The 115,343-nt window shown below is 64.7% G+C and carries 102 protein-coding genes, 5 pseudogenes and 2 riboswitches (1 of these 109 running past the window's edge); of the genes and pseudogenes, 56 read left to right on the forward strand and 51 right to left on the reverse strand.

Features of this window, described 5'->3' with window-relative positions; translation table 11 throughout:
- Positions 1–76: 76 nt before the first annotated feature.
- Positions 77–1,714 carry an SLC13 family permease gene (locus GTW58_RS00005; RefSeq protein WP_119932548.1) on the reverse strand — a complete coding sequence of 546 codons (1,638 nt, stop codon included), beginning with the start codon at positions 1,712–1,714 and terminating at the stop codon, positions 77–79.
- Positions 1,715–1,945: 231 nt separating this feature from the next.
- Between GTW58_RS00005 and GTW58_RS00010 the strand changes: the two genes are divergently transcribed.
- From GTW58_RS00010 to GTW58_RS00035, 6 genes are all read left to right on the forward strand, one after another.
- Positions 1,946–3,757 carry an AMP-dependent synthetase/ligase gene (locus tag GTW58_RS00010; RefSeq protein WP_047692532.1) on the forward strand — a complete coding sequence of 604 codons (1,812 nt, stop codon included), beginning with the start codon at positions 1,946–1,948 and terminating at the stop codon, positions 3,755–3,757.
- A gap of 214 nt (positions 3,758–3,971) precedes the next feature.
- Complete coding sequence (locus tag GTW58_RS00015) at positions 3,972–4,952, forward strand: LLM class flavin-dependent oxidoreductase (RefSeq protein WP_047692533.1); 981 nt, start codon at positions 3,972–3,974, stop codon at positions 4,950–4,952.
- A 31-nt stretch (positions 4,953–4,983) separates the two neighbouring features.
- A complete protein-coding gene (locus GTW58_RS00020; protein ID WP_198673408.1) occupies positions 4,984–5,880 on the forward strand; it encodes an SDR family NAD(P)-dependent oxidoreductase in 897 nt (298 codons plus the stop codon).
- Between the two features lie 13 nt (positions 5,881–5,893).
- Complete coding sequence (locus GTW58_RS00025) at positions 5,894–6,277, forward strand: DoxX family protein (protein ID WP_232817978.1); 384 nt, start codon at positions 5,894–5,896, stop codon at positions 6,275–6,277.
- Between the two features lie 186 nt (positions 6,278–6,463).
- Complete coding sequence (locus tag GTW58_RS00030; RefSeq protein ID WP_119932545.1) at positions 6,464–7,894, forward strand: sensor histidine kinase; 1,431 nt, start codon at positions 6,464–6,466, stop codon at positions 7,892–7,894.
- Positions 7,882–8,703 (forward strand): response regulator transcription factor, encoded by an 822-nt coding sequence (locus GTW58_RS00035; RefSeq protein ID WP_232817977.1) that lies wholly within the window; start codon positions 7,882–7,884, stop codon positions 8,701–8,703. The genes GTW58_RS00030 and GTW58_RS00035 overlap by 13 nt, the downstream gene beginning before the upstream one ends.
- A gap of 34 nt (positions 8,704–8,737) precedes the next feature.
- Here GTW58_RS00035 and GTW58_RS00040 read toward each other — a convergent pair whose 3' ends face one another.
- Entirely contained in the window at positions 8,738–9,820 is a 1,083-nt protein-coding gene (locus GTW58_RS00040; protein ID WP_119932544.1) for a cytochrome P450, read from the reverse strand.
- Between the two features lie 207 nt (positions 9,821–10,027).
- Here GTW58_RS00040 and GTW58_RS00045 point away from each other — a divergent pair, with 207 nt between their 5' ends.
- A complete protein-coding gene (locus tag GTW58_RS00045) occupies positions 10,028–10,711 on the forward strand; it encodes a LysM peptidoglycan-binding domain-containing protein (protein WP_119932543.1) in 684 nt (227 codons plus the stop codon).
- Between the two features lie 191 nt (positions 10,712–10,902).
- On the opposite strand, the gene GTW58_RS00050 is transcribed toward GTW58_RS00045, so the two are convergent.
- The gene (locus GTW58_RS00050; protein ID WP_119932542.1) at positions 10,903–11,268 is read right to left on the reverse strand and encodes a hypothetical protein; all 366 of its coding nucleotides are present in this window, start codon (positions 11,266–11,268) and stop codon (positions 10,903–10,905) included.
- A gap of 298 nt (positions 11,269–11,566) precedes the next feature.
- Between GTW58_RS00050 and GTW58_RS00055 the strand changes: the two genes are divergently transcribed.
- Entirely contained in the window at positions 11,567–13,381 is a 1,815-nt protein-coding gene (locus GTW58_RS00055) for a glycoside hydrolase family 13 protein (RefSeq protein WP_370448262.1), read from the forward strand.
- Between the two features lie 135 nt (positions 13,382–13,516).
- Here the strand turns inward: GTW58_RS00055 and GTW58_RS00060 are convergent, their stop codons facing one another.
- From GTW58_RS00060 to GTW58_RS00070, 3 genes are read right to left on the reverse strand one after another with little or no spacing between them, the layout of a single operon-like run.
- Positions 13,517–14,074, reverse strand: a complete 558-nt coding sequence (locus tag GTW58_RS00060) for a hypothetical protein (RefSeq protein ID WP_119932540.1) — start codon at positions 14,072–14,074, stop codon at positions 13,517–13,519.
- Entirely contained in the window at positions 14,071–14,643 is a 573-nt protein-coding gene (locus GTW58_RS00065; RefSeq protein WP_157980452.1) for an SRPBCC domain-containing protein, read from the reverse strand. The genes GTW58_RS00060 and GTW58_RS00065 overlap by 4 nt, the downstream gene beginning before the upstream one ends.
- 42 nt (positions 14,644–14,685) lie before the next feature.
- Positions 14,686–16,158 (reverse strand): MFS transporter, encoded by a 1,473-nt coding sequence (locus GTW58_RS00070; RefSeq protein WP_119932557.1) that lies wholly within the window; start codon positions 16,156–16,158, stop codon positions 14,686–14,688.
- Between the two features lie 61 nt (positions 16,159–16,219).
- Between GTW58_RS00070 and GTW58_RS00075 the strand changes: the two genes are divergently transcribed.
- Positions 16,220–17,215, forward strand: a complete 996-nt coding sequence (locus GTW58_RS00075; RefSeq protein WP_119932538.1) for a helix-turn-helix transcriptional regulator — start codon at positions 16,220–16,222, stop codon at positions 17,213–17,215.
- Here GTW58_RS00075 and GTW58_RS00080 read toward each other — a convergent pair.
- Positions 17,205–18,577, reverse strand: a pseudogene (locus GTW58_RS00080) (MFS transporter). The gene GTW58_RS00075 and the pseudogene GTW58_RS00080 overlap by 11 nt on opposite strands.
- 435 nt (positions 18,578–19,012) lie before the next feature.
- On the opposite strand from GTW58_RS00080, the gene GTW58_RS00085 reads away from it, so the two are divergent.
- Complete coding sequence (locus GTW58_RS00085; protein WP_119932537.1) at positions 19,013–19,972, forward strand: DUF2382 domain-containing protein; 960 nt, start codon at positions 19,013–19,015, stop codon at positions 19,970–19,972.
- A 259-nt stretch (positions 19,973–20,231) separates the two neighbouring features.
- Here the strand turns inward: GTW58_RS00085 and GTW58_RS00090 are convergent, their stop codons facing one another.
- Positions 20,232–20,654: a YccF domain-containing protein gene (locus GTW58_RS00090; protein WP_047690292.1), complete on the reverse strand. Its 423-nt coding sequence runs from the start codon at positions 20,652–20,654 to the stop codon at positions 20,232–20,234.
- A 110-nt stretch (positions 20,655–20,764) separates the two neighbouring features.
- The gene (locus GTW58_RS00095; protein WP_232817976.1) at positions 20,765–22,249 is read right to left on the reverse strand and encodes an amino acid permease; all 1,485 of its coding nucleotides are present in this window, start codon (positions 22,247–22,249) and stop codon (positions 20,765–20,767) included.
- Positions 22,250–22,468: 219 nt separating this feature from the next.
- Between GTW58_RS00095 and GTW58_RS00100 the strand changes: the two genes are divergently transcribed.
- Complete coding sequence (locus tag GTW58_RS00100) at positions 22,469–23,512, forward strand: FAD-dependent monooxygenase (RefSeq protein ID WP_119932536.1); 1,044 nt, start codon at positions 22,469–22,471, stop codon at positions 23,510–23,512.
- 141 nt (positions 23,513–23,653) lie between these two features.
- Here GTW58_RS00100 and GTW58_RS00105 read toward each other — a convergent pair whose 3' ends face one another.
- Positions 23,654–24,151, reverse strand: a complete 498-nt coding sequence (locus GTW58_RS00105) for a DUF4442 domain-containing protein (protein WP_119932535.1) — start codon at positions 24,149–24,151, stop codon at positions 23,654–23,656.
- Between the two features lie 63 nt (positions 24,152–24,214).
- On the opposite strand from GTW58_RS00105, the gene GTW58_RS00110 reads away from it, so the two are divergent.
- Complete coding sequence (locus tag GTW58_RS00110) at positions 24,215–24,910, forward strand: TetR/AcrR family transcriptional regulator (RefSeq protein WP_157980451.1); 696 nt, start codon at positions 24,215–24,217, stop codon at positions 24,908–24,910.
- A 74-nt stretch (positions 24,911–24,984) separates the two neighbouring features.
- Positions 24,985–27,453 carry an MMPL family transporter gene (locus tag GTW58_RS00115; RefSeq protein ID WP_119932533.1) on the forward strand — a complete coding sequence of 823 codons (2,469 nt, stop codon included), beginning with the start codon at positions 24,985–24,987 and terminating at the stop codon, positions 27,451–27,453.
- Between the two features lie 13 nt (positions 27,454–27,466).
- Here GTW58_RS00115 and GTW58_RS00120 read toward each other — a convergent pair whose 3' ends face one another.
- Entirely contained in the window at positions 27,467–27,631 is a 165-nt protein-coding gene (locus tag GTW58_RS00120; RefSeq protein ID WP_157980450.1) for a hypothetical protein, read from the reverse strand.
- Here GTW58_RS00120 and GTW58_RS00125 point away from each other — a divergent pair.
- Positions 27,612–28,196 (forward strand): Dps family protein, encoded by a 585-nt coding sequence (locus tag GTW58_RS00125; RefSeq protein WP_047690283.1) that lies wholly within the window; start codon positions 27,612–27,614, stop codon positions 28,194–28,196. The two genes, GTW58_RS00120 and GTW58_RS00125, sit on opposite strands and share 20 nt — an antisense overlap.
- Before the next feature lie 232 nt (positions 28,197–28,428).
- The gene (locus GTW58_RS00130; protein WP_119932532.1) at positions 28,429–29,955 is read left to right on the forward strand and encodes an MDR family MFS transporter; all 1,527 of its coding nucleotides are present in this window, start codon (positions 28,429–28,431) and stop codon (positions 29,953–29,955) included.
- A 183-nt stretch (positions 29,956–30,138) separates the two neighbouring features.
- Here GTW58_RS00130 and GTW58_RS00135 read toward each other — a convergent pair whose 3' ends face one another.
- Entirely contained in the window at positions 30,139–33,057 is a 2,919-nt protein-coding gene (locus tag GTW58_RS00135) for an FAD-binding and (Fe-S)-binding domain-containing protein (protein ID WP_119932531.1), read from the reverse strand.
- A 275-nt stretch (positions 33,058–33,332) separates the two neighbouring features.
- Between GTW58_RS00135 and GTW58_RS00140 the strand changes: the two genes are divergently transcribed.
- Positions 33,333–35,339 (forward strand): alpha-amylase family protein, encoded by a 2,007-nt coding sequence (locus GTW58_RS00140; RefSeq protein ID WP_119932530.1) that lies wholly within the window; start codon positions 33,333–33,335, stop codon positions 35,337–35,339.
- Between the two features lie 3 nt (positions 35,340–35,342).
- On the opposite strand, the gene GTW58_RS14930 is transcribed toward GTW58_RS00140, so the two are convergent.
- Positions 35,343–36,029 (reverse strand): DUF1801 domain-containing protein, encoded by a 687-nt coding sequence (locus GTW58_RS14930; protein ID WP_119932529.1) that lies wholly within the window; start codon positions 36,027–36,029, stop codon positions 35,343–35,345.
- Positions 36,030–36,163: 134 nt separating this feature from the next.
- Here GTW58_RS14930 and GTW58_RS00150 point away from each other — a divergent pair, with 134 nt between their 5' ends.
- Positions 36,164–36,895, forward strand: a complete 732-nt coding sequence (locus GTW58_RS00150; RefSeq protein ID WP_081994288.1) for a Crp/Fnr family transcriptional regulator — start codon at positions 36,164–36,166, stop codon at positions 36,893–36,895.
- Positions 36,896–37,042: 147 nt separating this feature from the next.
- On the opposite strand, the gene GTW58_RS00155 is transcribed toward GTW58_RS00150, so the two are convergent.
- The 4 genes from GTW58_RS00155 to GTW58_RS00170 are packed head-to-tail and all read right to left on the reverse strand — an operon-like array spanning position 37,043 to position 39,505.
- Positions 37,043–38,032, reverse strand: a complete 990-nt coding sequence (locus GTW58_RS00155) for a patatin-like phospholipase family protein (RefSeq protein ID WP_081994286.1) — start codon at positions 38,030–38,032, stop codon at positions 37,043–37,045.
- Between the two features lie 55 nt (positions 38,033–38,087).
- A complete protein-coding gene (locus GTW58_RS00160; RefSeq protein WP_052209779.1) occupies positions 38,088–38,810 on the reverse strand; it encodes a GntR family transcriptional regulator in 723 nt (240 codons plus the stop codon).
- Positions 38,811–38,819: 9 nt separating this feature from the next.
- Positions 38,820–39,278, reverse strand: a complete 459-nt coding sequence (locus GTW58_RS00165) for a PTS sugar transporter subunit IIA (RefSeq protein ID WP_047692107.1) — start codon at positions 39,276–39,278, stop codon at positions 38,820–38,822.
- Complete coding sequence (locus GTW58_RS00170) at positions 39,275–39,505, reverse strand: PTS sugar transporter subunit IIB (protein ID WP_047692106.1); 231 nt, start codon at positions 39,503–39,505, stop codon at positions 39,275–39,277. The genes GTW58_RS00165 and GTW58_RS00170 overlap by 4 nt, the downstream gene beginning before the upstream one ends.
- Before the next feature lie 144 nt (positions 39,506–39,649).
- On the opposite strand from GTW58_RS00170, the gene GTW58_RS00175 reads away from it, so the two are divergent.
- The 7 genes from GTW58_RS00175 (at position 39,650) to GTW58_RS00205 (ending at position 46,107) form a co-directional block, all read left to right on the forward strand.
- Positions 39,650–41,128, forward strand: coding sequence for a PTS transporter subunit EIIC (locus GTW58_RS00175; protein WP_197052132.1), 1,479 nt, complete (start codon positions 39,650–39,652; stop codon positions 41,126–41,128).
- 3 nt (positions 41,129–41,131) lie between these two features.
- Positions 41,132–41,917, forward strand: coding sequence for a glucosamine-6-phosphate deaminase (gene nagB / locus GTW58_RS00180; protein WP_047692105.1), 786 nt, complete (start codon positions 41,132–41,134; stop codon positions 41,915–41,917).
- 17 nt (positions 41,918–41,934) lie between these two features.
- Positions 41,935–43,074 carry an N-acetylglucosamine-6-phosphate deacetylase gene (nagA, locus tag GTW58_RS00185; RefSeq protein WP_198673407.1) on the forward strand — a complete coding sequence of 380 codons (1,140 nt, stop codon included), beginning with the start codon at positions 41,935–41,937 and terminating at the stop codon, positions 43,072–43,074.
- 8 nt (positions 43,075–43,082) lie between these two features.
- A complete protein-coding gene (locus GTW58_RS00190; RefSeq protein WP_119932528.1) occupies positions 43,083–44,333 on the forward strand; it encodes an aminotransferase-like domain-containing protein in 1,251 nt (416 codons plus the stop codon).
- 95 nt (positions 44,334–44,428) lie between these two features.
- Complete coding sequence (locus GTW58_RS00195; protein ID WP_052209777.1) at positions 44,429–45,211, forward strand: CrcB family protein; 783 nt, start codon at positions 44,429–44,431, stop codon at positions 45,209–45,211.
- Positions 45,211–45,666, forward strand: a complete 456-nt coding sequence (locus GTW58_RS00200) for a fluoride efflux transporter FluC (RefSeq protein WP_232817981.1) — start codon at positions 45,211–45,213, stop codon at positions 45,664–45,666. Before GTW58_RS00195 ends, GTW58_RS00200 begins: the two co-directional genes overlap by 1 nt.
- Before the next feature lie 102 nt (positions 45,667–45,768).
- On the forward strand, positions 45,769–46,107 hold the full coding sequence (locus GTW58_RS00205; protein ID WP_119932527.1) for a hypothetical protein: 339 nt from the start codon (positions 45,769–45,771) through the stop codon (positions 46,105–46,107).
- A gap of 17 nt (positions 46,108–46,124) precedes the next feature.
- Here GTW58_RS00205 and GTW58_RS00210 read toward each other — a convergent pair whose 3' ends face one another.
- From GTW58_RS00210 to GTW58_RS00230, 5 genes are all read right to left on the reverse strand, one after another.
- The gene (locus tag GTW58_RS00210; RefSeq protein ID WP_157980449.1) at positions 46,125–46,922 is read right to left on the reverse strand and encodes a nitrilase-related carbon-nitrogen hydrolase; all 798 of its coding nucleotides are present in this window, start codon (positions 46,920–46,922) and stop codon (positions 46,125–46,127) included.
- A gap of 136 nt (positions 46,923–47,058) precedes the next feature.
- Complete coding sequence (locus tag GTW58_RS00215; protein WP_157980448.1) at positions 47,059–47,208, reverse strand: hypothetical protein; 150 nt, start codon at positions 47,206–47,208, stop codon at positions 47,059–47,061.
- Position 47,209: 1 nt separating this feature from the next.
- The gene (locus tag GTW58_RS00220; RefSeq protein WP_168023437.1) at positions 47,210–48,331 is read right to left on the reverse strand and encodes an HNH endonuclease signature motif containing protein; all 1,122 of its coding nucleotides are present in this window, start codon (positions 48,329–48,331) and stop codon (positions 47,210–47,212) included.
- Entirely contained in the window at positions 48,262–49,149 is an 888-nt protein-coding gene (locus tag GTW58_RS00225; RefSeq protein ID WP_119932524.1) for a DUF222 domain-containing protein, read from the reverse strand. The genes GTW58_RS00220 and GTW58_RS00225 overlap by 70 nt, the downstream gene beginning before the upstream one ends.
- 260 nt (positions 49,150–49,409) lie before the next feature.
- Positions 49,410–50,024 (reverse strand): hypothetical protein, encoded by a 615-nt coding sequence (locus GTW58_RS00230; RefSeq protein ID WP_119932523.1) that lies wholly within the window; start codon positions 50,022–50,024, stop codon positions 49,410–49,412.
- Between the two features lie 56 nt (positions 50,025–50,080).
- Between GTW58_RS00230 and GTW58_RS00235 the strand changes: the two genes are divergently transcribed.
- The 5 genes from GTW58_RS00235 to GTW58_RS00255 all read left to right on the forward strand — a co-directional run bounded on the left by GTW58_RS00235 (position 50,081) and on the right by GTW58_RS00255 (position 55,694).
- Complete coding sequence (locus tag GTW58_RS00235; RefSeq protein WP_232817975.1) at positions 50,081–50,794, forward strand: CDP-alcohol phosphatidyltransferase family protein; 714 nt, start codon at positions 50,081–50,083, stop codon at positions 50,792–50,794.
- Positions 50,791–51,810 (forward strand): phosphatidate cytidylyltransferase, encoded by a 1,020-nt coding sequence (locus GTW58_RS00240; RefSeq protein WP_052209774.1) that lies wholly within the window; start codon positions 50,791–50,793, stop codon positions 51,808–51,810. Before GTW58_RS00235 ends, GTW58_RS00240 begins: the two co-directional genes overlap by 4 nt.
- Positions 51,811–52,000: 190 nt before the next feature.
- The gene (locus GTW58_RS00245; RefSeq protein WP_119932522.1) at positions 52,001–53,023 is read left to right on the forward strand and encodes a MerR family transcriptional regulator; all 1,023 of its coding nucleotides are present in this window, start codon (positions 52,001–52,003) and stop codon (positions 53,021–53,023) included.
- Positions 53,020–53,943, forward strand: coding sequence for an ABC transporter ATP-binding protein (locus GTW58_RS00250; protein ID WP_047692100.1), 924 nt, complete (start codon positions 53,020–53,022; stop codon positions 53,941–53,943). The genes GTW58_RS00245 and GTW58_RS00250 overlap by 4 nt, the downstream gene beginning before the upstream one ends.
- Before the next feature lie 59 nt (positions 53,944–54,002).
- Positions 54,003–55,694: an ABC transporter permease gene (locus tag GTW58_RS00255; RefSeq protein WP_157980447.1), complete on the forward strand. Its 1,692-nt coding sequence runs from the start codon at positions 54,003–54,005 to the stop codon at positions 55,692–55,694.
- A 33-nt stretch (positions 55,695–55,727) separates the two neighbouring features.
- Here GTW58_RS00255 and GTW58_RS00260 read toward each other — a convergent pair whose 3' ends face one another.
- Positions 55,728–56,690: an arsenic resistance protein gene (locus GTW58_RS00260; RefSeq protein WP_231559494.1), complete on the reverse strand. Its 963-nt coding sequence runs from the start codon at positions 56,688–56,690 to the stop codon at positions 55,728–55,730.
- A gap of 154 nt (positions 56,691–56,844) precedes the next feature.
- On the opposite strand from GTW58_RS00260, the gene GTW58_RS00265 reads away from it, so the two are divergent.
- The 3 genes from GTW58_RS00265 (at position 56,845) to GTW58_RS00275 (ending at position 58,722) form a co-directional block, all read left to right on the forward strand.
- Entirely contained in the window at positions 56,845–57,156 is a 312-nt protein-coding gene (locus GTW58_RS00265) for a GNAT family N-acetyltransferase (RefSeq protein ID WP_052209773.1), read from the forward strand.
- Positions 57,157–57,221: 65 nt separating this feature from the next.
- Entirely contained in the window at positions 57,222–58,250 is a 1,029-nt protein-coding gene (locus GTW58_RS00270; RefSeq protein WP_189587231.1) for a pirin family protein, read from the forward strand.
- A 205-nt stretch (positions 58,251–58,455) separates the two neighbouring features.
- On the forward strand, positions 58,456–58,722 hold the full coding sequence (locus GTW58_RS00275; RefSeq protein ID WP_047692115.1) for a DUF1540 domain-containing protein: 267 nt from the start codon (positions 58,456–58,458) through the stop codon (positions 58,720–58,722).
- 73 nt (positions 58,723–58,795) lie between these two features.
- Here the strand turns inward: GTW58_RS00275 and GTW58_RS00280 are convergent, their stop codons facing one another.
- Entirely contained in the window at positions 58,796–59,647 is an 852-nt protein-coding gene (locus GTW58_RS00280) for a hypothetical protein (RefSeq protein WP_119932520.1), read from the reverse strand.
- Between the two features lie 181 nt (positions 59,648–59,828).
- Here GTW58_RS00280 and GTW58_RS00285 point away from each other — a divergent pair, with 181 nt between their 5' ends.
- Entirely contained in the window at positions 59,829–60,410 is a 582-nt protein-coding gene (locus tag GTW58_RS00285; protein WP_047692096.1) for a methylated-DNA--[protein]-cysteine S-methyltransferase, read from the forward strand.
- Positions 60,411–60,417: 7 nt separating this feature from the next.
- On the opposite strand, the gene GTW58_RS00290 is transcribed toward GTW58_RS00285, so the two are convergent.
- The 5 genes from GTW58_RS00290 to GTW58_RS00305 all read right to left on the reverse strand — a co-directional run bounded on the left by GTW58_RS00290 (position 60,418) and on the right by GTW58_RS00305 (position 64,618).
- On the reverse strand, positions 60,418–61,305 hold the full coding sequence (locus GTW58_RS00290; RefSeq protein WP_119932519.1) for a PhzF family phenazine biosynthesis protein: 888 nt from the start codon (positions 61,303–61,305) through the stop codon (positions 60,418–60,420).
- A 461-nt stretch (positions 61,306–61,766) separates the two neighbouring features.
- Complete coding sequence (locus GTW58_RS14935) at positions 61,767–62,921, reverse strand: EamA family transporter (RefSeq protein WP_119932518.1); 1,155 nt, start codon at positions 62,919–62,921, stop codon at positions 61,767–61,769.
- Complete coding sequence (locus tag GTW58_RS14940) at positions 62,918–63,124, reverse strand: hypothetical protein (protein WP_342453279.1); 207 nt, start codon at positions 63,122–63,124, stop codon at positions 62,918–62,920. Before GTW58_RS14940 ends, GTW58_RS14935 begins: the two co-directional genes overlap by 4 nt.
- Before the next feature lie 44 nt (positions 63,125–63,168).
- A complete protein-coding gene (locus GTW58_RS14945) occupies positions 63,169–63,492 on the reverse strand; it encodes a TetR/AcrR family transcriptional regulator (protein WP_342453280.1) in 324 nt (107 codons plus the stop codon).
- An 85-nt stretch (positions 63,493–63,577) separates the two neighbouring features.
- Positions 63,578–64,618 carry a Gfo/Idh/MocA family protein gene (locus GTW58_RS00305; RefSeq protein WP_119932517.1) on the reverse strand — a complete coding sequence of 347 codons (1,041 nt, stop codon included), beginning with the start codon at positions 64,616–64,618 and terminating at the stop codon, positions 63,578–63,580.
- A gap of 84 nt (positions 64,619–64,702) precedes the next feature.
- Here GTW58_RS00305 and GTW58_RS00310 point away from each other — a divergent pair, with 84 nt between their 5' ends.
- The 3 genes from GTW58_RS00310 to GTW58_RS00320 all read left to right on the forward strand — a co-directional run bounded on the left by GTW58_RS00310 (position 64,703) and on the right by GTW58_RS00320 (position 68,578).
- Positions 64,703–65,326 carry a TetR/AcrR family transcriptional regulator gene (locus GTW58_RS00310; protein ID WP_119932516.1) on the forward strand — a complete coding sequence of 208 codons (624 nt, stop codon included), beginning with the start codon at positions 64,703–64,705 and terminating at the stop codon, positions 65,324–65,326.
- Complete coding sequence (locus tag GTW58_RS00315; protein ID WP_119932515.1) at positions 65,323–66,993, forward strand: MDR family MFS transporter; 1,671 nt, start codon at positions 65,323–65,325, stop codon at positions 66,991–66,993. The genes GTW58_RS00310 and GTW58_RS00315 overlap by 4 nt, the downstream gene beginning before the upstream one ends.
- A gap of 127 nt (positions 66,994–67,120) precedes the next feature.
- Positions 67,121–68,578 (forward strand): benzaldehyde dehydrogenase, encoded by a 1,458-nt coding sequence (locus GTW58_RS00320; protein WP_119932514.1) that lies wholly within the window; start codon positions 67,121–67,123, stop codon positions 68,576–68,578.
- A gap of 16 nt (positions 68,579–68,594) precedes the next feature.
- Here the strand turns inward: GTW58_RS00320 and GTW58_RS00325 are convergent, their stop codons facing one another.
- Both GTW58_RS00325 and GTW58_RS00330 read right to left on the reverse strand, forming a co-directional pair.
- Positions 68,595–69,476, reverse strand: a complete 882-nt coding sequence (locus tag GTW58_RS00325) for a PhzF family phenazine biosynthesis protein (RefSeq protein ID WP_157980446.1) — start codon at positions 69,474–69,476, stop codon at positions 68,595–68,597.
- Between the two features lie 133 nt (positions 69,477–69,609).
- Complete coding sequence (locus GTW58_RS00330) at positions 69,610–70,533, reverse strand: TOPRIM nucleotidyl transferase/hydrolase domain-containing protein (protein ID WP_157980445.1); 924 nt, start codon at positions 70,531–70,533, stop codon at positions 69,610–69,612.
- 299 nt (positions 70,534–70,832) lie between these two features.
- Here GTW58_RS00330 and GTW58_RS00335 point away from each other — a divergent pair, with 299 nt between their 5' ends.
- The 7 genes from GTW58_RS00335 to GTW58_RS00365 all read left to right on the forward strand — a co-directional run bounded on the left by GTW58_RS00335 (position 70,833) and on the right by GTW58_RS00365 (position 76,766).
- Positions 70,833–71,687 (forward strand): ABC transporter ATP-binding protein, encoded by an 855-nt coding sequence (locus GTW58_RS00335; protein ID WP_119932511.1) that lies wholly within the window; start codon positions 70,833–70,835, stop codon positions 71,685–71,687.
- A complete protein-coding gene (locus GTW58_RS00340; protein ID WP_119932510.1) occupies positions 71,684–72,976 on the forward strand; it encodes an ABC transporter permease in 1,293 nt (430 codons plus the stop codon). Before GTW58_RS00335 ends, GTW58_RS00340 begins: the two co-directional genes overlap by 4 nt.
- Before the next feature lie 130 nt (positions 72,977–73,106).
- Positions 73,107–73,754, forward strand: a complete 648-nt coding sequence (locus tag GTW58_RS00345) for a hypothetical protein (protein WP_157980444.1) — start codon at positions 73,107–73,109, stop codon at positions 73,752–73,754.
- A gap of 24 nt (positions 73,755–73,778) precedes the next feature.
- Positions 73,779–74,348, forward strand: coding sequence for a hypothetical protein (locus GTW58_RS00350; RefSeq protein ID WP_156125540.1), 570 nt, complete (start codon positions 73,779–73,781; stop codon positions 74,346–74,348).
- Positions 74,349–74,522: 174 nt separating this feature from the next.
- Positions 74,523–74,837, forward strand: coding sequence for a hypothetical protein (locus tag GTW58_RS00355; protein WP_119932508.1), 315 nt, complete (start codon positions 74,523–74,525; stop codon positions 74,835–74,837).
- Between the two features lie 231 nt (positions 74,838–75,068).
- Entirely contained in the window at positions 75,069–75,503 is a 435-nt protein-coding gene (locus GTW58_RS00360; protein WP_119932507.1) for a hypothetical protein, read from the forward strand.
- 9 nt (positions 75,504–75,512) lie between these two features.
- A complete protein-coding gene (locus tag GTW58_RS00365; protein WP_168023438.1) occupies positions 75,513–76,766 on the forward strand; it encodes a phospholipase D-like domain-containing protein in 1,254 nt (417 codons plus the stop codon).
- Positions 76,767–76,916: 150 nt separating this feature from the next.
- On the opposite strand, the gene GTW58_RS00370 is transcribed toward GTW58_RS00365, so the two are convergent.
- Together GTW58_RS00370 and GTW58_RS00375 are read right to left on the reverse strand one after the other, a co-directional pair.
- Positions 76,917–77,330, reverse strand: coding sequence for a hypothetical protein (locus GTW58_RS00370; protein ID WP_119932506.1), 414 nt, complete (start codon positions 77,328–77,330; stop codon positions 76,917–76,919).
- Between the two features lie 200 nt (positions 77,331–77,530).
- A complete protein-coding gene (locus GTW58_RS00375) occupies positions 77,531–77,737 on the reverse strand; it encodes a cold-shock protein (RefSeq protein ID WP_047691429.1) in 207 nt (68 codons plus the stop codon).
- Positions 77,738–78,406: 669 nt separating this feature from the next.
- Between GTW58_RS00375 and GTW58_RS00380 the strand changes: the two genes are divergently transcribed.
- On the forward strand, positions 78,407–79,123 hold the full coding sequence (locus tag GTW58_RS00380; RefSeq protein WP_119932505.1) for a hypothetical protein: 717 nt from the start codon (positions 78,407–78,409) through the stop codon (positions 79,121–79,123).
- A 54-nt stretch (positions 79,124–79,177) separates the two neighbouring features.
- On the forward strand, positions 79,178–79,999 hold the full coding sequence (locus tag GTW58_RS00385) for a hypothetical protein (protein ID WP_157980443.1): 822 nt from the start codon (positions 79,178–79,180) through the stop codon (positions 79,997–79,999).
- Between the two features lie 65 nt (positions 80,000–80,064).
- Here GTW58_RS00385 and GTW58_RS00390 read toward each other — a convergent pair whose 3' ends face one another.
- Both GTW58_RS00390 and GTW58_RS00395 read right to left on the reverse strand, forming a co-directional pair.
- Complete coding sequence (locus GTW58_RS00390; RefSeq protein ID WP_119932503.1) at positions 80,065–81,777, reverse strand: helicase HerA-like domain-containing protein; 1,713 nt, start codon at positions 81,775–81,777, stop codon at positions 80,065–80,067.
- Positions 81,681–82,142, reverse strand: a complete 462-nt coding sequence (locus GTW58_RS00395) for an SRPBCC family protein (protein WP_119932502.1) — start codon at positions 82,140–82,142, stop codon at positions 81,681–81,683. Before GTW58_RS00395 ends, GTW58_RS00390 begins: the two co-directional genes overlap by 97 nt.
- A gap of 226 nt (positions 82,143–82,368) precedes the next feature.
- Between GTW58_RS00395 and GTW58_RS00400 the strand changes: the two genes are divergently transcribed.
- The 3 genes from GTW58_RS00400 to GTW58_RS00410 all read left to right on the forward strand — a co-directional run bounded on the left by GTW58_RS00400 (position 82,369) and on the right by GTW58_RS00410 (position 85,970).
- Positions 82,369–83,028, forward strand: a complete 660-nt coding sequence (locus GTW58_RS00400; RefSeq protein ID WP_119932501.1) for an SDR family oxidoreductase — start codon at positions 82,369–82,371, stop codon at positions 83,026–83,028.
- A 187-nt stretch (positions 83,029–83,215) separates the two neighbouring features.
- A complete protein-coding gene (locus GTW58_RS00405; protein ID WP_047691445.1) occupies positions 83,216–84,661 on the forward strand; it encodes a sugar porter family MFS transporter in 1,446 nt (481 codons plus the stop codon).
- A gap of 28 nt (positions 84,662–84,689) precedes the next feature.
- Entirely contained in the window at positions 84,690–85,970 is a 1,281-nt protein-coding gene (locus GTW58_RS00410) for an MFS transporter (protein ID WP_047691447.1), read from the forward strand.
- On the opposite strand, the gene GTW58_RS00415 is transcribed toward GTW58_RS00410, so the two are convergent.
- Positions 85,967–86,884 carry a LysR family transcriptional regulator gene (locus tag GTW58_RS00415; protein ID WP_168023439.1) on the reverse strand — a complete coding sequence of 306 codons (918 nt, stop codon included), beginning with the start codon at positions 86,882–86,884 and terminating at the stop codon, positions 85,967–85,969. The genes GTW58_RS00410 and GTW58_RS00415 overlap by 4 nt on opposite strands.
- 146 nt (positions 86,885–87,030) lie before the next feature.
- On the opposite strand from GTW58_RS00415, the gene GTW58_RS00420 reads away from it, so the two are divergent.
- Positions 87,031–88,545, forward strand: a complete 1,515-nt coding sequence (locus tag GTW58_RS00420; RefSeq protein WP_081994490.1) for an aldehyde dehydrogenase family protein — start codon at positions 87,031–87,033, stop codon at positions 88,543–88,545.
- 68 nt (positions 88,546–88,613) lie between these two features.
- Here GTW58_RS00420 and GTW58_RS00425 read toward each other — a convergent pair whose 3' ends face one another.
- Entirely contained in the window at positions 88,614–90,002 is a 1,389-nt protein-coding gene (locus GTW58_RS00425; RefSeq protein ID WP_052209879.1) for a galactokinase, read from the reverse strand.
- A gap of 69 nt (positions 90,003–90,071) precedes the next feature.
- Entirely contained in the window at positions 90,072–91,349 is a 1,278-nt protein-coding gene (locus GTW58_RS00430) for an FUSC family protein (protein WP_119932498.1), read from the reverse strand.
- A 177-nt stretch (positions 91,350–91,526) separates the two neighbouring features.
- On the opposite strand from GTW58_RS00430, the gene GTW58_RS00435 reads away from it, so the two are divergent.
- Positions 91,527–91,946 carry a DUF3151 domain-containing protein gene (locus GTW58_RS00435; RefSeq protein ID WP_119932497.1) on the forward strand — a complete coding sequence of 140 codons (420 nt, stop codon included), beginning with the start codon at positions 91,527–91,529 and terminating at the stop codon, positions 91,944–91,946.
- Here the strand turns inward: GTW58_RS00435 and metE are convergent.
- Positions 91,903–95,406, reverse strand: a complete 3,504-nt coding sequence (gene metE / locus GTW58_RS00440) for a 5-methyltetrahydropteroyltriglutamate--homocysteine S-methyltransferase (RefSeq protein ID WP_119932496.1) — start codon at positions 95,404–95,406, stop codon at positions 91,903–91,905. The genes GTW58_RS00435 and metE overlap by 44 nt on opposite strands.
- Before the next feature lie 113 nt (positions 95,407–95,519).
- Positions 95,520–95,612: riboswitch (SAM riboswitch) on the reverse strand.
- A 218-nt stretch (positions 95,613–95,830) separates the two neighbouring features.
- Between metE and GTW58_RS00450 the strand changes: the two genes are divergently transcribed.
- Positions 95,831–97,117, forward strand: a complete 1,287-nt coding sequence (locus GTW58_RS00450) for an adenylosuccinate synthase (protein ID WP_047692056.1) — start codon at positions 95,831–95,833, stop codon at positions 97,115–97,117.
- A gap of 121 nt (positions 97,118–97,238) precedes the next feature.
- A complete protein-coding gene (locus GTW58_RS00455) occupies positions 97,239–98,729 on the forward strand; it encodes an amino acid permease (RefSeq protein WP_119932495.1) in 1,491 nt (496 codons plus the stop codon).
- 39 nt (positions 98,730–98,768) lie between these two features.
- Here the strand turns inward: GTW58_RS00455 and GTW58_RS00460 are convergent, their stop codons facing one another.
- The 3 genes from GTW58_RS00460 to GTW58_RS00470 form a co-directional block, all read right to left on the reverse strand.
- Positions 98,769–99,095 carry a DUF202 domain-containing protein gene (locus tag GTW58_RS00460; RefSeq protein WP_209436231.1) on the reverse strand — a complete coding sequence of 109 codons (327 nt, stop codon included), beginning with the start codon at positions 99,093–99,095 and terminating at the stop codon, positions 98,769–98,771.
- The gene (locus GTW58_RS00465) at positions 99,092–99,514 is read right to left on the reverse strand and encodes a YidH family protein (protein ID WP_119932494.1); all 423 of its coding nucleotides are present in this window, start codon (positions 99,512–99,514) and stop codon (positions 99,092–99,094) included. The genes GTW58_RS00460 and GTW58_RS00465 overlap by 4 nt, the downstream gene beginning before the upstream one ends.
- Before the next feature lie 190 nt (positions 99,515–99,704).
- On the reverse strand, positions 99,705–100,118 hold the full coding sequence (locus tag GTW58_RS00470; protein WP_119932493.1) for a VOC family protein: 414 nt from the start codon (positions 100,116–100,118) through the stop codon (positions 99,705–99,707).
- 179 nt (positions 100,119–100,297) lie between these two features.
- Between GTW58_RS00470 and GTW58_RS00475 the strand changes: the two are divergent.
- A pseudogene (locus tag GTW58_RS00475) lies at positions 100,298–101,309 on the forward strand (alcohol dehydrogenase catalytic domain-containing protein).
- 172 nt (positions 101,310–101,481) lie between these two features.
- Here GTW58_RS00475 and GTW58_RS00480 read toward each other — a convergent pair.
- Both GTW58_RS00480 and GTW58_RS00485 read right to left on the reverse strand, forming a co-directional pair.
- Positions 101,482–103,545: a M13 family metallopeptidase gene (locus tag GTW58_RS00480; protein ID WP_119932492.1), complete on the reverse strand. Its 2,064-nt coding sequence runs from the start codon at positions 103,543–103,545 to the stop codon at positions 101,482–101,484.
- A gap of 112 nt (positions 103,546–103,657) precedes the next feature.
- Positions 103,658–104,224, reverse strand: a pseudogene (locus GTW58_RS00485) (NADPH-dependent FMN reductase).
- A 122-nt stretch (positions 104,225–104,346) separates the two neighbouring features.
- On the opposite strand from GTW58_RS00485, the gene GTW58_RS00490 reads away from it, so the two are divergent.
- Entirely contained in the window at positions 104,347–104,955 is a 609-nt protein-coding gene (locus GTW58_RS00490; RefSeq protein WP_342453281.1) for a PaaI family thioesterase, read from the forward strand.
- A 71-nt stretch (positions 104,956–105,026) separates the two neighbouring features.
- On the opposite strand, the gene GTW58_RS00495 is transcribed toward GTW58_RS00490, so the two are convergent.
- The gene (locus GTW58_RS00495) at positions 105,027–105,680 is read right to left on the reverse strand and encodes a TetR/AcrR family transcriptional regulator (RefSeq protein WP_047691390.1); all 654 of its coding nucleotides are present in this window, start codon (positions 105,678–105,680) and stop codon (positions 105,027–105,029) included.
- Positions 105,681–105,803: 123 nt separating this feature from the next.
- Here GTW58_RS00495 and GTW58_RS00500 point away from each other — a divergent pair.
- A pseudogene (locus GTW58_RS00500) lies at positions 105,804–107,030 on the forward strand (flavin monoamine oxidase family protein); the annotation flags it as partial.
- Here GTW58_RS00500 and GTW58_RS00505 read toward each other — a convergent pair.
- The 3 genes and pseudogenes from GTW58_RS00505 to GTW58_RS00515 all read right to left on the reverse strand — a co-directional run.
- Positions 107,028–108,369: pseudogene (locus tag GTW58_RS00505) on the reverse strand (MFS transporter); the annotation flags it as partial. The pseudogenes GTW58_RS00500 and GTW58_RS00505 sit on opposite strands and share 3 nt — an antisense overlap.
- 298 nt (positions 108,370–108,667) lie before the next feature.
- Positions 108,668–109,861 carry a cobalamin-independent methionine synthase II family protein gene (locus GTW58_RS00510; RefSeq protein WP_119932491.1) on the reverse strand — a complete coding sequence of 398 codons (1,194 nt, stop codon included), beginning with the start codon at positions 109,859–109,861 and terminating at the stop codon, positions 108,668–108,670.
- 110 nt (positions 109,862–109,971) lie between these two features.
- On the reverse strand, positions 109,972–111,180 hold the full coding sequence (locus GTW58_RS00515; RefSeq protein WP_119932490.1) for a cobalamin-independent methionine synthase II family protein: 1,209 nt from the start codon (positions 111,178–111,180) through the stop codon (positions 109,972–109,974).
- Positions 111,181–111,196: 16 nt separating this feature from the next.
- Positions 111,197–111,297, reverse strand: a riboswitch (SAM riboswitch).
- A gap of 176 nt (positions 111,298–111,473) precedes the next feature.
- Between GTW58_RS00515 and GTW58_RS00520 the strand changes: the two genes are divergently transcribed.
- On the forward strand, positions 111,474–112,700 hold the full coding sequence (locus tag GTW58_RS00520; protein WP_119932489.1) for an acetyl-CoA C-acetyltransferase: 1,227 nt from the start codon (positions 111,474–111,476) through the stop codon (positions 112,698–112,700).
- Positions 112,701–112,823: 123 nt separating this feature from the next.
- Here the strand turns inward: GTW58_RS00520 and GTW58_RS00525 are convergent, their stop codons facing one another.
- The 3 genes from GTW58_RS00525 to GTW58_RS00535 form a co-directional block, all read right to left on the reverse strand.
- The gene (locus GTW58_RS00525; protein WP_047691397.1) at positions 112,824–113,375 is read right to left on the reverse strand and encodes a TetR family transcriptional regulator; all 552 of its coding nucleotides are present in this window, start codon (positions 113,373–113,375) and stop codon (positions 112,824–112,826) included.
- 16 nt (positions 113,376–113,391) lie between these two features.
- Positions 113,392–114,921 carry a gluconokinase gene (locus tag GTW58_RS00530; RefSeq protein WP_119932488.1) on the reverse strand — a complete coding sequence of 510 codons (1,530 nt, stop codon included), beginning with the start codon at positions 114,919–114,921 and terminating at the stop codon, positions 113,392–113,394.
- A 167-nt stretch (positions 114,922–115,088) separates the two neighbouring features.
- Positions 115,089–115,343 carry the 3' portion of a hypothetical protein gene (locus GTW58_RS00535; RefSeq protein ID WP_119932487.1) on the reverse strand. Its footprint extends 480 nt past the window's final position, so 255 of the gene's 735 nt are visible here — the last part of the coding sequence; the start codon falls outside the window, past its right edge; its stop codon occupies positions 115,089–115,091.

The raw sequence follows: 115,343 nt of genomic DNA on the forward strand, positions 1-115,343 counted from the left end.
CATCATGCCGGGGCCGGCTGGTTACCTACGCCTTCATCCTCCCGGACACCGGCGTCATGAAAAAGGTAACGGGGGGTCAGAAGACCATGTCGAAAGCCCACGGGCCGAGGAGCACGGTGAACAAGGTGATCAGCACGATGCCGACCACGTTGAGCACCACACCACCCTTGACCATCTCGCTGATCTTCACGTGCCCGGAGGCAAACACGATGGCGTTGGGCGGGGTGCCCACCGGCAGCATGAACGCACAGGTGGCGGCAAGAGCTGCCGGGATCAGCAGCGTGATGGGATCAATACCCAGACCGATGGCCACACCACCCAGGATCGGGATGAAGGCAGCCGCCGTTGCCGTGTTGGAGGTGATCTCCGTGAGCAGCAGCACGATGGTCACCACAACGGCCAACAGCAGGATCAGTGGGAGGGCTCCAAGGCCACCCACCTGATCGCCGAACCAGGCGTCCAGGCCGGTTGCCGCAACTGCAGCTGCCAGGGACAGGCCGCCACCGAACAGCAGCAGCACGCCCCACGGCAGGCCGTTCTCGGCATCCTTCCACTTCAGGGTCATGTTGCCGCGCTTGTCGCCGGGGATCAGGAACAGGATGACGCCGGCTGCAATGGCGGTCACGGTGTCGTTGAAGCGATTCAGGAAGGCCCAGCCTTCACTTTCGCCAATGGCCGGGATGCCGGTGAGGATGCCGGGGGCGATCCAGAAGAAGGCGGCGACGACGAACACTGCCAGCACCACCCATTCGCCCTGGGACATGCGGCCGAGGTCGTCAATTTCCTTCTGGATCAGCTGCTTGCCACCCGGGATCTCTTTGAGGTTGAACCGGAAAACAACCATGGTGATCAGCAGCCAGGAGATGCCGATGAAGACGACGACGATCGGCACACCCAGCATCATCCACTGGGCAAAGCCAACGGTCTGGCCCAGTTCCTCGCTGATGTAACCGGCCACGATGGCGTTGGGCGGGCTGCCCAGCAGGGTGCCCAGGCCGCCGATGGTGGCAGCCCATGCGACGGAGAGCACCAGGGCAACACCGAACTTGCGGACCTCGGGGTCGTCGATGACCTCGCTCAAGGTTTCCGTGGCGGTCAGCTCAGTGGTGATGGCATCCGTGTCCACGTCCTGCGCGTTACCGTGCTTCTTGCTGTTCTCCACCACCAGGGTGAGCACGCTGAGGCCGATGGGCAGCATCATCAGGGTGGTGGCCGTGTTGGAGACCCACATGGAGAGAAACGCGGTGGCGATCATCAGGCCCAGGATGATCTGGCGCGGCTGCGTGCCGACTGCACGTAGGGTGAGCAGCGCGATGCGGCGGTGGAGGTTCCACTTCTGCATGGCGATGGCGATCAGGAAGCCACCCAGGAACAGGAAGACGATCGGGTTGGCGTATGGAGTGGTGGCCTCCGCGGGGGTGATTTCCGTGAGGATGGGGAAAAGGACGATCGGCATCAGGGAGGTGACGGGCAGAGGCATGGCCTCGGTCATCCACCAGATGGCCATGAGGGACCCGACGGCGCCCACGATGCGTGCGTCTGCGGAAAGGTCCGTGGTTCCCAGGAGGAACCAGACGATAAAAAAGGCCACCACACCCAGGATGCGGAAGAGCCAGAGTTTGCCGTTGTTGTTGGCGGGTTGTTGCTTGCCATCCGTGACAGCCACCTGATGGGCTGCCGTGGGCGGCGAGGAGTCGGTACTGGGCGAAGACATTGTGGTGCACCTCACTGTTTGGGACGGTGACCAAAAATTAACAGCGAATGCACAGGTTCACCAAGTCGAGTTGTCCACCTGAGTATGCGGTGATTGGTGACGAGCGGGCCCGCCCATCCGCCCCGGATCACGATTGCGTGACGCATCCACCAGGCGCTTTGTGACCGCCCTCACAATGGCCTACCGTTGTTGGACAATTGTCAGCCAGTGCCCTGTTTCCAAGGAGCCCCCTTGCGTGAGATCAGCCTGCCCCTGTTGGTGGAGACCCCATCCAGCACCAACATCACGGATCTGATGGTCCGCAACGCGCGGAAGTCCAGCGATCCCTCGTTGTTCGCCAAGAAGGTGGGTGCCGATCAGTGGGTGGACATCCCGGCCAGTGAGGTCACCGCAGATGTGGTCGCCTTGGCCAAGGGGCTGGTGGCAGCAGGTGTTGAGCCTGGTGACCGTGTGGCGTTGATGTCCAAGAATCGCCTGGAGTGGTCCCTGTTGGACTTTGCCATCTGGTTTGCCGGTGGTGTGGTGGTCCCGGTCTATGAGTCCTCCGCTGCCACTCAGTTGGCCTGGAACCTCTCTGATTCAGGGGCCGTGGGCCTGGTGGTGGAAACCCCGGAGCACAAGGCGGTATGGGAGCGCGCGGCTCACAACGAGGACCTCTCCACCGTCCACAGCGTCTGGTGCCTGGACGAGGGCGGGATGGGTCACTTGCGTGAGGGTGGCAAGGACGTCGCGGACGAGGAGATTGAACGACGCCGCCAGTTGGCCAACCTGGATGACCTGGCCACGATCATCTACACCTCCGGCACCACCGGCAGGCCCAAGGGTTGCGAACTGACGCACGGGAACTTTGTGGAGTTGGCGGACAACGCTGCTGCAGCCATGCCGGAGCCAGTCCACGAGGGCGCCCGCACGGTCATGTTCTTGCCGTTGGCTCACGTGTTCGCCCGGTTCATCGAGGTCATGGCCGTGGGTGCCGGTGTGACGGTGGCGCACACCGCGGACATCAAGGATCTGCTGGGGGACCTGAAGTCCTTCCAACCCACGTTCCTGCTGGTGGTCCCGCGGGTGTTCGAGAAGGTGTTCAACTCCGCCCAGCAGAAGGCTGAGGGGGAGGGCAAGGGCAAAATCTTCAACCGGGCAGCCAATGTGGCCATCGAATGGTCCCGTGCTGATGAGGCGGGCAAGGTCCCGTTGGCCTTGAAGCTGCAGCACAAGCTGTTTGACAAGCTGGTTTACGGAAAGCTGCGCTCCGCCATGGGTGGCCGGGTGGAGTACGCCGTTTCCGGTGGTGGGCCACTGGGTGAGCGTCTGGGGCATTTCTTCCACGGCATCGGCCTGCTGGTGCTGGAGGGCTACGGACTGACCGAAACCACCGCACCCATCACCGTGAACACCGTCAAGAAGATCAAGATCGGTTCCGTGGGCACCCCGCTGCCGGGCAACTCGGTCAAGATTTCCGACGACGGTGAAGTCCTTGCCAAAGGCATCTGCGTGATGAACGGGTACTGGCAGAACCCGGAGAAGACCCAGGAGACTTTTGACGAGGACGGTTGGTTCCGCACCGGGGACCTGGGCAGCCTGGATGAGGACGGCTACCTGCGCATCACCGGACGCATCAAGGAGCTGATTGTGACTGCCGGCGGCAAGAACGTCAGCCCGGTGGTTTTGGAGGACCAGGTCCGGGCTCACCCGCTGGTTTCCCAGTGCATTGCGGTGGGGGAGAAGCGTCCGTTCATTGCCGCTTTGATCACCTTGGACGAGGAAGCGCTGCCCGGGTGGTTGGAGGCCCACGAGCTGGACTCCAGCATGAACGTGGCCCAGGCCATGGAGCAGGAGAAGGTCAAGACCGCCATTCAGGAAGCCATCAATTCGGCCAATGACACCGTGTCCCGCGCCGAGCAGATCCGTGAGTTCCGGATCCTGGATCACGACTTCTCCGAGACAGATGGCACCCTGACGCCTTCCATGAAGTTGCGCCGCCGCCATGTTCTGACCAACAACCAGGACCTGATCGATCAGATTTACGGCGGTCCCCTGGACTGAGCACACCAGACGCGGTCAGACATTCCCACAGCTGAAAACCGGCCCGGGGCGCGCCCCTGGGCAAGAGGGCGTCTTGCCCCAGCCGGATTCGCTGACAGCAAGATCACAGGCTGCGTCGTCGTCGTGGGGAATCTAGCGGGCTGGTGAGTGGCTGTACCCGGCAGAAACCCGGCGGGGTACGTCTCCGTCACGCCACCGTGAAAGGTTTGCTGTCATGGCACTTCCGCTGTCCGTTCTTGATTTTGCCACTGTCCGCCCAGGTCATTCCGTGGGAGAGGCCTTCCAGGAGTCCGTGCAGTTGGCGCAGGTGGCTGAGCGGCTCGGGTACACGCGGGTTTGGTACACGGAGCACCACAACATGGGTGCCATTGCCTCAGCGGCACCGGCGGTGTTGATTGCGCACATTGCCGCCCAGACGGAATCCATCCGACTGGGCTCCGGTGGTGTGATGCTGCCCAACCACTCTCCGTTGACCATTGCAGAGCAGTTCGGCACCTTGGCGGAGCTGCACCCCAACCGGATCGACCTGGGGCTGGGGCGCGCCCCGGGTACGGATCAGGTGGCCGTGCGTGCCATGCGGCGTGACCCGCGTGCGGCCGAGGAGTTCCCCCAGGACGTGAAGGAACTGCGCGGATACCTGCAGGACAACTCGGTGATCCCGGGAATCCGTGCGGTTCCGGGTGCCGGGACCAACGTGCCGCTCTACATCCTGGGCTCCTCCCTGTTCGGTGCTCGCCTGGCCGCGGCCTACGGCCTGCCCTACGCATTCGCCTCTCACTTTGCCCCGGACGCCTTGGAGCAGGCCGCGGCCGTGTACCGCTCCGAGTTCGAGCCATCAGATCAGCTGGCTGAGCCCTACATGATGGCGGCCGTCAACGTGGTGGCCCACGATGACCCCAACGTCTCCGTGGCCGAGAACGAGTGGTACCGCCGCAACCGGGTCAAGCTCATGGCCGGCCGCGGTCGTGAGCTGACGGAGCAAGAACTGGACTTGGTCATGCACTCGGCTGCGGGGCAGCAGATTCTGCACATGCTCAAGTACACGGCTGTGGGTGATGGCCAGCAGGTGAAGTCATACCTGGAGGACTTTGCCAAGCGCTCGCAGGCCGATGAGTTGATTGTTGCCCCGGTGGGTTCCACCGCTGAGATGGCCGAGGATTCACTGGCGGTCCTGCGTGCTGTCTGGGGTCGCTGAATCAGTGCCGGATCGGCCATAATCAATGACCGTGCGTACCGTTCTGCCTCCGTTGACCTTGCCGGATCAAGTGGGACGGACGTGGTTGGTCACGGGCGCCACCAATGGTCTGGGCAGGGAGGTGGCAACGGCTGCCGCTGCCGCCGGGGCCCGGGTGATCGTTGCCGCTCGCCATACCGAACGGGGTCGCGACGCAGCAGCAGCCTTGAGCAATGCCCGTTTCCTGCAGGTGGACCTTGCTGATTTGTCCTCGGTGAGGGCTGCAGCTGAGGCGCTGGATGAGCCCGTGGACGTGCTGGTCAACAACGCCGGAACGGTTTCCGGTGCACGCCGGGAGACCGCAGACGGTTTTGAACTGATGCTCGGGACCAACACCCTGGGCCCCTTTGCCTTCACCAACCTGATCCTTCACCAGGTCACGGAGCGTGTGGTGATTGTGGGCTCCGGTGCCCACCGGTGGACTCACATGGACTTCACGGACCCCCACTTCCGGAACCGCAAGTTCTCCTTCCAGAACGGTTACGGCCAGTCCAAACTGGCGGGAATGCTGTGGGGCCTGGGTTTGTCCCGGCGCCTCTGTGCAGCTATTCACGACGACGCCGCTCGCCCCGCCGTTCAGCTGGCCCACCCCGGTTGGGCGCACACCAACATGCAGAACCAGACGCCCTGGAAGGTGATCAACGGGCTGGTGGGTTTCGCCTCCAACTTTGGTGGTCAGTCCGCCTCCGATGGTGCGCAGAACATCCTGGTGGCGGCCACGGCGGATCTGCCCGAGTGCAGTTACGTGGGACCCAGCGGGCGTGGCGAACTGAAGGGGCCGCCGTCGTTGGTGGGGAGATCAGCGTGGGCCTCCACCCCGGAGGTGGCGGATGCGTTATGGCAGTTTGCCGAGGCCGCAACCGGCACCAGGTTGCCCTACCCGGGATGACAGAATTGATCAGATGACTGATAAATCCTCTGAGGTTGCCACCCAACGTACGGCTCGACGCATGGCGGGGGCGCTGACGGTCACGGGTGTGATTCACCTGGTGCGCCCGCAGATCTACGATTCCTTGATTCCATCCGTCATGCCCGGACCGGCCCGGGCGTGGAGTGTGGGTTCCGGGTTTGTGGAGCTGGCGGTCGCGGGGTTGTTGACCGCACCAGCCACCAGGAAGGTGGGCGGTGTGGCGGCTGCCGGACTGTTTGTGGCGTTGTGGCCGAGCCATTTCAAGATGATCAAAGACTGGTCCCACAAGCCGATGCGCAAACAAGCCGTGGCCTGGGCCCGTCTGCCCCTGCAGATTCCCATGATTCGCTCCGCCCTCAGGGTGGCGCGAGGCTAGGCCCCCTTAGGAACCCCGCTGGCCTTGAGGAACGCAGCTGACGCTGTGTGGAATGCCGCCGCCCCGACTGGCAGAACGGCCGACCATTCATCATTGCCCACCACTGGCACGAATCATGCTTACGGCGCCCCGGCATCCTGCTTGGGGAGGACGCCACTGGTTACAGCGCACGCTTAATCTGAACGCATGAAATCAGCAGCTGTGAAGCCTGCACCGTGGCAAGAGCCCGCGGTGACCCCGGATCCTCAGGTGGACCCGCTCCCAGAGGATGCCCACCCGGGCCCTGACGTTGCCCACGTAGCGTCCGTGGGAATACCCGCGGCCGGCATGCCTGCCGGTGGCACCGGCAGGCGATGGTTGGTGACCGCTCTGACCGCGTTGGCCTTTGTACTGGGTCCCTTGGGCGCCCTGCTGGTCTACGGTGTGGCCAGTCTGGCGCTGCAAAGCGGTTCCGCAGACATGGCGGACTTCCCGTTCACGGACAGCCAGCTGCTGGTGATGACCATCGTTGACGTGGGTGTGGGCCTGGTGGCGGTGGCCCTGTTGCCGTTTGCGTTGCGCCGGGCCCCGGAGTCCCAGGTGTTGGAGGCCGGGCACGATCCCGGGACACCGCAGCTGAAGGAGCCTACCTCCGCCCTGGTGGTGGCGCTGGTGATCGGGCTGATGGTGGCCTTTTCCTCCGCGGCGTCCCTGGCCTGGTTCATTGCGGTGATCTCCATCAGCTCACGCGGGATCCGCAAATGGCTCTACTGGATTCCACCGGTTGCGTTGATCTCCGTGATGACCAGTTTTTTTGTGTTCCCGGTGCAGACGGACATCTGGCAGGCGCTGATGGTGGGGGCGCTGTCCATGGCTATGACGGCACTGCCCATGGTGATCGGCCTTCTGCGGTGGAGCAGACGCCGGCAGATCCGGGCGTTGCGATCGGAGGCAGCCACCGCCCACCGGGAAGCGCAGGCCGTGATCCGCGCCGAGCAAGCCCGGGCAGAGAAGACCCGTGCGGAGGAGCGGACCCGTATTGCCCGGGAAATGCACGACACCCTCTCCCACCGCCTTGCCCTGATCAGCACCTACGCGGGTGCCCTGGACTACCGGGATGACCTTGACCCCGAGACCGTGCGTTCCACGGCTCGTCTGGTGCAGCAGACCGCCTCCACTGCTTCGGCTGAACTGCGCACCGTCTTGGATGTGCTGCGGGAGGACCCCACGGACACTCGTCCGGAACCTGATCTGACCCAGGTGGACAGCCTCCTGGCACAGGTGCGGGCCACCGGTGTCCAGGTGACCAACACCGTGCAGCGGTCCGGGCTGGAGCAGCTCCCGGACACCACCTCCAGGACCTTGTACCGCATGGTGCAGGAGGCGCTGACCAATGCGGTCAAGCATGCTCCGGGTGCCCCCGTGGACATCAAGTGGGGTGGTACGGAAGATCAGGTGGAATTGACCGTGACCAACCCGCTGACGGCTCCCAAGGGCCGGGCCAAGGCCATGGGGCAGAGCTCTGGTTTCGGCTTGATCGGTTTGGATGAACGTGCCCGCGCCCTGGGCGGTAACGTCAGAACCACCACATCCCAGGATGCTTTCCGACTGGAGGCCACCGTCCCATGCCGCAACTGAACCACCCGGGCCAGAATCCCGAGCCCACCCACAACTCCGCCATGAACTCTCCGGAGGACTCCGCCGGACAGATTCGTGTGTTGCTGGTGGATGACGAGGTCCTCATGCGGGCCGGTCTGCGCCTGATCCTGGATGGTGCGGAGAACATCACCGTGGTGGGGGAGGCCGGCAACGGTCATGAGGCGCTCCAGCAGGTCCAGGCGTTGCAGCCGGATGTGGTGCTGATGGACATTCGTATGCCAGGGGCTGACGGTATTGAAGGCTGCCGGGGCGTGCGCGCCTTGGAACAGCCGCCGCAGGTGCTGATGCTCACCGCTTTTGACACGGATGCTTTCATCCTGGATGCCTTGGAGTCCGGGGCCGTGGGTTTCCTGTTGAAGGACACCCCTCCGCGTCAGCTGGTTCAGGCGGTGCAGGATGCGGCCGCGGGGACCTCGAGTGTTTCGCCGTCGGTGCTCTCCCGCCTGATCGCTGTGGCCACTGCACACGGCCGGCGCCCCGGTGTGGAAGCTCCCGGTGCAGGGGAACCGGGGTCAGCTGCCGCCCCATCCGCACTGGCCGCCTTGGCCACCCCGGAGAGCACGACGACTAACGCCCCTGCGGGACCCAACCCGCTGGATGTTCTCAGTGACCGTGAACGCGAGATTGCCGATGCCGTGGCGCGTGGGCTGACCAACACGGAGATTGCCGAGGAGATGTTCCTGTCCATCACCACGGTCAAAACGCACGTGGCCAGGATCTTCACCAAGTTGGATGTGACCAACCGGGTGCAGGTGGCCATCATCGTGCTGGAACACGGCTCCCGCTGATGCCCCTCACGTGAGGCCTGTCAGCTGGATTGTCTCAGCGCAGGATCACCGGAACAGTGCGGAAACCACCCATGGGTGGCTCCTCCCGGACGGATTCCCCAGCTGGTTCGGGAGTTCCCGCGGCCAGGACCGCACGCGTCAATTCGCGCAGTTCAAGGCGGGCCAGCGGACGTCCCGGGCAGACGTGCGGACCTATCCCGTAGACCAGATTGGCCTCAGCATTGCCGTGGGGGTCAAAGGCATCCGGGTCGGCAAAGACTCGGGCGTCACGGTTGGCATCCGCCCAGTTGATGACCACTCGTTGTCCGGCTTCCACCGGGCACCCGGCAATCTCAGTCTTGCGCGTGGCCACCCGCCGGTTGAAGACGAACGGGTCATCGATCCGCAGGAACTCCTCCAGGATGGCGTCCACCTCTGCATCTGATGCTCCCTGGGTGATGCGCTGACTGATCCGGGGGTTGCGGGCCAGGTGATGCAGGATCACTCCGGTGCACTGCGCAATGGAGGCCAGGTCACCACCCGTCCAGTTGCGCAGAATGGACACGATCTGTTCATCAGAGAGGTGACCTGCGGCGTCGTCGTGAATGAGCTGATCCGTGACGTCCGCGGTGCCGTCCGAATCCCGGCGGGGCTGGATCAAACCGTGGATGATGCGGTCAAAATCCTGTGCCACCGTCTTGGTGCGGGTGGGGTCCCCGGAGCGGGTGGCGGCCTGGTTCTCCCGGACCCACGCCACCAAGGTGTCAGCAAGGCCGGGCGGCCAGCCCAACCAGGCCGACTGGGCCTCCACGGCGAACCTCATGCCCAGCGCCTCCACCGCGTCCACGGATTCGCCCAGGGGCAATTCCGCGGCAATGCGCTGCGCGGTGGCCCTGCACACCGGTTCGAACTCAGCCATGGCCTCCGGGGTGAAGTAGCGCTCGATCAAAGACCTGTAGCGCTGGTGCTCGGCACCGTCCAGACCGTTCGGGACCTGCAGGTGGCGGGAGACCGCATTGGAGAAAGTTTGTGGATCCTGCGCCACGTCAACGGCTGCGGCATGCCCGTGAACCGTCACGGTTCCGTGGAGGTCTGTGGTGGCTGAGGGGAGGTCGGAACGCTCGGCGGCTGTGGTCATACCTTGACCGTATGCCCGTCCGCGAGCCGTTGACCAGCAAGGTTGCCTCAGAAGACACACCATCTCCGTTCAACTGTGGTGCGCGTCATATTTGCACATGACATCTAGGGTGGGCCGAGGACGGCAGTCCAGAGCCGGTTCGTCATGCAGGGGTCAGGGGCCGCGGTGACACGAATCGGTGGAATCCCACGACGAAAGGTCGAGACCATGGAACGCAAAACCCTTCGACTCGCACCGATTGCCCTGGCGGCAGGCCTGGGTCTGGCTCTGGCCGGTTGCGGCGGCAACGACGACGCCAGCGGTGATGCCACAGCCACCGAAACCACAGCAACGGCAGAAGCCACCACCGGCGCCACCGATGGTGCGACGAACGGTGCGACCGGTGGCTCGGCAACTGATGGCGCCACGGGTAACGCAACTGACGGTGCAAGTGCTGAGATGACCAACGGCGCAACGGATGGAGCCACCGGTGGCGCGGGAGCTGACGGCTCTGGGACTGATGGCTCTGGCGCTGACGGTGCAGGTGCGGCAGGCACCGGTGCTGAGGGTTCCGGCGCTGACGGGTCAGCTGGATCGGACGGCTCCGCAGGTACCGGTTCTGAGGGCACAGGCACCACGGATGCTGCTGCCGGCGGTGACTCCAGCGGCGCAGGTGGCAGCAATGACGCTGCAGGTTCCAACGGTAGTGCAGGTTCCAACGGTGTGGGTGGCTCTGCCGGCGGGTCCATTCCTGCTGGTGACTACACTGTGCAGGCCGGGGACACCCTGGGGTCCATTGCGGAACGCTCCGGGGTTTCCGTGGATGAGATCGTCAACGCCAACTCCGATCTGTCCTCCCGGGACGTGATTGTGGCCGGAGAGTCCATCACCATTCCTCCGTACGGCGGCTGACGTCGGGTGGTGACCTCCGTGTCCTGACCGGTGGAGTTCGTTCTGGTCAGTAGACGGGCAGCTGTGCTCAGTACGCCAAGCGCAGGAGGTCATGCACACACGGTCATGCTCGGTAGGTCGTGCGCTGGCATAAACAACGGGGCCGGGGCGAACTTGATGTTCGTCCCGGCCCCGTTCACGTGCGAGGTGAATCAGTTGTTGGCTGCATCGCCTTCAGCGTCGTTGCCTGTGCCGGTGTCCTCCCCCACGCCGTCGCCGGTGCCACCAGCGCCGCCGTCAGTGCCCTCACCCTGTCCGGCCTCACGGCCGGGAACGCCACCTTCACCGGGGGCCGGCGTCTGACCCATCTGGTCGTCTTGAGTGCCCTCAGTACCTTCCTGGGTGCCCTGGGTGCCTTCCTGAGTGGTGCCCTCCTGGGTCTGCTCAGGGGACTGCTCGGCAGGTGCAGTGGTTTCGGTGTCGGTGGTGGTGTCTGTGCCGTTGTCGCAACCGGCCAGAGCCAGGCCGAGGCCTGCTGCCAGTGCGATCGGTGCCAAACGGAGCTGCTTCTTGTTCATCGTGTCGGCCTTTCGTCGTGCATGGACGGTGATTGGCCGGCAACGCTTGAGCTTTCCTGTGTCCCGGGGTCCAAGATGGTGGACCTTCAAGCGGGCGCACCATCAACAACCCGATAAACAGCCTACTGTCTATGCAGGTTCGAACGCCAGGGGGTTGTGTAATCGGGATCACCTGCGCCGCGGCTGCACACTGTCACGGCTGGCACCTGCGTGTATCTGCCCCATAGCCTGGTGGGACACCCCGAAGTCTTCGGGGCGTCGTCGTCGTGAATTGCCACCACACATGAGGAGCTCACCTGTGACTGCACCCGATGCAACGTCTGCCGCAGCCGAACAGGCTGGTCAGATCCAATCCGACCGTCCAGAGCAGTCCGACCACACTGAGCTGTCCGGCCAGACTGAGCAGCACGCCCGCGCTGAGCTGTTCAACAGCAAGGACTGGTGGCGTCAGGCGGTGGTGTACCAGATCTATCCCCGCAGCTTCCACGACGCCAACGGGGACGGGCTGGGTGACATCCAGGGCGTGACTGCCAAGGCGGACTACCTGGCAGAGCTCGGAGTGGACGCGGTGTGGCTGAGCCCCTTCTACCCGTCCCAGTTGGCGGACGGTGGCTACGACGTCGACGACTACCGCAACGTTGACCCCCGCCTGGGCACCCTCGAAGACTTTGATGCCATGGTGGCTGCCCTGCACGATCACCGGATCAAGGTGGTGGTGGACATCGTGCCCAACCACAGCTCCAACCTGCACCGGTGGTTCCAGGAAGCGCTGGCGGCAGGACCGGGCTCACCGGAACGTGAGCGATACATCTTCCGTGAGGGCAAGGGGGAGCACGGCCAGCTGCCGCCGTCCGATTGGCAGTCCTTGTTCGGTGGGCCTGCCTGGACGCGGGTGAGCGAACCCGATGGCACCCCTGGTCAGTGGTACATGCACATCTTTGCCAGTGAACAGCCCGACTGGAACTGGGACCACCCGGATGTCCATCAGGAGTTTCTGGCCACCATCCGGTTCTGGGCGGACCGGGGAGTGGACGGTTTCCGGATTGACGTCGCCCATGCCCTGGCCAAGGACCTGGGTGAGGAGCTGGTGGACACCCACGCGCTGCCCAACGAGTTCCAGGAGTTCGGCGCTCACCCCTTTTGGGACCGCGACGAGGTGCATGAGATCTACGCCGAGTGGCGGGCGGCATTTAACGAATACGATCCCCCACGCACCGCAGTGGCGGAGGCCTGGGTGCATCCGGACCGGTTGGCCCGTTACGCCAGCCCGGACGGGCTGGGGCAGGCCTTCAGCTTTGACCTGCTGGAGGTCCCATTCACCGCGGAGAACTTCCGAACGGCCGTCACCAAGAACCTGGACGAGGCCCGGCGCAGCGGGGCATCGAGCACATGGGTGCTGTCCAATCACGATGTCGTGCGTCACCCCACCCGCTACGGCCTGGACCTGGACGCGCTGTTGGAACGACTCGACGAACGTCCGTTGACGCCCTCCGGTGGCACCGACCTGAGCGTGGCCGCCAAGAAGTGGCTGCTGCTGGGCTCCCCGGAGGACCTGCTGGATCGCGCTCGCGGACTGCGCCGCGCACGGGCCGCTGAACTGCTGGTTTTGGCCCTGCCCGGATCTGCGTACATCTACCAGGGCTCCGAGCTGGGGTTGTACGAAGTCGTGGAGATCAACGATGACGAACGCCAGGACCCCTCGTTCTTCCGGAATCCCGGCAAGGATCAAGGCAGGGACGGGTGCCGGGTGCCGTTGCCGTGGGAGAAGTCGGCGGACGATTACGGCTTTGGTGGCCGAGCACATCTGCCGCAGCCGGGATGGTTTGCGGAGCACGCCGTGGATGTGGAGTCCGGGGACCAGGAGTCAACTCTGAACCTCTACCGGTCCGCGCTGGCTGCACGCCGTGAGCTCCAGTCAGCCGAGGAGCTGGAGTGGGGTGCGCTCAACGGCGGCGACGTGGTGCACCTGGTGCGCCCCGGTGGTTGGGAGTCGGTGACCAACTTTGGAACAGAGCCGGTGCAGCTGCCGGAGGGCGGCGACGTCGTGATCAGCAGTCAGCCCCTGGAAGGTCACGCCTTGCCGGGGGAGACCACGGTCTGGCTCCGGCGCTGAGCCGGCCTCCCCAGCCCGGTCCAATTGCTGCCGAGTGTCTGAGTTCGGCCGTTTTCAGGCCTGCCGAACGGTTGAACTCAGACACTCGGGAGTGAGGGGCGGTCGGTGGGCAGCGGGGGTAGCAGCGACTGCCGGTCAGAGGTGTTTGAGCTGTTGCTTCCACACGGAGCGCCAGCGCTCCACCTCGTCAGGGTTACTCAGGTTGACCTGGGACGCGGCCACCAGAACCTTGTCCGCGCCTTTGGGGCTGACGTCCACGTTGCCTCGGCTCCCGTCGGCCAGAGTCACGCCCCAGTGCAGGCGCTTGTCCGTGCCCGAGGTCCGCGGACCGTCCGTGACGGCGAGCCCGTCGAGCTCGGCCGGTTCCCCGACCAGCCGGCACCAGCGGTCGAAGACCTCCTCCATGCTCCCGGGGACGGTTCTGGTGGCCGAGACCTGGAACGTGCCGTCGTGCGCCTGGCCCGGCACGCGGCGCCCGATCCACTGCTCGTAGGCCACGGCCACGGACTGTGCCCACCACCCGGCGTTCTCCACCGACAACGGCATGGCTGCGTACGCGGTCTCGGCCAGTGTCTTGTGGGGCAGGTCCACCCCACCCGCCGAGTCCAGGACTTCTGCCCATTCGTCCCATGCGACGCCCGTGGCCTGGGCGATCGCAGCGGCCCGGCCGGGAGTGGCTCCGCGCCCGCTCATGCCGACTGCCCCAGGGCTGCGCCGTAGGAGGCATTCATGCCCTCCCAGCCGTAGGCGAAGGCGTCGTACCCCACCACCCGTTCGGCGTTCTCGCCGCGGGCCAGCACTTCCAGGACGGCAAGACACACGTGCCAGCCGGCGCCGCAGGCCGCCGCCATCTCATCGGAGATGCAGTGCATGACCGGGTCCAGCTGCGTGCCCTGATCCATAGGGGCCAGCCGCCAGTCAAGGTGCTCCGGCCCCCAGCGTTGGACCAACCGCGCGGGGGACTCTGCGACCTCGACGGTTCCGTCGACGGCGTCGTCCTCAGGGTTCTCCTTGAGCAGCGCCGGGCCGAGGGAGTCCAACGGGCGGTCCGGAACGCACGGGGACCAGGCAGCCAAACCCTCGGGTGTGGTCAACAGTTCCCAGGCACGTTCCGGGGTGCAGGCCAGCACACGGGAGAGCGCGACGACCGTCGACGGCTCGCCATCCAGGAGGCGGGTTTCGGGAAGCGCGTCATGGGCCTGCACAGCGGCCAGGACATGAGTCTGTGCGGGGGCCGGCTCGAGAGTCTGGTCTGCGTTCATGTGCGTCAGCATAGATGTGGTCCAGCATGGCGACTCGACTCTTCACTCTCCGTGAGTGCCCACCGTCCTGGGCAGGGCGAGCATCATCACTGCAGCCAAGACGTAGATGGCCATCTGCCACGGCATGACCTGTGCGAGCGCATGACCGAACAACTCACCCGGAGACGACTGCGAAGCGGTGGTGCCGGCGGGTGTGAGCGCGGCGAAAAAGACCGTTCCCAGCAGTGCGACGCCGACGGACCCACCGATCTGGTTGACCGTGGCCAGTGCTCCGCCGGCGGCACTGGCGTGTCTGCCCGGTACGCCGGCAAGGACCACGCTGACCAGGATGGGTGCCCCCAGACCCAGCCCGAGTCCACCGATGAACATGACACCGGCCAGTGCCCAGTACCCCGGCGTGCCGCCGTCGTGAAGAAGCCACCACAACAGACCCTGGGACACAGCCAGGATCAGGGAGCCGCTGATGATCAAGGTCCGCCCGGCCTTGCTCGCGAGGGGCACACCGGCTCCGGAGGTCACCATGGATCCGACGGCGTACGGGAGAATCACCAACCCGGTTTCCCAGGCCGAGCGACCGGTCCCGGCCTGCAGGTAGATCGACAGCATCAGGAAGAACGAGGCCAGCCCGCCGAAGAACAGCGATGCGGCAACAAGACCGGCAGCGAAGGGCCGGACCCTGAGCAAAGCCGGGTCCAGCACAGGTTGACCGCCGCTTCGGGCCACGGATCGTTCATAGGTCAAGAAGATTCCCAGGATGCCGATTCCGCCCGCGCACAGGGCCCAACCCCAGATCGGCCAACCCCAGTCCCGCCCTTGAACCAAGGGCAGGAGAACGAGCACCACTCCCAAGGCGGCCAGGACTGCCCCGGTCAGGTCCAGTTGCTCTCGGGTGGCTCCCTTGGACTCCGGAAGGACGCGTAACCCCACAAGGAGCGCGACCACGGCGACGGGGACGTTGATCCAGAAGATGGTGCGCCAGCCCAGCCCCCAGAGGTCCGCATCGACCAGGGCCCCACCGATGAGAGGACCGGCCACGGACGCCAGGCCCTGCACCGCTCCGTAGGCGCCGAAAGCCTTGGCCATCGCGGCGGGGTCGAACGAGGACCGGATGATGCCGAAGACCTGCGGAACCATGAAGCCGCCGGTGAGCCCCTGGATGGCACGTACCGCGATCAGGACACCGGCCGAGGGCGCGAGCGCACAGGCCGCCGAGGCCAGGGCGAATCCTGACAGCGACAGCAGGAACACCTTGCGGCGGCCGTAGTCGTCACCGACCCGGCCACCCGTGATGAGACCAGACCCGAGTGCAAGTGTGTAGGCCGCGAGCATCCACTGCAGCTGTGCCTGTGAGGCGCCGAGGTCAGTGGCGATCTCGGGTGCGGCGACGGTGACGATCGTGACGTCGAGGAGATCCATGAAGGAGGCGAACAGCACGACCACGAGCGCCAGCGCGGCCGCGCGGCCCGAAACGGTCTGTTGGTCGGATGGAACTGAATGGGGTGTTGTTGTTGTCATGGCCTCACGGTCACACCGGTGGCGGTCACGGACTGACCGCTTTGTCTGGCAGTCTTCGACCATGGCCGACACCTCTGCCCGCATCCTGCGTCTGCTGTCTCTGCTCGAAGCCCGCGTGGAGTGGCCCGGCGGCGAGCTCGCCGACCGGCTGGGGGTGTCATCCCGAACGTTGCGACGGGACATCGACACGCTGCGACAGCTCGGTTACCCCGTCAACGCCCTCAAGGGCCCCGGCGGCGGATACCGCCTCGGTCACGGTGCCAAGTTGCCCCCGCTTGTTCTCGACGACGACCAGGCGATTGCCATCGCTTTGGCGCTGCAGACGGCCCCTGCCACGGTCAGCGGGATCGATGACGCTGTCACCCGGGCGTTGTCGACCATGAGAAAGGTGATGCCGGCCCGTCTGCGTGCAGCGAGTGAAGCCTTTGAGGTCACGAGTCTTCGCAACTACTGGGAGTTCTCCGCCCCGCCACTGGACGTGGAGACTCTGCAGATCGTCGGTTCCGCGATCCGCCGGTCCAGAACTTTGCGGTTCACCTACGCGGATCCGCGGGAACCCGAGGATTCCAGGCGCGACGCCGGGCCCTCGCTCCCGGTGGAGGTCGAACCGCACCACCTGGTGGTGTGGGCCGGGCGCTGGTACTTGATCGCCCGGCAGCACAGGGACAACTCGTGGCACACCTACAGGGTTGACCGCCTCCGGTCGAAGTCGTCGATGGGGAGGCCATTCGCCCGGCATGCCCTGACGCAGGAGGATCTGACGCGGTTGGTGGTGCAGAACCCCGACCGTGGGGACACCGCCGGTCAGTGGCAGTGCGTCGGGTCCGCCACCGTCGACCTCCCGGCAGGTGTTGTGGCTCGGTGGGCGCCCGGAGGTTCCGTGGTGAGCCCCGTCGATGCCCAACAATGCCGATTGACCATTGGTGGTTGGTCCTGGGCCGGGGTCACCGGCCTGTTCATCACCTTCGACGCCGACCTCTCGGAGGTGTACCCCGACGAACTGGTCGAGGCGTTCGCCACTATCGGGCGACGCCTCGACCGGTCCGTCAGCGCTTGACGGTCAGGTCCCCAAGCACCAGTGCCTCGGTACGCGAGGTGTGCAGATTGTCGATGTCGTCGAGCGTGCGGTTCTTGGTCTCCGTGGCCGTGAGCGCGGCGACGCCGGCCAGCACGCAGGCGCAGGAGACCATGATGGCCACGGCCACCCAATTGGTGCCGTCTTCACCCGCGAAGTAGGAGGCCAGCGGAGGGGCGAAGCCGCCCGAAAGTGCGAAACCGATCTGGGTGCCGAGCGCCAACCCGGTGACGCGAACCCGGGTGGGGAACATCTCCGCGTAGAACGACGGCCAGACGCCGTTGGCCATCGAGTAGAAGAAGCCCGCCATCACCGCGCCCAGGACGAAGATCAGGGTCCAGTTGCCGGAGGACACGGCCCCCAGGTACGGGTAGGTCATGATTGCGGACCCGATCGCCCCGGCGATGAACACCGGACGGCGACCGATCCGGTCGGCCACCATCGCGGCCAGCGGGATCGCGCCGAGGGCCACGCCGTTGGCCAGTACGGCCACGAGCAGCATAGTGGAGCGGTCCATGCCCACCACGGAGGTTCCGTAGGACAGCGCCCAGACCTGGAACACGATCAGAACGGTGTTGATCATGGCCGCGCAGGCGATGCGGATGACGGCGGCCTTGTGGAAGCGGATCAGGTGCCCCAAAGGAGTGGCCTGGTCCTTGTGCTCCACGACTTCCTTGAACTGCGGCGGTTCCTCCAGGGTCCGGCGGATGATGTAGGCGGCCACCACCACCAGGGCGGACATCCAGAACGGGATACGCCAGCCCCAGGAGAACAGCTGCTCCTCCGTCAGGATCGAGGTGAAGGGGATGAACACCGCGGTGGCCAACAGGGTGCCGAACTGGGTGCCCTGCAGCGTCCAGCTGGTGGTCAGGGCGCGGTGCCGTTCCGTTGCGTGTTCAAGGGATACGGAGATCGCGGAGGCCTGTTCCCCGATGCGGACAGGCCTTGGATAACGCGGCACAGCACCAACAGGGCGGGTGCGAGCAGCCCCACCTGGTCGTAAGTCGGCAGGCAGCCCACCAGGAACGTTGCGCCGCCCATCATGAACAGGGTCAGCATCATCACGAATCGACGTCCGTATCGATCGCCCAGCGGACCCATGATCAGAGCCCCCAAGGGGCGTACGACGTAGGCGATGCCCACGGTCGACATGGACAGCAGGATGGCAACACCGGGTGAAGCGTCCTTGGGGAAGAAGAGGTGGTTGATCACCAGAGCGGCGGCGGTGCCGTAGACCGCGAAGTCGTAGTACTCGAGTGCCGATCCGACCCAGGCCGCCAGCGCTGCTTTGCGCGGGGTCTTTTGCGGGGTTCCAGCCTGGGGCGAGGCCGCTGTTGAGGACATGGAACTTCCTTTGCTTCCAAGACCTGACCGGGACGTGCGGACCGCGGGTGGGACTCGGCATCCGTGTGACAGGGATTGCTCTCCTGTGACGCATGATGACGAGCCGACTTGGGCAACTGTTGCCGGTCGATTGCCGGGTAAGCATGAATCTGGGGGGTGATCTGCGTCAAATATCGCGTTATGTGACGCGCGCGATACCAGCGATCACGCGAGGCGTCCCTGGTAGTTGCCTGACAATCAGCAGTGTGCTTCCAAAAAACTGCAACCAGGCTTACCTTTCGAGGTGACTTATGGCGTGGGTAACAGCTACGTTTACTGATGGATTGCACAGCAGTCTGAGTGTTTGCGGTCACCTCTTGGGTTTGTGGGGTGGCTCGCACACCTCACCCGCGCTCTGGGCTGAGTGCGGGTCCGAGCAACGAATCAGGAGTCATCATGGCCACCTTCAACATCGAAGAGCTCGAGAACGGAACCGTCTACGACCAGGACGGCAGCAAGGTTGGCGGCGTCGCACAGCTTTACCTGGACGACGCCTCGGGCGAGCCCAACTGGGTCACCGTCAACACCGGCCTGTTCGGCACCAACGAGACCTTTGTCCCCCTGGATCAGGCTCGCGTGAACAACGGAGAGATCCACGTTCCGTACACCAAGGACTTCATCAAGGACGCCCCGAACCTGAATGCCGATGCACACATCGACGAGCGCCAGGAAGACGAGCTCTACCGCTACTACGGCCTGAACGGCTCCGGCAACAACGACGCCGCCCGCACCGCAGGTGCCGCCGGTGGCGTGGCAGGCGCCCGCCAGGACCGCAACGTGGGCGATGACCGCGCACAGCGTCGCCACGACGACGCCAACCGCGGCCAGTACCCGGACGAGCGCGGCGAGTACACCCGTGAGGGCGACCAGGGCCAGTACGGCCTGGAAGGCTCCCCCCGTGACAACCGTGACGCCAACGTGGGCAACCGCGACGTCGATGGCCGCACCGATGTTGACGGCAACTCCGTGGTCCGCCACGAGGAGCAGGTCAACGTGGGCACCGAGCGCGTCCAGACCGGCCGCGCCCGTCTGCGCAAGCGCGTTGTGACCGAGCACGAGACCATCACCGTGCCGGTCGAGCGCGAAGAGGTCGAGATCGTCCGCGAGCCCATCGGCGAGGGCCAAGCTCACGACGGCGCTTCCCTGGGTGAAGAGGACGTTGAGGTCACCCTGACCGAAGAGCGCCCCGTGGTGGACAAGGAAGTTGTTGCCAAGGAGCGCGTGGGCCTGGACAAGAACGTTGTTCAGGACCAGGAGCGCGTCCAGACCGAGGTCGCCCGCGAAGAGGTTGAGGTCGTCAACGACGGCGACGCCGATGGCCGCAACGACTTGGACGGCCGCAACAACCGTCGCTGAGTCACCGCGTCGCAAACGCGTGGGCATCACTGAGGTGATGTCATAGAGGTGGATCTGTCAGCGCACCCGTCCGTGTCGCACTGACAGATCCAGCCGGGTCAGTCATTGACCCTGGTGTGGGGTGTTCGGAGGTGGATCCGAGCACCCCACAGTCATGTCTGACCTCAGTGCGGTATCAGCTTCTTCCCGAACACGCTTTTGGCCGCTTCCAGGCACGTGGAAGCGGCCAGAAGCGTGTTGTCAGTTCAGAGCGTGCGGCTCAGACGCGAGCCATGGGCAACATCTGTGCCCGGGCATCCGAGGAGGAGACCACCTGCTTGCCGAACGGGAAGCAGGTCACCGGGATGAGCTTGAGGTTTGCCCATGCCAGGGGCAGTCCAATGATGGTGATGGCTTGTGCCACGGCGGTCAGCACGTGACCGATGGCCAACCACAGGCCGGCCACCACAAACCAGATCACGTTGCCCACGGTGCTCAGCCCGCTGGGACGGCCGACTGCGATCACCTCACGGCCAAAGGGCCACAGAACGAATCCTGCGATCCGGAAGGATGCCAGCCCAAACGGAATGGTCACAATGAAGATGCAGGCCACGATTCCCGCCAGCACGTAGCCCAGGAACAGCAGCCACCCTGCCGTGACCAACCAGATGATGTTCAGAATCAAAGAGATCAGTGTGCGCATGGTTCAACAGTACGCAGGGTGAGCAAACGGCCGCCGTCGTGGGTGGGATGGTTGCCATGTGAGGCAACGGTCCCACGCACGACGACGGCCGCTGGGGTTGTGCGCGCCAGTCAGGGCGCCGGTGTGCTCGCCTGGGAATCGCGGGTGGTTTCCACCAGGGAGCTGCGGCCGCGGCGTCGGGAGATCAGTGCGCCGATGACCATGAGGACCACCACGAGGGCCGTGGTGGCCAGGATCTGGAATCGGACGTCCGCCACGGTCAGACCCAGGCCGATGATGGTTGCCACCACCACCAGTGCCAGCACGTTGGTCCAGGGGAACAGTCGTGCGGAGTAGGGCCAGGGTTCGCCGTTGCGGTGGGCGCGGCGTCGCAGGATTAAGTGTGAGACCAGGGTGGCCAACCAGGTGACAATCAGCGTGGAGCCCACAATGTTGAGCAGGATGCCCAGGATTTCCTCCGCCCACAGGTAGTTCAGACCCACGCCCAGGAAGCCGAAGGCCGTGGAGGCCATCACGGCTGCCACGGGCACACGACGGTTGTTGAGCCAGTGCAGGCCCCGGGGAGCCAGGCCGCGTTCGGACAGGGAGAACACCATGCGGGAGGCGCCGTAGAGGTTGGCGTTGAGGGAGGAGAGCAGGGCAATCACGATCACGATGCCCAACACGGCACCCAGGCCCGGCAGCCCTGCGGCATCCAAGGTGGCCACGAACGGGGAGGCCCCCAAAGAGTCAGAGTCCCAGGGCAGGGCGATCACCATGAGCGCCACGGAGCCCATGTAGAACAGCAGAATGCGCCACACGATGGTGCGGATGGCGCGGGAGACGTTGCGGGCGGGATCATCGGTTTCTGCGGCGGCCACGGCCACGATCTCAATGCCGCCGAAGGCGAAGGCGACCACCAGCAGGCCTGCAGCAACACCGGCCACCCCCATGGGGAAGAACCCTCCGTGCTCGGTCAAGTTGCTGAATCCCGGGGGATCGGCGGGGGTGCCGCCGAACAGGAACACGATGCCTACGATCAAGAAGGCCACCACGGCCCCCACCTTGAGCATGGAGAACCAGAACTCGAACTCGCCGAACTTGCCCACGCCCAGCAGGTTGATGGCGGTGAACACCACCATGAAGACCAGTGCCAGGACCCATTGCGGGAACACGGGCCACAGTCCGGAGAGCAGTTGTGCGGAGGCGGTGGCCTCCGCAGCAATCACCAGGCACAGCTGGATCCACCACAGCCAGCCCACGGTGAACCCGGCGGCCGGTCCCAGGGCACGTTCCGTGTAGACCGAGAAGGCGCCGGAGGCGGGGGCGGCAGCCACCATCTCGCCGAGCGCACGCATCATGATGATGACCACCAGCCCGGCAATGGCATAAGAGATCAGAACGGCAGGGCCGGCTGCGGCAATGCCGGCGCCTGAGCCAATGAACAGCCCGGCGCCGATGGCGGAGCCCAGGCTCATCATGACCAGGTGGCGGGCTTTCATGGAGGTGCCCAGGTGGCTGGTGACCTGTGGGGTTGCTGCGGAGGTGGCAGCTTCCGTGGAGGTGGCAGGCGTTGGCGCGGAGGTGTTGCGCGCACCGCGTGGGGAAGAACTCATGCCCGCGAACTTAGCACCGCTCAGGAGCCTGATGTTTCATCGGCTGGTCAATCCGCCGAGCAGTGGCTTGCGCCGCCGATCAGCCCTGATGGGCGGCACAACTCACTACTGGGCTGGAGTAACAGGCATGTGTGGTGCACAGCACATCCCTCACGTAGCTTGGGATGCATCAATAGACGTGCATTGTGCTCAATACGCATATGAATAAGGAGCGTTCACATGAACAGTCCGCAGATCACCATTGTGGGAGCGGGGATCGGCGGCCTGACGCTGGGCATCGAGCTGCGGCGTCGTGGATTTGACGTCCAGATCTGGGAGGCCACGCGCGAGCTGCGGGAGGTCGGTGCCGCGGTGGCCCTGTCCGCCAACGCCACACGGTTCTACCTGGAGCGCTTTGGCTTGGAGTCTGAGCTGGCGGCGGCCTGGGCCGAGGTGGATGGCCTGATTCATCGCGACGGCCGCACTGGCCGGATTGTTGGGCGCCACCACACCCGCAGCAGCTACCGGGAACAGTTCGGCGCGCCATACGTGGGCATTCACCGAGCCGATCTGCAGCGCATTCTGGCAGGCGCGTTCGGTGCGGAAGGCCTGCACCTGTCCAAGCGCGTGATCACCATTGACGACGACGGCCCGCGCGCCACCCTTCATTTCGAAGACGGCGATTCGGCGCAGGCTGACCTGGTGATCGGTGCTGACGGCGCGCGCTCCACGGTTCGCAAACTGATGCTGGGCTATGGCTTTGCCCTGTACTCGGGGGCATCGGCCTCCCGGGGGATTGTGACGCCGGAGGCATTGAGCGAACTCCCGGATCCGGAGGCCATTCAGTTCTGGATGGGCCCGGGGGCCCACCTGCTGCACTATCCCATCGGTTCCGGTGAGCAGAACTTCTTCCTGGTGCAGCGCTGCCCGGCGCCGTGGCCGCACAAGAGTTGGGTGGTTCCGGTGGAGGAAGGCTCACCCCTGGAGGGATTCCGTGACTGGCATCCGGCAGTGGTGCAGATGATCACCGCAGTTCCTGTGACAGAGAGGTGGGGACTATTTCATCGCCCACCGCTGTCCCGGTGGTCACGTGGGCGCATCACTTTGCTGGGCGATGCCGCGCACGCGCTGGTGCCCCACCACGGTCAGGGGACCAATCAGTCGATTGAGGACGCCATCGTCCTGGCGGATCCGGGCATGTTCGACCGCCACCTCAGCTGGATTCACGGCTTCCGCGCGGACACGGAGATTCCCGACGACGCCGCCGGTGGTACCTGGTTGTGAGCTGTTTGTCCTGCCACCTTCTGCCGAACAGTGAGTTGTGCCGCCCATCAGCACTGATCAGCGGCACAACTCACTGCTCGGCGGGGGGTGGGCTTGGGTGTAGGCGCCCGGTGTCCTCAGCGGGAGGTGGGTGGGTTTGGCTCAGGCCTTGCGCTTGACGTAGAGCTCCCGGCGGATGGTGACCACCACCTCGCCGTCGGCGTTGAGGACGTCAGAGTTGAACCACCGCAGCACGCGTTCACCGGTGTCTGCCTCCGCGCGGATCTCATCCAGCGTGGCCTGGTCGAGGTCAAAGGTGACGTGCAGGTGACCGTGACCGGGTCGGCGGAAGCGCCCTTCCACCTGGCGGTCCCACACGATGTAGTCGGAGCCCAGGTTCTTCATCAGGATCAACATCCAGAAGGGGTCCGTGCCGGAGAGCATGGTCCCGCCGAACACCGTTCCCACGTAGTTGGAGGTCCACGGTCGGGAGCGGATGCTCACGCGTACTCGGCGCCAATCCGGGGAGATCTCCTGCACGCGGATGCCAGCTCCCAGGAATGGTGGCCAGATGGACATGCCCAGAGCCAGCGCTTTGGGGCTGGAGAATGCGCGCTTGATGGGTCCCACCGACTGGTGGGTTGAACTGCTGCGGGCCATGCGACCTACCTCACGTCGTCGTGATGTTGCACAGTGTGCAAGTACTTGGCTAGATTTTATCCCGTGGATCTGACCCAAAGCACCCCTCCCAGCGACAAGCGTGAAGCGCTCAAGTGGCACAACCGCCGCGCCATCGTGGAAGCTGCGGCTCTTTTGGGTCGTGAACACGGGATCTCCGGGTTCACGGTCAACGACCTCGCCAAGGAGGCGGGGGTCTCACGCCGCACCATCTTCAATCACTTCACCGGGGTGGAGGAGGCAGTTCAGGCCTCCTTCCTGGATGCCATGAGCGGTCTCTACGGCCAGTTCCAGGACAGCATCGGTGAACAGCGCTTTGCGGACCTCCCCACGGCTTATGTGAGGTTTGCAGAGGTCGCTCTGGAGCTGGATGTGATCGGCACCGTGTGTGAGGCCTTGGTCCCGTTCCTGCCGTCACCGAGTCAACAGACGGGTACGTGCTCGGAGGTGGACAAGCCGTCGTCGGTGCCCAAACAAGGCAGCGCGGAACTCGAGTTGCTGGCCGTGCAGTCCACCGATGCCGCTGCGCTCAAGATCGTCGGGTTGTTGCACGAGCGCGTTGACACCAAGGACCCGTTCGAGGCCCATCTGCTGGCCGAACACCTCATCACCACCATCACCGTGTCAGCCGACCGTTGGTTCGGCCAAACCCACGGAGAACTCACCCAAGAGACCCGTGCCCTGTGGCAGGAACTGCTGCAACGGGGCATGAATGCACTGGGACGCGGATTCGCGGCGTAGCCGCAACCGTCGTCGTCAAGAAACCGGAACCGTCCGCGCACCCGCGGGCCGAACCCAAGAAAGGCCACACAACAATGGCTAAATTCCTCTACAGCCTGGGGCGCGGGGCCGCCAGGCGAGCTTGGGCCGTCATCGCGGCCTGGGCCGTGATTCTGGCCCTGTCCGTCGGGGCCTACCTGAGTTTCGGCGGGACTCTGACCAACCAGTTCGAGATCCCCGGCACGGAAACCCAACGCCTGGCCGATCAGCTGTCGGACGAACTCCCAGAGGCCAACGAAGGTGTGGGCACCATTGTGTTCAGCACCGAGGGGGGCTCCGAGTTCACCGAATCCCAGCGGGAGGCCATCGGCGCCGCCCTGGATGACGCCGGTGAGGTTGACGGAGTCGCTTCCGTAACCAACCCCTTCCAGGCTCAGGACGAACTGGACTCCCAAGAGCAGCAACTCTCCGACGGTGAGGAGCAGCTGGGGCAGTTGATCGAACTGCGGGATTCCGGACAGCTGGAAGGTGCGGTGGCCGCAGGCATGGTCCCGGAAGGTGTCACGGCTGAAACGGTGACCGAGCAGGAGGCCCAGCTGGAGGTCGGCCAGCGCTCCATGGACCTCATGGGTGACTACGGTTTTGTCTCCCCGGATGGCAACACTGCGATCGCCACCGTGAACTTCACCGCCGCTCAGCCGGAGATCGAGCCGGAGGAGAAGGAAGGGGTGATGAACGCGATCGACGACGCCCGGATCAGTGGTGTCCAGGTCGATTACTCCACCGAACTGGCCCAGACCCTGGGGATCTTTGGTGCGGCCGAGGTGATCGGGCTGATCGTGGCTGCGACTGTGCTGTTCATCATGCTGCGCACCGTCATCGGTGCCGCCGTGCCGGTGCTCACCGCCCTGGTGGGTGTGGGTGTGGCCGCGACTGCTGCACTGTCCCTGTCCGGTGTGGTGCAGATGGCCTCCGTGACCCCTGTGCTGGGTCTGATGTTGGGTCTTGCCGTGGGTATCGACTACTCCCTGTTTGTGCTCAACAAACACCGCCAGCAGTTGCGCCGCGGTGTGCCCCTGTACGAGTCCATCGGTCTGGCCACCGGGACCGCCGGCTCTGCCGTGGTGTTCGCAGGCTGCACCGTGATGATCGCCCTGGTGGCACTGGCTGTCTCCGGGATTCCGTTCCTGGCTTTGATGGGTGGTGTGGCTGCGTTCTCCGTGTTGGTGGCCGTGCTGATCACCATCACCCTGACCCCGGCACTTCTGGGCCTGGTGGGCCTCAAGCTGCTGCCACAGACCCAGCGTGACCAGGTGACCTCCGGGCACTTTGTGGAAGACGCCGCCCACGTGAAGACTCCGCGCTCCGTGCGGCACCCGCTGCTGACAGTGATCGGTGCCTCCACCGCCCTGATTCTCTTGGCCATTCCGGTGGCCAGCATGCGCCTGGGGTTGCCGGATGGTTCCTCCGAACCGGCCGACACCACCCAGTACCAGGCCTTCCGGATCGTGGATGAGACCTTTGGGGCAGGCCGTAACGGTCCCATGACCGTGGTGGTGGAACATCCCGAGGACCTGTCCCAAGCCGAGGTCAGCGAACTGCAGCTGAACGTGGGTGAGCGCATCCAGGAGTTGGACGACGTCAAGAACGTTGTCCCCGCACCGCCCGAGGACGGCACCAACCTGGCCATCCTCCAGGTGGTTCCCGAATCCGGGCCGGCTGATGAAGCCACAGAAACCCTGGTCAATGACATCCGCGGGTTGTCCACTGAGTTCCAGTCCTCTGATGACGCCTCGATCGGGGTTGCAGGTCAGACCGCGGCCAACATTGACATCTCCCAGGTCCTGGCTGACGCGCTGCCGCTCTACCTGGGTGTGGTCATCGCGATCTCCCTGGTTCTGTTGGTGATTGTGTTCCGCTCGTTGATCGTGCCGCTGATTGCTTCCCTGGGCTTCCTGCTGTCCCTGTTGGCAGGTCTGGGCGCCTTGGTGGCCGTGTACCAGTGGGGTTGGTTGGGCGGTCTGTTCGGGGTTTCCGATCCCGGACCGATCCTGAGCTTCCTGCCGACCCTGATGGTGGGCATCCTGTTCGGCCTGGCCATGGACTACCAGTTGTTCATCGCCACCGGCATGCGGGAGGCCTACGTCCACGGTCACCCGGCACGTGTCGCTGTGGTCCGTGGTCTGGTGGGCGGCCGGGCAGTGGTGACGGCCGCGGCCATCATCATGGCCTCCGTGTTCGCGGGCTTCATCTTCTCCCACCTGACCATGATCCGGCCCATGGGCTTCGGCCTGGCGGTTGGCGTGCTGCTGGACGCTTTTGTGGTACGCATGACCATCATGCCGGCGCTCATGACCCTGCTGGGGGACAAGGCCTGGTGGCTGCCCAAGTGGCTGGACAAGATCCTGCCCAACGTGGACGTTGAAGGTGATTCCCTCAACCAGCACCGCGAGCCCGTGGAGTCCCCCGCGGACAAGGATCAGCGCGTGGCTCAGGAGACGGTGGATGCGGAGATCGCATCCGCCCTGGGCCGGGGTTGCGCACATTCCACGACTCTCCGGTAGTGGCACGACAAGCTCAATCAGCCTGTGAGCGAACACCGTTTACATTGCTGAGCTGCTGTTTGAGGATGGATCGGTAGATCATCAGCAGTCCGTGAACGACGACGACGGTGGGTGACCACGGTCGTCGTCGTTCACCATTGAGGTCAAAGGAGGCCACCATGGCCGGCAAGAACACCAAGAAGAAGACCGCCGTTGCTCACTACACCGTTCCGGGGCTCACGGATCAGCAGGGGCTGGAACTGGCATCCGCGCTGCAGGACCGTCTGCACGCGCTGAACGATCTCCAGCTGGTGCTCAAGCACGCCCACTGGAACGTCACGGGCCGCGGGTTCATCAGCGTGCACGAGATGCTGGACCCGCAGGTTGAACTGGTCCGCGGATTCGTTGACGAGGTGGCCGAGCGCATTGCCACCCTGGGTTACGCCCCGAACGGGCTCTCCGGTGCGATTGTGGCCGAGCGTTCCTGGGACGACTACTCGATCGGGCGCGCTGGCGTCTACGAGCACCTGGCCGCACTGGACCTGGTTTACACCGGGCTGCTGGAGGACCACCGCAAGGCGCTGGCCAAGGCCGGTGAGATCGACCCCGTCACAGAGGACATGCTGATCGGGCAGGTCAAGGAACTGGAGCTCTTCCAGTGGTTCGTGCGTGCTCACCTGGAGAACAACGGCGGTGAACTGGAGACCGCCGGTGCCCGCACGGAGAAGGGCGCTGCAGCCAAGGCGCGCGGCAAGAAGCGCTGAGGAACTTCAGCGGCCTTAAGCCGCGCTGAGTGCCGAGGGGCCGGAACCCATGACGGGGGCCGGCCCCTCGTGCTGTCCCGGGAACCCCTGTGCTCTGGATGTCCGTTCCGTCACAAGTGGTTACGGGACACTTCACCCAAGTTGTACTGTGCAGTGCTCGGGATTTTCCCGGATTCTTGCGGCCACCGATTCTGCCCCAGTGGCCTGGTTGTTTGTTGAGGAGCACCACCCCATGTCCGTGACCCACACCGGATCACTTCCCCAGGTCCCAGCCCCGCAGTCCGACGGCGTGGCAGGTACCGGTTCCATCCCCACCGTGGACCTGGACCCCAAGCGCGTGCGGACCCTGTTGGGTGTGCTGATCGTTTCTGCTTTTGTGGTGATCCTCAACGAGACCGTGCTCTCCGTGGCACTGCCCGATCTGATGGAGGACCTTCAGATCCCGGCCACCACGGCTCAATGGTTGACGGCCGGTTTCATGCTGACCATGGCTGTGGTCATTCCCACCACGGGGTTCCTGCTGGAACGCCTGCCGCACCGTGTGGTGTTCATGACCGCGTTGTCCTTGTTCACCGCCGGTACTGCTCTGGCTGCGGCAGCCTCCAGCTTCCCGTTGTTGATGGCCGGGCGCGTGGTTCAGGCCTCCGGCACCGCCTTGTTGCTGCCGTTGTTGATGACCACCGTGCTGACCGTGGTCCCGGCGGAGCGCCGCGGTTCCGTGATGGGTCTGATTTCCGTGGTGATCTCCGTGGCACCGGCCATCGGCCCCACCATCTCCGGGATCATCCTGGGTGCCCTCAGCTGGCGCTGGTTGTTCCTGATCATGCTCCCGATTGCTGTTCTGGCCCTGGTGGTGGGTGCTCTGCTGATGCCGTCCATGGGCACCCCACGCAAGGTCAAGTTGGACCTGGTTTCCGTGGTGCTTTCCGTCCTGGGCTTTGGTGGACTGCTCATGGGCTTGAGCGGTTTCGGCAGCCACGGTGGTGAAACTGCTGACAGTGGTGGGGGCATTCCGCCGGTTCCTGCGCTGATTGTGGGCGTGATCGCCCTGGCGGTGTTCGTGTGGCGGCAGCTGCGGCTCCAGCGCGAGGACCGGGCCCTGTTGGACCTGCGTCCTTTCACCCAGCGGACCTTCACCATTTCCCTGGGCCTGATGATCGTCTCCTTCAGCACCCTGTTTGGTGTGGTGATCCTTCTGCCGCTCTACATGCAGAACGTGTTGGGTCACTCCACCCTGACCACGGGGCTGACCATGCTGCCGGGTGGATTGATCATGGGCTTCCTGGCCCCGTTTGTGGGGCGGCTCTATGACCGCCACGGCGCCAAGGTGTTGGTGATTCCCGGGACGATCGTGCTCAGCCTGGCCATGTGGACCTTCTCCACGGTGGGGGAGAACACCCCGCTGTGGTTGATCGTGGCAGCGCACGTGGTCATGAGCTCCGGCTTGGCCCTGTTGATCACGCCGCTGATGACCTCCGCTCTGGGCAGCCTCCCGCAGTCCTTGTACTCCCACGGTTCCGCGCTGCTCAACACGCTGCAGCAGGTCTCCGGTGCGGCCGGGTCCGCCCTGTTCATCACCCTGATGTCCCTGGGGGCCGCCAGTGCAGCATCGGGTGGAGCCACCGCCACGGCGGCTCAGGCCCAGGGCATCCACATTGCGTTCCTGGTGGCTGCCGGGATCTCCGTGGTGGCCATTGTGGTGTCCTTCCTGGTGCCCAAGCGGGCTGAGGGAAGTTCTGCTCGGCGCCCGGTGCACTGATCCCGGGGCTCGCCTGGTTCTCGAGTGGTCAGAATCCTGGCTCGTTGTATTGGGTGGTCAGTTTCCTGGTCGATCAGCGCTGATCGACCAGGAAACTGACCACTGAACACCAGCAGTGGGCCCAGTGACTACTCAGCATCCCCATCAGGGTGGTGCCGCAACGCACCCACTGACCATCTGGATCTAGCGCGTGGCCTGCTCCAGGTGTTGGAGGATGTGCCGGTAGGTGTGCCCGGTTGCCTGCGTCATCCCCAGTTCGCACGTGCGATTCAGGGACGCATAGGCATCAAAGTCCCGCTCATTGACCTCCGTGCTCTCCCGCGCCGTGGCGGATGCGGTCAGCTCAGGGTGCAACATCCCGCGGTCCCCGGCGTAGCCGCAGCAGTTCCAGGCCACCGGGGTCACCACCTCATCCGCCACGGCATCAGCCAGCACCCCGAGCGCCCCGTTGACCCCCAACTGCGTGGACGAGCACGTGGGGTGAAGGACCATTGATCCCACCCTCTGCTTGACCTGCAGTTGCGGGAGCACGTGGTCGGCCACGAATTCCACCGCATCCACAAACCGCAACGCTGCGTACTTTGAATCGGCTGCTCCGGCCTTCATGGCCTCCAGCCCCTCCGTGCAGGACGAAGCATCACACACCACCGGCAGTCGCCCCTGCTCCGAGGCCTCCCACAGCGCAGGCAGGGTCACCTCACGCATGCGCTGGTGACCGGCAGTCATGCCCTTGGACTTCCACGGGGTGCCGCAGCACGTGGCGTCCACGTTCTCAGGCACCGTGACCGCCACCCCGGCCCGCTCGCACAGAGCAAGCAACGCCTCGGCCGAGGACAACGACGACGCCGTCCCCTCCTCCCGCTGTCCCTTCACCGATGGCTCGTCCCCGAACATGGCGGTGACACACGCCGGGAAGAACACCGCCGACGCATGGGGATCCTGAGGGCCGGTCGGGCGTCGTCGTCCTCCGGCGGGAAGTGAGCTCAGGTACTCGGGGACGCGGTCCCGGCCCAGGAGCCGACGCCCCACGGCGGTGGCACTGCGCGGCAGGAAGGACGGCACGGCCTTGGCCACGCTCAGTGCGGTCGATGCCCCGCGGACCGTCTGCCCCCAGTTGGCTGCTGCGGTGTCCCAGAGTTTGGCCTCTGCGCGGGAGGTGCCGTCCGCTCGCAGCCGCCGCACCAGGTCCCCGGTGTCAATGAACACCGGGCAGGCGGTGGAACACATGCCGTCAACGGCACATGTCTGTTGGCCGTGGTATTCGTACTCGCGGATCAAGGTCTGGGCGCTCTGGTGGTCCCCACGGGCTTGGGCAGCCACGATTTCGCGGCGCCCCACAATGCGCTGGCGAGGTGTCAGCGTGAGGTCCTTGGACGGGCACACGGGTTCGCAGTAACCGCACTCCACGCAGCGGTCCGCATCCTCCTCAGCAGCCCCGGTCAGGGAGGGCGCGATCTTGAGGTCCTGGAGATAGCACAGGGGGTCGGCATTGAGGATCACGCCCGGGTTGAACACGCCCCGAGGATCCACCAGGCGTTTGAGCTCCTCCATGACGTCGTAGAGCTCGTCCCCGTACTGCCGCCGGACGAACGGGGCCATGATCCGCCCCGTTCCGTGTTCGGCCTTGAGGGATCCGCCGTTGTCCAGGATCAGATCCACCATCTCATCAGTGAAGTCCTGGTACCTCTGCAGGCATTCGGGATCGGAGAAGTCCTCGTTGAGCAGGAAGTGGACGTTGCCGTCCTTGGCATGCCCAAAGATCACGGACTGCTGGTAACCGTGGGCGTCGAACATCTCCGTCAGGGATTCACAGGTGGCGCCCAAGGTGGAAACCGGAACAACCACGTCCTCCAACAGTGCGTTGGTGCCGGACGGGCGGTGGCCTGCCACGGCGGCGTAAAGGCCTTTGCGCACGGTCCACAGCGCAGCTCGGGCGGTGGGGTCCAGCGTGAGGTCGGGCTTGCTGACAAGGGGGAGATGATCGAACAGATCTGCCGCCCCGTCAGTGCGCTCGCGCAACAGCTCCGCGGTGTCCCCCTGGTACTCCACCAACAAGGCCGCGTGGTTCTGAACCTGAACTCCGGCTATGGGGCCAGGTGCCTGGCCGGAGGCCTGTGCCACCTTCAGGGAGGTGGCATCCATCAACTCCACCGTGGCCGAATGGGCCGCCACCAGGTCCGGAACGGCATCCGCTGCGGCATACAAATCCGGGAACACCAACAGGCCCGTGGCCATGTGGGGATACACGGGCACGGTGCGGAACACGGCCTCCGCCACAAAACCCAGGGTGCCCTCCGCCCCGATCATCAGCCGTTCCAGGATTTTGACCGGCACACTCTGGTCCAGGAACGCGTTGAGGCTGTAGCCCATAGTGTTCTTCATGGCGAACAACCGCTGGATGGTGGCCACCGACTCCGCGTTCTCCACAACGCGCCGCCGCAACCGCAGCAGGCCCTCATGGAGGTCTGGTTCGGCTTCATGCAGGTGGCGGTCGGCATCCGGATCCGAGGTGTCCAGCACCGTGCCGGAGGGCGTCACCAACACCATGGATTCCAAGGTCTGGTAGGTGTTGAACTCCGTCCCGCAGTGCATTCCGGAGGAGTTGTTGGCGATGACCCCACCCAGGGTGCAGGCCGATTCGGACGCCGGATCGGGGCCGAGCTTTCGACCGTGTCGGCCCAGCGCGGTGTTGACCTCCCGCACGGTGGTTCCGGGTCGGATGGTGACCCGGGCGGCGTCGTCGTGAATGTGGAAGCCACGGAAGTGGCGGCGGACGTCCACCAGCACTTGATCGGTGACTGCTTGGCCGGACAGGGAGGTGCCGCCGGAGCGCAGGGTCAGGCCGGCGCCGTGGCGCTCCAAGATCCGCAGGAGTGAGCCGACCTGCGCGGCGCTGTGCGGGCGGACCAGGGCGCGAGGATGCAGGAGGTAGTGGGAGGCGTCGTGTGCGGCCGTGACCCGCTCCAGCTCGGAGGCGACGGTCTCCCCGGGCCAGGCGCGCAACTGCTCCAGCAGGGGGTCCTGAGCCTGGCGGGCAACGCTGTGGGGCCGGATCTGGGTCTGGGTGGGCGTGGAACGGCGGTTGTGCGAGGGCACAGTCATGCGGGGCCTCCTTGATCCGCGGGTCCCACAAGTATCGCAGCTTTCCGCGTGCTACTCCTTCCCCTACCCGCCGAGTAGGCCGTTTGATCGCTGCTGAGTGTGTCAGGGGCGATCAAACGGCCTACTCGGCGGAGGGGAGGGAGCAATTCGGCGGAGGGGGAGGGGGTGCCTGGGCGGAGGGGGCGACAGCCTAACCGCCCGAACGTGACGAAAATCCTGACCCCATCCACGGTCAACTTTTGCCGTGACTGACCGCCACGGGCGACCATAGTTCAATGCACTCCACACCTTCCGGACGTCTGTCCTCCACGTCCGCTCAGTCTGAGCCTGAGCAGCCAACGGACCTCAACAACACGATTGCCGTGGTGGAGGCCGCCAAGGTGGGGGCACTGGAGCATCTTGAGGCTCTGGTGGCCGCCGGGACGGTGGAAGAAGCTGAGGCATTGAGCTTCATCCAGCGCTTTGACATCCACTACCCCGCGCTGATTGACCTGGTGCGCCGCACCTACGGTTCCGGCGAGCACGTGACCTCCGTGATGGTGGCGTTGGGCAAGTCTCTGGCAACGTCCTGGGGTACCCGGGCTGCTGACCTGCGGGAGCTGGATGAGTGCCGCAGTTCCGATCCTGACTGGTTCCTGTCCCGCCACCAGCTGGGCGGGGTCTGCTACGTGGACCGCTGGGCCGGGGACCTGGCCGGCTTGCGGGACCGCATCCCCTACATGGAGGAGCTTGGGCTCACCTACCTGCACCTCATGCCGGCCTTTGCCGTGCCTGAGGGCAACAACGACGGCGGCTACGCGGTCTCCTCCTACCGGGAGATCGATCCGCGGCTGGGAACCATGCAGGAGCTGGCCGGAATCTCCCGTGACCTGCGTGAACGTGGCATCAGCCTGGTGGTGGATTTTGTGCTCAACCACACCGCCAATGACCATGAATGGGCCAAGGCGGCTCGCGCCGGGGATCCCAAGTTCCAGCAGTACTACTGGATCTACCCGGACCGCACCATGCCGGATGCCTTTGAGCAGACCACTCGGGAGATCTTCCCGGATGACCACGCCGGCTCCTTCACCCCGGTGGCACCGGGGGACCCCCGCTGGGTGTGGACCACGTTCCACGATTTCCAGTGGGATCTGAACTGGACCAACCCTGAGGTCCTGGCCGCCATGGCGGGGGAGATGCTGTTCCTGGCCAACCAGGGTGCTGAAGTGCTGCGCTTTGATGCCGTGGCCTTCTTGTGGAAGGAACTCGGAACCTCCTGTGAGTCCTTGCCGCAGGCCCACTGGATTGTTCAGATGCTCAACCGGGTGTGCCGCATTGCCGCACCGGCCACGATCTTCAAGTCCGAGGCGATTGTGCACCCGGACGAGGTGGTCCAGTACATCCACCCGGACGAGTGCCAGATCTCCTACAACCCGTTGCAGATGGCTCTGACCTGGGAGACCCTGGCCACGCGCAACGGTGTGCTGCTCAATGACGCCATCAGCGAGCGCCACGGTCTGCCGGCCGGCACCGCGTGGGTGAACTACGTGCGCAGTCACGATGACATCGGCTGGACCTTCTCCGATGAGGACGCCTCACGCCGCGGGATCGACGGGTACCACCACCGCCGGTTCCTCAACGACTTTTACACGGGCCGGTTCCCGGACTCGTTCGCCGACGGCGTGGCCTTCCAGTACAACCCCAAGACCGGGGATGCGCGGGTGTGTGGCACCACCGCTTCCTTGGCGGGCACCACCACGGATCATCCCGACGACGGCGTCAACCGTGTTCTGCTGGCTCATGCCATCGCCATGTCCACGGGTGGGTTGCCTCTGCTGTATCTGGGCGATGAGCTGGCGCAGACCAACGACCCCGACTGGCACTTGGACCCGGCCAACGGCAATGACTCCCGGTGGGCCCACCGCCCGCGATTCCCGGAACGGGGTTTCCGGGACCGGGAGGACACCTCCACCGTGGCGGGCCGGGTGTTCCAGGGGCTCAAGCACATGCTGGCCGTGCGTCACCAGACCACGGAGTTCGACGGCGCTGATCTGATCGGCTTTGAGCCCAACAACCAGCACCTGGTGGCCTACCAGCGCCCGGGGCTGGACCCGGAGGGTTGGCCCAGCACTGTGCTGTGCCTGGCCAACGTGGATGACCACCCGCACCGGGTGGAGGCCTCCACACTCTCCGGTTTTGAACGGGATGCCACCTCCCTGCTGGATGACCGCATTGTGGATCTGGCGCTGGGGGTTGTCCTGCAGCCGCACTCGACGGTGTGGCTGCGCGTCTACAGCAAGTGAAGCTCAGCAGAGCCTGGGTTCGGACTCCCAGGCGTGGGTGATCAGCTCAACCAGTACGTGACCGTCGACGTCGTGAAGTTGGTTGACGTAGATGCAGCTGACTGCTGTGCGGTGCTTGCCCAGGCGCTCCAGAAGCTCGGCTGAGCGTGGGTGGTTCTGCAGCCCGTAGAGGCTGATGGAGGCCTTGCGGGGGCTGAAACCGATGCGAAACGTGTCCCCTTCCCGGCCTGTGGCGTAGCGGTAGTGGACCTGCCCGTAACCGATCATGGAGGGCCCCCACATGGTGGGTTGCTCGCCCGTGGCCTCAGTGAACAGTTCCAGCAGCTCCAGGCCTTGTTCCACGCGACGGGGCCAGGGCAGGGAACGGAGGAAGTCGGCGGGTTCCACGGAGGTGGGGTGGGTTTTCAGATCCGCCGCTCCCGTACCGGTGTGCCCGTCAGTGACTTTGGCTGAATGGTCAGTGACGACGGCGCAGCGGCCGTTGGCTCCCGGTGCATCCGCCATGGACAACCCGCGCTCCGCCAGGGCTGCCTGCAGGCGCTCCAGGCCGCGGGCCCCCACCCCGTGCAGGGCCAAGAGCTCCCCGTACGGCACGCCGTCGAGGTCCTCCAGGCTGGTGTGACCTGCTTGCCTCAGTGCGCGACGCGCTGGAATGCCCACTCCGGGGACGTCCTCAAGAGATGTGCTCATGGTGGGCAGCTTACGGCGGCAAGCCGTGGCACCCGTGAGGTGCGCAAAGGGCACTCGCGCAAAGATGGGGACGGTCCACGCCAGTGCATACCGGTCACCTGGGTGGACACCGGTCAGTCATCAGGAGGTTGTACTTGTCCACCAGCAGCGGCTGCGGGTGCTCCCGCGCCACCCCGGATGCTTCCGGCAACCTGGCCCTGGATTTGGAGGCGCGGTTCAACTGCGTGAGCAAGGTTCCGCTGTTCCGGGACCTGCCGATCCAGGAGCGGCGCAGCATAGCCTCCCGGATCACGGCACGCGTGGTGTCCCGGGGTGAGGTGGTCCAGGCCCAAGGTGCCATGCCCGCTCTGCAGATTGTTCATGCGGGGCAGGTCAAGCAGGTGCGTCTGGCACCAGACGGTTCGCAGCGGCTGCTGCGGATCCTGGGCCCCGGGGAATTCATGGGGGAGCACTCGGTGCTCACCGGTTCTCCCGCCCCACGTATGGCCACGGCTCTCACGGACGTGCAGGTGTGCGTGCTCTCCCGGTTGGACGTTCAGCAGTGGTTGGACCAACGTCCGCAGATGGCCGTGAACATGCTGCAGGCGGTCACCCGGCGACTGGAGGAAACGGAAGCCCAGCTGGCTTCACTGGCGGATCGCACCGTGACCCAGCGCCTTGGCGACTACCTTCTGAGCGCCTCGGACGGGTTGGTGGGGTACCCGTTCGAGCTGCCTGTCAGCAAGAAGGACTTGGCCAGTCTGATCGGCACCACCCCTGAAACTCTGTCTCGCCGCCTGCGCAGCCTCTCCGACCGGGGAGCCCTGGCACTGGGCAGCGGCCGACACATCACCATCCTGGACCAAGAGCTCCTGGCCGCCGACTGAGCCAGGGCATCCCGGCGGAAGCGGGCCTTCCCCTGGCCGTGTCTGCGTTGTGCGGCTGGCTCGCGCTAGCTCCGTGAGCCTGACTCGTGCTGCCCTGTGAGCTTGGATCATCGACTGCTTCAGGTGACGTGTCTGCGCCCGCGCCCCTCACATCCCCAAGAACTCCTTCCAGCGGGGCAGTTCCCGCTGGGCCTGGAGGTAACCGGCGGCGTAAGCGGCTTGCAGCCGAGCCACCCGCCGTTCCCCGTTGGAGACCGGCATGTTCTCCGGGGTGAACACCATGGCCTGCCCGGAGTCCTGGAGGTCGTACAGCTCTTCCCGGGTCCGGTTGTAGTTGGCCGGGCGGGCGTCCAGGGCCTCCACCACCGCCGGGTGGTCACGGAACTGCCGCCGGTAGATGGATGCAAAGCGCTCGGGCTGTTTGATGTAGCTGCGTTCACGAGTCAGGATGACCAGGAACTTGGTGTACCCATCCGCGCGTGCGGCGTCGATGGCAATGCCACCCGTTGGCCCCAGTGCACCGTCCACCCACACCGACCCCCGGTAGTTCACCGGCGGCATCAGCACGGGCATGGACGACGACGCCCGGACCTGCACCATCAGGTCCTGCTGTGAACCCAGGTCCTGGCGGGAGAAGTACACGTGTTCACCGGTGGAGGCGTTGAAGGCCCCGATCTTGTAGCGGGCGGGGTTGCGCGTGAATTGGCTGTAGTTGAAGGGCAGAGAGGCATCCGGAAGCCCGGACTTCTCGTAGATGTACTCCGCGTTGAACAACCCCTGGCCCCGGGCAAAAGTCCGTAAGTTGCCGAACTGGGGGTCCTGGGCGAACTCCACGAACGTTCGCCTGGCCCGTGGGGCATCCCGGGCGATGTAATTACAGGTGTGACTGGACCCGGCGGAGATACCGCCCACCCAGTCGAAATGGATCCCGGCTCCCAGCAACGTGGTCACAGCACCTGCCGTGTAACTGCCACGCATGCCGCCGCCCTCAAAGATCAGGGCCGTGTCCGTGACGTTGCTTGTCAACGCAGTCGTCTCTGCTGCGTCATCAGTGGAGTTTGTGCCGGGTGCACCGGGGTAACCCAGGTTGGCGCCGTCGTCGTCGGTGGCGGAGAACTGGTCCGGACCATCAGCCATGGGTGGTAGCTCCTCTGTCGCGCGCAGGTCTGTGTGGGGGATTCGAGCCTATCCGTCAGGCCAGAACTTCCATGTGCAGCTGGTAACGATCCGCCCGATACACGGAGATCGAGTACTCCACGGCCCGTTCCGCCAGCGCCGGATCGGTGTCCGGCATGGTGCCCGTGGTGAAGGAACGCCGGTGGAAGACCAGAACGGGGGTGCCGGGGTCTATGCCCAGCAGCGCGGCGTCCTGGGGTGTGGCCGCCTGGGCCTGCACGGTTTGTTCGGCGCGGGTCACGGGGGCTCCGGCGCGGGCGAGCATTCCGTAGAGGGAGCTTTCCCAGTCCGCGTCCAGGGGCAAGAGATCCAGTGGAACCCAGCTGTCGTCCACGCTGACCGGAACACCGTCCCCCAGGCGCAGGCGGCGGATCCGCAAGGCCTGGGACCGGCCAAGATGTTGGGCCGCCGCATCCGGCGCGGGCTGCCCGCCCACCGTGTCCACGGCTGTGGTGGGCCTGAGCCCGGCTGCCTGCATGTCCTCGTGAAAGGACGCCAGGTGCAGGCGCGAGCGAGCCATGCCGTGGGTCACAAAGGTGCCCCGCCCGTGTTCCCGGACCAACAAACCGTCTGCCACCAACTGCGCGATGGCGTGGCGAACCGTGATCCGGGAGACGCCGAACTGCTCCACCAGGCGGCGCTCGCCGGGAAGCCGGTCACCGACTTTCAGGTCATCCCGGATCATCTGTGCCAGGGCATCACGCAGTTGGGCGTGCTTGGACCCGATCTGGGAACTCACCCGGATCCTTCACCCGATGATCTGGAACAAGGCATCTGCGGAGGCCACCAGTCCGTGGACGGGCTGGGTGATCTGAGTGGCATCGCCATCCATGAGCACCACGGGGCTGATCAGGTCATAGCCCTGCTCGCGCACGAATCCTGCATTCACCCGCAACAGTTCCTGGCCGGCGATGACCGTTTGCTTCTTTTCCACCAGGACCTCAAAGCCTTCACCCTTGAGCTGGACGGTGTCGATCCCCACGTGGACCAACACCCCCTGCCCGGATTCACTCACCAGGGCGACTGCGTGCGGCATGGCCTTCATGATCGTCCCGGCAACGGGTGCGACGACCACCAGTTGCCCCGCCGCGTCGTCGGGAATCACGGCGATCCCGGGACCCAGCATGCCCTGGGCAAACACCGGATCCGGGACTTCGCTCAACGGCACGGCCGCCCCGGCGAACGGGGCAAGAACGGGCGTGGTCACAAGAGGTCCTGGATGTCTTCGGCCAGGTTCTCTGCCTCCGGGCCCACCACCACCTGGACCACGGTGCCCGCCACCATCACGCCGTGTGCACCGAGTGCTTTGAGGGCCGCCTGATCCACCAGCGAGCTGTCTGCCACTTCAGTGCGCAGCCGCGTGATGCATCCTTCAATGTCTTCCACGTTCTGTGCCCCACCCAGGGCGGCCAGGATCTCTTCAGGCTTGGACATGGCTCCTCCTTGCATCCTCAGCCGGGGGTTTCTTGAGTTGTTTCCCAGGCTATTGACAGCTTCTCATGTGGTCAGTCAAAGTGACCACCAACACTGGTTATGACCAGTAATCATCACTGTACTAGAGAGCGAGAGGGCGGGTCCATGCCACTGCTAGGGATCCTGGGCGCCAGCGCCCACCAGAAGGCCGAGGGCAAGGAGCCCTCCAAGGCACTACAGGTTCTGCAGCGGTTGGGGCGCAGCCTCATGCTGCCCATTGCCAGCCTGCCGGCGGCGGCTCTGCTGATGCGTTTGGGGCAGGACGATCTCCTGGGCCGCTTTGACGGTCTGCACACCGTGGCCGCAGTGATCGGTGCGGCCGGAAGCGCCTTGTTCGACAACCTGGGCCTGCTGTTTGCCGTGGGCATCGCTTTCGGCTTTGCCAGGAAGGGCGATGGCTCCACCGCGTTGGCGGCCGTGGTGGGTTACGTGGTGCTGTTGGCGGTCTTTGATGCCATGGCGCCCGTGGTGTTGCCCGAGGGCCCCGACGGCGAACCACCGGTGATCAACTACGGGGTGTTGGCCGGCATCATCATCGGTCTGGTGACCGCCAAGCTCTGGGAGCGGTTCCACCGGACCAAGCTGCCGGACTGGCTGGGCTTCTTTGGCGGGCGCCGCCTGGTGCCCATGATGGTGGCTGTTGTTGCGGTGATCCTGGGTGTGCTGATGGCTTTCCCCTACCCGCTGTTTGCCTCCGGACTGTTGTGGACCGGTGAAACCGTGGCGGACAACGCCGTGTTGGGTGGTGGCCTTTTCGGGTTCGTCAACCGTCTGTTGTTGCCCCTGGGTCTGCACCACCTGTGGAACTTCTTCCCGTGGTTCCAGTTGGGAACTTTTGAGGGCGCACACGGTGACATCGCCCGGTTCTTTGCCGGTGACCCAGCGGCGGGAATCTTCACCACGGGCTTCTTCCCCATCATGATGTTCGCCCTGCCCGCCGCAGCCCTGGCCATCACGCACGAGGCCCGCCCGGAGAACCGCAAGGCCGTGGGTGGTGTGATGTTCTCCGTGGCGCTGACCGCCTTTGTCACCGGCATCACCGAGCCCCTGGAGTTCGCCTTCATGTTCGTGGCCTGGCCGCTCTACCTGGTCCACGCCGTCCTCACCGGTACCTCCCTGGCACTGGTCAACGCCCTGGACATCCACATGGGATTCGGCTTCTCTGCCGGTGCCATCGACTACGTTCTGAACTTCGGTCTGGGGCAGCGGGCCTGGATGCTGATCCCGATCGGCCTGATGTACGCGGTGATCTACTACCTGATCTTCCGCGTGGTGATCCGGTTCTGGAACCTGCGCACCCCGGGCCGTGAGGCCGAGGGAGACACCTCCATGGCCACGGACTCCGAACTGCAGAAGGGCCAGGCCAAGCGCCAGGTCAGCACGTCGGATGCAGAGCATGACGGCGTATCCGGCAGTTCCCAGCAAGCGACAGCGGCAGAAGCAGCGGGTGTTGCAGGAGCCGGTGCTGGAGCCGCAGGTGTCACGGTAACCGATGTGACCACAGGTTCGGGTGACTCCTCCGGGGAGCCCCGCAGCCAGGATCCGGACCTCGGTACGGGTCTCAACGCTGAAGGGCAGTTGTGATCCGTGGAGATCGTGATTGTTGAAACCCAGCAGCAGGCCGGGGAGTTGGTGGCTGAGGCCGTCGTCGCCCTGGTGGAGCGCAAGGCGAACCCGGTGCTGGGTGTGGCCACCGGCTCCAGCCCCGGTGCGGTGTACCGGGAGCTGGGGCGGCGGGTGGCCCAGGGGCGGCTCAGTCTCAAGGACACGCAGGCGTTCATGCTCGACGAATACGTGGGGCTGCCCGCCGATCACCCGCAGCGGTACCGGACGGTGATCGACCGCGAGTTCGTGCAGCCCACGGACATTGATCCCGCCAATGTTCACGGGCCGGACGGTTCTGCGCAGGAGATCGAGCAGGCCTGCGCAGACTACGAGCGGGCGATCACCAACGCGGGTGGCATCGACCTGCAGATCTTGGGAATCGGCACGGACGGTCACATTGCCTTCAACGAACCCGGTTCCTCCCTGGGCTCCCGGACCCGCCTGAAAACACTGACCAGACAGACACGGGAGGACAACGCCCGGTTCTTTGACGACGACGTCGCCTCCGTCCCCAAGCACTGCCTCACTCAGGGCGTGGCCACCATCATGGAGGCCCGGCACGTGGTGTTGCTGGCCTTTGGGCAGTCCAAAGTAGAGGCGATTCACCACATGGTGGAGGGCTCTGTTTCTGCCATGTGGCCGGCCACGGCCTTGCAGTTCCACCCGCACGTGACCGTGGTGTTGGATGAATCGGCGGCTTCTCGGTTGCAGTTGGCCTCCTACGCCCGGCAGGCCTGGGAGGCCAAGCCGGACTGGCAGGGGTTGTGAGGGTGGGGGATGCGGCGGTGGTGGGTCTGATTCTGCAGGCCGATCAGGTGGTCTTTCCTGATGGCCCGGCCTGCCCGGGCTGGGTGCGGGTGAGCGGAGAGGCAATCGTTGATGCCGGCACCGGTCCGGTCCCGGATGATGCAGGCGCCGCCCAGATCCGGCACCTGGGAGAGGTGACGCTAGCACCGGGTTTTGTGGACATGCACGTGCACGGCGGTGGCGGGGCAGCCTTCACGGAGGGCACTGAGGCCGCCCGTGTTGCTCGCGCCGCCCATCTGGCGCATGGGACCACCACGATGGTGGCCTCCCTGGTGTCTGACACCATCGAACAGTTGGAACACCAGGTGGCGGAGCTTGCGGGACTTGCAGAGACCGGGGAGCTGGCGGGCATCCATCTGGAGGGGCCGTGGCTTTCGGAAGTGCGCTGCGGGGCCCATGACCCCGGGCTGCTCCGGGACCCTCTGTTGGCAGATGTGAACCGTCTGCTGGATGCCGGACGCGGCCACGTCCGCATGGTCACGCTGGCGCCTGAACGCGCCGGGGCGTTGGAGGCCATCCGGACGCTGTGTGACCGCGGGGTGCTGGCTGCCGTTGGCCACACGGATGCCACTGACTCGCAGACCCGGGCCGCACTGGATGCAGGCGCTCGCGTGGCCACTCACCTGTTCAACACCATGCCCTCGCTGCACCACCGAGAGCCAGGCCCCATCCCACAACTGCTGGCCGATCCCCACGTGACCGTGGAGCTCATTGCCGACGGCGTTCACGTCCGCCCGTCCGTGCTGCGCATGGCTGTCTGCGCAGCACGTGGTCGGTTCGCGCTGATCACCGACGCCATGGCTGCAGCCGGTCATCCGGACGGTTCCTACCGTCTGGGTCCGTTGGATGTGGACGTGGTGGACGGTGTGGCGCGGATCCGGGACACCGGCGCCATTGCGGGTTCCACCTTGACCCTGGACCAGGCCGTGCGCTTTGCGGTCACTCAGGCGCAGATTCCGCTGGAAGTGGCCGTGCGGGCGGCGTCGTCGACCCCGGCCAGGGCGCTGGGGCGAGCGGACATCGGAAGGATCGCGCGGGGGACGCGGGCAGATCTTGTGGTGCTGGATGAGAAGTTGTCCGTGCAAGCAGTGCTACACGGGGGCCGTTGGGTGGAATGATCGTGGGTATGTCTGACCTGCCTACATCCGCTGCACCTGCCCAGAACTCGCCGGTATCCGCCCAGGCCCCCTCCGCGGTCTCCTTTCCCGTGGCCGACCGCTACGCGGGTGTCACCACCACTGCGGTGCGCGACCTGCTGGACGTTCTGTCCCAGGGCAACATCATTTCCTTTGCGGGTGGAGCGCCGGCAGCAGAATTTTTTGCCGCGGATGACATCCGGGCCAGCTTTGACTGGGTGTTCGCCAACCGCCCGGCCAAGGCGCTGCAGTACTCCTCCACGCCCGGTGAGCCCGAGTTGCGTGAGCAGGCGGCCCGGCGTGTGTCACGGTTCATCCCCACCACCGCCGATCAGATCCAGGTGACTACGGGGTCCCAAGAGGCCATTTACCTGGTGGGCAACGCCATGATCAACCCGGGCGACGTCGTGCTGGTGGAGCGGCCCACGTACTTGGCGGCTGTCCAGGCCTTTGCCTCCTCCGGTGCCCGGATGATCGGCATCCCTTCTGACGACGACGGCGCCCGCCCCGACGCCCTGGAAGATCTCATTCGGGAGCACAACCCCAAGTTCGTCTATCTGATCCCCACGTTCCAGAACCCGTCCGGGGTGTGCATGCAGGCAGGGCGACGCAAGGAAATCGCGGAGGTGCTGCTGCGCACCGGCACGCCGTTGGTGGAGGACGACCCCTACGGTGAGCTGCGGTTCTCCGGTGAGTTCATCCCGCAGATCTCCGCCTTGCCGGGCATGGCGCACCAGAGCCTGCTGCTGAACTCGATTTCCAAGGTCATGGCACCGGGTATTCGAGTGGGGTGGATCCGCGGTGAGGGCCCCATCTTGAACACCATCTCCATTGCCAAGGAAGCAATCGGGCTGCATTCCTCCGTGGTGGATCAGCTGGCGGTGGCCCGGTACCTGGAGGCATACGACGTCGACGCCCACATCCGCACCGTGGTGGAGGTCTACAAGCAACGGCGTGACGGGATGCGCCGGGAGTTGCTGGAGATGGTGCCAGAAGGTGCCACGGTCACCTCACCGGATGGAGGCATGTTCCTGTGGGCGGCACTGGGTAACGGGATCGACACCACAGCACTGCTGCCGATTGCCGTGCAGGAAGGGGTGGCCTTTGTCCCCGGGGAGTCGTTCTTTGCCCACGATCCGGACCGCTCCACAATGCGCCTGTCCTACGTGACCAACCCGCCGGAGGTCATCAGCGAAGGCCTGCACAGGTTGGGCCGGGCACTGGAACGCTGGCACGGGTGAGCCTGGTGTCATGTTCATGATGCGAGACCTGGGGGTGCCGGGTGCCTGCCAGCTCAGCCGCGGCTGGCAGTTCGGCTCGAGCGACCGGTGCAGCCATGAGCGCTGACAAGCTGCTGCACCGGCACTGGGGCTTGATCCTGCTGGTCGGCCTGGGAGGCGCGGTGGGTGCCGGGGTGCGCCTGCTGGTTGTTGAAGGCTTGTCCTTCTGGGTAGGGGCAGGTGCTGTGGCCACCGTTCTAGTCAACATTGCGGGAGCCTTTGGACTCGGTTGGCTGCTGCAGGCCTTGGTCAAGGCAGGGCGCCATGCCGGGCACCAGGTAAGACTCCAAGAAGGGCGCCAGGCCGGACTTGCGACTGGATTGCGCGAAAGGCACCCAGCCGGGCCGGAGGCAGGATTCCACGGAGAGCGCCAAGCAGTGCTTCAGGCCGGGCCGGAGGGCACCAAACGACGTCTGTTGCGGCTGGGTCTGGGAACCGGTTTTTTTGGCGGGTTCACCACGTACTCGGGGTTCGCGCTGGACACGGTCACGCTGGCGGGACTCTCCCCTTCGCTGACCAGTGGTGCCACCGCCGGAACGGCTGCGGGTCTGGGATCTTTGGGGCCGGTCTTGTCGGTTGCGCTGTACCTGGCCGCCAGCCTGATTGGTGGTCTGGCGGCTGCACTCTTGGGCATGGCAGTGGGTGCGGCCGTGGGGCGTCGTGGTTCTGGAGACTCGCTCAAGTCTGCTGATGCCCGCCGTTCTGCGGGGCCAATGGAGTCTGTAGATCCGTTGGGCTCTGTTGACCCGTTGGGCTCCGGTGACCCGGCCAGGTCTGTTCATGCAGACAGGCCCGTTGATCCCCGCGTGGCTGTTGATCCGACCAGGGGGGATGCGTGATGGTCACCGCAGGTCAGGTGTTGCCGTGGATGCTGCTGGCTGCCGCCGCCGGTGGGTTGGGTGCTGCAGCCCGGTTCCTGATGGACGGCGAGATTCGACTCCGGTGGCGTGGTGCGCTGCCGTTGTCCACCCTGGTCATCAACGTGGCGGGCTCATTGCTGCTGGGTCTGACCTGCGGATTGGTGGGCACTTTACCCACGCCGTCCCTGGTGGCCCTGGTCTCCGAGACGACGACGCCGACCGCAGCCATCTCGAGTGACCCCTGGACGTTGGGGGTCGCGCTGGCCCTGGTGGGGTTCTGTGGAGGTTTCACCACGTTCTCCACGGCCATGTATGAAGTAACCCAGCTGCTGCTCAATCGCCGCACCTGGATGGCCGTGGGCTACTGGGTAGGGTCGGCAGGGGCCGCGGTGATCGCGGTGGTGCTGGGCATGATGTCGGGCGCGCAGCTTTAAGCCATCCAAGCTCTGTGTTTGGATGGCATCTGAAGCATTCGCCCATGTGAAAGGACTCTTGCGTCGTTCTCCGGGGATGCCAAGACATCATCGAGTTGCCCAGTGATCGCATGGTCCTGGGTTCTGAGTGCCGCTGCGGTCCTCATGGCGGTGATCTCGGCCGCAGGCATGATCACCACCCAGGCGGCAGCTACCGAATCCACCGTGACTGATGCCGCACAGGCAGGTCAGCTGGCTCCGTTCTTTGCTGTGGGCGCGTCATTCCTGGGCCTGGGATTGGTGGTGACCGGCATGATTGTCACCAGTGTGGCGGCCGGACGTGCTCAAAGTCGTGGGCGGAAGGGCTTGGTGAAGCGCTCGCTGATCATCATGGGCCTGGGACTGAGTGCCTCCTTCTGCGCCTGGGTGCTCACCCTGCTGGTGTGGGGATTCCTGCGGTGAGACCGTGGGGCGTTCGGTCACAGCCTCTTGTTGGCCAGCACCGGGATCGACTCCCTGATCTTGGCGACCCGCTCCACGTCCAGTTCCACGGTGCGCTGGCCGGGCGCGCCGTCCATTCGCAGCTCATCCACACCGTTGGGCCCCACCACCGCGCTGTGCCCCACCCCCAGTGGGGTCTTGGTGGCCTCGCCCTCTTTGTCCAAGTCCCGCACCGCTTGACCGCCGGCCACCACGTACGACGTCGAATCCAGCGCCCGGGCCCGCGTCAACAAGTCCCACTGCTCGGCCTTGCCGGGGCCGTCCCCCCATGACGCCACAACGACGACGACCTCCGCCCCCTCCTGCGCCAACCTTGTGAACAGCTCGGGGAACCGGACGTCATAACAGATGGCCAAACCAACGGTGGTGCCGCCGATCTCCACCGTGACCGGTCGATCCCCGGGTGCGATGCCTTTGGACTCCTTGAAACCGAAGGCGTCAAACAAGTGAATCTTGTTGTAGCTGACCGGCTGCTCGCCGGGGCGGAAAACCATCAAGGTGTTGGAGGTTCGGTGATCCTCCTGGTTGCGGGTGAATGACCCCACCATGACGGCCAGCCCATGATCCTCCGCCGCTGCCTGCACGGCGTCATGAAATTCTGCGGCGCTCTCGCGGGCGAACCTGGCAAAGTCGCCGTCGAACGAACATGCCGCCGCCTCCGGGAACACCACCAGGTCGGCACCATCAGCTGCAGCTGCCTGAACTGCGCTGAGAATGGCTCCCAGGTTTCGGTCCACATCCGGGACCGTGTTGATCTGGGCGATGGAGATCTTCATGAGGTCCTCTGTGTATCGATTGATCCTGTGTGCCCACGATGCCACGAAGTCCACTGGCCTTGCATCAGGTTCCCTGCTGGGTGCCTCCCGTAGTGGGTGGCTCTCCTGCCGCGTGACACTGCGCCGCCTGTTCTCCTCAGAACGGAGGTGGGGGATCCAAGTCGGGCAGGTCATCCTGAGGGCCCTGGTCCTCCACGTGATTCGGGTCTGCCGCATGGCCCAGGCCCTCCACATCATCCGCGCCAGCCACGTGAGCCGCACCAGCCACATGACCCGGGGCATTCATGTCATCTGCGCCTGTGTGTTGGTGCGCCCGCCCTCATTGCTGAGTCATTGCCGGACTCCACGTTTGGGTCACCGGCTGGCGTGTGCACGTCGCGACTTCCCACCAACCATCGCGTGGTGGCAGGTGTGGGTGCGCCGGGGACCGTGCGGCGGACCACTCCTGTGGGCGATGTCCATTCCAGAACACCGGGGCGCTGCTGGCCGCCAACCTGGGGGCCATCGGGTGGATCGGCTGCGGGTGGAGCTGTCCGGTCGTCGTGATCGGGATTGATGTGCCGCACCTTCCAGGAGCCCAGCGCGCCCACCTGGTGTTTGATGCTGTGGTGATGCCTGCACAGGTGGGCAGTGTTGTCCAAGCTGGTCACACCGCCACTGTCCCAGGCGATGGTGTGGTCGATGTCGCAACTCGAAGCCTGCCTACGGCATCCCGGGAACCTGCAGGTCTGGTCCCGTATCTCCAGCACTTTGCGCAGCCCTGCCGGCACCACGTAGGTGGATCTTCCGTGGTCAGTCACCACTCCGGTGTGTGGATCCGTGAGCAGGCGCCGCCAACTGGTGGCACCTGCAGCAATTTCCAGGGCCTGGGCGTCACTGATGGGACCGTAGCCCACCATGTGCAGGCGTGATTCGGCGTACGGGGCAGGACCAGGCGCGGTGTAGCGGTCAGATGCAGAAAATGGCATGCGGCCGCCCTCCACATCCTGACCGGCAGGAGTGGAAAGATCCGTCCGGGGGACGGCGGCCGAACGGTCACCCGCTGGCACCTGGGACGGTGACGGGGACTGAGGCTGGGGCTGAGACGGGGATTGAGGCTGAGACCGGGCCTGGAACTGTTCCCAGGACGGAGACTGGAACTGAGACCTAGGCTCGAACTTGGGCGACAGGTCAGGGTCCTGCCCGATCAGATTCGTTGCCGGTACTGTCACCGAAACCTGTCCACGGATTCCACGCGGTACTCCACGATCGGCAGGCAGCTCGCCGTCCAGCAACAGATCCGTCAGGACGTCTGCGCGCTTCTCGCCGGTCAGGCGTGTGGTGTCAGCCAAGGTCTGCGTCATGCGGTTGATGCGTGACTGGATGGCAGTGGCGGCGGGGGCATCCAGAATGGCCGTGAGGCAGGCCAAGCCGTTGTCCTCCGGGGTGATCCAAACGTCTCTGTGCTTGCGCGCCGCAGCGCAAGCACGCTGATTGGCGGCGGCGCCCATCCGTGTTCGACGCCGCCGTGAGAAGTCCCCCCCAACTGCCGCACCGTGCAATGTGGCGCCCGCACCGTCAGTTCCTGGGTGAGCTTGGTGGCCTCCCGGTAGATCTGCAGAGCCTCCTCCCGGGCGGGGCCGCCATCAGCGCTGCCATCCGCACTGTCTCCTTCGCCGACCGCCTCAGAGGTATCAGCAACAAGGGCATCAGCACCTGGTGCACCTGGCGGGTCTCCGCCGGGGCGTGGCGCTTGATCCGTGAGAGTGCGCCATTCGTCCAGGATGACCTTGGCCTTGGGCCACGTGATGGCACCAGCCTGCAACGCCTGCAAGACGTGGGGGAGGTCCCCGGTCAGGATCAGCGCCTGCTCCACCAGAACACGGGCGCTGCCAGCCGGCAGCATGAGTGCCACCCCCACCTCTGCAGCCACATCCCTCAACACCAAGTCAGGAGAGTCCTGCGCGAGCGCCGTGGATACAGCGTGGTCGTGTTCGACGACGGCCCGGGCCCCTGCGTTCTTGGCTGCCACCTTGTGAAGCGCCACCACCTGGCGCATCAGCCGCCCCCGCGCCGCAGACTCACAGGAGGCCGAGTCTTGAATGCCACGAACCAGTGACGCCGCGTCCAGCCCGTCCGAATACGCCAGTTCGGGGGCATCTGCACCACCCATGGGAGGCCCAGGAACGGGCCGTCCGTGTGAAATCTCCGGGGAGGGGTCCGACCCCCTCACTGCTTCCTCATCCATAACCCCACGATTCCACGGGGGTCAGATAACACGAGCCCTCTCAACACCCTCAAAAGCACTTGTCAGAAACATATTTCGAAAATCTTCCCATCAGTGATCAGACCCCAGTGGTCACAACTCCACAGACCCATCCAACCCACATGACGGCCAGCGACAATCCACAGGAATCAGACCCGAGCCTCCGGTTTCGCCCTGAGGCCCACCGCAATGAGGCCCCACCGCAATGAGGCCCCACCGCCCACAGGCCTCACAGCCCTAACTCACCGCCCCACTGACCGGAAGAACCACGTGTAAAACGCACCCCAGCCCACCAGGAACACCGCGCGTTCAGCTCTCTGAGGCGTGACCCCTGGGATCCGGGCCAACTCACGCCCCGGTGCCGAAACCCCCGCACGCCGTGCCACGGAAGCCAGCCCACCCACCATGCCGGTCACCAGTACAAATCGGGTCATCCGCGCCGGGACCGACCACGCCAGGAGCGCAACCAACGGCTTGCCCTGAACTCCCGCGGACCGCGCGTAGAGCTTGTACGGGGTCCCGGTGAACGGCCCGATCATCAATGCCGCCAGTCCGTGTCTCTCCAACTGCCGGTTAACCTTGGCCACCATCTCCTGATTGATGGCCGGCACCCGGGCAGCCAGATCGGCTGACCGAGAATCCGGAACCCGCGATGCCCATCGGTGCACCGCCGCACCACCCAGAAGTGCTCCGGCGGTGGCGGTGGCCGTCGTCGTGAATCCGCGGCGTGGCCTGCGCAAGGCCAGGTAAGAGGTCCAGAGGTCCGGGACCACAAAGAACACCGTGGCCTCCGCAACACCCCAGCCGAATGCCACCCCGTGGTCGCGTAACCGATGTGAACCCACAACATCCTCCATGATTTGCTTGTGTAAAGTTTAGAACACCAGCACCAATCGTCGGGAGAGGACGCACCGTGACTGAGTCACCAGGATCCCCGCAGCACCGCACCATGCGCCGCAATGTTCCCCAGCGCACCACGGGTTGGGCCCAGCGCACCGCAGCCCTCCTGCAGAGACTTCACCTGACCCCCAACATGATTTCCGTGGCCTCTGTGGTGATTGCCGCCATCGGCTGCACCTGCCTTGTCCTGGCCGGCATCCACGACGACGCACTGCCCCGCACCCTCCTGCTCCTCACCGCCGCCCTGTGCGCACCCCTGCGTTTGCTGGCCAACATGTTGGACGGGATGCTGGCCGTGGAGGGCGGCATGAGTTCACCGGTGGGCGATCTCTACAACGAACTCCCGGACCGCCTCTCCGACATCCTGTTCCTGGCCGGCGCCGGGTACGCCGCAACTCAGGTGTGCGGCGGGATCACGGTGGGTTGGGTAGCGGCATCGCTGGCCGTGCTGACTGCCTACGTCCGCTCCCTGGGTGCCGCGCAAGGGTTGTCCAACCACTTCAACGGGCCCATGTCCGAACCCCGGCGCATGTGGATCCTGGTCCTGGGGTGCCTGGCTGCACTGACCGAACCCCTGCTGCCGGTTCCGTTGGGTACCTCCTTGGTGGTGGCGCTGGTGGTCATCAGCCTGGGGTCCCTGGTCACCGTGGTGGTTCGTCTGCGCCGCATCGCCGCGGACCTGCGCGCCACCGCACCCCTTCACGACGACGGCGGGTCCTCCTCATGACGTGGCTGCACAACTTCTTGAACGGGTCCCATCCCGTTGGTTTGATCGGTGGTCAATCAGCGTGGTTGCTGGTGGGCTCCGTGGCTGTGTTGTTGGTGGCCACCGCGCTGGTGGAAACCATCAGTGCGGTGTGGCTCAAGGACAAGCCCAAGTTCAAGTCTGAGCTGCGCCAGCGCACCTGGGCGTGGTGGATCATGATCGGCGCCTTGGGCCTGACCCTGCTGCTGGGTGAGACCGCCGTGATTGTCCTGTTCGCCGTGCTCTCCCTGGTGGGTCTGCGGGAGATGGCAGCTCTGTTGCCCGAGCGCAGACGCGACCGGCACACCATCATTTGGTTGGCAGTGATCACCCCGCTGCACTACTGGTTCCTGTGGGAGCACTGGTACGGCATGTTCGCCGTGTTCATACCGGTCTACGCGTTCTTGTTCCTGCCAGCCGTGGCTGCTTTGCAAGGGCAGACCCGCACCTTCATGTACCGGGCGGCCAGTGTCCAGTGGGCCTTGATGGTCTGTGTTTTTGCGGTCTCCCACGTGCCTGCCCTGCTGCAACTCCCGGTGGGCATGGAACTCGGCCGTGCCGTTGCGGAAGGCTCAGACCCTGGCTCCGGCGGAACCCAGGGGGCGGCGCTGATGCTGTTCCTGGTGATCGTGGTTCAAGGCTCTGACGTGCTCCAATACGTGTGGGGCAAGACCCTTGGCAAGCACCCCGTGGCGCCCAGCGTGAGCCCCAACAAAACATGGGAAGGCCTGATCGGAGGGGTGCTCAGCGCAACCGCACTGGGTGCAGCGCTGTGGTGGGCCACTCCGTTCACCCCGTGGCAGGCAGCGGCATTGGCTTTCGTGTCCTGCGTGATGGGCTTCCTGGGTGGGTTGGTGATGAGCTCCATCAAGCGGGACCGCGGGGTCAAGGACTTCGGCTCCGCCATCCCCGGGCACGGCGGGATCATGGACCGCTTTGACTCCCTGGTGTTCGCAGCACCGGTGTTCTTCCACCTGGTGCGCTTCTTCTTCACCTGAGGCCTGGCGGCTCCGCACGCCCCGTAACCCAGATCCGGTCACCCCGGCCCCACATGCCGAACTTACGCATGGAAAAGTGCAGATCTGAGCCATGATCTGCACTTTTCCATGCTCAAATCGGGTGAGCGGGTGGGCGGCAACTTTCCACCCTCGTTGACTGTGACGCCGCGTCACAGCGCACCATGACAGCATGAAGATCAAAGATGCCGCGGAGCTCACGGGTACCACCGTGCGCACCATCCGCTGGTACCACCAGGAAGGCCTGGTGCCCGTCCCGGAGAACAGAGGTGGGCGGCGGGATTACCAGCTTCACCACGTGGCCAGGATCCTGCGGGTCCGGTGGCTGGCTCAAGCAGGTCTTCCGCTGAGCAACGTCCGCGATCTCCTGGACCGCGAAGACAACGCAGGCCGTGAAGAGAGCTCGGTCGGTGGGGACAGCACGGACCACGCAGGCAATAAGACCTCTGCAGACACCGCGGACCGTATGGACGCCACGGACCACGCAGACCACCAACTCCGCACAGTCCCGCCGACGGTCCATTCCGCCCAGCCGGTCCCTTCCGGAGCGGCCGTCGACGATCTTTACGCTGCCCTGTACCAGGTGGACACCTCCTTGGAGGAGCTTCACGCTCAACGCCAACGCATCCTCCACCTCATTGATGCCGCTGAATCCGGCCGTGGTCTGAGTTCCATTCCGCCCCAGATTGACCGCGTCTACAGCCGGCTGGAGCAAGCTGTTCCGCAGGATCCCCATATCCAACGGGTACTTCGTCGGGAGCGGAACATGGCAGAGATGCTGTGTCAGCGCGGTCTGATCCGCGCAGACGTGATCGATGCCTTGGACCTCCCGGACAACCAGATCGATCGCATGGTCGACTTCCTGGAGAGATTCGTTGCCATCAAGGATGTTCCGGGGCAGGAGTTGGAGGGCGCCGTCGTCGAGCTCTCCGGTGACATGCTCCAGTGGTGTCTGGAGCACCCGGAGCTGGTGCGGTTGTATCTGGCGGTCATGCCCGGGTGGAACGTCCCGGCAGTGCGCTCCGTGGTGATGGGTCTGCTCATGCTCGAGTACCGCGATCCCAACCAGCGGGCCCTGCTGCGCCACGCCCTGGACGGGCTCACGGAGCTGATATCCCAGGGTGCCTTTGATCCAGAATCCGCACCGGCCACCACTCAACTGTCAGCCACGCGCGCATCAGGAGACCCCTCATGAACCAGAGAAGCACACCCATCCAGGTCACGGGCCTGGTCAAGACTTTCGGGTCCTTCCGCGCCCTGGACGGTGTGGATCTCATGGTGGAGAAGGGCACCGTCCACGGGTTCCTGGGGCCCAACGGTGCCGGGAAGTCCACGGCCGTTCGAGTGCTGCTGGGGTTGTATCGCGCCACCTCCGGGCAGGTGAGCGTGCTGGGTCTGGACCCGGGCAAGCACCCCGCTGAGGTCACCCGCAACATCTCCTACATTCCCGGGGACACCACGCTGTGGCCGAATCTGACGGGCAAGCAGGTCCTGGATGTCCTGGCCGGTTTACGGGGTGCACGCAACAAGGTCCATGAGCAGGAGCTGATGGAGAGACTCTCCCTGGACCCCACCAAGAAGGTCCGCTCCTACTCCACAGGTAACCGCAAGAAGGTCATGTTGGTGGCGGCCTTTTCCGCTCCCACCGATCTGCTGATCCTGGACGAGCCCACCTCTGGCCTGGACCCCCTGATGGAGCAGATCTTCCAAGACTGTGTTGAGGAGGCGGCCCAGGCCGGGCGGACTGTGCTGCTGTCCTCCCACATTCTCAGCGAGGTCGAGCGCCTGTGCACTGACGTCACCATCATCAAGGACGGCCGGGTGGTGGAGTCCGGTTCCCTGGCCCACTTGCAGCATTTGGCGGCCGTGCAGGTCACCATTCACGACGACGCCCAGACCCTCACCACCCTGGCCCGTACGCTGCGTGGCCGTGGGATCGAATCCAGCTCTGAGCAGCATCACCAGGCGTCAACGGGTCTCCACTTGCAGGTCCATCGGGATCAGTTGCCCCAGGTGCTGGCTGATGTGGCTGTGGCTGGATGCACTGATGTGACGGTGGCTTCGGCTTCCTTGGAGGACCTGTTCCTGCGGCACTACCAGACGGATGCGCGATGACCACTCACACTGCAAAACACCGCGCGGGTGCACCAACCAACCGGGCCGCCGGGGGAGTCATGCCCGCGACCGTGCTGATGTTCCGCCGTCACAGGGTGGGGTTGATCGCTTGGAGCTTGCCTCTGTTGCTGATGGTGGCCATCACCGTGCCGTCCTACCAGAGCACTTACCCGGGCTTGGCGCAGCGTGCCCCGCTGGTGGCGCAGATGCAGAGCACGGATGGGATGCGCCTGCTCTACGGGATCCTGCATGATCCCGGAACCCTGGGCCAGCTGTTCACGTGGGAGGTCGGTTCCTACGTGATCATCCTGGCCTGCGTGATGGCCCTGCTGTTGGGGGTCTCCACCACCCGTGGGGAGGAGGAGACCGGCGGTTTGGAGTTGGTGCGCGCCTCCGGCGTTCAGCCCATGGCGCCGCTTGCAGCCGCCATGGTCCTGGTGTTCACCTCCTGCGTGTTGGTGGGTGCGGGTTCCGCTGGGATTCTGCTGATGCAGATGGGTTCCACTGATGAACTCACCGTGGAAGGTGCCGTGGGGTTCGGGGCGGTGACCACCGCGGCCAGCTTTGCTGTGGGTCTCACGGCCATGCTCTGTGCCCAACTGCGTGGTGAAGCCCGCGGCGCCAAGTCCTGGGCATTTGCCTTCTTGGGTGGGGCTTTTCTGATGCGGGTCCTGGCGGACCAGGCGATTTACGACGACTCCTGGCCCCAGTGGCTCACAACGCTCAACTGGTTCACCCCGTTTGGGTGGAAGGAAGTGGCTTCCCCGTACACGGACGACAATCTGTGGACCCTGGCCGTTTTCGCCCTGGTGTGTGGCGTGCTGTTGGCCGTGGTGACGGTGTTGTACCGCGCCCGCGAGTACTCCGCCTCCACCCTGCCGGACCGCTCGGTGTCCACCCGCGGGTTGACCGTACGCGGGGTGGAGACCTGGGGGTGGGTGTCCGGGCGCTCGCATGTTCTGGGGTGGTGGGTGGCCGTGCTGTTGGTCTCCGCCCTGTTCGGCTCCATGACTGCCGGGCTGGTGCAGACCCTGCGGGACAGTGAGCCCACCCGTGAGTTGTTGGAGCGCATGTCTGCTGCCCAGGGCCCAGGGGCTGTGGAGAGTTCGCAGGTTGCCGCAGCCGGTTCCCCCGCGGCCGCAGCCTTGGATCCCACCCACTTGCTGGCGCAGTTCTACGAGTTCCTGGGCCTGTACGTGGCCATCCTGGTGGCCGTTTTCGGCATCACCGCCCTGACTCGGTGGCGTTCCGAGGAAAAAGCGGGTCACCTGGACCTTGAACTCACCGCGGGCACCCGCCGCTGGCGTTCTTTGACGGCCCGCAGCACGGTGGCTGTGTTCAGCTCGGTGGCCCTGTTGGCAGCCTCAGCCGCCTTGATGGGGTGGTTGGGTGAGCTCCAAATGGCCGACGACGTCGGGGCTGGGGAAGCCTTCCGTCAATCCATGACCTCAACATTTGGGCAGGTACCTGCGGTACTGGCAGGCATCGGATTGGCTGCCCTCCTGATTGCGGTGGTGCCCCGGGCAACCGGTGCCATCTGGGCGGTGGTGGCCGGATCTGGATTCATCCAAGCCTTCGGGGGACTGGTGGATCTGCCGCAGTGGGCGCTGGATCTCAGCCTCTACGCCTGGGCGCCTGTGCGCGGGGAAGATTGGCCCTGGGCCCAGATGATTCTGCTCAGTGTGATCGGTGTGGCGGGAATCGTGGCTGCAGCGGCCCTGGTGGGGCGCCGGGACATCACCACTGGGTGACGCGCAGACAGGGCGAATCACAGGAGGGGCGATTCACCGGCGGAATGGGTGGGTCGGTACCACCAGGGGGACCGCCCGCAGCATGACCACCATCAGCACCAGCTCAACCATGGTCTGGGTCAGTACCACCAGGGGGACCAAGTCATAGCGTTCGGGCAAGGCAAGGGCCAGTGGGAGGACCACCAGGGAGTTGCGCGCCACGGCACTGAACACCAGGGCTCGGGCGGGCGTCGTCGTGGTGCGGGTGAGGCGAGCGGCGGCAACGGCGGCTGCGATCATCACCGCTGCAAAACCCACGAACACCGGCACGGCCCAGATGACCTCAATCCAGCGTGACCCCAGCCCGGCCATCTGAGAGGCGATCACCACCACCAGAACCACCATCAGAGACGGCACCATGACGGCCTGCCCACCGGTCTGAACGCGAGCGGCCACGGGGCAGCGCCGCGCCAGTGCCTGGAGGAGGCCCGCGGCAGCCAACGGCAGCAAGAGCAGCAGGACCAGGGCCGTGATGAACGGCCCCGGGGGCACATCGACCACCAGCTGCGGTCCACCGATCAGCACCATCAACGGGGCCAGAGCCACCATCTGAACCACCATCAGAACGGGTGCGGCGGCGGTCAACCGTGCTGAATCCCCGCCGGCCAATCCGGTGAACACAATGACCCAGTCAATGCAGGGGACCAGAAGCACCAGCAGGATCCCCACCAGCAGCGCCGGGTTCTGGACGAACGGCAGGGTGAGTGCCCACACCACCACCGGGGCCACCACAAAGTTCAGCGCCAGCAGCACACCCAAGAAGCGGACGTCCTTGAAGCCCTGGCCGATGTGGGTGACGGGGATGGCCAGGAACGTGCTGAACAACATCAAGGCAATGGCCGGATTGATCATCACCTCCAGGGTGGGGGCCGCCTGGGGTGCAGCCAGCCCCAACACCGCACCCAGCACCATGGCGCCCAGGTACAGGGCCACTTGATGGCGTTCCAAGAATTCCACGGTGCCCCTTCAATGGTGATCTTTGTGGTGAGAGTTGCTGTGATGAGCCCGGGCCATCGTGACATGCTGCAGGGAATAGGCGAGCACCACCTCTGTGTTGCGTGATACGTCACCAACATGATGGCAGCCCGTCACTTCAGCGAAAGGCCACACCGTGACCCAGATTCCGGACACCACATTCTCCCTGCGCCATGACTCTGCCGGCAGTGTGTTCGAACTGCTGGACGGTGACCAGGTGATCGGTGAGCTGAACTATCAGGAGGCCAACCTGGCCAGTGGGGCGCCCGCGTGGAATCTGATTCACACAGGAGTCAGGCCCGAGTACCGCAACCAGGGACTGGCCGCTGAGCTGGTGCGATTCACCATGGACGCTGCCGCTGAGGCGGGGTTCAAGGTCATCCCCACCTGCCCTTACATTCGGGTGTGGCTGCGCAAGAACAGCGACTACCAGCACCTGACCCGCTGATCACCAGCCCGCTCGTCCGTGCCCACCAGTCGGCCGCACCAGCCCGCCCTGCCCCGGAGGTTCCCGTGAGCAACACCGAGCCCGTCCCCCTGGAAACCGTGTGCACCACGGACACCGGTGCGGACATCCAGATCCTCCCACCCCGCATGGTCCCACTGGGTGGCCCACGCGGGTTGACCGTGCGCCGCACGCTGCCGCAGCGCAAACGGTCCCTGGTGGGGGCCTGGTGTTTCCTGGACAGCTACGGCCCGGATGACGTCATTGAATCCAACGGCATGAACGTGGCCCGTCACCCCCACACCGGCCTGGCCACCGTTTCCTGGCTCTACACGGGGCAGATCGACCACCTGGATTCCGCAGGCAACGCAGCCGTGGTTCGCCCCGGTGAGATGAATCTGATGCTGGCAGGGCGCGGCATCACCCACCAGGAATTCTCCACGCCGGAGACCACCGTGCTCCACGGCGCCCAGCTCTGGTATGCCCTGCCGGATGCCACACGGCACATGGAGCATGACTTCGTCCATTACGCCCCCGAGCCCGTGACTGGTTCCGGTTGGAGTTTGAGCGTGTTCCTGGGCTCCCTGGCCGGTTCCACCTCACCCGTGGACACCCATACGCCTCCGCTGTTGGGTGCAGAGCTCACCGTGGAGCCTGGTGTCAGCGTGGACCTGAGCCTGGACCCCACGTTTGAGCACGCCATTCTGGTGGACCGCGGCACCCCCACCGCCGATGGTGTTGAGATGCCCAAGGATCACCTGGCCTACTTTGCCCCCGGCCGCACCACACTCACCATCAACCATCTCAACGACGACGACGCCGCTCCCGCCCGACTCCTGATTCTGGGCGGTGAGCCGCTGGGGGAGGAGATCGTGATGTGGTGGAACTTCATCGGCCGCTCCCACGAGGAAGTGGTGGCCTACCGGGCCATCTACCAGCATGAAATCGGCGTGGACGATGCACCTGCGGAAGACGTCCTGGCTGCCGCCGGGCTGACCGGGCAGCAGGTGCCCCGATTCGGCCCGTATCCGGACGATCAACCGGCAGCGCTTCCGGCACCCGCTCTGCCCAATGCGCGATTGCGTTCCCGGGGATAAATTTATTCGCCAAGGAATCCATGAGCTAATCGAGCCACAATATGTGACTACTTTTAAATACGCTGGTCAGAGCCTCAAACGGAAATTAGGGAACATAGATCTTCCCGAAATCTTGTAAGGGTCTCCTTTGTTGTGCTAGCTCTTTGTGGCCCATAGCCTTGAAGGACGCTCACCATTGCGAACAGCTTTCAAGGAGATCCACATCATGGCTACCGTCACCGACGTCAAGACCTGCACCGTCACCGCCTGCGCCTACAACAACCAGGGTTGCACCGCTGAGGCCGTGACCATCACCGATTCCGGTTGCGCCACCTTCATTGAGCTGGATGCTCGCGGTGGCCTGCCGTCCGCCAGCGCTCACGTGGGTGCTTGCCAGCGGGCCGATTGTAAGTTCAACCAGGACCTGCTGTGCACTGCATCCGCCATCACCGTGGGGGATTCGGAAGCTTGCCTGTCCTACCAGGCTCGCTGACGCGAAACCTCTGATCATGACTGTGGCCTGGTGCCCACCCGGAGGTGGTGGGCACCAGGCCACAGTCATGCCATCAGGCGTACCGGGCCACCACGGAATCCAGGCGGTGCAGCAATGCCTCCGCGGAATCCACGGTCTGACCCAGCGGCACCACAATGGTCTCCCGCTGGGCGCCTTCTGCCATCAGGAATGCGACCTCACGGTCGGTGACCGCTACCGGGTAGGCGCGCCCCGTGGCGCAGTGCGCGTCACCCGGTGCGTCGGGGAAGGACGCAGTCACGGTGGCTGCAGCCCGGAGGTGAGGCACGATCTCCGTCAGGTACGTACCCCACGTGCATCGCATGGCCTCCACGACTTCATCTTCCTGTGCCGGGGTGGGCCATGCGGGGCGTGGTTTGAGAGCTTCATGGTCCAATGCGTGCGAACCGTGGACGTGGTGGGCAGTCATCCGCAAGGGCTCGACGTGCCACAGCTGTGCACCCGGCCAGCAGGCAAGGGTCCGGGCAACATCCGAGGGCAGCGGGCCTTCTGCCAGAACGTCCAATTCCTCGGACTCTGAGCAGCGGGTCAACATGACATGGCCGGTGAGCTCTGCTGTGTTCATGCGGATTTCCGCAATGGGGGCATCCGACTTGATGGTCATGGCCACGCGCAGTGGGCGGCCGACCTCCATGGCGGGCCAGGCGTCGTCGTCGGGAGCGGCCACCAGGTAGCGGCGACCGTCCGCGCCGGATCCGTGGAACATCGTGTCCAGGGTGTAACCCCGTTGGCCGTCGTGGCAGACCACGGTGGCCTGTCCGGCACCGTTGAGCAGACGAGCGGCCACGTGAGTTGCTGCCTGATCCAGGTGGCACGGCTGAGCGTTGGCGGTCAGGGCGCCTGCGGGGTGGCTTTGGGTGGACGCGCGTTCCTGGGGCGTGCTCATGGGGGACTCCGGATCCTGGGTGGTGGCACCTGAGGGGCTCTGGTGCCGTCATCACCATCAATGACTAAGGGGAACCTAACCTGTCGAGCTGTGGGTGAGTCAAGGCACAAAGCAGGATTAGAGCATATAGACATGCCCTAATTGCACGGTGCACTTTTCCGGCTCATGTGACCATGGACGTATGGAACTTCCCGCTTCTCCCGCCTGGACCTGGGTGGACACGCCCCTGGGTGAGGCGTTGATCGTGACCTCACGGGCCGGTGTGTGCCGAACGGTGTTTGCCCCGCCGCAGGAGGCGTGGGAAGGCTCTCCCAACCAGGTTCTGCCCGCGGATTTTGCCCGGGCGCTGGATGAAGTCACCGGGCTTTTCGGTGAACCGCCCATCCGTGATGACGTGGCCCTGAAACCTGTGCGGGACCAGGTGGAACAGTGGTTCAGTGGGCAGCGGCAAGAGTTCGACGTCGCCGTGGATCTCACCGGTGTTCGCGGCTTCCGCCGGGATCTCTACCGGGTGATCCAAGAAATCCCCTACGGGGAGACTGCCAGCTATGGCGAGGTGGCGGCCCTGGCCGGCTCACCCCTGGCCGCGCGTGCTGCCGGCACCGCCTGCCGCGATGTGCCCGTGTCCCTGTTTCTCCCCGTCCACCGGGTCACCCGGGCGAACGGTTCCACCGGTGAATCACCGAACTCACCGTGTCATCGCAGAAACCTGTTGCAGCATGAAGCTGCCGTTCTGGGACGTGGCGCGTCACCCTGGAACTGAACCGACCTCAGAACTGTACGGTGCCGTGGACCAGGACCTGAGTGTCCCCGCCCACCCAGATGTCCTGACCGTCATGGCGGACACGAACCCGTCCCTCACGCCCCAGTACGGTGCCTTGGGCGGCCACGTACTCCTCCGGTGCCAGGCCGGCGGGGATCAGCCAGGAGGCAAAACCGGCGTTCAGGCTGCCCGTCACGGGATCCTCCCGCACGGTCCCGCCCATGGCGATCAGAGCCCGAACCTCTACGTCGGCATCATGGCCTGTCCGTCCAGCCTGATCTCCCGGCCCAGTCCGACCATTCGGTCCATACGCACCCAGCAAACCCACCCGCAGATCATGTTCGGCAAAGGCCGCAGCATCCGGCGTGCACCTGAGCACGGTTTGAGCGTCAGTCAGCACCAGACCCACCCAGCCCGGCCCGTTGTCCACCCAGTTGGCGGCCTGAATCTGCCCGGGCTTCAGACCCAAGGCCTGGCGAGCCACAGCAAGGGTTGCTGAATCCACATCGCCTGAGCGGACAAGAGGTGGGGCGCCAAAGGAGAGGCCGTCGTCGTCGTCCATGACCACCGTGATCAGGCCGGCTGGGCACTCCTGAACCACCTGACCCGGGGTGCGGGGAATGCCGCCGGCTTCCAGCCACGCCCTTGCTGAGCCCAAGGTGGGGTGGCCGGCAAACGGTAGTTCCTGATCGGGGGTGAAAATTCGCAGGCGGTAGTCCGCGGATTCCTGCGTGGGGCTGAGCAGCAAGGTGGTTTCGGACAGATTGGTCCAGTGGGCAAACCGTGCCATCTGATCGTCCGTCAGGGCATCGGCGCCGTGGACCACGGCCACCGGATTGCCACGGTGCGGGGCACTGGAGAAGACGTCCACCTGGGAGAACTTGAACTCAGTCACGCGGTCATCCTTCCAGCCTCACGCCGCGGTGCGTAAGAATCGCCCCGAAAGCACCGGCAGGCCCTTGCTGAGTCATGGGTGTGGTTGGCTTGGATGCACAGTCATTCGGGGGCGACGGACCTGCCGGGAGGGGAGACGTGGGAGACACACAGACCACCAAGATCTCCCACGCGCCCGATCCCATTGCAGTGTTGCTGTTCTGTGTGTGCGTCAGTGGTGTGGTGTTGCAGGCCGCTCAGGAAATGACGCCGGACAAGCTGTTCTTCTTGCGCTACTTCACATGCTTGTCTGCTGTGATCTGCGCATTGGGTTGCCTGGGCGCGCAGCGCTCCGCACTGGGGGCCTACCTGTATCTGACCGGGATCGTGGGGGTTCTCACCTGTGGCGCCGGGTGGTGGGTCATGATGCTGGTGGACTTCACCATGGTGCCGCGCACCGTTCTGGAACAGGCCAGCATGTACTCACTGCACGTGCTGGTGCCGTGCGGGGCCTTGGCTCACGTGCTCTTTGGTGTGGTTGCCCGCAAGATCCCGGGGGCGGCTGCCCTGGCCACCATGGGTTTCCCCGTTGCCTACGGTCTGGCCACCATCCTGGCGCAGATCTACTACTCCGCCCGCGCCCCCTACGGATTCATGGACGTCCGCCGCATGGACCTTGCTGGTGGCCTGGAGCTTGCGGTCATGTTCTGCTTGTTCTGGCTTCTGCTCACCATTGCCGTGGTCCGGGTCCAGATGGCGCGGCGCCGCTGGGAGGACCTGGGGATCGACGACGTCGTGGTCCCCACCGCGTGATGAACCCACCCGTGGTGTGGGGGAGGCCGGCACCTCCGGGGTTCCCGGGGCCATGGCCAGCACCACCAGGGCCAGTCCAACAACGCCCAGGCCCACCCATCCGGTCCCGGAGAGGCGTTCACCCACCACGGCAACAGCCAACAGGGCGGCCACGGCGGGTTCACTCAGCGTGATGGTGGTGGCGGTGCTGGGGCGAACGCGCGTCAGACCCACGCCAAAGAGCACGTAGCCCAAGAACATGGGCACCAGGGCCATGTAGGCCCCAACGGCAAAGTTGGTGGTCGACTCCAGCAGCGGCGCGCCCGTCAGCAGCAGCACCGGCATCAGCGCCAACCCACCCAGACCGAACACCGAACCCATGGCGGCCGCGCGTGGCGCACCGTGCCCCAGAAAACGATGCACCACCCAGGAGTACAGCGCGTAGCTCAGCCCTGCCACCAGGCCGAGCGCAATTCCGGCTGCGGTATGTGCTGCGGAGGCCTCCGGTTGTGCCGCTTTGGCCAAGCACAGGAGCGTGCTGCCTCCTGTTCCCAGAACGGCAGCAGTCATCCACCAGGGCCCCAGGCGACGCCGGTCCAGCACCAACTCCAACACGCCTGAGGCCAATGGGGCGCTGGCAAGGGAGATCACGGTGCCAATGGCCACCCCCGCCAGGTGCCTGGAGCCGTAGAAGGCCAGCGGGTAGACCACCACGGCGGCACCCCCCAGGGCCACCAGGCCACGGTTGGCCAGCAGGGTGGATGTGTTGCGGCGCAGTGAGGGCACGGCAATGCCGGCCTGCTCATGGTTCCGTGACCTCAGTTGACGCGATGCTGATGCCCTCACCCGCTCAGGCCTTCCATCAGCTGCACGGCCAGTGCTCGGGCGTGGACGATCCGCTCAGGGCTGCGTTCCAACCCGGCCAGGGACATGGAACCCTCCAGCAGAAAGGCCATGTGCTCCGTCAGCCCCTCCGCCGTGTCAGGATCCGTGAGGTCGCACAGTGCGCTGCGCAGGATGCTCTGGACCTCCGCCTTGTGTTTTGTCACCGCGGCACGCGCGGGATCATCCGCAGCAAGCTCCCCTGCCGCGTTCAACAATCCGCACCCCCTGAACCCGTTGCGGTAGGCCCCCTGTGCATGGTCCAGATAGGCATCAAAACAGCCAGAACCCGATCCGTGGGAGTGTTGGCCTGCGCCGCGCGGAGTCGGTGAAGCTCCATCCACTCCCGGTGCCTGGCCTCAATGTAGGCCTCCACCAGGGCGGACTTGTTGGCAAAGTTGTTGTAGAGACTGGCTTTGGCCACGCCGGCGTCTGCGATCACGGCATCGATTCCGGTAGCGGCAATACCGTCCGCGTAGAAGCGCCCTGCAGCGGCTGTCAGGATGCGCTCGCGGGCTGGTGCGCGGGGTGGCATGGTGGCTCTCCTGGGAGTTTGACGACGAATGCCACCGTTCAATCCGCACTAGACAGATCTGTCTAGTGCGGATCTGTCGGGTTACTCAGTCCCGGGGATCGTCCGGGAACTTCACGCCCAGAATCTGCCGCGTCCGATCCAGGATCGCCAAGGTGTCCAGGGATGCCTGTTGGTGGACGCGCAGGGCGTCGTCGTCGCGGTTGGCAGCAGGAGCCGCGGCCAGTCGGGTGAACTCCGCCAGTTCGTAGCTCATGTTCCCCGGCGCGCTGGAGCCACCCCCCAGGCCGTCCACGGTGATCTCCTCCGTGGATCCGTCCGTGCCGATCACGGTCAGGCGGCGGGGCGTGGTGATGGAGTCGATCTCCAGCGTGGCGTGCTCGCCCTCAATGGTGCTGGGGGTTCTGGATGAGGTGATCTTGGAATAGTTCAGGCTCACGGAGAAACCGGCGGGGGAGTCGTAACCGCACAGCACCGTCCCGGCACCGTCCGCACCGGTGCGCAGGATCGTGGCTTCGGCGTGGAGGCGTGCGGGCTCACCCCACAGGGCTGCCGCCGGGTGGGCGCAGTAGGTGCCGATGTCCAGCAAGGCGCCCGCGGACAGCTCGGGATCAAAGATGGCAGGAGTTTCCCCGTCCAGGAATCGCTGGTAGCGGCTGGAGTACTGGCACAACCGGAACTCGGCGCGGCGCAGGGGGCCCAGAGTAGGGAGTAGTTCGCGAATGCGCGCAAAACCGGGGTCATGGACCGAGCGCATGGCCTCCATCAGCACCACCCCGGATTCCCTGGCGGTTTCCAGGAGGTCCTGGAACTGCGCACGGTTGGAGGTGGCGGATTTCTCCACCAGGACATGCTTTCCGGCTGCCAACAGTTCCCGTGCCTGATGGTGGTGAATGGCATTGGGGCTGGCCACATACACGGCGTCGATGTCCTGTGCTGCAGCCAGCTCGGTGAGGTCTGTGACCACCCGGGGTGTCTGCCCTTTGATTGCCTGCGCCTTGTTCGCAAATTCGGCGCCACGGGCGCTGCTGCGCGAAAACACCGCAGTGTGCACCACCTCCGGCACCTGGCGGCTGGCGGTCAAAAGGCTCAAAGTGATGGAGCTGGTCCCAATGGTTGCAAGGCGCATGGTGACCAGCCTACGGCTGCGGTGTGTCCCAAATCTCCAAAGTTGCAGTTGTGCAAAAAGTGCCTGAGTGCAAATATTGCACGCATGCAAGAAATGAGTCTGCGGGAGCGGAAGAAGGCCGAAACCTGGGAGGCCATCCACCAAGAGGCCGCACGTGCCGTGTTGGACCGCGGTCTGGAGGCGGTCAAGGTAGAGGAGATTGCCCAGGCAGTGGGAATCTCACCGCGCACCTTCTTCAACTACTTCCCGTCCAAGGACCACGCGGTCCTGGGACTGAAAGACCCGGTGGTGCCGCAGGGTGCTGCTGACCGTCTGACACCGGGGCCGGATCTGCTGCTCAAGGCCGTTGAGCTTCTGGACCACGTGGTGCGCTCGGCTCGGCCGACCACTGAACATTCCTTGCGCCACCGGCTGTTGGCCGAACATCCACAACTGATGGGTCTGCACAAGCAGTCCCTTCACCGCACCGAGGACCTGGTGCGCACCGCACTGCTGGAGCGGCTTGCGGAGACCGGCTCGACGCAACTTCAGGACAACGACGACGTCCCCATCACCGAGCGCGTTCGCATGCTCGTGTTGGTGGCAGGCAGCATTCTGCGCTTCGCCTGGACCGGTCCTGGCCATGTGCCAGGTCAGGACCCCACGGCCCAAGATCTCCAACGGGCCGTGGACACCTATCACTTTTTGAACAGAACGGATTTGTCATGACCACAACACAAGACACTGAGCGTGACCCCTTCCCGGAAACCGCCCCCACCACCGTGGTGGGGGCTTCCACCGGGTCCATCGGCGTGGTCGGTTGGGAGCCGGGCAAGCGCCCGGCCGAGGAGAAGAACACGCAACGCCTGCTGCCCATCTTCCTGGGCCTGATGGTGGCCATGCTGCTGGCTGCATTGGATCAGACCATCTTTTCCACGGCCCTGCCCACCATCGTGGGAGACCTGGACGGTGTGCACCAGATGCAGTGGGTGATCACCGGTTACATCCTTGCCTCCACGGTGATGATGCCCGTGTACGGAAAGATCGGTGACCAGGTGGGCCGCAAGCCGGTGCTGCTGGTGGCCATTGCCCTGTTCATGCTGGGCTCCGCCATCAGCGGCATGGCCACCGACATCGACTGGATGATCGGTGGCCGTGTGGTCCAGGGTCTGGGCGGTGGTGGCCTGATGATCCTTTCCCAGACGGTGATCGCAGACATTGTTCCTCCGCGTGACCGCGGCCGATACATGGGGCTGATCGGTGGCGTTTTCGCCCTGGCCTCCGTGGCAGGTCCGCTGCTGGGCGGTTGGTTGACTACAGGTCCCGGATGGCGTTGGGCGTTCTGGATCAACATTCCGCTGGGCCTGATCGCCTTTGGCCTGTTCGCCTTCCTGCTCAAGCTGCCGCGTCCGCAGAACCAAGTGAAGGTCGATTTCGCCGGCATGATCACCCTGGGTGCAGCAACGGTTGCTCTGATCCTGGCTGCCACGTGGGGTGGCAGCGACTATGCGTGGGACTCTTGGCAGATCCTGTCCCTGTTCGCCGCCGTCGTGGTGCTCTCCGTGGTGTTCGTGCTGATTGAGCGCAAGGCAGCCCAGCCCGTGCTGCCGCTGAGCCTGTTCCGCAGCCGCAGTTTTGTGTTGACCATGTCCGCAGGCCTGTTCATGGGAATCGCCATGTTCGGGGCGCTCGGCTACATGCCCACCTACCTGCAGATGGTGCACGGAGCCACCGCAACGGAGTCTGGTCTGCTGATGATCCCCATGATGGGTTCCATGCTGATCACCTCGATCGTGACCGGGCAGATCGTCTCCCGCACGGGCCGGTACAAGATCTTCCCGCTGGTGGGCATGGTGATCATCGGGGTGGCTCTGGTGTTGTTGAGCCAGCTCTCCGTGGACCTGCCCGTGTGGCGTGTCTGCTTGGCGCTGGGTGTCCTGGGCCTCGGATTGGGCATGACCATGCAGATCTTGGTGCTCATTGTGCAGAACGTGTTCTCCCCGGCCATGGTGGGCACGGCCACTGCGGGCAACAACTTCTTCCGCCAGGTGGGTGCCACCCTTGGTTCGGCCGTGGTGGGCAGCTTGTTCGCCTCCCGCCTGATGGATCTCTTGGAGCAGCGCATGCCGGCCGGGACCATGTCCGGTGCCGGTGGTTCGGATGCCTCCGCGGGCTTCACCCCGGAGCTGGTGCACACCTTGCCGGGCCAGATCCAGAGCATTGTGGTGGACGCCTACAACGACGCCTTGATTCCCATCTACCTGTGGCTGGTGCCGTTTGTGGCGGTGGGTGCAATCCTGATGTTCTTTGTCCCGGAGACCACATTGCGCACCTCCAACCGGATCACCCCGGAGGACACTGCTTCAGCGGAGAAGGAGCCCGCCCCGCAGCGCTGAGCGTGACCCCCTCCCAGCCGGTCGAGACCTGCATCACATACCATGCAGGTCTCGACCGGTTTCTTGTATCCACAACCGGCCCATCCCCGCGCCGTGTGCGCGGTGACCCGAGCGCAAAGGAGCGACCGTGGGACTTCTGGACACTCCTGTTTTTGAGCACAAGGTTTTCACCGGCCAGTGGAGCGAGGGCGGCGGGGACCCCTTGACCGTCCGCAACCCCGCCAACGACGACGTCCTGACCACCATTGGGACGGTGACTCCCGATGAGGTGCACCGCGCTGCTGCTGAGGCCGCTGCCGCCCAGGTTGAGTGGGCGCAGACCCCGGCTTCTGAGCGGGCAGCCATCATGCGCCGCGCCGGTCAGATCTTGGAGGACAACGCGGAGGAGATCTCCGACTGGATTGTGCGTGAAACCGGTGGCATCCCACCCAAGGCTGGTTTGGAGATCCACAACGGTGCCGCCGAATGTTTTGAGGCAGCGGCTCTGCCCATGCACCCGCAGGGCCAGTGGTTGTCCTCGGATTCCCCCCACTGGTCCCTGAGCCGGCGCCGGCCGGCCGGTGTGGTCACCGTGATCTCCCCGTTCAACTTTCCGTTGATTCTCTCCATCCGCTCTGTGGCACCGGCATTGGCGCTGGGCAACGCGGTTCTGCTCAAGCCGGACCCCCGCACCACCATCACGGGTGGTTTTCTGATCGCTCGCGCTTTCGAGGAAGCCGGTTTGCCCGTCGGGGTGCTGCAGGTGTTGCCCGGTGATGGCGACGTCGGGGCGGCCACGGTGGCAGCTGATCCCGTTCGCATCATCTCTTTCACCGGCTCCACGGCTGCCGGACGGATGGTGGGGGCTGAAGGCGCCAAGTTGCTCAAGCGCACACACCTGGAGCTGGGCGGGAACAACGCCGTCGTGGTGTTGCCGGGTGCGGATCTGGACCTGGCGGCATCAGCCGGGGCCATGGGGTCCTTCTTCCACCAGGGCCAGATCTGCATGACCACGGGCCGCCATGTGGTCCACCAGGACGTCTACGACGACTACCTGACCAAGCTGACCGAACGCGCTGAGAACCTGGTGGTGGGGGACCCCTCTGCCGGGCCCGTGCACCTGGGGCCGATCATTGACGAGAAGCAGCTGAAGAACGTTGACTCGACTGTCCAAGAGACCGTGATCGCAGGCGGCACGGTGCGCCCCGGTGCCACCCATGACGGCTTGTTCTACCGGCCCACGGTGCTCTCCGACCTGACTGCGGAGATGCCCGCGTGGAAGGACGAGATCTTTGGGCCCGTGGCGCCTGTGCTCTCCGTGGGGTCAGTGGATGAGGCCGTGGAGATGGTCAACGCCTCCGAGTACGGGTTGTCCGTCTCCATCATCGGGCCCGTGGGGGAGGCCATGAAAGTGGCCGATCGTGTCCATTCGGGCAAGGTCCACATCAATGAGATGACCGTGGCGGATCAAGCTCAGGCGCCGTTCGGTGGCGTGGGTGCCTCCGGAACGGGGTCACGGTTCGGTGGGGCGGAAGCCAACATCGAGGCGTTCACGGAAACCCAGTGGGTCACCGTTTCCCCGGAGATTGCGCAGTACCCGTTCTGATCGGCACCTGTTCTGATCAGGCGGTGACGCTCACTTGTCCCTGAACCCGTGAGGTGACCGGTCCACCCACCCAGATCTCTGATCCTCGGGTGTGGACGTGGACCTTGGCCGAGCGTCCCAGGCTGGTGCCTTGGGAGACCGTGTAGGAGGAGGGGGCGATCTCCTGCGGCACCAGCCAGGTGGCAAAGCTGGCGCTCAAAGCTGCTGCCGCAGGATATTCGTCCACTCCCAGGGATGGGGCAAAGGAACGCATCTCGTAATCCGCCGGCCCGCCGTCGCCGTAAGCGCCCATGACGCCCACGCACAGCTGACCGAGTTCGTGGATGTTGGGATCCATGCCGATCACGGTTTCGGCGTCGTTGATCAGAAGGCCCAGAAATCCCGGGCCGTTGTCCAGCCACGTGGTGGCCTTGATGTCCTGCGGGTCCAGGCCCAGGACCTCACGGGCCATCTCCACCGTGAGCTCATCGGGTCCGCCGCGATCGTAAAGCGGAGGTGCCGTGAACTGGAGGTGGTTGTTCTCCTCCACCGCAACGTGCACCGTTCCCGCGGCGCACTCTTGAATGAGCTGCCCGGGGGAGCGGGGTTCGTGCCCCTGATCCAGCCAGGCACGGGCAGCAGCCAACGTGGAGAGCCCGGCAAACCGGACCTCCGTGGTGGGGCTGAAGAATCGCACCTGGTAATCGGCCACGGAGTCAGTGGCTGACAGGACAAAGGCCACCTCCGTGGAGGAGGACCACCGGGCAATGTTGGTCATCTCCTCCGTGCTCAGGCTGTCCGCATCCAGGACCACTGCAATGGGACTGCCCTGGAAGGGTGCGGGGGTGAAAACGTCCACCACCACGTGCGGCAGAACGGTGGTGCGGGCAAGCGTGGCGACGTTGGGGAGAGCGGTCATGACCCGTAGGTTAGGGCCAACGTCCGCTGCAGCTGTCATCCAGACAGGCTCAGCGCCAGGATCCCCCTGCAAAAGCGGACGGGTCCATGCGGACACGACGACTCTGAGGGCTCCACCCACACCACTGGGTGCTTCACATGCGCTGTTCGGAAACCCGGAGACGCTCCAGCATCTGCCGGAAGGACTCGGGCAGGTCCGTCAAGCTCGCCCGTTCGACTGCTGCGCCAAGCGCCGCGGGGTCCTTGGCCGACAGATCTGCGTCCTGCTCCCGCAAGGCGGCCAGGAATGTGGGCCAGGTCTGCAGTTCGGTTTCCAGATTCTCCTGCCACGCCGCCCAGTGGGGTCCCACAACGCCTGGATCCCCGCACCCCCAACTCGCCTGCTCACTGGGACACGGCAGGGTGGCGGTCAGAGCGGCCGTCTGCACCTGACGGGTTCGGAGCACTCGGTGAGCCTTGGCCGCATGGGGTGGGAGAGCGCCGCCGTCGCCGTCGAAAATCACGTACGTGCGTACCCCAAGCTGCTCGGCCAGGGCACGCAGCGCAGCCAACCGCACCTTGCTGTGCGCTGTGACCACGGTGCAGTGCCCAAGACCCCAGCGGCGCAACAGCACCGAGAAAACGGTGCGGTCCGTGGGGCCTTCCACCAGGACGGCGTGCTGCGCTCGCAAGAGTTGGGCAAGATCAGCCGGGTCCGTGCCCCACAATTCCCGCAGCACCTGGTTGCGGGGCCGGTTCAGCGCGGTGGCCAGGGCCGCCATGTCCGGGCGCAGAACCCCAACCGGGGTCACCCGTGCCAGATGCACAATCCACTCCCCGGGAAGGGGGTCCGCAGGGTCCGGCAGCAGCAGTGCGTTCCTGTGACCGCACGCCGTGGCCATGTGCTTGGCCTGACCGGCGGCTCGACGCAGCTCCCGCAGGCGATTCGCCCGAGCGTGGCTTCCCGACGACGCCGCCCCCGTCAGACCCGAAGTGGATTGCGCTGGGGGCAATCTCAGGTCCACAACGGTCTGATCAGTCAACCCGGCGGCATCCAAGGCGGCCCATGGATGTGCCACGGTGCCAAATCCAGCGCACACGGCCACCGTCAGTCGGGCCGGAGACCCCTGAACGGGCGACGCCGACCGGACCTGCCTGCCGCTGAAGTGTGAACGTGCCACCTGGTCAGCTTAAGTGCGCTGCTATCACGGGGCGGGGCCTCATCCATAAGTTGGAGTACGGGTCCACGAAACATTGTGACAAGTCCGGTGGTTCATTCTCTCGGTGGATGTTTCAAGCCAGCAGGTCAGCGACCATGGACATGTTCGCTCGTGTGAGCGGGCACCACCGCACCCAAATGCAGCAGGAGGCGACGGCGATGGAACCGCCGGTCCTTGAGACCGAAAACCTGGTCAAAGTCTACGGACGTGGAGCCAACCGATTCGATGCCCTCAAGGGACTCACCTTGGAGATCAAGCGCGGGGAATCCGTGGCCGTGATCGGGAAGTCCGGATCAGGCAAGTCCACGCTCATGCACCTGATGGCGCTGTTGGACCGTCCCTCCCAGGGAGTGGTGGCGCTCAACGGGCGGCCCGTTTCCGAACTGAAGAACAAGGAAATCCACAAGGTCCGTAATGAGAGCTTTGGATTCGTGTTCCAGCAGTTCTTCCTGAACCCGAATCAGACTGTTCTGGAAAACGTGGTTCTGCCCCTCAAGATTGCGGGTCTGTCCAAGCGGGAACGCAATCAGCGCGGCATGGAGGCTTTGGAGCGCCTGGAAATGGCGGACAAGGCCAAGAACAAGGCAACGGATCTCTCCGGTGGTCAGAAACAGCGCGCCTGCATCGCCCGCGCTCTGGTGACCAACCCGTCCGTGATTTTTGCTGACGAACCCACCGGCAACCTGGACTCCAACACCTCCGAGGTGGTGGAGGAGATTCTCTTTGGCCTCCAGCGCGAATGCGGCATCACCCTGGTGGTTGTCACCCACGACGACGACCTCGCCGCCAAGTGCGACCGCCGCATCCACCTCAAGGACGGGGAGATCGTCTCCGTGGAGGAGGGGCGGTTGGATGCCACCCACGGTGAGCCGAACCAGCAGTCGGCGTCGTCTGCCGGTGACGCCGTGCCGGCACCGAACTACAGGGCCACGGAGCCCTGGGCCGCAACCGGCGGCAGCACCAGCAGCGCTTCAGAGGACGGCCCCAAGCACCGTGAGGAGGGAACTCGATGAAATCCACCGACGTAGTCACCACAGCCCTGGGCAACACCATGCGCTCCAAGGCGCGCACCATCCTGACCGTGATCGCCATCTTCATCGGTGCCTTCACGCTGACCCTGACCTCCGGTCTGGGCGTGGGCATCAACACCTACATCGATCGACTGGTGCAAGGTTTTGGGGATCAACAGCAGCTGTACGTCCAAAAGCCCTCGCAGCAGTCCAACCAGCCAGCAGATGCTGGCCCGCAGGAATACGACCCCGAGGAAGCAGCAGGCGCCCGGGAAGGCAACTTCGGTCTGCAGATGCTCAGCACCCCGGAGATCGACAAGATTCGTGACATCGACGGTGTCGAGTCCGTGGAACCCCTTGTAGCGGTGTCCCCGACCTACCTGGCCGATGAATCCGGTGACCAGTACATCGTGTCCCTGGGGCTCCCCAGTGACGCCAGTAGCTTGGAGTACGCGGCAGGCGAGGCTCCCCAGCGGGACGCCGATGAGATCACCATCCCCACCACCTGGGTGGAGTCACTGGGTTACGACAACGCAGAGGATGCCGTCGGCGGGACCGTCAACATCGGCATGACCAACGCGACCGGTGAAAGCCAGGAGTTCGAAGCCACCATTTCCGGTGTCACGGAGATCATGCTGTCGAACCAGGGTTCTCAGCCCACGCCGTCGACGTCCTTCACCGACCGACTGTACGAGTACCAGAATGAGGGACTGCCTGAGCAGGCGGTTGAAAGCCAGGGTTACGCCATGGCAGTGGCTGACGTCCCCAACGTTGATCAACAGGACTCGGTCAAGGCCGCCTTGCGTGAAGAAGGCATGGTGGGCATGACTGTGGAGGACCAAATCGGCTTGCTCCGCGGCATCATCAACACGGTGACCTGGGTCTTGAACGGTTTTGCCCTGATCGCCCTGCTGGCAGCGGCCTTTGGCATTGTGAACACCCTGCTGATGTCCGTTCAGGAACGTACCCGTGAAATCGGTTTGATGAAGTCCCTGGGCATGTCTCCAGGCAAGATCTTCGGCCTGTTCTCATCTGAGGCTGTGCTGATCGGTCTGATCGGTTCCTTGATCGGTGTGGGTGCCGGCGTCGTGGTGGGCACCCTGGCCAATGGGTGGCTCACGGGCGAAGGCGGCCCGCTGGCAACGGTGGCGGGCCTGACCCTCTACGGCATCGCACCCCTGCAGCTGTTGGGCATCATCTTGCTGATCATGTTCATCGCGTTCATTGCAGGAACCCTGCCGGCCGCCCGAGCCGCTCGGAAGGATCCGATCGAAGCTCTGCGCTACGAGTGATCGTGCGCACCGGGCCGGTGCGGTTCGGCAGATGTCAGACCGCACCGGCCCCAACCACCAACGAGCTCTACGTCAACCCACGAGCTCAGCATCAACCGATTGGTTCACCATCAACAAGGAGGAGATTTCGTTGACGAACGCACCACAAGACCCTCAGTACCCCCAGCAGCCGCAGTACCCCCAGCAGCCGCAGTACCCCCAGCAGCCGCAGAATGCCCCGTACGCCCAGGGCGGCAACAAGTACGGCACTGCCGGCTACGACCCCAATCAGAACTTTGAAATGACCCAGCCCCCGCGGATCAACCGCTGGTTCCAGGTCACTGTGGCTTCCCTGGTGCTGTTCCTGGTTTACAGCGCGCTGGGTGTGGCCATGCTGTTCCACTCTGACTATGCGCAGCTTTTCCGTGATCAGTTTGCGGAGTCAGGGCAGACCCTTCCGCAGGGCATGAACATGGATGACATGGTTGCAGCCAGCCAGATTGGCGGCGCTGTATTCCTGATCATCTTTGCCCTCCTGGGCCTGGTGATCTACGCACTGGTTCTGCTGGGCATCAAGAAGCGATGGAATTGGGCCCGCATCCTGGGCATCGTCGTGGCCATCCTGACCACCCTGTACTTCGCCTGGAACCTCATCAGCTCGCTCACCATGGCAAGCGCAGGCGGGATGCTGGCGATTGTGTCCATCGTCGTTTTGTTGATTCTGGTGCTGGTCAACGTCTACTGGCTGATCCTGGCGTTCAACCGCAGCATCGCCCTGTGGATGAGCCGCCGCGCTTGAGTCACAGCATCAGTGTCTGAGCACATGGCACCTGCGCCCGGGCCGCGGGAATCACGCGGTCCGGGCGGTGCCGTGCCCAAGAACCGGCAGGGCGCTGTACGCCCGCGGACCGTGAACCTCCTGGTGGGGTTGACGGTCCTCTCACTCTTCCTGCACGTGGCCGGCTCAATCGCCAGCATCACGGCACTGCGCAGCGCCCCCATGCTGGAGTCCCTGCGCCGGCAGTACTCCCTGCAAGGTGTGCCTGCGGACCTCATTCACAACGACGCCCTGCGCAACTCCCTTCTGGCATCCACCATGGGCAACATGGTGCTTGGCCTGATGATCACCAGCCTGTTCGTCGTCGTGCTGTTCGGGATCATGGCGGGAAGCGACTGGGGCCGCTGGGGCGGACTGGTGCTGACCGCAGCCTTCCTGATCTGGAACGCCGTACAGGTGGCCCCGTGGATCCCCACTGACAAGGCACCAGGCCTCTACGGCCAGGTTTCTGCCGGCATTTCCATCGCATTCCTGGTGGTCAGCCTGTTGTGGCTTGCCGTCGCTTTCACAGCCCCGGTCAAACAATGGTTCCGCCGGGCACCCCAACCTTCCTGACCTGAGAGGTCGGCCACCACGTCTTAGAACGTCCCCCCGTACGTCACTGGGCGCAGCACAACTTTTGACGGAACACGCCTCAGTAAACTGCTTCTGGTTTCCGCGGGTGCTTACCTGCTTGTCCATGTCCTGCACCTGATCGGGAGGTCCACACAGACCTATCACGACAATCTGATGTCGGCCGCGGACAGAGTCTTCGGGGACGGGTCCACCACTGTGGAGATCAACCCTGGTGTGGGTCTATGGAGCATCGTGGGCCCCCTGGCGGTGCTGGCGGTCTATGCATTGATCTACTCCTACCTGCGTAAGGGCAAGAACTGGGCCCGCGTGACCGGGATCGTGTTGGCCTGCCTCGGATCAGCTTTCTCATTGGTGGGGTTCTTTGACGCATTCTTCTACGGCCTGTACGGAATCGTGGTTGCGCTGGCCATCGTGGCCTTTGTGGCCGTCAACGTGGTGTGGATTGTTGCGGCCATTCGCGGCCGCTGACGGAGTCGAAAGAGGCTCGAACATGACCAACGCACCGGATGGGCACAACCACCAGCAACCGTCTGTTCCCCCTCAAGGTTCCCCGGGGCCACAACCGGGCCCCCGTACGGCCAACCGCCCGGACCGTATCCGCCTCATCCGGGTTCCTATCCCGGTCAGTAGCAGTATTGACAGTGGTACAACCCTTATGCCGGGCCACAGCCTGCCCGGCGCATCAACAAAGCAGACCTGGTGCGCAAACCGGTGTACTTGCTGCTGTTGATCTCTGCGGCGCTGTACGTGGGCGAGCAGGTGGTGGGCGTCTTGGAACTGGTGATCAGGAGTCAGCTGCTCAGCTCGGCAAACACCGGAGCCATGATCGGCTCCAGTGTGATGGGTGTGGCATTCAGTGTGTGCACCATCGGTGCCCTCTACATGGTGGTCCTGATCCCCATGATGCTGGGCCACAACTGGGGCCGCGTGGTGGGTTATGTGTTTGCGTCCTTGGGCACCCTGGGGGCGATCCTCAACCTGGTGTACCTGATTGGTCTCCCGGGCCCGCTCTGGATTCTGAACGTGGGCGTGGAACTGCTGTTCATTGGAGTGAACATCGCCTGGATCGTGGTGGCCGCCAAGACCTGGGAGAAGCCCGCGGCTGCCCCCTATCCCTGCCCGCCGTTGCACTAGGCTGAGCTCATGTCGGCATCGGAAACTTCACCCCTGCGCCAGTTCATTCGCAAAGCCGTTGTGCGCACCGCAGTGGGCCTGGTGGGCGCTCAAGCAGCCACCATCGGTGGCCTGGTGGGCTACGACGCCCTGACCAAGAAGCAGCGCAAGACCCGCTCCGGGTTCCCCAAGCCGGGGCATTACGGCACGGACGTTGCCAACTCTGACGTTGACGTCTTCACCTTTGGTGCGGATCTGTACGACGACATGCTCACGCAGATCGCCAACGCCACCCACAACGTCTTCCTGGAGTCCTTCATCTGGAAGGACGACGAATACGGGCAGAAGTTCCTGGACGCCATCAACCGCGCCTCCGAACGCGGCGTGGATGTCCGTGTGGTTTATGACGGCTTCGGCAACCTGGTGGTGCCCAACAAGTTCTACCGATTCCACCATGACGTCCACGTCTACCGGTTCCCCGTCTTCCGCCCGCGGTTGTTCATCACCCCGCTGCGTGCTTCCGGTCTGACCCACCGCAAGTTGTTGATCGTGGATGACAACGTGGCCTACATCGGCGGGTACAACCTGGGTTCCACGTACGCCACCGAATGGCGGGACACCCACCTGAAAGTCACCGGCCCGGATTCCTGGGTGCTGCGTCAGTCCTTTGTGACCGTGTGGAACACCGTGGCTGCCAGGGAGGACCAGATTCCGCGCATGGATCCCCCGGAGTGGGATTCCCGTGTGCGCTGCTGGTCCAATCTGCCCATGCGCCGGGTGTACCCCATCCGCGGCATGTACTTGCAGGCCATTGACCGCGCCAAGGACCACATCTACATCTCCACCCCGTACTTCATCCCGGATCACCAGATTCTGGATGCCTTGATTCGCGCCCAGGGGCGTGGTGTGGATGTCCGCATCATGGTTCCCATGGACTCCAACCACGTCCTGGCGGACTGGGGCTCACGCGGGTTCTACGTGACTATGCTCAAGGCCGGTGTGACTCTGTTGCTCTACAAGGGCGCCATGATCCACGCCAAGACCGCCACCATTGACGGTGTGTGGTCCACGGTGGGCACCGCCAACATCGACCGCCTCTCCCTGTCCTTCAACTACGAGGTCAACCTGGAGATCATCGACAACGACCTCGCAGCCGTCATGGAACGGGTCTTTGAGGTGGACAGCTCCAACTCCCACCGCTTGACCCTGGACGAGTGGCAGGCCCGCCACCCGCTGGCCTGGGTGGGGGAGACAGCCCTGGCGCCCTTGCGCCCACTGCTCTGAGCGTTCTCAATCAACGACGACGGCCGGTGGAAACCTTGACTTCAAGGTTTCCACCGTCCGTCGTCGTGAGAGGCGTGGAGCTCAGCCAGTCGTTGCAGGCGGAGCTCAGTGGTTACGGGCGGAGCTCAGCCAGTAGTGGCGGTGCGAAGTTCAGTCGTTGCGGTGCGCTGCCCACGCTGCCAGAAGGACAAGTGCCACAACGGCGCCTGCCACCACCAGGCCGACTCGGTCGTCCGCGTACCAGGCGTTGGCCTCCTGACCGTACTGGGGCGGCTTGAAGCCCTCCGGGCGGACCCAGGAGTTGCCCTTGACGGGAGCCCCACCGTCGGCGTCGCGGGAGGTCTGCGAAACTTCAGCGGCCCCTGCGTAGCTGGCTCCGCGGTCCTTGGCGTGGCCCTCGTTGTGGCTCACGTGGCGATCCTGCCCGGCGTTGTCCACGGCGTTCACACCCGGGGAATCCGGGTTGGAGCCGGGCTCATGTCCCTTGTGGACGGTGTTCTGCAGCCCGCTGTTCGGGTTGGCCTGCTCGTGCTGGTCATGTCCGGGGATCGGGTTGTGCGGCATCGTCGCCTCCTGTGCCCGCGGGGGCATCGCTCGGTTTCAGGTCAAGGGAAGTCTGTCAGGGCCGCCACGGTGGTGGCTGCCACGTTCTCCAAGATACGGCCATCAGTCACCTGATGGCACGCCACGGTGTTCAGCTGACAGCAATCTGGCCCGGCACCTGGGTGAGGTGCCGGGCCAGATCGGGAAGTCTGGAACTTCAGTCAGTCAATGACGGTGATGTTCGCGGCCTGGAGACCCTTGGGGCCTTCCTGAACCTCGAACTCAACGCGCTGGTTCTCTTCCAGAGAACGGTAGCCATTGCCGTTGATGGCGGAGAAGTGCGCGAAAACGTCCTGCTGAGAGTCATCGGGGCTGATGAAGCCGAAGCCCTTGTCAGCGTTGAACCACTTGACAGTGCCGGTCTGCATTATTGCTGGTCGATCCTTCCGGAACGGTAACGGGCGCCGACCTTCGGCGACCGATTGCCGTCGTTGTGCTCCTCACGACTTGGTCCCGGTGGACAGTCGGCCGCGAACGGCGGGGCGCCCGCGACTGCGAGCTCATTTACAACAACTCCCCATGACGGTACACGAGGGAAGGCCCTGCGGTCGCTTCCGAGCCACAATTTGGGGTTCAGGTGCGGGAAGTTGCCACCTGGTCCATGCAAGTGCACTGAAAAACACCCAATTTTCAGGTGATGCGGCACGTTCAGGAAACGTTGAGGCGCTCTGGGGGTAAATACCAAGTCCATTTCAGGCTCATGTCAGGCGGGGGCGGTTAAGTGGTAATCACCTCGAGAAGAGGACGGCAGCTCCGACTGGAGGGTTCGGATCTGCTGAGCTTCCTGTGGCAACGATGACGGTGGTGGTGCGTCGTCATCAAGAGCCTTGCTGCAGGAGGGGGACAGAAGAGAGCCGCTTGCCACTTGACCCCTGAGTGGTAGGCGGCTCTCTCTATGCGTTGAGGCATCCATTTCAATAAGTGAAGTGTGTTTCCATGCGTTTGCAGGTATTGTCCGGCTTCAAGGAGAGAATCAGCTCACCTGATTCCCGCATCAGGTGAGCGTCGGGGTAGTGGGGATCGGGGGGTGATCCTGCATGAACTCATCGGCAGGGCAACCGGTGAAGTTTCCAGACGTGGGCAGCGTCAGTGCTTGGCGTGCCCGCATCCAGTTCCGTGATGCGCACGGAGATCTTGTGGCCATGGCAGACGGCCCCCTTCAGCGTTCTCTACACGGCGTACGTGAGGTCTTTCAGCACTGCCTGGTTTATGCCATGGCAACCATGGAGTCTTCCCAGGACGCCGGTGGCAATGACCTGGCGGTGGGGTACATGGCCATCACCACGGGGGACTACGCCTTGTGGTTCGACATCTTTGACCGGCGCCGGCGGTTCAAACGGTGGTTGACCACCAAGGAAAGCTGGGATGCAGCGGTGGATGCCGTCTTGCGGGCCGCCTCCTCCGAGCTGATGGCGCTGCTGCGAGGGATGTCCATGGCCATGATCTCAGACACGGAGGGACTGATGATCCGCCCGGTCTCAGGGCCAGAAGGTGTGCAGTCCAGGGTTGAGCTCTCCGTCCCGGGTCAGCAGCCGGCCAGGCTCTCCTCCGCCCTGTGGGAGTGGTGCAGCGATCCCCTTGGCTCCAACGCAGTGCGGGACATGTTCGCCGTTCTCCTGGCGCAGGACGTGGCTTCCGTGGATGTCCTTCTCTACCCGGGCACTGAACATGAACTGCGGGTTCGTCTGGACGCCTCGCCGTCGTTCGTGGAGTTTGTGCGCGGGGAGAACCCAACCTCAGGCGCCCGACCGTAGGATGTTCCCGGTCCCTGGAAGTGTTGACCCGTCATGCAGGAAGAGGAGCGCCCGGTGAAAGCCACTGTGTACATGCGCCGCACGGCAGCTGTGGTGGCAGCAGCATCACTGCTGGTCCTGGCTGGGTGCCGTACCGGTGAGGAGTCCACGGACGTCACCGGACGCATGAACTCGACCGCTCCCGCCAGCCTGCAGATCCAAGTGGCCCAGACATCCGGACACGATCTGACCATGGCCGCCGGTGGTGTGGGAGCCTCACAGCTCGGCACGCCCTCACCTGAAGCTGATGATCCCGCATCTGCGTATCTTGCGGAAGTGGATGACCAGGAAAGCGCCCAGACTCGGGAGAGCGCCGAATCCCTGGTGGATGATCTGGGCCCCGGCCGGCACGTGGTGATCGTGGACAGTGCGGATGCCACCCCGGTGGCCACGGGGCGGTTGGACTCCGGTGTTGCCACCCACCCCGCATTGGACGACGGCACCTACACAGTGGCCCTGTTGGATGTGAACGGCAACGGCTGGGTCTCCGGAATAGGCGTGGTGGAGATGACGGTCTCCGGCGGCGTCATGACCGCAGCGGTGCCTGAGACGCTCACGCGCACGTTGCCGGTGGTGCTGGAGCAGGCCACGGCCGGTGAACTCATGATCAATGCCTCCCCCTCCGCCCAGGAAGCGGCCCAGGAAATTTCCTGGCGTCTGGAGGGGTCGAACGGCCAATCTTCTGAGGGCTCCGATCCCAACCGCACCACGGTGGAGCTGGGTGCTGATGGTGACTACACGCTGGAGATCCGTGCCGCACGCGAAGGTGCGCCAGAAGTCATCCTGCAAAGCGTCCGCTACACGTTTTCCGTCACGGACGGCCAGGTCAGCTCCTGACACAGTTGTGGGGCCCGCACCGGATCGGTGCGGGCCCCACAACTGTGTCAGGTGACCTCAGCTCTTCAACGACGACGACGCGCCGTCCCAAAAATCGACCGAGTGATCTCCCGGCCAAGCGCCGTTCCGGCTGAACGCATCATGGAACGCACGGCGGGGTTGTCCAAGAACCCGCCGGTCTTGCGAGGCTCGGCCTCCCGGGAGGACTCAGTGTTCCTGCGTTCCCGGGGCTGCTCAGGTGCTGATTCCGGTGCCTGAGCCTGTGCAGTCTGCTGATCGGCCTTCTCCAGGCGGGCCTTGAGAATCTCGTAGGCCGACTCGCGGTCAATCGCCTCCGCGTACTTGGGCGTCAGAGGGGAAGCCGCAATCACGGTGTCGAACGTGGAATCCGGTGCCACGTCCATGAGGGACTGCGGGGCCCGCATCCGGGTCCAGGCAACGGGGGTGGGCGCGCCGGTCTCGGACAGCACGGTGACCACGGCCTCACCGGTGCCCAGCTGGGTCAGCAACTGCTCAAGGTCGTACTCGGAGGACGGGTACGTCCGGGCGGTGGCCTTCAAGGCCTTGGCGTCATCAGGGGTGAAGGCACGCAACGCGTGCTGGACGCGGTTGCCCAACTGCCCCAGCACCTCTGCAGGCACGTCCTTGGGGGTCTGTGTGATGAAAAAGACGCCCACACCCTTGGAGCGGATCAACCGGACGGTCTGCTCGATCGAGGACAGGAACTCCTTGGTGGCGCCCTTGAACAGCAAGTGGGCCTCGTCAAAGAAGAACACCAGCTTGGGCTTGTCCACATCCCCCACCTCAGGGAGGTCCTGGAACAAGTCAGCCAGCAGCCACATCAAGAACGTGGAGAACAACTCAGGGCGGGAGGCCACGCCGGGCAGCTGGAGATTGGAGATGACCCCGCGGCCGTCGTCGTGAATCCGCAGCAGATCAGCGGTGTCGAACTCAGGTTCGCCAAAGAACACGTCAGCGCCGTTGTTGGCAAAAGTGGTCAGTTCGCGCAGGATCACGCCCGCGGTCTGCGGGGAGACACCGCCAATGTTCTTGAGTTCGTCCTTGCCCTGGTCCGAGGTCAGGAACATGATCACTTCCCGCAGATCCTTGAGATCCAACAGGGCCAGGCCGGCTTGGTCCGCGTAGTGGAAGATCAAACCCAACGCCGATTCCTGGGTCTGGTTCAGCCCCAGGACCTTGGCAAAAAGTACCGGGCCGAAATCGGTGACCGTGGTGCGGATGGGCGCACCCTTGCCCTGCCCGCCCAGGGTCAGGAAATCCATGGGGGCGGACTTGGGCTGCCAATCCTGCCCAATGGCCTGCGTGCGCTCCTCCAGCTTGGGGTTGCTCTGGCCCTCCACGGCGATCCCGGACAGATCCCCCTTCATGTCTGCCAGGAACACCGGCACACCGGCCTCAGAGAGTTGCTCCGCCATCATCTGCAAAGTTTTGGTCTTGCCCGTGCCGGTGGCTCCGGCAATCAGGCCGTGACGGTTCATGGTGGCCAACGGCAGGCCGACCTGAACATCAGCCACGGGCTCCCCGTCCGCCACGGCAGCGCCCAGATTCAGGGTGGGGCCGTCAAAGACGTAACCGGTGCGGATGGCTTCCAGCTGTGCATAACTGCGCGTGTTTTCGCTCACGGCGCTGAGTGTACCGCCAGGCCTTGAGTTCCGCCTGACTACTGGCGACCCTCGATGCGCTGAACCAACCTGCTGCCCGTGGCCACCAGGTAACGCTCCGTGACGGTGTTCAACAAGCCGGGGAATCGACTCCATCGCCGCGCAGGGCGACCGGCCACACTCAGCGTGATGCGGGTTTGTGTGGGATTTCCCGGGACGGGCTCCCAGGCAATCGTGGTGCGAGCGTCCACGGGACCCCGGGTGGAGCGCAGCACGATCTTCTCGTTGCGCTTGAACTGGGAGACCACCGCAATCCACGACGGCGTGAACGGACCCAAGGCGAGGGGGTATTCCAGGACGGTTCCCGGGGCGATCACCTCAGTGGACGACGACGTCCGGCCGCCCGGGGAGGCCCAAAACCCCAAGAACGCCTGCGCATCCTCCATGAAATGACCTGTTGCCTCGACGGACCAGGGGATGTCCACCGAGTGGGAACAGGAGTACGGCTTGGGGGGACGCATGGAGCTCCACAGGGACGAATGTGATTTCGATGCTAAAGAATAAACCCTGCGATTGTTTTGCGGGTCCCCGGGCCCAGAAGTGACGACATGTGTCTCACATGCGGCTCTGGGTGAACACCCCTGGCCGAGCTCCCCGCCCGGATGTCAGCGTGTTCCACATGACGTTGCGTTGGGGTCGCCTTCAAGGGGCGGCCACGAGGCTTGAGACAACGCGGAAGGAAGAACCATGACAAACGTTGTTCTGATCGGTGGACACGGCAAGGTGGCACTGCTGGCAGCCCCGCTGCTGGTGGAGGCCGGAGAAGAAGTCAGCTCCTGGATCCGCAACTCGCAGCATGCAGCTGAAGTGGAGCAGACCGGCGCTGAAGCGGTGGTTCTGGACGTTCAGCACGCCTCCACGGATGAGTTGGAGCGCGCCTTCGAGGGCATCGACGTCGTCGTCTGGACCGCAGGCGCCGGTGGCGGAGACCCCGAACGCACCTGGGCCGTAGACCGCGACGCCGCAGTCCGCACGGTCGATGCCGCCGAGAACGCCGGAGTGGGCCGTTATGTGATGGTCTCCTACCTGGGCGCCGGGTTCGATCACGGTGTGCCGGAGGATGATTCCTTCTACGCCTACGCACAGTCCAAGGCCGAGGCGGACGAACACCTGCGCAAGTCCTCCCTGCGCTGGACCATCTTGGGCCCGGGCAACCTGACCCTGGAGGAACCCACCGGAACCATTCGCGTGGTGAACGACGGTGAAGACGTGGAGGAGGCTTCCACCTCACGCGCCAACGTGGCCCGCACCATCGTGGCCGCAGTGAACAACGACGCCTCCGTGGGCCGCATGGTCCAGTACACCGACGGCGACCAGCCGATTGAGGAAGCATTCGCAGGCCAGTGACTCAGAACCACATGGTGAGCCCCCACGTTGTGACGTGGGGGCTCACCATGTCTATGAAGGGGGCGCTGCAAAGCACGCAATCGCGGCATCCAGCCATTCACCGGTGAGTGCCTTCCGTGCGGCTGCGGCATGACTACTATCGGATTCGCGGATCCGGTGTCCGCTTGCCGTAGACGAAGGAGTCATTGTGAGCGGTACTGCCCCCGAGGCCAGCAAGGTCCCCTTACCCCCACTGACCCAAGGGCCACACAGCCGCCGACTGGGCGTGGTGGCCATGGTGGCCACCCTGGGTGGGTTGCTGTTCGGCTACGACACAGGCGTGATCAATGGTGCCCTGGAGCCCATGGCAGCGGAACTCGGCCTGGAAACCACCGCGCAGGGTGTGGTGACCTCAACCCTGCTGTTCGGGGCGGCCGTGGGTGCGTTGAGCATAGGGCGACTCTCTGACGCCTGGGGCAGACGCAGCACCATCCTGTTGCTGGCCGTCATGTTCTTTGTGGGTGCCATCCTGTGTTTTGCTGCACCCAATCTGATCGTTCTGCTGGTTGGCCGCGCCATGTTGGGCCTTGCCGTGGGTGGCGCCTCAGCGGTGGTCCCGGTTTTCCTGGCGGAATTGGCTCCGTACGAGATCCGGGGATCGCTGTCCGGGCGCAACGAGCTGATGATCGTGGTCGGTCAGCTGGTGGCCTTTGTGATCAATGCAGTCTTGGGCAACGTGCTGGGGCATCTGGACGGCGTCTGGCGCATCATGCTGGTCATGGCCGCAATCCCTGCGGTGTTCTTGTTTGTCGGGATGCTTCGGATGCCGGAATCTCCGCGCTGGCTCATGGTCAAGGGCCGACAGGAGCAGGCCTTGGCGGTGCTGCAAACCATTCGTTCCCGTGAGCGTGCTGAAGCCGAAGTGGCAGAGATCCAGGCGCTGATCAACCAGGAGCATGCCGAGCGCGTCACTGGATTGCGCAGTGTTCTGCAGAACAAGTACCTGCTGCGCATCCTGCTGGTGGGCATTGCCATTGCGGTCTTCCAGCAGCTCACCGGCATCAACTCGATCATGTACTACGGCACGATCGTGCTGGGTGAAGCCGGTTTCGACCGTAGCGCCGCTCTGGTGGCCAACATCGCCCCCGGCGTGATTGCCGTGATCGGCGCCTTCATTGCGCTGTGGATGATGGAGAAGATCAACCGGCGCACCACCATGATCACCGGTTACACCCTCACCGCCACGTTTCACGTCCTGATCGGTGGTGCCTCCCTCCTGATCCCCGACGACGCCGCAGCCCGTCCCTACGTGCTCCTGGTGCTGATTGTGGGATTTGTGGGCTCCATGCAGACGTTCTTGAACGTGGCCACCTGGGTGTTGCTCAGTGAAATCTTCCCCCTGCACATGCGTGCCGTGGGCATGGGTGTGTCCGTGTTCTGCATGTGGATCATGAACGGCACGTTGGCGTTGTTGTTCCTGCCTCTGGTCCGTGGCCTGGGTCTGACGCCCACGTTCTTCGGCTTTGCGGTGATCAACGTGGTGGCGGTCGTGGTCTTTTGGAAGTTCCTCCCGGAAACCCGGGGGATTTCCCTGGAGAAAGTGGAAGAGGGCGTCACGGCCGGTCAGATCTTCAAGGGGCGCGGCCGCGCCTGATGCTCGGCGGCACGGATACGATCATCTGATGACCAACAAACGTGGCCCTTCCCTGGCTCTGGTGGCAGTGGCCATCCTGGCCGCCGCCATCACCTTGCGGCCCGGGGCCACCTCCGTTGGGCCAGTCTTGGCAGAGATCACCCAGGGCTTGGGGCTCTCCAGCGCATCGGCTGGGGTGCTCACGGCGCTGCCGGGATTCATGTTTGCAGCAGCCGGTTTGATGGCCGTTCCGCTGTCACGCAAACTCGGCATCGGGTGGTCCATCGGTGTGGGACTGGCCTTGGCCGCAGTGTGCCTGTTGATGCGGCCCTACCTGGGCTCGGGTGTGGTCTTCATTCTGTTGAGTGCGCTGGCCCTGTCCGGCATGGCCATTGGCAATGTGCTGGTGCCCGCAGTCATCCGGACCTTCGTCCGGGACCGGCCGGCGTTCCTGGCTGGGGTCTACTCAACGGGCCTGGCCGTGGGTGGTGCGGCTCCACTGCTGATTGCGGGTCTGCTCCTGGCAGCCGCAGGCGGTTGGCAGCCCGCGTTGGCTTTTTGGGGTTGGCTCTCCGTGGGTGCCGCCGCACTGTGGGGCGTGCTCCTGGCACGTTCCAGGGGCATGCTGTCCAAGCCCGGTCGCCGGCCCAGAACCGTTCAACGGCCCGTAGCAGAGGAGCCTCCCCTCACCTCGGCTGAGCTGGAAGTGGTTGCCCAGGTGGAACATCCCAGCGCCCATGTCAGCATCTGGAAGTCTCCAACAGCTGTGGCGCTGGCATTCTTCTTTGGTCTGCAGTCCACCAATGCCTACGTCCAGTTCGGATGGATGTCCCAGATTTACCGTGATGCAGGACTGAGTCTGGGCTACGCCTCAGCGCTGGTGGGCGTGATTGCCGTCCTGGGTGTGCCGGGTGGCTTTGCCATGTCCTGGTTGGTCTCCAACTCGCCGCGCTTGTCCTTCTGGATCACGGGGATGGGAATGTGCATGGTGGCCGGTTACAACGGTCTGCTGTTCCTGCCCACCACTGTTCCCTATGTCTGGGCCATCCTCCTGGGGTTGGGTTCCTTGGCCTTCCCCACTGCTCTGGCCTTGATCACGGAGCGTTCACGTGACCCTCGGGTCACGGCTCGGGTCTCCGGTTTCATCCAGCCGGTGGGCTACCTGATGGCTGGTTTCGGACCGCTGTTGATCGGCCTGATTCACGGATGGACCGGTAGCTGGACCATCCCATTGGTTCTGATGCTGGCGTCGTCGGTCCCCATGGCCCTCTTCGGCCGCAAAGTGGCTCGGGGGCGCCATGTGGACGACGAACTGGCCGCCGCCGCCTAACCGTTGCGGCCGTCGTGCCGGGTGGGCGGGGCCGCCATGCAGGCCTCGGCGATCAGATCCACAAGCCATGCCGTGCCCGCATTTGCCGGGATCCGCGGCTGCCAGTAGATCGAAACTTCGAACCGCGGCACGTCAATGGGTAGTTCCCGGATCTCCAACTGTCCATCTGCGGCGAACTCTCTGGCTATGCGCAGCGGGAGGACCACCAGGAACTCACCCTGGACCAGGAGGCGGGGCAACGTGGCGTAGTGGGGAATGCGTAGCGTTGGGCGACGACGCAGTGCGCTGCTCTGGATGGCCCGTTCCACGCGGTCGTGACCGGCGGTTTCTTCCACCACCATGTGGCGTGCCCGGATGAAATCCTCCACGCTGATCACGGAACCGTTCTCCGCCGTCGTCCGAGGTTGGAGGCACACGTAACGGTCTCCGGTCACCAGCGTGCGGCACTTCAGCCCGGCGATGTGGCTGCTGGCCACGGCGGCATCCATTTGTCCCCGGCGTATCCGGTCGGCCACGGTGTCGATGTCCATCGGTTCCACTTCCAACCCAACTGTGGGTGCACGTTGGGCTAGGAGAGCCCCAATGGCCGGGAGGAATGTGAGCTCCCCGAGGTCCGAGAGGGACAGACGGAAGATCCGTTCCGAGGACTGGGGGTCATAGGTGGGATCGGCCACGGCATCGATCTGGCTCACGGCGCGACTGAACACGGTGTAGAGCTCATCGGCGCGCATGGTGGGCTCCATGCCGTGCGGGGTGCGGGCGAACAGAGGGTTTCCGAGCTGTTTGCGGAGGCGGGCCAAGGCGTAGCTGACGGAAGGTTGTGTGACGCGCAGGAGCACACTGGCCTCGGTCACGCTGCGAGTCTCGTAAATGGCATTGAAGGTGCGCACCAGTGCCAGGTCAATGTGAGCCATGTGCGCCAATAGATCCTGTATATAACCCCCCATGTCAAAGTTCTATTGGATTCCCGTGATTCAGCCCACATAGTCTTTCGCGGAGCATTGCGAGCAACCGTATTCCGACCCGGTTGTGACTGCCACGGCTACGGAGGGATCCACCCATGGCCACTCAAACCGCGAGTGAAGGCCAGGACGTCAAGACCCTGGCGCGCACGTTCATCGGTGACCTGCCGGGCGGGGTGTTCGTGGACGGGCAGTGGCGTGACGGCACCTCCGAACGCACCGTTGCCATGACGGCAGCCGTTGACGGCACCATGTTGCGTGAACTTCAGGGTTCTGCTGTGGCAGACGTGGATGAGGCTTACCAGGCCGCACGGAGGGCCCAGCGGGAATGGGTCGAGCGCCTGCCCCAGGAGCGAGCCGAGGTCCTGGCCCGTGCCGCGCAGATCATGGAGTCCCGCCGAGAAGAACTGACCGCAGTGCTGCGGGTGGAGGCAGGTGCCTCTGCGCTCAAGGCCAACATTGAGCTCTCGGCTGCGATTGCCATCACCCGGGAATCTGCCACGTTCCCCATGCGTGTGCCCGGCACCATCCACCCGTCTGTGTTCCCGGGCAAGGAGAACCGTGTCTACCGCCAGCCGCGCGGGGTGGTGGGAGTCATTTCCCCTTGGAACTTCCCGCTGCACCTGTCCATGCGTTCGGTCTCCCCGGCTTTGGCCCTGGGCAACGCGGTGGTGCTGAAGCCCGCCTCTGACACGCCTGTGACGGGCGGCTTGGTCATGGCCACGATCTTTGAGGAGGCAGGCCTGCCCAAGGGCCTGCTCTCCGTGGTCCCGGGTGCCGGTTCAGAGATCGGTGACCACTTTGTGCAGCACCGCATTCCGTCCATGATCTCCTTCACCGGCTCCACTCCTGTGGGCCAGCGGGTTGGGGCCTTGGCCATGCAGGGCACGATGAAGCACGTGGCATTGGAGCTGGGTGGCAACGCACCCCTGGTGGTCCTGGACGATGCCGACCTGGACTCTGCTGTCCGGGGTGCCATGATGAGCAAGTTCCTCAACCAGGGGCAGATCTGCATGGCTGCCAACCGCATTATTGTGGATTCCTCCGTGTACCAGGAGTTCGTGGATCGATTCGCCGCCGCGGCCTCCCAGTTGCGGGCCGGTGACACCGTGGATCCAGAGGTGATTGTGGGCCCCATCATCAACGACGACCAGGCGCAGGCTGTCACCCGCCTCATCGAGTCGGCGCGTGAGCAGGGTGCCCGTGAGGTTGTGGGCGGCCAGCTGGAGGGCCGGGTGATCGGGCCGCACGTGTTCGCGGATGTCACCGAGGACATGGACCTGGCCCGCGAGGAGATTTTCGGACCGGCTGTGGGAATCCTCAAGGCTGACGATGAGGAAGAGGCCCTGCGCATGGCCTACAACACCGAGTACGGGCTTTCCTCGGCTGTGTTCACCCGCGACGTCGAACGGGGTGTCTGTTTCGCCCAGCGGCTGGAGGCCGGAATGTCTCATGTCAACGACGCCACCGTGAACGATGAACCGCATGTGATGTTCGGTGGGGAGAAGAACTCCGGCATCGGCCGTTTCAACGGCGAACAGGCCATCGAGGACTTCACGGTGCTGCACTGGGTGGGTGTCCGCTCCGAGATGGGGCCGATTCCGTTCGGCTGATCGGGTGTTGTGTGCAGAGGGCCCCGGCGGATGCCGGGGCCCTCTGCGTGTCCTGTCCGAATGCGGTGTCAGTCGCAGTCGCGGCAGAGTTGTCCACCGGGTGCGCTGGGCTCGATGCACAGGAACCGCGGGCGTGGCATCCCCGCGGAGACGACTGCGCGGTCGATGGCGCTGACCACGTGGTCCACCTGGTCCATGGGCAGCAGCGTCAGGACGGAACCGCCGAATCCGCCGCCGATCAGACGGGCACCGGCCGCACCGGCCTGGTTGGCCGTGGCCACGATCAGGTCAGCAGTGGGGAAGGAGGCCTGGGCGTCGTCGCGCATGGAGACGTGACCCTCTGTGAGGATCCGCCCGAGTTCCCCTGCGGACCCGCCCGCCATCTCAGCCGTGGCGCCGTGGCGCAGCAGGGCGTCAATGCGCTCGGAGCGCAGCATTTCAGTCAGGGCGTGGGTGAGGCGTCGTCGGGCATCGGCAGGGTCGCGGCCCTCCAGCTCCGACGACGACGGCGCAGCTGCATCCCATCGCTCCAACACGGCATCCACGTCGGTGCGCGTGGGGGTTTCCGGCAGAAGATCACGCAGGCGGTCAGCACCCAGGAACCGGGCGGCGGCCTCCGCGTCCTGGCGGCGGGAACTGAACTCGTGGCCACCCAGCCAATGGGGGGTGCTGGTGTCAACGCCCACCAGACGGTGCCCGTCCAACAGATCTGCTGCGGGGTGGTGCTTGATGGTGAAGTCACGGCAGTCCAGGGACAGGATGTGCCCGGGTTTGGAGCGCAGGCTTGCGGTCTGGTCCAGGCCGCCGGTGGCTGCACCCACCACTTCAACCTCCGCCATCATGCAGGCCCGTGCCAGCACGGCGCGGGTGGTGTCATCCAGGTCAGTGCGTCCGGTGGCCAGGGCAAGAAAGGCCAGGATGGCGGCGCATTCCAAGGCGGCAGAGGAGGAGAGCCCACCACCCACCGGCAGTGTGGAGCGCACCAGCAGGTCTGCGCCGAATCCTTCCGGGACGCTGAGGTCCGGGTGTTCCTGGGCGGCGATCTTCAGCGCCCACAGGGCACCTGCGACGTAACCGCTCCACCCCTCAGGGCTGCCCGGGCCAATGCTGTCCACGGGGACTTCCACGATCCCGGTGTCCAAACTGGGCTCCAGCGTGCGCATGCGCAAAAGGCCGTCCGTGCGTGGGGCTGCCGCCACCAAGGTGCCGTAGGGCAGGGCCATGGGCAGGCATCGCCCACCCAGGAAATCAATGTGTTCACCGTTGAGGTTGGCCCGTCCGGGGGCCATCCAGATTCCATGCGGTTCGCGGCCGAACACGGCCCGGAATCGCGCAAAGCCGCGGCGGCCCATGGCCTCCAGGTCAGGATGTTCCACCCAGATCGGCTTGAGACCCTCCGGTCCGCCACCCGGCACGGGTTGGTCTGAACCGGCAGACATGCTGCGGTGTTCGCTCACAAAGGCCTCCTGGAAACGGACAGTGGCTAAGAGCCTAATGTGTCCGCAGCCTGGCACCGCCGTGCGATCTCACTTGATCCGGGAGAACTTCACCGGCCGGGGCAGGGTCAGGGGAGGCAGTGCCAGCTGCCGGGTGCGCCGCGGCTTGGGCGGAGGGTTGCTGGCGCCGTGAGTGTTCACGGTTTGCAGGATGCGTTCCAGGTCCGTGCTCACGGACACCAGCCACCAGTGGTCCCAGGTGTTGCGGATCTCCAGGGTTTCCAATTGCTGGGAGAGATCTGCAATGCGGGCTCGTGCCCGGCGGGCCAGGATGGCGACTTCGTCCTTTTCGTCGTCGTTGAGGTCCACCGGGACCACGGTGAGGGCGGTGGTGAGCGCTTGCAAGGATTCACCGTCCACGCGCCATGCCACGCGCAGCACCTCCGCCACTGCGCGCAGGGCCCGTTCCAACTCCTTGGACACCTCTGCGGGAACCACCATGTGGGACCCGTCCGTGGCAAACAGCCGGCGCAGAACGTCCGTGAGGTTACGCATGTAGAACGCCACGTACTCCACCTGGATCAGGCGGGCCAGGCCAGGCTCCTGGTTCTTGTAGTTGGGCAGCAGCATGCGTGGGTTGCCCTTCATGGCGGTGGCGGACTCCTGCACCACACCGCGAACCTCGGAGGTCATCTGTGCCAACTGTTGGTTGACCTCAACCCAGTCCCTGCGAGAGGTGGAACCGGGAACTCGGACTTCACCAGCCACGTCACGCAGATACCGTGCCAGCAGTTTCTCTGCGCGGCCCAACTCCAGGGAAGCGGAACGGATGTCCACGGGAGGGGCAATCAGCAGGTGCACGATCAACCCGATCACAGCCCCCGTGGTCATCTGCACCAGGTATCCCACCGAGTAGGAATCAGCGTTCGGGCCGCCGATCACCAACACGAACAGTGCAGTCATGGGGATGTAATCCGCACCCACCCCCAGTTTGCGTACGCCCGCCAGGATGGTGCCCAGAACAATCACGATGAACAACGTGATGACGGTGTTCAAATCCGTCAGCAGAACAATCAGCGCCAGGGCCATGCCCAGGGCCAGACCCAGAATGGTCTGCATGCCCGTGCGCAGAGAACCCAACAACGTGGGATACATGACGGAGAGCGCACCCAGCGGCGCATAGAACGGGTACTGCGCCACAACGCCGGGCATGTGCGGAGCAACAATCCACGCAATGGTGCAGGCCGTGGCGGCTTTCAACGCCAGCAGCATGCGGGCAGGGGTCATTGCACCCTGGTGCCAGGGGCGGACCAGGGAATCGTCGTCGTCGGTGGGGGCCTGCGCCGACGAACGGCTGAGAATACGCACGGAACTCCTTGCCTCGCAGCGATGTGCGTGGGTCAGCGTATTAGGTGCGCTCGGTGCGCGTCGATGGGTCCGTAGGCCCCAATTTTTGCCCCCATTGGTGATCTTGGTCTCACCACCTCCGGGGATGACGACGCCGCTAGGCTGGGAGGAAATCACCACCTGCGGAAAGGGAAGAACATGAGCCAGATCGGCAAGAACCTGCTGGGAGAACCCGACCCCACCCTGTTGGAGGGGAACCAGGAAATGGCCGGCCGAATCGAGGCTGGTGACGAGGCCGAGGACCTGGCGCGTTCCTTCCCCAAGGAGCAGCTGCCGTGGGCAGTCCTGGCGGAAGAAGCTCTGGCTGACGGGCGGACCCTGGAGGGTTACGCCTACGCCCGGGTGGGTTACCACCGTGGGCTGGATGCCCTGCGTGGCCACGGATGGAAGGGCCACGGCCCGGTTCCGTTCTCCCACGAACCGAACCGTGGCTTCCTCCGTGCTCTCTCAGCGCTGGGTCAGGCGGCCGCCGCCATCGGTGAGTTGGACGAGGCCGAACGCATCCAGAAGTTCCTCAACGACTCTGACCCTGAGGCAGCCCAGGAACTCCAGCGCTGAGGTGCTCCTGGTGGCCGGCCTCCGCCGCAATCCGTTCCCGGACGCGGCCGGTGGCCTCCACCAGGTTGGCCAAGGACTGCTTGGTCTGTGCGTAGTTGCGGGTTTTCAGCCCGCAGTCCGGGTTGACCCACAGGTGATCGGCGTCCACATGGTCCAGGGCGCTGGTCAGCAGGGTTTCGATCTCGTTCGTGGACGGCACCCTGGGTGAGTGGATGTCCCACACTCCCGGGCCGAGCCCGCGGGAGAAACCCACGGATCGAACATCGGCCAGAACCTCCATGCGGGACCGTGCAGCCTCAATGCTGGTGACGTCAGCGTTCAACGCGTTCACGCCCTGGATCACCTCCCCGAACTCCGAGTAGCACAGGTGCGTGTGGATCTGAGTCCCCTCCCTCACCGCAGAGGTGGCCCGCCGGAAAGCGTTCACAGCCCAATCCAGGTAGCCCGGCCGATCAGCACCACGCAGTGGAAGCAGTTCCCGCAGTGCCGGTTCATCCACCTGGATGATCCCGATCCCGGCGGCTTCCAGATCCAACACCTCATCCCGAAGGGCCAGTGCCACTTGATCCGCGGTTTGGGCCAAAGGCTGGTCCTCCCGGACAAAGGACCAGGCCAGGATGGTGACCGGACCGGTGAGCATGCCCTTGACGGGGCGGTCGGTCAGAGACTGCGCATAGGAAATCCACGGCACGGTGAAGGCCTCCCCCCGCACGCCGGGGCCGGTGCGGGAGACGTCCCCCCAGAGGATCGACGGACGGGTGGCACGTGACCCGTAGGACTGCACCCACCCGTTGCGGGTGACCGCAAAGCCGTCAAAGTTCTCCGCAAAGTACTGAACCATGTCATTGCGCTCGGCTTCCCCGTGCACCAGCACGTCCAGGCCCAACTCTTCCTGCAGTGAGATCACCTGGGCGATCTCATCCTGCAAGAACTGGTGATAGCGCTCGCGGTTGATGGTGCCCGCCCGGAACGCCTCCCGAGCCTTGCGAACCGCAGCCGTTTGCGGAAAAGACCCGATGGTGGTGGTGGGCAACAGCGGCAGGCCCCCTTCACCGAACAGCGTCCGAGCCTGAGCTTCCCGCCGGATCTGGGCATCGGCCCGCACGGTGTCTGCGGGTTTCTGGGCGCGCAGCCGCTCACGCACTGCTGCATCATGCACACCAGGAGCTTCTTGGCGTGTGGCCAGAGCCCGTGCTGAGATCTGCAATTCCTGGGTGATGGCTTCACGGCCCTGGGCCAGTCCGAGTGCAAGCGTTGCCACCTCATGGGTCTTCTCATCCGCGAATGCCAACCAAGACCGCAGCGTGGGATCCAGATGGTCTTCACCGTCCAGGGTGTGTGGCACGTGGATCAGGGAGGTGGAGGTTGCCACGGACACTCGGGCACCGGCCTGGCGCAGGGCTTCCAATTGTGAGAGGGCTGCTTCCAGGTCCGTGCGCCACACATTGCGTCCGTTGACCACTCCGGCCACCAGCACGGGGGAACCCGGTTGCGTGAACAGATCGAGTTGCTGGTCCTTGAGCTCCCCACGCACCAGGTCCACGTGAACGGCCTCAACCCCGGAATGCGCAATCGGTGAGAGCAGCGGGCCCGCATCCCCGTACGGGGTGGTCACCAGAATCTTGGGGCGCTCGGTCAACCCCGCCAGGTAGGTGGTGGCCCGAGTGATGGCCACCTGCAGGTCTTGTTGGGTCAGGTGCGCAAAATCTGCGACGACGGCCGGTTCCTCGATCTGGACCCACTGCGCCCCCGCGTTCTTGAGCTGGACCAAGATCTGGGCGTAGACGGGCAGAAGGTCCTCCAGTCGATCCAAAGGCCTGCACGGGGTGGCGCTGATGCCGTCGTCCTTGGCCAAGGCAAGGAAGGTCACAGGGCCCACGATGCTGGGGCGCACGGTGGTGCCCTGCTCGGCCGCGAGTTGCACTGCGGACACCAGCTCGTGAGGAGCTGCGCTGAACGTGGTCTGCGGGCCGATCTCCGGGACCAGGTAGTGGTAGTTGGTGTCAAACCACTTGGTCATCTCCAGGGGCTGCCGTGCGTCGTCGCCGCGGGCAAGGATGAAGGAACCGCGGCGAGTCACTGAGCCCTTGGCAGGCCCCGCGTCTGAGCGGAGGTCGGAAAAGCGCTCAGGGACGGCCCCCACGGCCACCAACGTGTCCAGGACGTGATCGTAGAGGGCAAAACTGGCGGGAACCGCAGAGGGTTCGTCCACGCCCAACTCCTGGATGCGCGCCGCAGCGCTGGCGACCACACCCCGGGCTGCACCTTCCAGGGCCTGGTCTGAGAGCTTTTGCGCCCAGTAGGACTCCAGCGCGCGCTTGAGGTCACGATTGGGGCCCAGGCGGGGGTATCCCAGGACAGTGGCGGACGGGAAGGCGGCGGAATTGTTCTCCTGAGCGCTGTGCTGAGTGTTCACGGTGGTCTCCTGATGGGTGGTGAGGTGGATGGATTGGGTTCGAATTGAGGTGTGCTGCTGCTGAAACCTGCCGTTCGGCACGGGCAACGGGGCAGTCATGTCGTCAGCCGGTGGTGGCACCGGCCGGGGGAGATCCAAGCGCTCCAGAACATCCAGAGCTGCCTGGTGTTCGTTGAACGTGTAGAGGTGCAGACCGGGGGCGCCGGCATCCAAGGCTGCGCGGGCGGTGAGCACCGCGTTGTCCACGCCGATCCGGTGCCGCTGAGCATCCGAATCCGCTGTTTCCAGGGCATGGGCCAGAGCGGGGTCGGGCTCCAGGCCGGCCAGTTGGCACACCTTCAGATAGCGGCGCAGATTGGTCACGGGGAGGATGCCCGGCACCACGGGAAGCTCAACGCCGGCGCGGCGTGCCCCGTGGAGAAAGAGGGCGTAGTCATCCGGTTGCCGGTACACCTGCGTGATCGCAAAGTCCGCACCGGCCCGTTGCTTGGACAGCAGGACCTCCAGGTCCTGGTGAACGCTCACCGATTCGGGATGTTTGATCGGGTAGGCGGCAACACCCACGGAGACACGTCCGGCGCACAACACCGCCGCCCGGTCCGCCTCCACCTGGCGGACCAGATCCACCAGGTGCCGGGCGTAGGGAAGTTCGTCCTCGGCAGGCTCTGGGGTCTGCGCGGGGCGGTCGCCCCGCAGAGCCAGGATGCCGCGAACACCCACGTCCAGCAGTTCATGCAGCAGCTCGGTCAGCTGCGCCTCCGTGGATCCTGTGCTCAACACATGTGCCAGGGGCTTGAAGGGTGTGGCGTGGACCAGGTGATTCAGCAGGGACAGTGCCCGGCGTCGTCGTTGCCCGTCCGTGCCCGCGGTCACGGACACGTAATCGGGGGCTGTGGGTTCCAACTGCGCCAATGTGGCCAACAGTGATTCCCTGCTGGCTTCACTCCGGGGCGGAAACAATTCGTAGGACAGTGCGGGGGTGGACTGCGCCGCCGCTGCTGACGGTTGACCTACTGGCCGTGGGATGTGGTGGGGGTGTGGCACCGCGCGGGTCTCCTTCTAGTGAACCCCGACAGAGGGTGCACGGGACCTACGGCCCGCCTGTCGCGCCTTCAACGGCTAAGGACGACGGTCCGGGGACCACGGAACACGGTTCAGCTCCATCGGTCCTGGCGGGAGCACCGTTCCTGAAAACAGGATGGTTGCTGCGGCGTCGACGAGCCAGGTCTCTCAGCCGCTCTGGATAGATAGCCAAACCAGTATAAGCCGATCGCCAAGGTTTCCGCAAGGACTCTGCCGTGAGGTATTTCCTCTTGTGACGCGCACTGTCACGGTGGGCCGTGGGCTGGGTGGTTCGGAATGCTGTCCCAGAACTCACCACCCGGGTGTGGCAGTCGGCGCGCTAGACTCGGGCAGTACACGACCGCAGACCGGTGCCATCCGCGCCGAACTCAGGAGCGCATCAGATATGCCAGCGATCTCGATCGTCGGAGCCCAGTGGGGCGATGAAGGCAAGGGCAAGGCCACAGACATCTTGGGTGGCCGTGTTGATTTTGTGGTCAAACCCAATGGTGGCAACAACGCAGGTCACACGGTGGTTGTTGGCAGTGCGAAGTTCGAGCTCAAGCTCCTTCCCGCCGGTATCCTCTCCGAGCAGGCCACCCCTGTGATCGGCAACGGCGTGGTGGTCAACCCGCAGGCGTTGTTCGAGGAGATCGACGGCCTTGAAGCCCGCGGGGCGGACACCTCCAAGCTGCGCATCTCCGCCAACGCACACCTGGTGGCCCCGTACCACCAGACCATGGACCAGGTCACCGAACGGTTCCTGGGCAAGCGGGCCATTGGCACCACCGGGCGGGGCATCGGCCCGGCCTACATGGACAAGGTGGGCCGGCTGGGCATCCGGGTGCAGGACGTGCTGGATGAATCCATCCTGACCCAGAAGATCGAGGGCGCCCTGCGGCAGAAGAACGAGCTCCTGGTCAAGCTCTACAACCGCCGCGCGATCGACACCCAGGAAGTGGTGGACTACTTCATGGGCTACGCGGATCGCCTGGCCCCCATGATCGTGGACTCCACCCGGCTGCTCAACGACGGCCTGGATGCAGGCAAGACCGTTCTGCTGGAAGGCGGTCAGGCCACGTTCCTGGACGTGGACCACGGCACCTACCCCTTTGTGACCTCCTCCAACCCGTCCACCGGCGGGGCTTGTGTGGGGGCTGGCATCGGCCCCACCCGGATGACCCGCTCCATCGGCATCATCAAGGCCTACACCACCCGCGTGGGTGCCGGTCCGTTCCCCACCGAGTTGTTCGACGACTGGGGTGAGCGCCTGCGCACCGTGGGTGGCGAGTTCGGCGTGAACACCGGCCGTCCGCGGCGCACCGGGTGGTACGACGCCGTCATGGCCCGCCACGCCTCACGGATCAACGGCTTCACGGACTACTTCCTGACCAAGCTGGATGTTCTGACCGGCATTGAGTCCATCCCGGTGTGCGTGGCCTATGAGGTGGACGGTGTGCGCCATGACGAAATGCCCATGACCCAGACCGAGTTCCATCACGCCAAGCCGATCTTTGAGAACTTTGCGGGGTGGACCGAGGACATCTCCGGTGCCCGTTCCATCGAGGACCTTCCGGCCAACGCCCAGACCTATGTGCGCGAACTGGAAGCCATGTCCGGCACCCGGATCTCCGCAATCGGCGTCGGGCCGGACCGTGAGCACACCATTGAGGTGCGCGACCTCATCGACTGACAAGTCCGCCAACGTTTGACAGGCAAATGACCGTTTCGGGGCAACCGAGGCGGTCATTTGCCTGTCAAACGGAGTACGCTTCGGCTGAAATCCACGCACTTCCCTGACCGATAGGCGCGCCATGTCCGTGAACTCCTCTCCAGAACTGGAGACCCAACCTGAGGGTGAGGGACTGCGGCGCAGTCTGCACACCCGCCACATGACCATGATCGCCATGGGTGGCGCCATCGGCACCGGGTTGTTCGTTGCCTCCGGCAACTCCATCAACACGGCAGGCCCGGGTGGCGCGCTGGTGGCCTACATCGCCATCGGACTGATGGTGTACCTGCTGATGATGTCCTTGGGCGAGATGTCCGCCTGGCGGCCCACCGCAGGTTCCTTCGGAGATCACGCGGGACGCTACGTGTCGCCGTCGTTCGGGTTTGCGATCGGCTGGAACTACTGGTTCAACTGGGCCATCACCCTGGCCGCGGAGCTGGTGGCTGCAGCCCTGGTGATGCGCTACTGGTTCCCGGACGTCCCGGCGTGGATCTGGTCTGCGGGATTCCTGATCATCGTGTTCAGCCTCAACGCCCTGTCCACCCGCGCCTACGGTGAGGGTGAGTTCTGGTTGGCGGCCATCAAGGTGACGGCCGTGATCGTGTTCCTGGTCCTGGGCGTGCTGATGATCTTTGGCATCCTGGGCGGGGAAAGCCCCGGATTCGCCAACTGGACCACCGGGGATGCTCCCTTTGTGGGCGGTCCCATCACTATCCTGGCGATCTTCATGGTGGCCGGATTCTCCTTCCAGGGCACTGAGCTGGTGGGTGTTGCCGCAGGTGAGGCCAAGGACCCGGAAACCACCGTGCCCAAGGCCATCCGCACCGTGTTCTTCCGCATCCTGCTGTTCTACGTGGGTGCCATCACCGTGATCGGCTTCCTGCTGCCCTACACCCACCCCAACCTGTTGGCCTCCGGGGAGACGGAAGTGGCCATGTCCCCGTTCACCCTGGTGCTGCAGAACGCCGGTGTGGCTTTTGCCGCCTCCGTGATGAACGCCGTGATCCTGACCGCCATCCTCTCCGCCGGCAACTCCGGGCTCTACGCGTCCACCCGCATGATCTGGTCCCTGGCCATGGAGGGCAAGGCCCCCACGTTCCTGCGCAAGCTCAACAAGCGTGGTGTGCCGATCTACGCGTTGATCGCCACCTCATCCTTTGGCCTGTTGGCCTTCCTGACCACGTTCATCGGTGAAGGTGCCGCCTACACCTGGCTGATCAATGCCTCGGCTCTGGCCGGATTCATTGTGTGGGCCGGTATTGCCTGGACCCACTACAACTTCCGCAAGGCGTTCAAGGCTCAGGGGCGTTCCATCTCCGAACTGCCGTTCCGCGCCAAGTTCTTCCCGGTCGGGCCGATCATCGCCTTGGCCATGTGCCTGCTGGTGATCGTGGGCCAGAGCTACGAGGCCTTCATCAACGGCACCGTCACGCCCATGTCCTTGCTCTCCTCCTACATTGGGCTGCCGCTGTTCCTGGCCTTCTGGATCGGGCACAAGGTGATCACCAAGTCCCACCGTGTGGATCCCGCCCATGCTGATCTGTCCCGCAATCAGATGGATGTGACGCGCTGAGAGGTGCAGTGGGGTTCGTCGTCGTGAACCCGCTGCGGCTCACAGGCTGATGACCACCAGGCCCGCCGCGCCCAGGAGCACCACCGCTGCTCCCAGGGCGATGGCGGACCCCACTTTTGGGCTGCCCTGCGGCTGCCGCATGGCGCGTACGGACTGCCTGTAACGGTTGCGCTGGGTGGTCCAGATGGTCAGTGCCACGGCCAGTGCTACTGCAAAGAGCCCCACCACGACGACGCCCTGTTGGTTGCCCCACCGCAGGAAAAAGGCTGCCACGATCACAAACGCCATCAGCGTGCGGTTCCAGGCCAAGGTGGTGCGCTCGGGCTGGAGACCGGGATCATTCGGGTGGATGTGCGGGTGGCTCATGGCAGGAGAAGCACCGCCAGCATGACCCCTGTGGCAACGGCGGCACCAACTGCCAGGATCGGGGCGATCCAGGGGAGGGGCAGGGGCAGTGAATGGCGCATGGCCCGCTCCAGGCGGATCCATCGCAGCGTGGCGCCGGCGGCAATGACCATGCCGATCAGCAGCAGGGCCACCGCCAGGCCGGTGCGGACCACCACCGGAAAGACGTCCCCGGCAAAGGCTTCCAACGCCACACCACCGGCCAGAAACGCCAGGGCCGTGCGGATCCAGGCCAGAAAGGTGCGCTCGTTGGCCAGGGTGAAGCGTGGGTCCGGCTCAATGCCGCCGCCCAACACCCGCGCAGAGAGACCTGTGCGCTGGGCGAGGTGTTGCGGTGGGGTGCGTTCTGAGTGCTCAGGCTCGTGCGGAGAATCGGCCATGCTCTTGATGCTAGATCCCCTGGGCTGGAGACCTTGGGGGTGGGCACCTTGGTGTCGTCGGGTGGTCAATCTGCCGGCTCATGGAATTGGGCGGTCGACTTCCTGGCCCATCAGCGCTGACGGGCCAGGAAATCGACCACCCAAACGTAAGGACCGAGCGAATCGAGCTCTCAACAGGTTGAGTGAGCCATCACTGCCCGGAGATGTTCACGCTCCAGCGGATGCTGAACTTGTCCACCAGGTCTCCGTACTCATCGCCCCACATCTGCTCCTCCAGAGGTGTGGTCACCGTGCCACCCTCCGACAGGGCGGTGAAGTAGCCACGGAGGGCGGCGGCGTCGTTGCCGTGCAGGCACAGGGAAACCCCACCGTTGCCGCCGATGGGGGCCTCCATGACGGAAGGCACGTCAGCGGCCATGATGTGCATGCCGTTGGGGGCGTCCAACTGGCCGTGCATGACCCAATCGACCTCCGGGCCCTCGGTTCCCATGGCGCTGTGACGCATGATCTGGGGCTGCCCGCCGAACACGTTGGCGTAGAACTCCAGGGCCTCGGCGGCTTCACCGCGGAAGTTGAGATAAACGGTCAAGAACCGATCAGCCACGGGGGCCTCCTTGGGTCAGGCGCGCTGCTCTCACCGGTGTATGTCTCCGCAAGTGTAGGGGCCACGACGTCGCCAGGATGCAGGCGGCCTCCTGTGAACTGGCCCACAGGTGGGCGTAAAATTAGAGGTGCCCCGTCGAAGGATCCACCGGCCGGAAGTTGAACAAAGAGGTTCACGCCATGAAGGCTCTCGTTTATCACGGACCCGGCAACCGCGTGTGGGAAGAGGTGCCGGACCCCCAGATCCAGGACCCCACCGATGTGATCGTCAAGGTGGAGACCACCACCATCTGCGGTACTGACCTGCACATCCTCAAAGGGGACGTCCCGGCGGTGACTGACCGCCGCATCCTGGGCCACGAGGCCGTGGGAACCATCACGGAAGTCGGGGATGCTGTGACCGGCTTGTCCGTGGGGGACCGTGTGTTGGTACCTGCGGTGACCAACTGCGGCAAATGCTCCTACTGCAAGGCCAACCAGCCCTCCCACTGCCAGACCTTGGGCGGCATCGGCTGGGTGTTCGGTCACCTGATCGACGGCACCCAGGCCGAATACGTGCGTGTGCCGTTTGCGGAGACCTCGGTTGACCGCGCACCGGAAGGTCTGGATGACGAAGACCTGATCTTCCTGGCCGACTCCCTTCCCACGGGGTTCCAGATCGGCATCTTCAACGGCAACACCAAACCCGGTGACACCATGGCGATCGAGGGAGCCGGACCCGTGGGGCCGGGTGATCACCATTGACCTGGTCGAGAACCGCATGAACAAGGCCCTGGAGCTCGGTGCCACGGACTCCGTGAACGCCGGGGACCCGGACCTGGTGGAGAAGGTCAAGCCCATGGCGCCGGACGGCCTGGGTGTGGACGTTGCCATTGAAGCCGTGGGCATCCCACAGACCTTCAAGACCTGCCTGGAGATCGTGCGCCCCTACGGCACCGTGGCCAACGCCGGTGTGCACGGCAAGGCGGTGGAACTGCCCATTCAGGACATGTGGATCTCCAACGTGACTCTGCGCATGGGCCTGGTGGACTGCAACACCGTGGGCAAGCTGCTCAACATGGTGCGCGCCGGTCGCCTCAACGCCCGCGCCATGGCCACCCACCACTTCAAGCTGGATCAGATCGAGGAGGCCTACGACCTCTTTGCCAACGCCGCCGAACACCAGGCGGTCAAGGTGGTGCTGACGGCCTGAGCCAAGCTTGCGTCTGGGCGTTTGCCTGGGCTCTCACCTGAGCAGACTTTGGGCATGGATAGGGCGGATTCCGAGTCTGGAATCCGCCCTATCCATGCCCAAAGTTCTTGCGGCCCCTACCCCGGGGTCGGAGGCAGCGACGCCGCCGCCCGTTCACCCTGGGTGCATCACCTCACCAGATGCGCACGCGGTCCTCCGGGGCGAGCCACATGGTGTCCGTGTCGGTCACACCGAAGGCCTCGTGGAAGGCATCGATGTTGCGGGCGGTCTGGTTGGCCCGGAACTCGTTGGGGGAGTGCACGTCCACGGCCAGGCGCTGAGCTACCGTCTCGTCCCGGGCCTTCTGCTGCCACACGAAAGCCCAGGACAGGAAGAGCTTCTGCGCGGGGGTCAGCCCGGCGTCGTCGGTGTCGGAGAAGGCGGAAGGGTCAGCGGAGGCGGGGTCCGTGTCGGCCAGCTCCGAGGAGGCCGGCACCGGATCCGCCACCCCGCGGGAGTGTTCCCACGCCTTGTAGGTGATGGACAGCCCGCCCAGATCCCCGATGTTCTCGCCCAGGGTCATGCGCCCGTTCACGGACGGGGCATCCTCAGAACCGGCGAGCTGTTCGGGAACCAGGCCGTCGTACTGCTCCACCAGCTTGCCCGTGCGTTCCTCAAAGGCGGCGCGGTCGGAGTCGGTCCACCAGTTGCGCAGGCGGCCGTCGCCGTCGGCGGTCGAGCCCTTGTCGTCAAAGCCGTGACCGATTTCGTGGCCGATCACAGCCCCGATGGCCCCGTAGTTCACGGCGTCATCGGCCTCCTCGTCAAAGAACGGGGGCTGGAGGATGGCTGCCGGGAACACGATTTCGTTGCGCAGCGGGTGGTAGTAGGCGTTGACGGTCTGCGGGGTCATGAGCCATTCGTGCTTCTCCACGGGCTGCCCGGCCTTGCGGATCAGCTCGGCCAGTTCGAACTCGGAGGTCCGCACAATGTTGCCCACCAGGTCATCGGCCCGGATTTCCAGGGAGGAGTAGTCCTTCCACTTCTCCGGGTAGCCGATCTTGGGGGTGAAGGCGGAGAGCTTTTTCAGGGCCTCCGCGCGGGTGTCGTCGGTCATCCAGTCCAGCGTCTGGATGGAGGACCGGTAGGCGGCCAGCAGATTGGCCACCAGGTCATCCATGCGTGACTTGGCGGTGGGGGAGAAGTGCCGCTCCACGTAGAGCTTGCCCACGGCCTCACCCAGCACTCCGTTGACCAGCCCCACCCCGCGCTTCCACCGTTCCTTCAACTCGGGAGTTCCGGAGAGTGTGGTGCCGTAGAAGGCAAAGTCCTCGTTCACGAACGCGCTGGACAGATACGCTGCACGCCCCGTGATCACGCGCCACCGCGCCCAGGACTTCCACTGCTCCAGACGCGCCGGGGTCAGCAGCTCCTCCAGCCCGGTGAAGAACGACGGCTGGGCATTCACCACGGTTTCCATTGCCGATTCCGGAACCCCCAGACCCTCGACGACGACGCCCGACCAATCGAATGTTCCCGCCGACTCCGTCAGCTCGGACCAGCTGAACGGGTTGTACATCTTGGTCAGGTCCCGGACCTCCACCTTGTCCCAGTGATGGGTGGCAATGGCGGTTTCCAGTTCGAAGGCCCGCTGGGCCTGATCCCCGGCGTCGTTGAATCCGGCGTGGGCGAACATCCTCTGGATGTGCCCCAGGTACTGCTCCCGGATCTGGGCGTGGGCTTCCTCCCGGTAGTACTCCTCATCCGGTAGACCCAGCCCGGCCTGGCCCACGAACACCAGGTTGCGGGTGGGGTCCCCGGGGTCGGCATCCGTGTCCACACCCAGAACGGAGCCGATGCCGCGAGCCAGCAGCGTGCCGAACAGCTTCTGCAATCCCGCGACGTCGGTCACCGCGTCCACGGCATCCAAGTCAGGCTGCAAGGGGGCAGCACCCAAGGACTCGATGTGTTCCTGATCCATGAAAGAGGCGTACAGATCAGCCACCTTGGACTCCACCGAGCCCGGTTCCCCGGCTTCAACGCCGGTGATGATGCCGCGCACGGCTTCCTCGGCACGGTCGCGCAACACCATGAACGCGCCGGTCAGAGGCTTGTCATCAGGGATTTCCACCGAATCCAGCCACGGGCCGTTGACGTGGCGGAACAGATCGTCCTGCGCCCGGACCGAGGTGTCAAAGGTGGAGGGGGTGAGCACCGTCAGGGCGCCGTCGTCGTGGGTCTGATCATGGTGGGTCATGCGGCCAGACTAAACGGGAGGGTGTGGCGGCACCCAAGGTCATCGCCCACCGCGTAAACACGCGACCCCCGGTCTCCGCTGTGGGAGCCGGGGGTCGGCGGGGGTGAGAGGCTCAGGCCTGGTAGCGCTTGATGGAGGCCTCAACCTCTTCAATCAGGGAGTTCAGCACGCCGTTGATGTGGTCATTGGGCACCAGCTGGCCGTCCTCCATGTTGTTGGCCAGGTTGACCTCCACGGCGGAGCGGACCACGTGCTGGTGGAAGTTGGCCAGGATCTGGCGCCAGTGCTCCACGGCGCGCACGCCACCGCTGAACCCGTAGCCCACCAGGCCGGTGGACTTTGCAGCCCACTCCGGGCCCAAGGTGTCCACGGCCTCCTTGAAAGAACCCGGGATCGAGTGGTTGTACTCGGGGGTCACAAAAATGTAGCCGTCGCAGGAATCGATGGTCTGGGACCAGCGGGTGACCTCGGCGTCCTAGTACTCCTTGCCGGCCGCCATGGGAACGGTGGAGGCGGCCATGCGGGGAAGCTCAAAGGTCTTGAGGTCGATCAGCTCGAACTCGGCACCTCCCTTGGCCTCGGCAGTTTCCCTGACCCAGTTGGCCACCTGTTCGCCGTTGCGGCCGGCGCGGACGGATCCCAGGATGATCCCGATCTTCATGCTGACTCCTTGGTTCATGCAGGGTGGATGCACGTCCCTTACTTAGGTGACGTGACACGTTTTTGCCAGCCTAGCGTTTCTTCAGGCCGGTGGCGGATGATGTGAGTCACGTACAGCAACATCACCATTCAGGGGAGACCATGACGCACCAGGACCCGTCCGGCCAGCACATTCACGAAGACCCCACCGCCGCTGACTCCGACCGTTGGCTGCGGGAGGACCCGGCTCCGGCTGATTACCGCGCGCCCCGGCTGGCCGGAGCCATGCCCTCCGACGACGCCGCCGCAGCAGCACCCGCTTCCGCTTCCGCTTCTGATGGCGCTGGGCTGGAGAAGATCCGTGCCCTGGCTTCCGCAAAGGACCCCGTCCCGGTGCTCAACAGCCATCCCGGTCAGCTGGATGAACGGCTGGGGGTCACCTATCTGGAGGCATCCAAGGACCGAGTGGTGGCGCGCATGCCGGTGGAGGGCAACCGGCAACCCATGGGGCTGCTGCACGGTGGTTCCACCATTGCCCTGTGCGAGTCGGTGGCCTCCATTGGCGCCTTCCTGCACGGCGCCGAGTTGGGCAAGGCGGCCGTGGGGGTGGACGTGAACGCCACGCACCACAAGTCGGCCACATCAGGTTTTGTGACCGCAACGGCCACCCCCATCAGGATGGGAAAGACGGCCACGAGTCACGAGGTCGTCGTCGTCGATGATGCCGGTGAGCGCGTCTGCACGGCCCGCATCACCTGCTTCCTGAAGTGACCCCTCTGCCGAGACCGAGGTTTCTGCCCGATGCGTGCCGGTGAACCGGGCGGAAACCTCGGTCTCGGCGGTCAGAGGAGGGTGCGGAATCCTGTCAGCAGGGCTTCCAGGGCGAGTTCGAAAGCCTGGTCCGCACCTTCGGCCGGGTCAGCGGTCCGGACAGCGACGACGCCCGTGAAGGTGGGTGCCAACTCCGCCAACTTGCCGGGGTTGAACAATCCGCCGGGGGCCGTGGCGTCGTAGGCGGAGCCGAACAGCAGAGACTCCACGGCCACGATCATGTTGACCACCTGGCCCGGTGGGAATCCCGCAGTGACCAGAGCGGCTGCCACGGATTCATACATGCACAAGGTGTGCGGGGCATCGGCCACCGGCAACACCGCCATCACCGGGATCAGCTCCACATTGCGGGCGTAGACCTCTCGGTAGGACCGGGCCCACAGCGTGAGCGCCTGATCCCAAGGCAGCGTGCCAAAGCCGCTGCAATCAATCTCCGCATTCAACGCATCCTGGACACCCAGCAGCACGTGGTGTTTGGACGGGGTGTGGTTGTAGAGCGCGGAGACGGAGACCCCCAGGTCAGAGGCCAACGCGGACATGGTCAGTGCCTTGACCCCGCGGGTGTGGATGATCTTGGTGGCGGCCGAGGTGATGCGCTTGGGGCTCAGAACAGCGGAGGTGGGGCGGCCGCGTCGTCGTGCTGTTGCTGCCGGTTCCTGCTTCACGCGGTTGCTCCAGGTGGCTGTGGTGGTGCGTTGCTTGTGGGTAAAAAGTACCCGGCCGGGGGTTGACGCAATCGTCCTCCTACGCCTTAATGAATCACATTCATTTTAAGTGAAGGAGGCCACATGTCAGATCAGAGGACCCTGGGCAGCGTTGAGGCGATCGAGCGTGACGTGGTGGTGGTGGGTGCGGGACCGGCAGGGCTCATGGCCGCTCGCACCCTCCAGGCTGCAGGCAAGTCCGTGGCCGTTCTGGAGGCTCGTGACCGTGTGGGCGGCCGAACCTGGTCCCGGGTGATTGACGGCGCCTTCCTGGAAATCGGAGGCCAGTGGGTCTCTCCGGATCAGACCGAACTATTGGGGTTGATCCATGACCTGGGGCTGGAAACATTTGCCCGGCACCGTGACGGGGATTCGGTCTACATTGCCCCGGACGGCTCCAAACACACCTACACCGGGCCCACCTTCCCCGCCGGTGAACAGACCATTGCGGAGATGGAACGGCTGATCGGGATCCTGGATGACCTGGCCGCGGAACTGGGAGCCACTGAGCCCTGGGCACATCCCAAAGCCCGCGAGCTGGACACCGTTTCTTTCCACCACTGGCTGCGTGAGCTCTCCGAGGACGAGGCGGCGTGCAACAACATCGGCATCTATGTGGCCGGGGGCATGCTGACCAAGCCCTCCCATTCCTTCTCCACCCTGCAGGCCGTGCTCATGGCAGCCTCCGCAGGGTCCTTCTCCAACCTGGTGGACGAGGACTTCATCCTGGACCGCCGTGTGGTGGGTGGCATGCAGTCCGTCTCGGAAAAGATGGCCGAGCAGCTGGGGGAGGACGCCGTCTTCCTGGACACTCCCGTGCGCACCATCCAGTGGGGTGGTCCTGAGGACACGTACGCCGAGTACGTTCCCGGCGCGGGGGTCACCGTGTGGTCGGAGACGGTCACCGTGAAGGCCCAGCAGGTGATTGTGGCGGTTCCGCCGAACCTGTACTCCCGCATCTCCTTTGAACCCCCGCTGCCGCGCCTGCAGCACCAGATGCACCAGCACCAATCGCTGGGCATCGTGATCAAGGTCCATGCGGTTTACCCAACCCCGTTCTGGCGTGACAAGGGTCTGTGCGGAACTGGATTCGGAGCCGCCGAGGTGTCCCAGGAGGTGTATGACAACACCAACCACGGGGACACCCGCGGCACACTGGTGGGCTTTGTCTCTGATGAGAAGGCAGATGAGGTCTTCAAACTGCCTGCCGAGCAGCGCAAGCAGCGCATCCTGGAAAGCCTCTCCCACTATTTGGGGGAGGAGGCACTGACCCCGGAGGTCTACTACGAATCCGACTTCGGCTCGGAGGACCTCTTCCACGTGGAGGTCACGGCCCTGGTCCGACTTGCGCACCATGGAAACGGCGATCAGGGAGACCAAGCTGATGGCGGCCATGTAGATGCCGATCATCCACCCCTGGCCCGTCTGGTTCAGGATCAGCTGCGCAATCATGGGGGCAAAGGCGCCACCGATGATCGCCCCGAACGCGTAGCCGATGGACACTCCGGAGTAACGCACGCGGGCCGGGAACATCTCCGCGTACATGGCCGACTACGGTCCGTAGGAAGGGCCCAGGCCGATGGTCAGCAGGAAGATCGCGGCGGCGAACAGCGGCAGGGAGGCCGTGTCCAGCAGGAACCACATGGGGATGGACCACAGGATCAGGATGACGTAGCCGATCTGGAAGGTCAGGCGGCGTCCGATGCGGTCGGAGATGTAACCACCGAACATGGTGAAGATCAGCCAGCCCACACCGCCCACCAGGGAGGCGATCAAGGTGTCCGTGCGTTCCATGCCCAATGTCCTGGTGCCGTAGGAGGCGAAGAAGGCGATCACCATGTAGCCCAGGGCGTTGTTGCCGGCAAAGATGAATGCGGCCAGGCTGACCTCGCGCTTGTGGTTCTTCACAAGCTGCCCCAGGGGAGCGGATGATTCGGCCTTGCGCAGCTGCATCTCCTTGAACACGGGGGATTCATCCACGGTCATACGGATCAGATAGCCCACCACAATCAGCACCACGGAGGACAGGAACGGAACGCGCCAACCCCAGGCCTCAAACTGTTCGGGGGTGAGCATGGAGGTCATCAGGAACATGAAACCGGTGGCCAGCAGCAAGCCCAGGGGCACGCCCACCTGGGGGTAGGCGCCGGACAAGCCGCGCTTGTGCCGCGGTGCGTGTTCCACGGCCATCAGCGCGGCACCGCCCCATTCGCCACCCGCGGAGAAGCCCCGCAGGATGCGCAGAAACATCAAAAGGATGGGCGCCCACAAGCCGATGGTGGCGTAGGTGGGCAGCAGGCTGATCAATGTGGTGGCGCCACCCATGCCCACCAGGGTGATCACCAGAACCACCTTGCGTCCGAACTTGTCACCCACGTGCCCAGCCACAATGGCGCCCAGCGGGCGGAACAGGAAGCTGATGCCCAGAGATGCCCAGAGATGCCCATGAGACCACCTGGGCCATGGCTGCGTTTTCCTCGCCCAGCGGGTTGAAGAAGTGGGTGGCCAGGATGAAACCTGCAGCCTGCGCGTAAATGTAGAAGTCGTACCACTCGATGGTGGTACCCACCAGTGTGCCCGCAAGGACCCTCTTCTCCTCGCGAGTCATCTCATGGCCGTGTGTGGAGCCAGAGCTCGCCGTAGTGCTCATGGATCTCTTCCGTGAGGTGGGGGCGAGGCCGCCCCGATTTACTTACCGATTGATCGGTAATTAACGGCATACTAAGTGGCGCTGTGATGGCTGTCACCAGTATTCGGCACATCAGATACGATTTTCTTTGGTGGACGCGGAGGGGCGCTCCACGCCGTCGTCGTGACCTCACTAAAGCGCCGAGTAGGCCTTTTGATCGCTCCTCAGCGCTCAGGGGCGATCAAAAGGCCTACTCGGCGGGTGTGGCGGGTGTGGCCCGGTCGGCTGGGGCCCGAGTGGTGGGGAGGGGACCGGGGGATCAGAACAACCGCCAGGTTGCGATCCGCGCCCCCTCCACCAAGGTTTCCAACTTGGCGGCAGCAATCTGCGGGTGAATCCGGCCGCCCAGCCCGCAGTCGGTGGAGGCGATCACGCGCTCCGGGCCCACAGCAGAAGCAAAGCGCTCGATTCGGTCGGCCACGAGCTCCGGGTGCTCTACCACGTTGGTGGCGTGGGAGACCACACCGGGGATGATCACCTTGTCAGCGGGCAGTTCCAGGTCCTTCCAGATCTTCCACTCGTGTTCGTGGCGCACGTTGGCGGCTTCGAACGAGTAGGCCCCGGCGTTGATCTCCAGCATGAGTTCGGCGATGTGACGGAACTCGATGTCGGTGGTGTGCGGACCGTGCCAGGAGCCCCAGCACAGGTGGAACCGCACCAGCTCGGCAGGGATCCCTTCCAGGGCGGTGTTGATGGCATCCACTCGCTTCCGGGTGAAGGCAAGGTAGTCCTCCACGGTGGGTTCGGGGTTGATCTGATCCCAGTTCTCCGCGATGGAGGGGTCATCGATCTGCACGATCAGCCCAGCGTCCGTGATGGCCTTGTACTCCTCACGCATGGCTTGGGTGCAGGCGGCCAGGACGTCGTCCTCGTTGCCGTAGTGGTTGTCCTCAAGGCGCGCGCAGGATCCGGGGGAGAGCGCAGCCAGGTAGCCCTGCGTGGCCCCGGACTTGTCCATGGCGGCCTTCAGATTGGCGATGTCGCGCTGCACAGCCTCCTGGCCGACGTAGCGGATGGGCCCGTTGAACACCGGGAACGGTGCGGGTTTGCCGGTGAAGATTCCCGACGACGGGTCCTGGTACGCCTGCGCAAACTTCCCCCAGTCGCGGCGATCCCCAAAGCTGGTGAGTTTCACGTTTCCGGGTTCGGAACGGTGGACGGGCTGGTCGGCCAAGGTGCGGGTACCGGGGGCCAGCCCGTCCAGGCGGGCAAAGATGTAGTGCCACCAGGCGCCGTAGTCCACGTCTTCAGCCATGGCGTGGCCGTATTCGCCGTCGTTGACGACGTCGATCCCCACCTCCGTCTGGCGGGCCACCACCTGGTCCACTGCGGTGGCCAACAGGCGGTCGTAGTCCTGCCCGGCAACGCGGGCTTTTGCGGCGTCGATCAGGTCCCGGGTGCGGGGAAGGGAACCGGCGTGGGTGGTCAGGATGCGGTTGGTTGAGTGCTGCATGAAAGTCTCCAGGTGTGTGTCAATGCTGCCGAGTAGGCCGTTCGATCGCCGCTCAGCGCTCAGGGGCGATCAAACGGCCCACTCGGCGAAGAAGAAAGGGAGGGGGTGGATCAGAAGAGGCGCTCGGTGGCCAGGCGGGCGCCTGCCGTGAGGGACTCCAGCTTGGCGAATGCGATCTGCGGGTGCAGGCGTCCGCCCAGACCACAGTCGGTGGAGGCCACCACGCGCTCGCGGCCCACAGCGGAGGCGAAGTTCTCAATCCGGTCCGCCACCAGCTCCGGGTGTTCCACCACGTTGGTGGAATGGGAGACCACACCGGGGATGATCACCTTGTCATCGGGCAGATCGGCCTCAGCCCACAGCTTCCACTCGTGGGCGTGACGCACGTTGGCAGCCTCGAAGGAGTAGCCACCGGCGTTGATGGACAACAGCGGTTTGAGCAGGTGCTTGAGTTCCAGGTCCGTGGTGTGCGGGCCGTGCCAGGATCCCCAGCACAGGTGGAAGCGGATCTGGTCCTGGGGCAGCCCGCGCAGTGCGTGATTCAGGGCCTCGATCCGCAACTGGATGAACCCCAGGTAGTCCTCCACGGAGGGTTCGGGGTTGATCTGGTCCCAGGATTCGGCGATCGACGGGTCATCGATCTGCACGATCAGTCCCGCGTCCGTGATGGCCTTGTACTCCTCACGCATGGCATCGGCGCACGCGTAGACCAACTCCTCATCGGTCTTGTAGTACTCGTTGGTCACCCGCGCACAGGAGCCCGGGGACAGTGCCGCCACAAAACCCTGGGTGGCGCCGGTGTGCTCCAATGCGGACTTCAGATTGCGAATGTCCGCGGCCACCGCCTCCTGACCCGTGTAGGTCAGCGGACCGGTGATCTTGGGTTGCGTGACGGCCTTGCGCGCGGTCAGGATTCCCGACGACGGATCCTCGTATGCCTCCCTGAACCTCTCCCGGTCACGGCGGTCCGTGAAGGTGGTCAGCACAATGTTGCCCGGGGAGGATCGGCGTTTTTCCGTGGTGGCCCAGCGGTCCTCGTCGGAAGGGCTCAATCCGCCCAGACGGGAGAACGAGTAGTTCCACCACGCCCCGTAGTCCACGGAGGAGGACATGGTGTGCCCGTATTCGCCGTCGTTGACGACGTCGATCCCCAGCTGACGCTGCTTGGCCACGATGTCCACAACACCCTGCTGCATGGTGCTCACCAGCTGGTCCCAGGTGATGGACCCGTCCTGGTAGGCCTGATTGGCTTCCAACAGCTCCGGAGTACGGGGCAGGGAGCCCACGTGTGTGGTTTGGATGTGGTCAGAATTCAGCATGCGTGATTGCACGTCCTTTCCATCGGTCCCGGCGGGAGCACCTTGAGTGACCAGCGGGTCACATCATGGTTGCTGCGACATCAACGAGCCAGGTCTCTAAGTCGCTCTTGATGGGTACCGAGCTCATCCTGTCACGTAGAACACAGCAGATGCCAAACTGGACGTCACATGACTGTTGGTGAGTCTCCGGCACAGCACGGGTGAGGCCACCAACCCTGTACAGCACACCAGCTGTGAACGGCGCACCAGCCCTGAACAGCACACCAAGCACGATGACGTGCAGGAGGAGACCCATGACCCACCACCTGAACCACGGATCTGCCGGCGCCGGGGAGACCGACGGCACGGACGTTGTGATCCTGGGCGGAGCACGTACACCGCAAGGGAAGCTTTTGGGGCAGTTGGCCTCCCTGCAGGCCACTGACCTGGGGGCTCACGCCATCCAGCACGCCTTGGAGCGTTCAGGAGTGTCAGGGGCGCAGGTTGAGCACGTGATCATGGGGCACGTGGTGCAGGCCGGGTGCGGGCAGAACCCCGCCAAGCAGTCAGCGGTCAAGGCAGGTTTTCCCATGACAGTGCCGGCAGTGACCGTCAACAAGGTGTGCCTCTCCGGCTTGGTTGCGGTCACGGATGCCGCCCGCATGATCCGGGCGGGGGAGGCGCATGTGGTGGTGGCCGGCGGCCAGGAGTCCATGACCAACGCACCCCACCTTCTACCGGGGTCCCGCCAAGGAACCGCCTATGGCAACGTGACCATGATCGATGCCGTGGCCCACGACGGCCTAGTGGATGCAGCGGAGAACATTGCCATGGGCACCCTGACGGAGCGCGGCAACACGGAACGCGGCCTGACCCGCCAGTCCCAGGACCAGGTTGCCGCTCGCTCCCACCAGCTGGCCGGGACGGCGGCGGCGGACGGGGTGTTCGCCCAGGAGATCGCTGCCCTGCAGATTCCCCAGCGCAAAGGAGAGCCCGTGACCGTGGATGCGGACCAGGGGATCCGCCCGGATGCCACGGCAGAGTCCCTTGCCGGACTACGTCCGGCTTTTGGCGCTGATGGCACCATCACTGCCGGCAATTCTTCCCCACTGTCCGACGGCGCCTGCGCCCTGGTGCTGGCCTCCCGCAGCTGGGCGGAGGAAAAGGGTCTGTCCTGGTTGGCCGCGGTGGGTGCCTCCGGACAGGTGGCCGGCCCGGACAACTCCCTGCACTCCCAGCCGTCACAGGCCATCAAGAGCGCTGTGGACAAGGCCGGATGGGGCGTGGCCGACCTGGACTTCGTGGAGATCAACGAGGCCTTTGCCGCCGTGAGCCTGCAGTCTTTGGCTGACCTGGGTTACCCGCTGAAGCAGACCAACATTCACGGTGGCGCCATTGCACTGGGCCATCCCATTGGTGCCTCCGGGGCACGGTTGGCTCTCACTGCGGCCTTGGAACTGTCACGTCGTGGCCACGGAAAAGCAGCTGTGAGCTTGTGCGGCGGGGGTGGACAGGGCGAGGCCCTGCTGTTGTACCGCTGAGTAAACGGAATGCCGCGAATCGGGGCAGTTCCAGCGGATCGGGGAAGTGTCCAGCGGGTCCGGGCATTGAAGCGGTGCCGGTGAACAAGCCGTCAAACAAGCCAGGCCGTCCGAAAGCCTGGCTCAGGCCTTGGCCGCAGCCGCCCTCACAAGATGCTCCAGACCCCAGGTGAACTCGCGTTCAAATCGGTCAGCCACAGCGGTGGCGGAGGGCTGATTCCGGGTGTCCGCTGCCGCAAGGGCCTGGGCGGTCTGCTGCGTCAGGACCGAGCCCAGGACCCACCGCACCAAGTTCTGGGCCGCGGCAGCCGAGTCACTGACCCCCAAGCTTTCCAACTGTGCCGCCAACTCAGGGGCTGGTGGCAGGTACAGGGGTTGGTCGGCGTGGGCCACCGCCACGATCTCGGCACCGTCACGCACGGCCATCAGCCGCCGCCGGAACTCGGCCAGGACCCGGGCGGGTTCTGACGGCCAGGTGGGGGCGCCGTCGTTCGGGTTCAGGATGCGTTGAGCCACGGCAATCAACAGTTCTTGTTTGTTGGCCACGTGCCAGTAGAGCGCACCTGCCTGAACGCCCAGTTCCGTGGCCACGCGACGCATGGACAGATCTCCCAAGCCGTAGTCACCGGCCACTGTCAAAGCGGCATCCACCACCTGGTCGCGAGTCAATGGCACAGCGGAAACCTTGCCCTCACGCAGACACCAACTGGGTGTAGGCCTCCTGGTAACGCTGGGCTAGGTCCTCCCAGTGGCGGCAGTGCTTGCTCTTGGGCTTGAAGGTCTGGCTGCGCGGTGCTTCCACCGGCTCAGTGTCCGGGGAGAGCACTTCTTGGGCCATGATGGCGGTCCCGCGCAGCGTGGAACGTTTGAACGTGGCCTGGATGGTTTCCCTGCCCAGTTGATCCGCCAGAAGTTGCTGGATCCCGGGCACGTTCTGTGACACACCGCCGGTGGTGACCAGACGTTCGACGTCGCCGGCGGCCTCCTTCAATTGTTCGGCCACACGGCCCAGGGACACCACAATCCCCTCCATCACGCCGCGGACCATGTCCTGCGGTTCCGTGGACGCGGTGATGCCCACGGCATGTGCTTGTGCGCCACCCACCCAGCCGGTGGAGCGCTCGCCGCTGAGGTAGGGCAGGAACACGGGCACGTCCTGGGAGTAGGCCTGGGTGGCCACGTCTGCCACTTCGGTTCCCTCCGGGAGCCTGAAGGTGCGTTCGGCCCAGTCCACCGCACGTCCGACGTCGTTGATGGCCCCACCCAACAGGTAGCGGTGGTCATCCACCCGGTAGCACCACAGGCCCGCGGGGATCTCCTCCGGAGCGCTGTGCAGCATGACCCGCATGGCACCGGAGGTGGACATGGAGGTCACCACGGTGGAGGAGTCCCGGCCTCCGGCTCCCACGTTCTGGGCCAGACCGTCTGCAATGGGGGCAAACCACTTGGCGTCCTTGAGGGCCGGCCAGCGCTGGGTGATACCTGCCGGCACCTCCAGGATGGGTTGTGTGGGCCGGGCGATCAGGGACAGGTGGGAGAGGTCGATCTGGGCCAGCTCCAGCATGCGCTCGGACCAGTTGCCCGTGTGCCGGTCCTGCAGGCCGCTCCACGCGGCAATGGCGGTGCCTGCCCGGGCCTTGCCCAGCAGGCGGATGTGGAAGTACTCACCCAGGGAGACCCACCGCTTGGCCTGCGCAAAGATCTCCGGTTCGTGCTCCCGCAACCACCGGAATCGTGGGGCCAGGTAAGAGGTGTGAAGTCGTGCGCCGGTCAGCTGCTGAAGTTCGTGTTCATCCACCTCGGAGCGCAGTTGTGCCAGCTGAGGTGTACTGCGGGAATCGGCGTAGGTGTAGCAGGGGCTGGTGGCGCGGCGGTTGGCGTCCACTCCCACCACGGAGGAGGCGAAGGTGTCAATGGCCACGCCCTTGACCCGGCCGATCAGCTCCTTCCGGGAACCGATCACCACGTCAATGATGGTGCCGAGTTCCTCCACCACCTGATCGGGGTCGATCACACTCTTGCCGCCGCTTCCGGTGGTGAAGGCGTGCGGAATCTTGTGCCGGTAGCCGCGAACCGGAACACCCTCAGCGTCATGCAGACTCCCGCGGCTGGCCGTTGAACCAACATCCAATGCCAGCACCAGCGGGTCCACGGCTTTGGCCAGGGGAACCGCAAAGTCGATGTCGTCGTCGGTCTTGGGAGGGTTGGCGGACTTGGCCACGGCAGCGGTCCTTCGGGCGTCGGCGGTGTGGGTCAACGCAGGGGGCCGGGCCGACTCTTGCGGTCGACCCGGCCCCCGGTCGTGACGTCCATGCTATCCAGACGGCACCGTCACCGGCGCCATCCGCATCTGAGGCGGCACAAAATTGCCACGGTAAGTGGCGCTGATCAGGCCAAACCTGCAGCACGACGACGACGCGATGCCGTCACCCGGTTGACGATGATCAACACGATGCCCACCAGGAAGAGCAGGCCACCCAGCAGGATGCCGCCCAAGATGCCCACGGCACCTCCCACCAGGCCGCTGATATTGGCCTTGGCCACGTAGAGGTCGCTGCTGGCAAGCCCCGAGCAATAGATGTCGTACTCGCCTGCATCCGCGGAGGTGAAGGTACCCAGCACGGTGACGCTCTGGCCATCATC

Source organism: Kocuria subflava, assembly GCF_012163155.1.
GTDB lineage: Bacteria > Actinomycetota > Actinomycetes > Actinomycetales > Micrococcaceae > Kocuria > Kocuria subflava.

Bases quoted from the DNA above. Each gene is read 5' to 3' on its own strand.
- GTW58_RS00005 (WP_119932548.1), bottom strand. From the start codon at position 1,714: ATGTCTTCGCCCAGTACCGACTCCTCGCCGCCCACGGCAGCCCATCAG.
- GTW58_RS00015 (WP_047692533.1), top strand. From the start codon at position 3,972: ATGGCACTTCCGCTGTCCGTTCTTGATTTTGCCACTGTCCGCCCAGGT.
- GTW58_RS00025 (WP_232817978.1), top strand. From the start codon at position 5,894: ATGACTGATAAATCCTCTGAGGTTGCCACCCAACGTACGGCTCGACGC.
- GTW58_RS00030 (WP_119932545.1), top strand. From the start codon at position 6,464: ATGAAATCAGCAGCTGTGAAGCCTGCACCGTGGCAAGAGCCCGCGGTG.
- GTW58_RS00035 (WP_232817977.1), top strand. From the start codon at position 7,882: ATGCCGCAACTGAACCACCCGGGCCAGAATCCCGAGCCCACCCACAAC.
- GTW58_RS00040 (WP_119932544.1), bottom strand. From the start codon at position 9,820: ATGACCACAGCCGCCGAGCGTTCCGACCTCCCCTCAGCCACCACAGAC.
- GTW58_RS00045 (WP_119932543.1), top strand. From the start codon at position 10,028: ATGGAACGCAAAACCCTTCGACTCGCACCGATTGCCCTGGCGGCAGGC.
- GTW58_RS00050 (WP_119932542.1), bottom strand. From the start codon at position 11,268: ATGAACAAGAAGCAGCTCCGTTTGGCACCGATCGCACTGGCAGCAGGC.
- GTW58_RS00060 (WP_119932540.1), bottom strand. From the start codon at position 14,074: ATGAGCGGGCGCGGAGCCACTCCCGGCCGGGCCGCTGCGATCGCCCAG.
- GTW58_RS00065 (WP_157980452.1), bottom strand. From the start codon at position 14,643: ATGAACGCAGACCAGACTCTCGAGCCGGCCCCCGCACAGACTCATGTC.
- GTW58_RS00070 (WP_119932557.1), bottom strand. From the start codon at position 16,158: ATGACAACAACAACACCCCATTCAGTTCCATCCGACCAACAGACCGTT.
- GTW58_RS00075 (WP_119932538.1), top strand. From the start codon at position 16,220: ATGGCCGACACCTCTGCCCGCATCCTGCGTCTGCTGTCTCTGCTCGAA.
- GTW58_RS00085 (WP_119932537.1), top strand. From the start codon at position 19,013: ATGGCCACCTTCAACATCGAAGAGCTCGAGAACGGAACCGTCTACGAC.
- GTW58_RS00090 (WP_047690292.1), bottom strand. From the start codon at position 20,654: ATGCGCACACTGATCTCTTTGATTCTGAACATCATCTGGTTGGTCACG.
- GTW58_RS00095 (WP_232817976.1), bottom strand. From the start codon at position 22,249: ATGAGTTCTTCCCCACGCGGTGCGCGCAACACCTCCGCGCCAACGCCT.
- GTW58_RS00100 (WP_119932536.1), top strand. From the start codon at position 22,469: ATGAACAGTCCGCAGATCACCATTGTGGGAGCGGGGATCGGCGGCCTG.
- GTW58_RS00105 (WP_119932535.1), bottom strand. From the start codon at position 24,151: ATGGCCCGCAGCAGTTCAACCCACCAGTCGGTGGGACCCATCAAGCGC.
- GTW58_RS00115 (WP_119932533.1), top strand. From the start codon at position 24,985: ATGGCTAAATTCCTCTACAGCCTGGGGCGCGGGGCCGCCAGGCGAGCT.
- GTW58_RS00125 (WP_047690283.1), top strand. From the start codon at position 27,612: ATGGCCGGCAAGAACACCAAGAAGAAGACCGCCGTTGCTCACTACACC.
- GTW58_RS00130 (WP_119932532.1), top strand. From the start codon at position 28,429: ATGTCCGTGACCCACACCGGATCACTTCCCCAGGTCCCAGCCCCGCAG.
- GTW58_RS00135 (WP_119932531.1), bottom strand. From the start codon at position 33,057: ATGACTGTGCCCTCGCACAACCGCCGTTCCACGCCCACCCAGACCCAG.
- GTW58_RS00140 (WP_119932530.1), top strand. From the start codon at position 33,333: ATGCACTCCACACCTTCCGGACGTCTGTCCTCCACGTCCGCTCAGTCT.
- GTW58_RS14930 (WP_119932529.1), bottom strand. From the start codon at position 36,029: ATGAGCACATCTCTTGAGGACGTCCCCGGAGTGGGCATTCCAGCGCGT.
- GTW58_RS00155 (WP_081994286.1), bottom strand. From the start codon at position 38,032: ATGGCTGATGGTCCGGACCAGTTCTCCGCCACCGACGACGACGGCGCC.
- GTW58_RS00170 (WP_047692106.1), bottom strand. From the start codon at position 39,505: ATGTCCAAGCCTGAAGAGATCCTGGCCGCCCTGGGTGGGGCACAGAAC.
- GTW58_RS00175 (WP_197052132.1), top strand. From the start codon at position 39,650: ATGCCACTGCTAGGGATCCTGGGCGCCAGCGCCCACCAGAAGGCCGAG.
- GTW58_RS00190 (WP_119932528.1), top strand. From the start codon at position 43,083: ATGTCTGACCTGCCTACATCCGCTGCACCTGCCCAGAACTCGCCGGTA.
- GTW58_RS00195 (WP_052209777.1), top strand. From the start codon at position 44,429: ATGAGCGCTGACAAGCTGCTGCACCGGCACTGGGGCTTGATCCTGCTG.
- GTW58_RS00200 (WP_232817981.1), top strand. From the start codon at position 45,211: ATGGTCACCGCAGGTCAGGTGTTGCCGTGGATGCTGCTGGCTGCCGCC.
- GTW58_RS00210 (WP_157980449.1), bottom strand. From the start codon at position 46,922: ATGAAGATCTCCATCGCCCAGATCAACACGGTCCCGGATGTGGACCGA.
- GTW58_RS00215 (WP_157980448.1), bottom strand. From the start codon at position 47,208: ATGAATGCCCCGGGTCATGTGGCTGGTGCGGCTCACGTGGCTGGCGCG.
- GTW58_RS00225 (WP_119932524.1), bottom strand. From the start codon at position 49,149: ATGGATGAGGAAGCAGTGAGGGGGTCGGACCCCTCCCCGGAGATTTCA.
- GTW58_RS00230 (WP_119932523.1), bottom strand. From the start codon at position 50,024: ATGGAGGATGTTGTGGGTTCACATCGGTTACGCGACCACGGGGTGGCA.
- GTW58_RS00240 (WP_052209774.1), top strand. From the start codon at position 50,791: ATGACGTGGCTGCACAACTTCTTGAACGGGTCCCATCCCGTTGGTTTG.
- GTW58_RS00245 (WP_119932522.1), top strand. From the start codon at position 52,001: ATGAAGATCAAAGATGCCGCGGAGCTCACGGGTACCACCGTGCGCACC.
- GTW58_RS00250 (WP_047692100.1), top strand. From the start codon at position 53,020: ATGAACCAGAGAAGCACACCCATCCAGGTCACGGGCCTGGTCAAGACT.
- GTW58_RS00255 (WP_157980447.1), top strand. From the start codon at position 54,003: ATGCCCGCGACCGTGCTGATGTTCCGCCGTCACAGGGTGGGGTTGATC.
- GTW58_RS00275 (WP_047692115.1), top strand. From the start codon at position 58,456: ATGGCTACCGTCACCGACGTCAAGACCTGCACCGTCACCGCCTGCGCC.
- GTW58_RS00280 (WP_119932520.1), bottom strand. From the start codon at position 59,647: ATGAGCACGCCCCAGGAACGCGCGTCCACCCAAAGCCACCCCGCAGGC.
- GTW58_RS00285 (WP_047692096.1), top strand. From the start codon at position 59,829: ATGGAACTTCCCGCTTCTCCCGCCTGGACCTGGGTGGACACGCCCCTG.
- GTW58_RS14945 (WP_342453280.1), bottom strand. From the start codon at position 63,492: ATGCCACCCCGCGCACCAGCCCGCGAGCGCATCCTGACAGCCGCTGCA.
- GTW58_RS00305 (WP_119932517.1), bottom strand. From the start codon at position 64,618: ATGCGCCTTGCAACCATTGGGACCAGCTCCATCACTTTGAGCCTTTTG.
- GTW58_RS00310 (WP_119932516.1), top strand. From the start codon at position 64,703: ATGCAAGAAATGAGTCTGCGGGAGCGGAAGAAGGCCGAAACCTGGGAG.
- GTW58_RS00315 (WP_119932515.1), top strand. From the start codon at position 65,323: ATGACCACAACACAAGACACTGAGCGTGACCCCTTCCCGGAAACCGCC.
- GTW58_RS00325 (WP_157980446.1), bottom strand. From the start codon at position 69,476: ATGACCGCTCTCCCCAACGTCGCCACGCTTGCCCGCACCACCGTTCTG.
- GTW58_RS00335 (WP_119932511.1), top strand. From the start codon at position 70,833: ATGGAACCGCCGGTCCTTGAGACCGAAAACCTGGTCAAAGTCTACGGA.
- GTW58_RS00340 (WP_119932510.1), top strand. From the start codon at position 71,684: ATGAAATCCACCGACGTAGTCACCACAGCCCTGGGCAACACCATGCGC.
- GTW58_RS00350 (WP_156125540.1), top strand. From the start codon at position 73,779: ATGGCACCTGCGCCCGGGCCGCGGGAATCACGCGGTCCGGGCGGTGCC.
- GTW58_RS00355 (WP_119932508.1), top strand. From the start codon at position 74,523: ATGTCGGCCGCGGACAGAGTCTTCGGGGACGGGTCCACCACTGTGGAG.
- GTW58_RS00365 (WP_168023438.1), top strand. From the start codon at position 75,513: ATGTCGGCATCGGAAACTTCACCCCTGCGCCAGTTCATTCGCAAAGCC.
- GTW58_RS00370 (WP_119932506.1), bottom strand. From the start codon at position 77,330: ATGCCGCACAACCCGATCCCCGGACATGACCAGCACGAGCAGGCCAAC.
- GTW58_RS00375 (WP_047691429.1), bottom strand. From the start codon at position 77,737: ATGCAGACCGGCACTGTCAAGTGGTTCAACGCTGACAAGGGCTTCGGC.
- GTW58_RS00380 (WP_119932505.1), top strand. From the start codon at position 78,407: ATGAACTCATCGGCAGGGCAACCGGTGAAGTTTCCAGACGTGGGCAGC.
- GTW58_RS00390 (WP_119932503.1), bottom strand. From the start codon at position 81,777: ATGGAGTCGATTCCCCGGCTTGTTGAACACCGTCACGGAGCGTTACCT.
- GTW58_RS00395 (WP_119932502.1), bottom strand. From the start codon at position 82,142: ATGCGTCCCCCCAAGCCGTACTCCTGTTCCCACTCGGTGGACATCCCC.
- GTW58_RS00400 (WP_119932501.1), top strand. From the start codon at position 82,369: ATGACAAACGTTGTTCTGATCGGTGGACACGGCAAGGTGGCACTGCTG.
- GTW58_RS00410 (WP_047691447.1), top strand. From the start codon at position 84,690: ATGACCAACAAACGTGGCCCTTCCCTGGCTCTGGTGGCAGTGGCCATC.
- GTW58_RS00415 (WP_168023439.1), bottom strand. From the start codon at position 86,884: ATGGCTCACATTGACCTGGCACTGGTGCGCACCTTCAATGCCATTTAC.
- GTW58_RS00420 (WP_081994490.1), top strand. From the start codon at position 87,031: ATGGCCACTCAAACCGCGAGTGAAGGCCAGGACGTCAAGACCCTGGCG.
- GTW58_RS00435 (WP_119932497.1), top strand. From the start codon at position 91,527: ATGAGCCAGATCGGCAAGAACCTGCTGGGAGAACCCGACCCCACCCTG.
- GTW58_RS00450 (WP_047692056.1), top strand. From the start codon at position 95,831: ATGCCAGCGATCTCGATCGTCGGAGCCCAGTGGGGCGATGAAGGCAAG.
- GTW58_RS00455 (WP_119932495.1), top strand. From the start codon at position 97,239: ATGTCCGTGAACTCCTCTCCAGAACTGGAGACCCAACCTGAGGGTGAG.
- GTW58_RS00460 (WP_209436231.1), bottom strand. From the start codon at position 99,095: ATGAGCCACCCGCACATCCACCCGAATGATCCCGGTCTCCAGCCCGAG.
- GTW58_RS00465 (WP_119932494.1), bottom strand. From the start codon at position 99,514: ATGGCCGATTCTCCGCACGAGCCTGAGCACTCAGAACGCACCCCACCG.
- GTW58_RS00480 (WP_119932492.1), bottom strand. From the start codon at position 103,545: ATGACCCACCATGATCAGACCCACGACGACGGCGCCCTGACGGTGCTC.
- GTW58_RS00490 (WP_342453281.1), top strand. From the start codon at position 104,347: ATGACGCACCAGGACCCGTCCGGCCAGCACATTCACGAAGACCCCACC.
- GTW58_RS00510 (WP_119932491.1), bottom strand. From the start codon at position 109,861: ATGCAGCACTCAACCAACCGCATCCTGACCACCCACGCCGGTTCCCTT.
- GTW58_RS00515 (WP_119932490.1), bottom strand. From the start codon at position 111,180: ATGCTGAATTCTGACCACATCCAAACCACACACGTGGGCTCCCTGCCC.
- GTW58_RS00520 (WP_119932489.1), top strand. From the start codon at position 111,474: ATGACCCACCACCTGAACCACGGATCTGCCGGCGCCGGGGAGACCGAC.